This window comes from Chitinophagales bacterium (assembly GCA_013816805.1).
Classification (GTDB): Bacteria; Bacteroidota; Bacteroidia; order Chitinophagales; family UBA10324; genus MGR-bin340.
Genome location: JACDDS010000006.1, coordinates 1 through 115343, shown reverse-complemented (window position 1 = coordinate 115343; position 115343 = coordinate 1). Strand labels below are relative to the sequence as shown.

106 protein-coding genes and 2 tRNA genes (1 of these 108 running past the window's edge) are annotated in these 115343 nt (G+C 38.0%); 52 read left to right on the top strand and 56 right to left on the bottom strand.

The genetic code is table 11. The annotated features are described in order from the left end of the window. A protein-coding gene (locus H0W62_06720; GenBank protein ID MBA3648232.1) for a 1-acyl-sn-glycerol-3-phosphate acyltransferase crosses the window boundary here: on the bottom strand, window positions 1-81 show its beginning. Its footprint begins 708 nt before the window's first position; 81 of the gene's 789 nt are visible here — the first part of the coding sequence; the start codon lies at window positions 79-81; its stop codon lies off the left edge, out of view. Window positions 82-233: 152 nt separating this feature from the next. Here H0W62_06720 and trpS point away from each other — a divergent pair, with 152 nt between their 5' ends. Continuing rightward, complete coding sequence (gene trpS / locus H0W62_06715; protein ID MBA3648231.1) at window positions 234-1229, top strand: tryptophan--tRNA ligase; 996 nt, start codon at window positions 234-236, stop codon at window positions 1227-1229. A 106-nt stretch (window positions 1230-1335) separates the two neighbouring features. Then, window positions 1336-1983, top strand: a complete 648-nt coding sequence (locus H0W62_06710) for a deoxynucleoside kinase (protein MBA3648230.1) — start codon at window positions 1336-1338, stop codon at window positions 1981-1983. Window positions 1984-2042: 59 nt separating this feature from the next. Here the strand turns inward: H0W62_06710 and gcvP are convergent, their stop codons facing one another. Further along, window positions 2043-4943: an aminomethyl-transferring glycine dehydrogenase gene (gcvP, locus tag H0W62_06705; protein MBA3648229.1), complete on the bottom strand. Its 2901-nt coding sequence runs from the start codon at window positions 4941-4943 to the stop codon at window positions 2043-2045. A gap of 144 nt (window positions 4944-5087) precedes the next feature. Then, window positions 5088-5771, bottom strand: coding sequence for a VIT1/CCC1 transporter family protein (locus H0W62_06700; protein MBA3648228.1), 684 nt, complete (start codon window positions 5769-5771; stop codon window positions 5088-5090). A 134-nt stretch (window positions 5772-5905) separates the two neighbouring features. On the opposite strand from H0W62_06700, the gene H0W62_06695 reads away from it, so the two are divergent. Next, window positions 5906-6397, top strand: a complete 492-nt coding sequence (locus tag H0W62_06695; GenBank protein ID MBA3648227.1) for a hypothetical protein — start codon at window positions 5906-5908, stop codon at window positions 6395-6397. Window positions 6398-6629: 232 nt separating this feature from the next. On the opposite strand, the gene H0W62_06690 is transcribed toward H0W62_06695, so the two are convergent. Together H0W62_06690 and cphA are read right to left on the bottom strand one after the other, a co-directional pair. After that, window positions 6630-7868, bottom strand: a complete 1239-nt coding sequence (locus tag H0W62_06690) for an aminotransferase class I/II-fold pyridoxal phosphate-dependent enzyme (protein ID MBA3648226.1) — start codon at window positions 7866-7868, stop codon at window positions 6630-6632. A 124-nt stretch (window positions 7869-7992) separates the two neighbouring features. Further along, window positions 7993-10641 carry a cyanophycin synthetase gene (gene cphA, locus H0W62_06685; GenBank protein ID MBA3648225.1) on the bottom strand — a complete coding sequence of 883 codons (2649 nt, stop codon included), beginning with the start codon at window positions 10639-10641 and terminating at the stop codon, window positions 7993-7995. Window positions 10642-10849: 208 nt separating this feature from the next. Between cphA and H0W62_06680 the strand changes: the two genes are divergently transcribed. Continuing rightward, window positions 10850-11725 carry a cyanophycinase gene (locus tag H0W62_06680; protein ID MBA3648224.1) on the top strand — a complete coding sequence of 292 codons (876 nt, stop codon included), beginning with the start codon at window positions 10850-10852 and terminating at the stop codon, window positions 11723-11725. A gap of 154 nt (window positions 11726-11879) precedes the next feature. On the opposite strand, the gene H0W62_06675 is transcribed toward H0W62_06680, so the two are convergent. The 4 genes from H0W62_06675 to H0W62_06660 form a co-directional block, all read right to left on the bottom strand. Beyond that, window positions 11880-12137, bottom strand: a complete 258-nt coding sequence (locus H0W62_06675) for a hypothetical protein (protein ID MBA3648223.1) — start codon at window positions 12135-12137, stop codon at window positions 11880-11882. A 25-nt stretch (window positions 12138-12162) separates the two neighbouring features. Continuing rightward, window positions 12163-12522 carry a cupin domain-containing protein gene (locus tag H0W62_06670; GenBank protein MBA3648222.1) on the bottom strand — a complete coding sequence of 120 codons (360 nt, stop codon included), beginning with the start codon at window positions 12520-12522 and terminating at the stop codon, window positions 12163-12165. A 74-nt stretch (window positions 12523-12596) separates the two neighbouring features. Next, a complete protein-coding gene (locus tag H0W62_06665; protein MBA3648221.1) occupies window positions 12597-13034 on the bottom strand; it encodes a hotdog fold thioesterase in 438 nt (145 codons plus the stop codon). A 56-nt stretch (window positions 13035-13090) separates the two neighbouring features. Further along, window positions 13091-14302 (bottom strand): PLP-dependent transferase, encoded by a 1212-nt coding sequence (locus H0W62_06660; protein MBA3648220.1) that lies wholly within the window; start codon window positions 14300-14302, stop codon window positions 13091-13093. A 149-nt stretch (window positions 14303-14451) separates the two neighbouring features. On the opposite strand from H0W62_06660, the gene H0W62_06655 reads away from it, so the two are divergent. After that, window positions 14452-14973, top strand: a complete 522-nt coding sequence (locus H0W62_06655) for a DinB family protein (protein ID MBA3648219.1) — start codon at window positions 14452-14454, stop codon at window positions 14971-14973. A 9-nt stretch (window positions 14974-14982) separates the two neighbouring features. Here the strand turns inward: H0W62_06655 and H0W62_06650 are convergent, their stop codons facing one another. From H0W62_06650 to xerD, 3 genes are all read right to left on the bottom strand, one after another. Then, entirely contained in the window at window positions 14983-15465 is a 483-nt protein-coding gene (locus tag H0W62_06650; protein MBA3648218.1) for a hypothetical protein, read from the bottom strand. A 132-nt stretch (window positions 15466-15597) separates the two neighbouring features. After that, window positions 15598-16782, bottom strand: coding sequence for a DUF3179 domain-containing protein (locus H0W62_06645; protein MBA3648217.1), 1185 nt, complete (start codon window positions 16780-16782; stop codon window positions 15598-15600). Window positions 16783-16835: 53 nt separating this feature from the next. Then, complete coding sequence (xerD, locus tag H0W62_06640) at window positions 16836-17744, bottom strand: site-specific tyrosine recombinase XerD (protein ID MBA3648216.1); 909 nt, start codon at window positions 17742-17744, stop codon at window positions 16836-16838. A 124-nt stretch (window positions 17745-17868) separates the two neighbouring features. On the opposite strand from xerD, the gene aroQ reads away from it, so the two are divergent. Further along, window positions 17869-18285: a type II 3-dehydroquinate dehydratase gene (aroQ, locus tag H0W62_06635; GenBank protein ID MBA3648215.1), complete on the top strand. Its 417-nt coding sequence runs from the start codon at window positions 17869-17871 to the stop codon at window positions 18283-18285. A gap of 38 nt (window positions 18286-18323) precedes the next feature. Here aroQ and H0W62_06630 read toward each other — a convergent pair whose 3' ends face one another. The 3 genes from H0W62_06630 to H0W62_06620 all read right to left on the bottom strand — a co-directional run bounded on the left by H0W62_06630 (window position 18324) and on the right by H0W62_06620 (window position 20757). Beyond that, on the bottom strand, window positions 18324-19544 hold the full coding sequence (locus H0W62_06630; protein ID MBA3648214.1) for a pyridoxal phosphate-dependent aminotransferase: 1221 nt from the start codon (window positions 19542-19544) through the stop codon (window positions 18324-18326). Window positions 19545-19712: 168 nt separating this feature from the next. Continuing rightward, entirely contained in the window at window positions 19713-20216 is a 504-nt protein-coding gene (locus H0W62_06625; protein MBA3648213.1) for a DUF1573 domain-containing protein, read from the bottom strand. Between the two features lie 106 nt (window positions 20217-20322). Further along, on the bottom strand, window positions 20323-20757 hold the full coding sequence (locus tag H0W62_06620; GenBank protein MBA3648212.1) for a DUF1573 domain-containing protein: 435 nt from the start codon (window positions 20755-20757) through the stop codon (window positions 20323-20325). A 193-nt stretch (window positions 20758-20950) separates the two neighbouring features. Here H0W62_06620 and H0W62_06615 point away from each other — a divergent pair, with 193 nt between their 5' ends. After that, complete coding sequence (locus tag H0W62_06615; protein MBA3648211.1) at window positions 20951-23368, top strand: transketolase; 2418 nt, start codon at window positions 20951-20953, stop codon at window positions 23366-23368. Window positions 23369-23408: 40 nt separating this feature from the next. Here the strand turns inward: H0W62_06615 and H0W62_06610 are convergent, their stop codons facing one another. From H0W62_06610 to H0W62_06595, 4 genes are all read right to left on the bottom strand, one after another. Continuing rightward, window positions 23409-24731, bottom strand: a complete 1323-nt coding sequence (locus H0W62_06610) for a hypothetical protein (protein ID MBA3648210.1) — start codon at window positions 24729-24731, stop codon at window positions 23409-23411. After that, entirely contained in the window at window positions 24715-25290 is a 576-nt protein-coding gene (locus H0W62_06605; protein MBA3648209.1) for a sigma-70 family RNA polymerase sigma factor, read from the bottom strand. The genes H0W62_06610 and H0W62_06605 overlap by 17 nt, the downstream gene beginning before the upstream one ends. 95 nt (window positions 25291-25385) lie before the next feature. Continuing rightward, window positions 25386-25964, bottom strand: coding sequence for an RdgB/HAM1 family non-canonical purine NTP pyrophosphatase (rdgB, locus tag H0W62_06600; GenBank protein MBA3648208.1), 579 nt, complete (start codon window positions 25962-25964; stop codon window positions 25386-25388). Then, window positions 25961-26626 (bottom strand): hypothetical protein, encoded by a 666-nt coding sequence (locus H0W62_06595; protein ID MBA3648207.1) that lies wholly within the window; start codon window positions 26624-26626, stop codon window positions 25961-25963. Before H0W62_06595 ends, rdgB begins: the two co-directional genes overlap by 4 nt. 63 nt (window positions 26627-26689) lie before the next feature. Here H0W62_06595 and H0W62_06590 point away from each other — a divergent pair, with 63 nt between their 5' ends. Then, window positions 26690-27484 (top strand): class I SAM-dependent methyltransferase, encoded by a 795-nt coding sequence (locus tag H0W62_06590; GenBank protein MBA3648206.1) that lies wholly within the window; start codon window positions 26690-26692, stop codon window positions 27482-27484. Between the two features lie 43 nt (window positions 27485-27527). Here H0W62_06590 and H0W62_06585 read toward each other — a convergent pair whose 3' ends face one another. The 4 genes from H0W62_06585 to fabD (H0W62_06570) all read right to left on the bottom strand — a co-directional run bounded on the left by H0W62_06585 (window position 27528) and on the right by fabD (H0W62_06570) (window position 30566). Then, window positions 27528-28046, bottom strand: a complete 519-nt coding sequence (locus H0W62_06585) for an acyl-CoA thioesterase (GenBank protein ID MBA3648205.1) — start codon at window positions 28044-28046, stop codon at window positions 27528-27530. 19 nt (window positions 28047-28065) lie between these two features. Beyond that, complete coding sequence (locus H0W62_06580; protein ID MBA3648204.1) at window positions 28066-28617, bottom strand: hypothetical protein; 552 nt, start codon at window positions 28615-28617, stop codon at window positions 28066-28068. A gap of 63 nt (window positions 28618-28680) precedes the next feature. Continuing rightward, window positions 28681-29565, bottom strand: coding sequence for an ACP S-malonyltransferase (fabD, locus tag H0W62_06575; GenBank protein ID MBA3648203.1), 885 nt, complete (start codon window positions 29563-29565; stop codon window positions 28681-28683). A 125-nt stretch (window positions 29566-29690) separates the two neighbouring features. Beyond that, window positions 29691-30566, bottom strand: a complete 876-nt coding sequence (gene fabD, locus H0W62_06570) for an ACP S-malonyltransferase (GenBank protein MBA3648202.1) — start codon at window positions 30564-30566, stop codon at window positions 29691-29693. Window positions 30567-30695: 129 nt separating this feature from the next. Between fabD (H0W62_06570) and H0W62_06565 the strand changes: the two genes are divergently transcribed. Beyond that, the gene (locus tag H0W62_06565; protein ID MBA3648201.1) at window positions 30696-31166 is read left to right on the top strand and encodes a hypothetical protein; all 471 of its coding nucleotides are present in this window, start codon (window positions 30696-30698) and stop codon (window positions 31164-31166) included. A gap of 33 nt (window positions 31167-31199) precedes the next feature. On the opposite strand, the gene H0W62_06560 is transcribed toward H0W62_06565, so the two are convergent. Continuing rightward, entirely contained in the window at window positions 31200-31799 is a 600-nt protein-coding gene (locus H0W62_06560) for a YihA family ribosome biogenesis GTP-binding protein (protein MBA3648200.1), read from the bottom strand. A 95-nt stretch (window positions 31800-31894) separates the two neighbouring features. Here H0W62_06560 and ubiE point away from each other — a divergent pair, with 95 nt between their 5' ends. After that, window positions 31895-32626, top strand: a complete 732-nt coding sequence (ubiE, locus tag H0W62_06555; protein MBA3648199.1) for a bifunctional demethylmenaquinone methyltransferase/2-methoxy-6-polyprenyl-1,4-benzoquinol methylase UbiE — start codon at window positions 31895-31897, stop codon at window positions 32624-32626. Then, window positions 32572-33309 (top strand): PorT family protein, encoded by a 738-nt coding sequence (locus tag H0W62_06550; GenBank protein ID MBA3648198.1) that lies wholly within the window; start codon window positions 32572-32574, stop codon window positions 33307-33309. Before ubiE ends, H0W62_06550 begins: the two co-directional genes overlap by 55 nt. A 15-nt stretch (window positions 33310-33324) precedes the next feature. Here H0W62_06550 and H0W62_06545 read toward each other — a convergent pair whose 3' ends face one another. Together H0W62_06545 and H0W62_06540 are read right to left on the bottom strand one after the other, a co-directional pair. Next, the gene (locus H0W62_06545) at window positions 33325-33861 is read right to left on the bottom strand and encodes a dCTP deaminase (protein MBA3648197.1); all 537 of its coding nucleotides are present in this window, start codon (window positions 33859-33861) and stop codon (window positions 33325-33327) included. Between the two features lie 51 nt (window positions 33862-33912). Further along, the gene (locus H0W62_06540; GenBank protein ID MBA3648196.1) at window positions 33913-34818 is read right to left on the bottom strand and encodes a WD40 repeat domain-containing protein; all 906 of its coding nucleotides are present in this window, start codon (window positions 34816-34818) and stop codon (window positions 33913-33915) included. A 42-nt stretch (window positions 34819-34860) separates the two neighbouring features. Here H0W62_06540 and H0W62_06535 point away from each other — a divergent pair, with 42 nt between their 5' ends. Next, on the top strand, window positions 34861-35514 hold the full coding sequence (locus H0W62_06535; protein ID MBA3648195.1) for a 4'-phosphopantetheinyl transferase superfamily protein: 654 nt from the start codon (window positions 34861-34863) through the stop codon (window positions 35512-35514). A 9-nt stretch (window positions 35515-35523) separates the two neighbouring features. Here H0W62_06535 and dnaG read toward each other — a convergent pair whose 3' ends face one another. Beyond that, window positions 35524-37440, bottom strand: a complete 1917-nt coding sequence (gene dnaG / locus H0W62_06530) for a DNA primase (protein MBA3648194.1) — start codon at window positions 37438-37440, stop codon at window positions 35524-35526. 434 nt (window positions 37441-37874) lie between these two features. Between dnaG and H0W62_06525 the strand changes: the two genes are divergently transcribed. Continuing rightward, entirely contained in the window at window positions 37875-39071 is a 1197-nt protein-coding gene (locus H0W62_06525) for a DUF937 domain-containing protein (protein MBA3648193.1), read from the top strand. Window positions 39072-39168: 97 nt separating this feature from the next. Here the strand turns inward: H0W62_06525 and H0W62_06520 are convergent, their stop codons facing one another. After that, window positions 39169-40503: a PhoH family protein gene (locus H0W62_06520; GenBank protein ID MBA3648192.1), complete on the bottom strand. Its 1335-nt coding sequence runs from the start codon at window positions 40501-40503 to the stop codon at window positions 39169-39171. Between the two features lie 151 nt (window positions 40504-40654). Further along, the gene (locus H0W62_06515; protein MBA3648191.1) at window positions 40655-42211 is read right to left on the bottom strand and encodes a bifunctional response regulator/alkaline phosphatase family protein; all 1557 of its coding nucleotides are present in this window, start codon (window positions 42209-42211) and stop codon (window positions 40655-40657) included. A 410-nt stretch (window positions 42212-42621) separates the two neighbouring features. Between H0W62_06515 and H0W62_06510 the strand changes: the two genes are divergently transcribed. Continuing rightward, window positions 42622-43773, top strand: coding sequence for an HD domain-containing protein (locus H0W62_06510; protein MBA3648190.1), 1152 nt, complete (start codon window positions 42622-42624; stop codon window positions 43771-43773). 104 nt (window positions 43774-43877) lie between these two features. Here H0W62_06510 and H0W62_06505 read toward each other — a convergent pair whose 3' ends face one another. Together H0W62_06505 and H0W62_06500 are read right to left on the bottom strand one after the other, a co-directional pair. Further along, complete coding sequence (locus H0W62_06505; protein ID MBA3648189.1) at window positions 43878-44093, bottom strand: hypothetical protein; 216 nt, start codon at window positions 44091-44093, stop codon at window positions 43878-43880. Window positions 44094-44304: 211 nt separating this feature from the next. Then, window positions 44305-44595, bottom strand: a complete 291-nt coding sequence (locus H0W62_06500; protein ID MBA3648188.1) for a hypothetical protein — start codon at window positions 44593-44595, stop codon at window positions 44305-44307. Window positions 44596-44804: 209 nt separating this feature from the next. On the opposite strand from H0W62_06500, the gene lpxD reads away from it, so the two are divergent. The 4 genes from lpxD to H0W62_06480 all read left to right on the top strand — a co-directional run bounded on the left by lpxD (window position 44805) and on the right by H0W62_06480 (window position 48893). Beyond that, window positions 44805-45866 carry a UDP-3-O-(3-hydroxymyristoyl)glucosamine N-acyltransferase gene (gene lpxD, locus H0W62_06495; protein MBA3648187.1) on the top strand — a complete coding sequence of 354 codons (1062 nt, stop codon included), beginning with the start codon at window positions 44805-44807 and terminating at the stop codon, window positions 45864-45866. 163 nt (window positions 45867-46029) lie between these two features. Continuing rightward, window positions 46030-47430, top strand: a complete 1401-nt coding sequence (locus tag H0W62_06490; protein ID MBA3648186.1) for a bifunctional UDP-3-O-[3-hydroxymyristoyl] N-acetylglucosamine deacetylase/3-hydroxyacyl-ACP dehydratase — start codon at window positions 46030-46032, stop codon at window positions 47428-47430. A 61-nt stretch (window positions 47431-47491) separates the two neighbouring features. After that, complete coding sequence (gene lpxA / locus H0W62_06485) at window positions 47492-48292, top strand: acyl-ACP--UDP-N-acetylglucosamine O-acyltransferase (GenBank protein MBA3648185.1); 801 nt, start codon at window positions 47492-47494, stop codon at window positions 48290-48292. Further along, entirely contained in the window at window positions 48276-48893 is a 618-nt protein-coding gene (locus tag H0W62_06480) for an ABC transporter ATP-binding protein (GenBank protein MBA3648184.1), read from the top strand. Before lpxA ends, H0W62_06480 begins: the two co-directional genes overlap by 17 nt. Before the next feature lie 21 nt (window positions 48894-48914). Here the strand turns inward: H0W62_06480 and H0W62_06475 are convergent, their stop codons facing one another. The 5 genes from H0W62_06475 to H0W62_06455 form a co-directional block, all read right to left on the bottom strand. Further along, entirely contained in the window at window positions 48915-49235 is a 321-nt protein-coding gene (locus H0W62_06475) for a DUF3467 domain-containing protein (protein ID MBA3648183.1), read from the bottom strand. A gap of 95 nt (window positions 49236-49330) precedes the next feature. After that, window positions 49331-53134 (bottom strand): DNA-directed RNA polymerase subunit beta, encoded by a 3804-nt coding sequence (gene rpoB / locus H0W62_06470; protein ID MBA3648182.1) that lies wholly within the window; start codon window positions 53132-53134, stop codon window positions 49331-49333. Between the two features lie 79 nt (window positions 53135-53213). Next, the gene (rplL, locus tag H0W62_06465; GenBank protein MBA3648181.1) at window positions 53214-53591 is read right to left on the bottom strand and encodes a 50S ribosomal protein L7/L12; all 378 of its coding nucleotides are present in this window, start codon (window positions 53589-53591) and stop codon (window positions 53214-53216) included. Between the two features lie 117 nt (window positions 53592-53708). After that, window positions 53709-54227, bottom strand: coding sequence for a 50S ribosomal protein L10 (locus H0W62_06460; GenBank protein ID MBA3648180.1), 519 nt, complete (start codon window positions 54225-54227; stop codon window positions 53709-53711). A gap of 3 nt (window positions 54228-54230) precedes the next feature. Then, window positions 54231-54923: a 50S ribosomal protein L1 gene (locus H0W62_06455; GenBank protein ID MBA3648179.1), complete on the bottom strand. Its 693-nt coding sequence runs from the start codon at window positions 54921-54923 to the stop codon at window positions 54231-54233. 257 nt (window positions 54924-55180) lie between these two features. On the opposite strand from H0W62_06455, the gene H0W62_06450 reads away from it, so the two are divergent. From H0W62_06450 to H0W62_06435, 4 genes are all read left to right on the top strand, one after another. Further along, complete coding sequence (locus tag H0W62_06450; protein ID MBA3648178.1) at window positions 55181-57499, top strand: arylsulfatase; 2319 nt, start codon at window positions 55181-55183, stop codon at window positions 57497-57499. A 164-nt stretch (window positions 57500-57663) separates the two neighbouring features. Further along, window positions 57664-60426 (top strand): TonB-dependent receptor, encoded by a 2763-nt coding sequence (locus tag H0W62_06445; protein MBA3648177.1) that lies wholly within the window; start codon window positions 57664-57666, stop codon window positions 60424-60426. Between the two features lie 162 nt (window positions 60427-60588). Beyond that, complete coding sequence (locus tag H0W62_06440) at window positions 60589-61533, top strand: D-2-hydroxyacid dehydrogenase (protein ID MBA3648176.1); 945 nt, start codon at window positions 60589-60591, stop codon at window positions 61531-61533. Window positions 61534-61545: 12 nt separating this feature from the next. Continuing rightward, a complete protein-coding gene (locus H0W62_06435) occupies window positions 61546-62808 on the top strand; it encodes a DUF1015 domain-containing protein (protein MBA3648175.1) in 1263 nt (420 codons plus the stop codon). A 195-nt stretch (window positions 62809-63003) separates the two neighbouring features. Here H0W62_06435 and H0W62_06430 read toward each other — a convergent pair whose 3' ends face one another. Then, window positions 63004-63495, bottom strand: coding sequence for a response regulator (locus H0W62_06430; protein MBA3648174.1), 492 nt, complete (start codon window positions 63493-63495; stop codon window positions 63004-63006). A gap of 146 nt (window positions 63496-63641) precedes the next feature. Here H0W62_06430 and H0W62_06425 point away from each other — a divergent pair, with 146 nt between their 5' ends. From H0W62_06425 to H0W62_06415, 3 genes are all read left to right on the top strand, one after another. After that, the gene (locus H0W62_06425) at window positions 63642-63932 is read left to right on the top strand and encodes a hypothetical protein (protein ID MBA3648173.1); all 291 of its coding nucleotides are present in this window, start codon (window positions 63642-63644) and stop codon (window positions 63930-63932) included. 165 nt (window positions 63933-64097) lie between these two features. Continuing rightward, window positions 64098-64772 carry a hypothetical protein gene (locus tag H0W62_06420; protein MBA3648172.1) on the top strand — a complete coding sequence of 225 codons (675 nt, stop codon included), beginning with the start codon at window positions 64098-64100 and terminating at the stop codon, window positions 64770-64772. 102 nt (window positions 64773-64874) lie between these two features. Then, entirely contained in the window at window positions 64875-66014 is a 1140-nt protein-coding gene (locus tag H0W62_06415; GenBank protein MBA3648171.1) for a cystathionine gamma-synthase, read from the top strand. A 46-nt stretch (window positions 66015-66060) separates the two neighbouring features. Here H0W62_06415 and H0W62_06410 read toward each other — a convergent pair whose 3' ends face one another. Next, a complete protein-coding gene (locus H0W62_06410; GenBank protein ID MBA3648170.1) occupies window positions 66061-67185 on the bottom strand; it encodes a glycosyltransferase family 4 protein in 1125 nt (374 codons plus the stop codon). Between the two features lie 121 nt (window positions 67186-67306). Here H0W62_06410 and H0W62_06405 point away from each other — a divergent pair, with 121 nt between their 5' ends. The 3 genes from H0W62_06405 to H0W62_06395 are packed head-to-tail and all read left to right on the top strand — an operon-like array spanning window position 67307 to window position 71232. Then, on the top strand, window positions 67307-68755 hold the full coding sequence (locus H0W62_06405) for an oligosaccharide flippase family protein (GenBank protein ID MBA3648169.1): 1449 nt from the start codon (window positions 67307-67309) through the stop codon (window positions 68753-68755). Window positions 68756-68789: 34 nt separating this feature from the next. Next, entirely contained in the window at window positions 68790-69797 is a 1008-nt protein-coding gene (locus H0W62_06400; protein MBA3648168.1) for a hypothetical protein, read from the top strand. Beyond that, complete coding sequence (locus H0W62_06395) at window positions 69778-71232, top strand: O-antigen ligase family protein (protein ID MBA3648167.1); 1455 nt, start codon at window positions 69778-69780, stop codon at window positions 71230-71232. The genes H0W62_06400 and H0W62_06395 overlap by 20 nt, the downstream gene beginning before the upstream one ends. A gap of 17 nt (window positions 71233-71249) precedes the next feature. Here the strand turns inward: H0W62_06395 and H0W62_06390 are convergent, their stop codons facing one another. The 4 genes from H0W62_06390 to H0W62_06375 form a co-directional block, all read right to left on the bottom strand. Then, entirely contained in the window at window positions 71250-72488 is a 1239-nt protein-coding gene (locus tag H0W62_06390) for a serine/threonine-protein phosphatase (protein MBA3648166.1), read from the bottom strand. A gap of 293 nt (window positions 72489-72781) precedes the next feature. Continuing rightward, window positions 72782-73918, bottom strand: a complete 1137-nt coding sequence (locus H0W62_06385) for a glycosyltransferase (protein ID MBA3648165.1) — start codon at window positions 73916-73918, stop codon at window positions 72782-72784. Window positions 73919-73983: 65 nt separating this feature from the next. Further along, a complete protein-coding gene (locus H0W62_06380; GenBank protein MBA3648164.1) occupies window positions 73984-75060 on the bottom strand; it encodes an aromatic ring-hydroxylating dioxygenase subunit alpha in 1077 nt (358 codons plus the stop codon). A 45-nt stretch (window positions 75061-75105) separates the two neighbouring features. Then, the gene (locus H0W62_06375) at window positions 75106-75813 is read right to left on the bottom strand and encodes a YebC/PmpR family DNA-binding transcriptional regulator (GenBank protein MBA3648163.1); all 708 of its coding nucleotides are present in this window, start codon (window positions 75811-75813) and stop codon (window positions 75106-75108) included. 200 nt (window positions 75814-76013) lie between these two features. Here H0W62_06375 and H0W62_06370 point away from each other — a divergent pair, with 200 nt between their 5' ends. Then, complete coding sequence (locus tag H0W62_06370; GenBank protein MBA3648162.1) at window positions 76014-77642, top strand: acyl-CoA carboxylase subunit beta; 1629 nt, start codon at window positions 76014-76016, stop codon at window positions 77640-77642. Between the two features lie 12 nt (window positions 77643-77654). On the opposite strand, the gene H0W62_06365 is transcribed toward H0W62_06370, so the two are convergent. Next, window positions 77655-78221 (bottom strand): UbiX family flavin prenyltransferase, encoded by a 567-nt coding sequence (locus H0W62_06365; GenBank protein MBA3648161.1) that lies wholly within the window; start codon window positions 78219-78221, stop codon window positions 77655-77657. A gap of 22 nt (window positions 78222-78243) precedes the next feature. Next, window positions 78244-78936 (bottom strand): response regulator transcription factor, encoded by a 693-nt coding sequence (locus tag H0W62_06360; GenBank protein MBA3648160.1) that lies wholly within the window; start codon window positions 78934-78936, stop codon window positions 78244-78246. A 448-nt stretch (window positions 78937-79384) separates the two neighbouring features. Here H0W62_06360 and H0W62_06355 point away from each other — a divergent pair, with 448 nt between their 5' ends. The 9 genes from H0W62_06355 to H0W62_06315 all read left to right on the top strand — a co-directional run bounded on the left by H0W62_06355 (window position 79385) and on the right by H0W62_06315 (window position 87763). Further along, on the top strand, window positions 79385-79732 hold the full coding sequence (locus tag H0W62_06355; protein ID MBA3648159.1) for an Hpt domain-containing protein: 348 nt from the start codon (window positions 79385-79387) through the stop codon (window positions 79730-79732). 48 nt (window positions 79733-79780) lie between these two features. Then, window positions 79781-80311, top strand: coding sequence for a DUF255 domain-containing protein (locus H0W62_06350; protein MBA3648158.1), 531 nt, complete (start codon window positions 79781-79783; stop codon window positions 80309-80311). 89 nt (window positions 80312-80400) lie between these two features. Continuing rightward, window positions 80401-81261 (top strand): DUF3822 family protein, encoded by an 861-nt coding sequence (locus tag H0W62_06345; GenBank protein ID MBA3648157.1) that lies wholly within the window; start codon window positions 80401-80403, stop codon window positions 81259-81261. A gap of 1 nt (window position 81262) precedes the next feature. Then, on the top strand, window positions 81263-81826 hold the full coding sequence (locus H0W62_06340; GenBank protein MBA3648156.1) for an RsmD family RNA methyltransferase: 564 nt from the start codon (window positions 81263-81265) through the stop codon (window positions 81824-81826). Window positions 81827-81843: 17 nt separating this feature from the next. Then, window positions 81844-82314 (top strand): pantetheine-phosphate adenylyltransferase, encoded by a 471-nt coding sequence (gene coaD / locus H0W62_06335; GenBank protein MBA3648155.1) that lies wholly within the window; start codon window positions 81844-81846, stop codon window positions 82312-82314. Between the two features lie 107 nt (window positions 82315-82421). Beyond that, a complete protein-coding gene (locus H0W62_06330; protein MBA3648154.1) occupies window positions 82422-83555 on the top strand; it encodes a Re/Si-specific NAD(P)(+) transhydrogenase subunit alpha in 1134 nt (377 codons plus the stop codon). Between the two features lie 111 nt (window positions 83556-83666). Further along, window positions 83667-83975, top strand: a complete 309-nt coding sequence (locus tag H0W62_06325) for an NAD(P) transhydrogenase subunit alpha (protein MBA3648153.1) — start codon at window positions 83667-83669, stop codon at window positions 83973-83975. An 18-nt stretch (window positions 83976-83993) separates the two neighbouring features. Then, window positions 83994-85391, top strand: coding sequence for an NAD(P)(+) transhydrogenase (Re/Si-specific) subunit beta (locus H0W62_06320; protein ID MBA3648152.1), 1398 nt, complete (start codon window positions 83994-83996; stop codon window positions 85389-85391). 284 nt (window positions 85392-85675) lie between these two features. Continuing rightward, window positions 85676-87763: a T9SS type A sorting domain-containing protein gene (locus H0W62_06315; protein ID MBA3648151.1), complete on the top strand. Its 2088-nt coding sequence runs from the start codon at window positions 85676-85678 to the stop codon at window positions 87761-87763. Window positions 87764-87868: 105 nt separating this feature from the next. Here the strand turns inward: H0W62_06315 and H0W62_06310 are convergent, their stop codons facing one another. Further along, window positions 87869-88489 carry an alpha-ketoglutarate-dependent dioxygenase AlkB gene (locus H0W62_06310; GenBank protein ID MBA3648150.1) on the bottom strand — a complete coding sequence of 207 codons (621 nt, stop codon included), beginning with the start codon at window positions 88487-88489 and terminating at the stop codon, window positions 87869-87871. A 390-nt stretch (window positions 88490-88879) separates the two neighbouring features. Between H0W62_06310 and H0W62_06305 the strand changes: the two genes are divergently transcribed. From H0W62_06305 to H0W62_06280, 6 genes are all read left to right on the top strand, one after another. Then, window positions 88880-89035 carry a hypothetical protein gene (locus tag H0W62_06305; GenBank protein ID MBA3648149.1) on the top strand — a complete coding sequence of 52 codons (156 nt, stop codon included), beginning with the start codon at window positions 88880-88882 and terminating at the stop codon, window positions 89033-89035. Window positions 89036-89107: 72 nt separating this feature from the next. Then, complete coding sequence (locus H0W62_06300; GenBank protein MBA3648148.1) at window positions 89108-89572, top strand: DUF2652 domain-containing protein; 465 nt, start codon at window positions 89108-89110, stop codon at window positions 89570-89572. Window positions 89573-90119: 547 nt separating this feature from the next. After that, window positions 90120-91607, top strand: a complete 1488-nt coding sequence (locus H0W62_06295; protein MBA3648147.1) for a hypothetical protein — start codon at window positions 90120-90122, stop codon at window positions 91605-91607. Window positions 91608-91853: 246 nt separating this feature from the next. Beyond that, window positions 91854-92279: a hypothetical protein gene (locus tag H0W62_06290; protein ID MBA3648146.1), complete on the top strand. Its 426-nt coding sequence runs from the start codon at window positions 91854-91856 to the stop codon at window positions 92277-92279. A gap of 32 nt (window positions 92280-92311) precedes the next feature. Next, window positions 92312-93211: a cation transporter gene (locus tag H0W62_06285; GenBank protein ID MBA3648145.1), complete on the top strand. Its 900-nt coding sequence runs from the start codon at window positions 92312-92314 to the stop codon at window positions 93209-93211. Between the two features lie 66 nt (window positions 93212-93277). Beyond that, the gene (locus H0W62_06280) at window positions 93278-94861 is read left to right on the top strand and encodes an FAD-dependent oxidoreductase (protein MBA3648144.1); all 1584 of its coding nucleotides are present in this window, start codon (window positions 93278-93280) and stop codon (window positions 94859-94861) included. Window positions 94862-94905: 44 nt separating this feature from the next. Here the strand turns inward: H0W62_06280 and ccsA are convergent, their stop codons facing one another. Further along, on the bottom strand, window positions 94906-97380 hold the full coding sequence (ccsA, locus tag H0W62_06275) for a cytochrome c biogenesis protein CcsA (GenBank protein MBA3648143.1): 2475 nt from the start codon (window positions 97378-97380) through the stop codon (window positions 94906-94908). Next, on the bottom strand, window positions 97380-97784 hold the full coding sequence (locus tag H0W62_06270; GenBank protein ID MBA3648142.1) for a cytochrome c maturation protein CcmE: 405 nt from the start codon (window positions 97782-97784) through the stop codon (window positions 97380-97382). Before H0W62_06270 ends, ccsA begins: the two co-directional genes overlap by 1 nt. Window positions 97785-97934: 150 nt before the next feature. Here H0W62_06270 and H0W62_06265 point away from each other — a divergent pair, with 150 nt between their 5' ends. Then, window positions 97935-99086, top strand: a complete 1152-nt coding sequence (locus tag H0W62_06265) for an agmatinase family protein (protein MBA3648141.1) — start codon at window positions 97935-97937, stop codon at window positions 99084-99086. Window positions 99087-99262: 176 nt separating this feature from the next. Then, complete coding sequence (locus H0W62_06260) at window positions 99263-100489, top strand: radical SAM protein (GenBank protein ID MBA3648140.1); 1227 nt, start codon at window positions 99263-99265, stop codon at window positions 100487-100489. Between the two features lie 39 nt (window positions 100490-100528). On the opposite strand, the gene H0W62_06255 is transcribed toward H0W62_06260, so the two are convergent. The 6 genes from H0W62_06255 to H0W62_06230 all read right to left on the bottom strand — a co-directional run bounded on the left by H0W62_06255 (window position 100529) and on the right by H0W62_06230 (window position 106492). Beyond that, window positions 100529-100612 (bottom strand) — tRNA-Leu (locus H0W62_06255). A gap of 80 nt (window positions 100613-100692) precedes the next feature. Further along, window positions 100693-102018 carry an RIP metalloprotease RseP gene (gene rseP, locus H0W62_06250; protein ID MBA3648139.1) on the bottom strand — a complete coding sequence of 442 codons (1326 nt, stop codon included), beginning with the start codon at window positions 102016-102018 and terminating at the stop codon, window positions 100693-100695. Between the two features lie 54 nt (window positions 102019-102072). Further along, window positions 102073-103224: a 1-deoxy-D-xylulose-5-phosphate reductoisomerase gene (locus H0W62_06245; protein ID MBA3648138.1), complete on the bottom strand. Its 1152-nt coding sequence runs from the start codon at window positions 103222-103224 to the stop codon at window positions 102073-102075. Between the two features lie 92 nt (window positions 103225-103316). Continuing rightward, window positions 103317-104810 (bottom strand): magnesium chelatase, encoded by a 1494-nt coding sequence (locus H0W62_06240; GenBank protein ID MBA3648137.1) that lies wholly within the window; start codon window positions 104808-104810, stop codon window positions 103317-103319. Between the two features lie 39 nt (window positions 104811-104849). After that, entirely contained in the window at window positions 104850-105944 is a 1095-nt protein-coding gene (locus H0W62_06235) for a VWA domain-containing protein (protein MBA3648136.1), read from the bottom strand. Between the two features lie 474 nt (window positions 105945-106418). Beyond that, window positions 106419-106492 (bottom strand) — tRNA-Asn (locus H0W62_06230). A gap of 161 nt (window positions 106493-106653) precedes the next feature. Here H0W62_06230 and serC point away from each other — a divergent pair. After that, complete coding sequence (gene serC / locus H0W62_06225) at window positions 106654-107724, top strand: 3-phosphoserine/phosphohydroxythreonine transaminase (GenBank protein ID MBA3648135.1); 1071 nt, start codon at window positions 106654-106656, stop codon at window positions 107722-107724. Window positions 107725-107828: 104 nt separating this feature from the next. After that, window positions 107829-108776 carry a phosphoribosylaminoimidazolesuccinocarboxamide synthase gene (locus tag H0W62_06220; protein ID MBA3648134.1) on the top strand — a complete coding sequence of 316 codons (948 nt, stop codon included), beginning with the start codon at window positions 107829-107831 and terminating at the stop codon, window positions 108774-108776. On the opposite strand, the gene H0W62_06215 is transcribed toward H0W62_06220, so the two are convergent. Then, a complete protein-coding gene (locus tag H0W62_06215; GenBank protein ID MBA3648133.1) occupies window positions 108768-109391 on the bottom strand; it encodes a WbqC family protein in 624 nt (207 codons plus the stop codon). The genes H0W62_06220 and H0W62_06215 overlap by 9 nt on opposite strands. Before the next feature lie 79 nt (window positions 109392-109470). Between H0W62_06215 and H0W62_06210 the strand changes: the two genes are divergently transcribed. The 4 genes from H0W62_06210 (at window position 109471) to H0W62_06195 (ending at window position 113436) form a co-directional block, all read left to right on the top strand. Continuing rightward, window positions 109471-110955, top strand: coding sequence for a GWxTD domain-containing protein (locus H0W62_06210; GenBank protein MBA3648132.1), 1485 nt, complete (start codon window positions 109471-109473; stop codon window positions 110953-110955). A gap of 88 nt (window positions 110956-111043) precedes the next feature. Then, a complete protein-coding gene (locus H0W62_06205; protein ID MBA3648131.1) occupies window positions 111044-112075 on the top strand; it encodes a glycosyltransferase family 2 protein in 1032 nt (343 codons plus the stop codon). Window positions 112076-112162: 87 nt separating this feature from the next. Then, window positions 112163-112882, top strand: coding sequence for a (Fe-S)-binding protein (locus tag H0W62_06200; protein MBA3648130.1), 720 nt, complete (start codon window positions 112163-112165; stop codon window positions 112880-112882). Between the two features lie 41 nt (window positions 112883-112923). After that, the gene (locus tag H0W62_06195) at window positions 112924-113436 is read left to right on the top strand and encodes a hypothetical protein (protein MBA3648129.1); all 513 of its coding nucleotides are present in this window, start codon (window positions 112924-112926) and stop codon (window positions 113434-113436) included. 13 nt (window positions 113437-113449) lie between these two features. On the opposite strand, the gene H0W62_06190 is transcribed toward H0W62_06195, so the two are convergent. Together H0W62_06190 and H0W62_06185 are read right to left on the bottom strand one after the other, a co-directional pair. Next, window positions 113450-114442, bottom strand: a complete 993-nt coding sequence (locus tag H0W62_06190; protein MBA3648128.1) for a PorP/SprF family type IX secretion system membrane protein — start codon at window positions 114440-114442, stop codon at window positions 113450-113452. A gap of 122 nt (window positions 114443-114564) precedes the next feature. After that, window positions 114565-115343: T9SS type A sorting domain-containing protein (locus tag H0W62_06185; protein MBA3648127.1), on the bottom strand; the 779-nt coding region annotated here is incomplete at its 5' end.

The window sequence follows — 115343 nt, the reverse complement described above, 5'->3', positions numbered from 1 at the left end:
TAAAACAAGAAATATTAATGTAAATATTAAGAAGTAATAATATGCCCATAGAACCTTGAGAAGATATAGTCCATTTTTCACAACCATAAAATTATTTGCCAAATTAATAACTTGAATTTCACTGGTAGTAACTGTTTAAAATTATTTACTCAAAGTAACTTTAATTTCAGATTTTAAAAGTTGATAATGCGATGGAATTTTGAGCAATTCTCAATTTATATTACTTTGCTGCTATGGAAACGGTGGTTAGCGGCATTCGGCCAACTGGTAATTTACATCTCGGAAATTACTTCGGAGCCATACAGAATTTTTTGAAGATGCAGGATGATTACCTCTGTTTCTTTTTTATTGCCGATTACCATTCTCTTACAACTCATCCTCATCCAGTTGATTTACATGGTTCCGTGCGGCAGGTGCTGGCAGAATATCTTGCGTGCGGTTTAAATCCTGATAAAGCCACCATATATATACAAAGCGATTTACCTGAAACGGCAGAACTTTACTTATTTCTAAATATGCTCTCGTACGTGGGTGAATTGGAGCGCGGTACCTCATTCAAAGAGAAAGTGAGTAAAAATCCGGGTAATGTTAATGCAGGATTACTTACCTATCCTGTTTTAATGGCTGCAGATATAATCCTGCACAAAGCGGATAAAGTACCTGTCGGGAAAGATCAGAAACAACACCTTGAAATGACCAGGAATTTTGCAGTTCGATTTAACCACCTGTATGGAGTTGATTACTTTCCGGAACCTCAGGCCTTCAATTTTTCCAACGAGCTTGTAAAAGTACTTGGTCTAGACGGATCCGGAAAAATGGGAAAATCCGAAGGAGAAGGCAACGCTGTTTTTCTGGTTGATGAACCGGACCTTATCCGAAAAAAAGTAATGAAAGCTGTAACTGATTCCGGACCCGGACAAACAAATGAAACAAAATCAGAATCAATTCAGAATCTTTTTAACCTGATGAAACTGGTGTCCTCTGCAGATAAAACTGATTATTTCGAGAACCAATATGATAACGGGACCATCCGCTACGGAGATATGAAAAAGCAACTTGCTGAAGATATAATTGAATTCACATCCCCTATACGGTTAAAGGCAAATGAATATGCTTCCGATAATAACTTTTTGCATGAAGTGGTGAAATCCGGAATGGAAAAAGCTAAAGCAAGTGCTTCAAAAACAATAAGGGAGGTACGCGAAATAATAGGTATAAAAAAATTCTAGATTATTATCTTCACACAAATCTTCAATATTTCACGGTGGAAAGCAGCCCTATTCAAGAAAATTATGATGAGTTGCCGCTATTAAGTAATACACTTTAACCTGATAAATGGCAAAAAAAGAAATAAAGTCTTCCACCATAAAGCATATTGCTGTTGCAGGTAACATAGGAGCTGGAAAGACTACGCTGACAACACTGCTCGCTAAACATTTTAACTGGGAACCGCACTATGAGGATGTAGATAACAATCCTTATCTGTACGATTTTTATGAAAATATGCCACGATGGTCATTTAACCTGCAGATTTATTTTTTAAATAGCCGGTTTGGCCAGATCGTGAAAATTCAGCAGGGCGATACTACTGTGATTCAGGACCGAACCATCTATGAAGATGCTCAGATTTTTGCTCCAAACCTGCATGCAATGGGCCTGATGACCAGGCGCGATTTTGAAAATTATACAAGTTTATATAAAACCATTAGTGCGCTTATTAAGCCTCCGGATCTTTTAATTTATCTGCGCGGTTCTATCGGCGCCCTTGTGGGGCAAATTCAAAAACGAGGACGTGAGTATGAAGATAACCTGCGCCTCGATTATTTAAGACGCCTTAATGAATACTATGAAAATTGGGTTGTAAATTACAAGCAGGGGAAACTGTTAATAATCGATATCGACAAATGCAACTTTGCAGAAAATCCCGAAGACCTCGGCTTTGTTATTAATAAAGTCAGAGCTGAATTACACGGACTTTTTTAACCCTTTTTTTATTTGTTGTCTGTTCAGCTGAAACTATGATAAACGATTTCAGCCGGTATTCATTCTACACCAGTCGCCCCAACTACTTCTTCTGCATAACTCTCCATGGTGGGACAGGTACAGATTAAATTACGGTCGCCAAAAGTATTATTGATACGCCCCACTGAAGCCCAGAATTTATTGTGTTTTAGGTAGGCTAGCGGATAAGCAGCTTTAACCCGCGGATATTTATGACTCCATTCATCCGAGGTAACCTCAAAGGCAGTATGCGGCGCGTTCTTCAAAACATTATCTGTTTTGTCCGCGTCACCATCTATCACTTCCTGTATCTCACGCCGGATGCTGATTATAGCATTACAGAACCGGTCCAGTTCTGCCTTATCTTCACTTTCCGTAGGTTCAATCATCATGGTGCCGGGAACAGGAAAGGAAACGGTAGGAGCGTGAAAATTATAATCCATCAGCCGCTTTGCTACATCCTCCACTTCAATTCCATATTTTTTATACTCACGCATATCTATAATCATTTCGTGTGCACAACGTCCTCTCTTTCCTTTATAAAGAATGGAATAATGTTTCTCTAATCTGGACTTAATATAGTTTGCATTAAGTATCGCATATTTCGTTGAAAGTGTACAACCTTCGGCACCAAGCATTTTAATGTATCCATATGAAATAATTAAGATGCTTGCGCTTCCCCATGGTGCAGATGAAATAGCAGATATACCTTTTTCACCTCCTGTTTTTATTACAGGATGCGAAGGCAGATATGGAGCTAATTTTTTTGTAACACATATAGGACCCATCCCGGGGCCGCCACCGCCATGAGGGATACTGAAAGTTTTATGCAGGTTGATGTGATTCACATCTGCCCCTACTTCCGCGGGACTGGTCAACCCTACCTGGGCATTCATATTCGCACCATCCATATAAACCAGCCCACCATTTTCATGAATGGTGCTGCAGATCTCCTTGATGCTTTCTTCAAACACGCCATGTGTTGACGGATATGTAATCATTAGTGATGAAAGATCATCTTTATGCTCTACAGCTCGTTTTTTCAAATCATCCATCTGTACATTTCCTTCCTCATCGCACTTCACCAGTACTACTTTCAAGCCTGCCATTACTGCACTTGCGGGATTAGTGCCGTGGGCCGAGGTAGGTATCAGCACTACATTACGATGTTTGTCACCTTTATCACGGTGATAAGCCCTTATCACCATCAATCCGGCATATTCTCCTTGTGCACCCGAATTTGGCTGTAGAGAACAGGCTTCAAATCCCGTAATCTTACAAAGATCATTTTCTAATTCCTGAATAATCTCAAGATATCCTTTCACCTGATCAGCCGGCACAAAAGGATGTATCTGTGAAAATTCCGGAAAGCTTACCGGAATCATTTCAGCTGCAGCGTTCAGCTTCATAGTGCACGAACCAAGTGGTATCATAGAAGTATTGAGTGCCAGATCCCTGCTTTCTAAAAGCTTTAGGTATCGCATCAATTGTGTTTCCGAATGATGCGTATTAAATACCGGATGGGAAAGAAAGGCGGAGGTTCTTATAACCCCTTCCGGAATCCGAACAGTGGTAAGATTAGTAGCTAATGCCTCATTGGATTGGTTGGATACTTCACGAAAAACTTTTATAATGTTTTCAATATCCTCTTCTGATGTAGTTTCATCAAGTGAAATTCCTATTTCATCACTTTCGAAAAACCGAAAATTTATCTGTGCTTTTTCTGCGAGCGATTTTATATCATTAAGAATTTCCTTTTCTCCAACACTGATCTTAAGAGTATCAAAAAAGAAATTATTGACTTGTCTGAATCCAAAGTGCCCAAGGGCATTCGCGAGAAAAATTGCACGCTGATGTACAGTAGAAGCAATTTGTTTTAGTCCGCGCGGGCCATGGTACACGGCATACATTGCAGCTATGTTTGCGAGTAAGGCCTGTGCGGTGCAAATATTTGAAGTTGCTTTTTCACGCCGGATATGCTGCTCGCGGGTTTGCAGTGCCATTCGATAGGCAGGATTGCCGTGTGAATCCACGGACACTCCGATAATTCTGCCCGGCATCTGACGCTTATACATATCTGTTGCAGCAAAATATGCCGCATGAGGCCCTCCAAATCCAATGGGCACCCCAAACCGCTGTGCAGATCCAATTGCAACGTCCGCGCCCATCTCACCAGGCGATTTCAACAATGTTAATGCTAACAGGTCAGCTGCTACAATTACTTTAATCCCCTGCTCATGTGCCTGCTCTATAAATGCGGAATAATCATCTACCAAGCCATCATCATCAGGATATTGAAGAATGGCACCGAATATATTTTCATTCCATTTTATATCACGGTGACTGGCTATTGTTAATGTAATACCAAGCGGAAATGCACGTGTCTTTAAAACATCTGTGGTTTGGGGAAATAATTTATCCGAAACAAAAAATTCATATTTTTTTGATTCAGATGGTCCCCTTGAATGAAATAGCATCAGCATGGATTCTGCAGCAGCCGTTGCTTCATCGAGTAACGAAGCATTTGCTACATCCAAGCCTGTAAGATCAATCACCATCGTCTGAAAATTAAGCAGCGATTCAAGACGACCCTGCGCAATCTCTGCCTGGTAGGGAGTGTATTGTGTGTACCAACCCGGATTCTCAAAAAGATTTCGTAGAATGACAGGTGGTGTAATGGTTCCATAATAGCCCATCCCTATATAGCTGCGATACTGCTTGTTCCTCTTCGCGATATTTCCGATCTTAATTAAATATTCATATTCACTCAATCCGGGTGCTATATCCAGAGCATGGGTTAATCGAATGCTTTCAGGAACAGATTCACCGATTAACTGATCAAGTGATTCGGCACCTACTTCATGAAGCATTTCTTTTAAATCTGACTCTTCAATACCAATGTGCCGCGCGGCAAAACCAGTAGGAATATTATTAGAAGTCATGTGAATGGAAAATATTTTTTTATGTCCGCAAAGTTAATTGATAATGAGTAAAAATTAAGATGAGTTCCCTATATAAGAACACTCCTGCATATTAAAAAGCGGTAAGAATTACAATGAAGGAATGGCAATACTGGATCAATAAATTTAACTGATTGCTTTTGCAATGAGGTATGCAGCAGCTGCAGCAAGGGTTCCAATGCCTGCAGTACTCCAGGCACCAGACCAGCGTGGCTGATCCGTTAGTTTTGCTTTCAAATATCCGAATAGAAAAAGTGCAGCTAAGGTGATAGCAGAGGAAATAAGCAATCCATCATAAGGCCGGGAAGTTATAAAGTATGCACTTAAAGGAATCATTCCACCAACAATATAGGATACTGCTATATTAAAAGCGCTTTTTCTGGCACGATTAATTCTTGGTTCTTCCAACCCTAATTCAAACTTCATCATAAAATCAACCCATTTATCTTTATTTAGTGACAGCTCATCTGCTACTTTATGCTGCGTGTCATTTGAAATTCCATACTCAGAAAGCATTTCGCGGATCTCTTTCTTCTCCACCTCAGGCAAGTATTCTACTTCTTCATATTCCCGCTTTACTTCAGTGTAATAGTGATCTGAATCAGTTCGCCCGGCAAGATATCCACCGAGGCCCATAGCAATGGACCCTGCAACAATTTCCGCAATACCAGCAGTGATAATAACGAAATTGGAATCTACTGCTCCGCTCAACCCGGCAGCAAGCGCAAAGGGAACGGTTAGGCCGTCCGCCATGCCAATCACTATATCTTTAACAACATCCGGGCTTTTGAAATGTTTTTCTTCATGCATTTAATCGAACTGCTTTTTAGCAAAAGGAACAAATAAAAATTTGGTAAAGGAATGCAATTTTTACCGCTCTGAAATTATTTCTTAAACAGAATAAATATACTTTGCTAAATTCATTACGGTAAAAACCGACTACTATGGGCTTGGATATTACTAAACGGTTAAACCTTCGGCAAAAAATAAAAATTGCTATTATAGTCACTATATTAGGGTTGATTTCAAATGGAATTTCTGCATTTCCGTTACAAACCGAGCTGGCCATAGTTATTCATAAAATGAAATTCCTCCCGACATTCCTGCTTGACTGGCTCCATACTGTCTATACCGCTGTTACGGAGAATAACAATAAATATCCTTTTATGGTATATGGCTATTACTGGCTGGGCTTTGCACATTTTCTTATTGCGATTGCTTTCCTTGGCCCATTGCGTGATCCGATACGCAACCATTGGGTTATACAGTGGGGAATGATTGCGGCGTTGCTTTCCGTTGTAATGGCTTTAGTTATCGAACCCATGCGGGAAGTGCCTTTTTTCTGGGCGTTATTGGATGCTGCAGTGGCGGCGGCGGGATTTATTGTTTTGTGGCTATGTAACAGATGGATTCAGAAATTAATAAAAATGAAATGACTTATTATTAAATAATTGAATCAGCCTGTGAACAAAAGCAACACCCTAGAAACGTAGCTAGCAGCGCTTTTGTAATCATTTTAACTATAGGTAATTACCTGAGCTTAACGGGGACTGAAAACATAAGAGCGATCCATATCGTGACTTTACCAACGTGCGGTGCAGCAATTGCCATCTTATTGCAAAATGTTGCGGCAATAATCATAAAAAGAAATAACCGCTGACATCTCTCTCACTTCAGCTTTTCAAGCCCTTTTCTTAATTTCGTAATTGACTCTTCAATCTCACTTAGCTTGCACGTTCCTACGCTTAAACGGTACCACGTAGAATCATGTGAAGAACCAAAAGCATAAAATGGTACTAATGCAATGCCGCATTCATTCAATAAATATTCAGTCACATCTTCTGTATGCTTAATTAACCTGCCATCTGCCGTTTGCCTGTCTTTGAGATCAACCTGCACCGTCAGGTATAAGGCAGCCTCCGGAGCAATTGCATCTACCTTATGACCTTCCTTTTTTAAATCCATAAACCCTTTATAAATCCCTTCCAACCGCAAATCAATCTGTTCCCTGAATTGCGATAAAAAATTACGGATAGGCCCTTTCATCTTTAAATAATTTGCAACTGCTACCTGCTCCGGCTTGGGAGCCCATGCCCCGATGTGAGAAAGTATGGATTTCATTTTATCTATTATATACTGTGGACCAAAGGCCCATCCAACTCTTAAACCCGTTGCTGCAAAAGATTTCGAAATCCCATCGATAAAAATGGTATAATGCTTCATTTCAGGTCGCACCGTAACAGGGCTGTGATGAACTGTTTCTCCGTAAGTAAGCAGCCAGTACATCTGATCATATAGCACATATAGCGGCTTTTCATCAGGACCGCGACGTTCGTTTTCCTCGAGTACCAGATCACATATCTCTGAAAGTTTTTCCTTAGAAAATGTGGTGCCTGTAGGATTCTGGGGAGAGCAAAGAGCAAGTAAAGTAGCCTTTTTAATGTGGGGACGCATCTGCTCGGCAACAGGCATAAAGCCATTTTCCCTAGTGGCTTCAACCATAATTGGCTGTGCACCTGAAAGATGGCAGTAATGGTTGTTATTCCACGATGGAACAGCGAAGATAACGCTGTCGCCAGGCTGAATTAAAGTGAGGTAAGCAGCATAAATGGCAGGGCGTCCTCCACTTGTTATCAGAATTTCATTTGGGGAATAATGAATACCTGCTTCCGTCAAAAAATTGCTCACCTCTCTTCGCAATTCCGGAATTCCGTTAGCCATTGGGTAATTTGTCTGCTTATTACGGTAAGCAGCAATTACTTCTTTCTCCAACTCTTCTGGAATGGGAAATATTTCAGGATCAAAATCACCAATGGTAAAATTGAGAATCGGTTCTCCCTTTTTAATTTTCTCATTCACTTCCGCTGCAAGCTTGATGATCTCCGAACCTATTAATGATTCAGCCATTTCAGAAACTATGTGTTTTTTTTCAGGAGCTGTTGCAGTAGCCATAAGATGATGCTAAAAAAGGTTAAGATGTTAGATAAACTATTTTTTTCCTATAGGCACATAATCGCAGGATAGCTATTAATCAATTATGGTCAATCATTGATTCACGTGCCAAATCAAAGTTGTCTTCTTCTTCTTTATACTTCATAATCATTCCAAGCACGTCGGGAACTACATCTGAACAAATGGTAATAAACGATCCTCTTTTTCCATTCCTGATAACATGTTCAATGGCTTCCGTTTCACTCGGAATTACATTAACTTTCTTATGTTCATTTACGGCTGCAATCCCCTTCATCATCAACTCAATGATTTCTTCGGGAGTTCTTCCTCTCAGATTTTTATCCTGCCGGATTACTATTTCATCAAAGGTTCGTGCGGCAACGCTTCCTAGTTCCAATATGTCTTCATCACGCCGGTCTCCTACTCCTGCTATTACCCCGACTTTTGGTTTACCATCTATTTTTTCAACAAATTTAGAAAGTTGCTCCAGCCCGGCAGTGTTATGTGCATAGTCTACTAAAACCTGAAAATTCTTAAATTGGAAAAGGTTCATTCTGCCTGGTGTGGTGGCAGGCGACGGAATAAATGTTTCCAGTGCCGAGCGGATGTCTTCAATCTTAATTCCCCTCATAAAACAACTAAGCACTGCCGGTAAAATATTCTGAACATTAAAAACTGCCTTACCTCCAAATGTTAATGGAATAGTTGCAATCTTATCCACACGAATTTTCCAGTTTCCTTTCATAATAGTAACGTAACCATTCTCAGCTACTGCAGCCAGCTTACCTAAGCTGCAGTGCTCCATGATGTATGGATTTTTTTCATCCATACTAAACAATGCGACGTTACACTTAACATCACTTCTCATTTTATACACCAGTTCGTCGTCTGCATTGAGTATGGCATAACCATCCGCTGTTACACTTTCAGGAATCACTCCTTTTACCCTTGCAAGCTGTTTAATAGTGTCAATACCCATCAATCCAAGATGGTCTGGCTGTACATTCGTAACGATACCGATGTCGCAATGGTCAAATCCAAGGCCGGCGCGTAAAATGCCACCCCGCGCCGTCTCCAGCACTGCAAATTCTACAGTAGGATCCTTTAAAATAAACTGCGCGGATACGGGACCAGTACAGTCACCCTGCATCATCAATTGATTTTGTATGTAGATGCCATCCGTGGTAGTAAACCCTACACGGTAGCCTACCTGCTTAAGGATATGGGCAATCAGCCGCGTAGTGGTTGTTTTACCGTTAGTTCCGGTAATAGCAATAATGGGAATACGGGAGGAAGTGCCAGGAGGAAACAACATATTAATTACGGGTTCCGCTACATTGCGGGGCAACCCATCGGTAGGTGCCAAATGCATTCGAAAACCCGGAGCAGCATTTACTTCAAGAACTGCTCCTCCGATATCATTTATTGGTTCGCTTAGATCAGGGGTCATAATATCAATACCACAAATATCAAGGCCTATAATACGGGCAATCCGTTCACACATAAAAATATTGTCAGGGTGAACCAGGTCCGTAATATCCGTTGCTGTTCCTCCGGTGGAAATGTTCGCAGTTGGCTTTAACAAGATTTCCTGCCCGAAAGGCGGCACCGTATCAAGGGTCAGCCGGCCTTCTTTTAAAATACTCATAGTAAAATCATCCACCTTAATAGCCGTAAGCACTTTTTCATGGCCATAGCCCCGGCGTGAATCACAGTTTACCTCATCTATCAATTGCTGAATGGTAGCATTACCATCACCGGTTACTGAGGCAGGTGTTCTTCTGGCTGCAGCCACATACTTGTAATCAATTACAAGTACGCGGTGATCATGACCTGAAATAAATTTCTCCACAATTACAGAATCTGAATATTTTTTTGCTGCCAGAAGGCCATTCTGAGCATCGTCCCAGTTGCGGATGTTTGTAGTAGCTCCTTTTCCATGGTTACTATTTATGGGTTTAGTGACTACAGGATATCCGATCTTTTTTATTGCATCACGCAATTCATAAACATCGCAGCAGATCATACCTTTAGGAACAGGAATTTCTGCTTTCTCCAGCAAATTTTTTGTTTCCTCTTTATCACCGGCTATCTCAACACCAATGCTGCTGGTAGTGCTGGCCACTGTAGCCTGAACCCTTTTCTGGTTTACCCCAAAACCAAGCTGAACCAGGGAACGTTTATTCAATCGAATGTATGGAATGCCGCGCATAACCGCTTCATCAACCAACGAACCTGTGCTGGGGCCTAAACGGTATTCTTCACGTATTTCACGAAGGGCCTGAATATCTTCCGCCAGCTGATATTGCTTTCCCTCTATAAGAGCCTGAGCAATTCTTACTGCCGCTTTTGCTGTATAAATGCCAGCTTCTGCTTCCAGGTATGCGAATACAACATTATAAACTCCTTTCTGAGATGCTTCTCTTGTTCTTCCGAAACCAACATCCATTCCTGCCAGGGTCTGTATCTCCAGAGCCATATGTTCGATTACATGCCCCATCCACGTACCCTTTTCCACACGATACAGAAAACCTCCCTTGCTTCCTTCCGAGCAATGATGTTCATACAGGCCGGGGAGTAGTTGTTGAAGGCGGTCCCGAAACCCGGGTATTTTATTCGTAGGGTATTCTTCCAGATTCTGCAGATCAAGCTTCATTACTATAAGCTTATGCCTTCGAACGGACCAATAATTAGGACCATTCATAACCCGAATATTAAGGATCTCCATATTAAAAGGTAAGGATTATTATTCTAATTCAAGCGGTAGTATTGTGAAATCAAGAAAATGAGGAGCATTACTGTAGCAACACAACCTTTATTTTTCAAACATAACTGAAATTTTTCCAACATTAAAGTCAGCCATGTGGAAATCTTTTATTACAATTTCAGCCACTACCATAAGTCTCCTTATTTTTGTGTGTACCATTTCTTTTCTGATGCCTGTTATTAAAGGAAAAATTATTGCAATCGGAGGTGCTGAAGATAAAGGGACAGACCTTGAGTTAGGTGTGATCCATAGAAATAATCTTAATTTTTTTGAGCTTGGCATTTTAAGGCGGATTGTTTCAGAATCAGGTGGAAGTAATGCACGCATTGAGGTAATAACTACTGCTTCATCTTCACCTGTTGAAGTAGGTAATAATTACATAAATGCCTTTTCAAAAATCGGATGTAGTAATGTGGGGCATCTGCCTATCCGGGAAAGAGAGGAGGTTAAAGAAAAAGATTTATTAAAGCGGATTAAAAGAGCTAACTGTGTAATGTTTTCAGGAGGAAATCAATACCGGTTGACAACTACGTTTGGAGGTACTGAATTTCTCGATATTCTTCACCATCGTTTACAAAAGGAAGAATTTGTGATTGCAGGAACGAGTGCAGGCGCTATGGCAATGTCATCCACAATGATTTATGAAGGAAGCACAGGAAGTGCACATTTAAAAGGAGAAGTAAAAATTGCTACGGGATTGGGCTTTACCAGGGATGTAATCTTTGATTCTCATTTTGATAAGCGTGGACGTTTTGCCCGTTTAGTTCAGGCTATTGCATCGAACCCTTCATGTCTTGGAATTGGCTTGGGAGAAGATACAGGGATGATTATTAGTGAAGGCAACCATATGGAGGCATTTGGATCGGGGATGGTAATAGTAATTGATGGTCACCATATCAGGCATTCAAATATTGCAGACCTTCCTATGGGAAATCCAATATCCGTGGAAAATCTGATGGTTCATTTCATGTCTTCAGGAGATCGCTTCAGCATTAAAAGCAGAAAGTTTGATGCAAAAAACTTAGAGATAAAAAAAGCAGTTTAATTGCTGATGCATTATTACATAAATTATTGGAATTACGTTGCAGGTTATTCTACTCAAAAAGATTCAGTCTCCCATTCTTCCTTCACAAAATTAAACCATGCAGGCTTTGCAGCAGCTGTTCTGCAATCTCTGAGATATTCAGAACATTAATTTACTATGTGCTGGATACAGGGTCTTTTTTATAAAGAATTTTCATAAGTGAAATAAGTGAGGCAATAGTCCAAATTCCTTCCAGGATAATAAAAGGAATATAATGTATTAGCATGGAAGCATAACAGGTTAGTGCGGCTCCAATTACATTCATTACTAAATATGAAATACTATTTTGCGAAAGTTTTCCTAAAAGGTTTAACAAATATGCCACCAGCACAATACCTACCCCGGCAAAGCCAATCCAATCCTGCAAAGTCATATTATAATTAAATAAAATTCGAAACTTAAATACTTTCCAGGTTTTTTAATGTGAATTCGTTTTGAACATTTCCAGTATTGAGGGTTTCCGAAGGCTCAAAAAGAAGCACCTCCGCTTCTTCTTCTGCATTGGGTCTGTGCTCTATGCCATGGGGTACAATGATAAATTCGCCTTCATTTAATCCAATAGTTTTATCCCGGAATTCCATATTAAACGACCCTTTTATCACTAAGAATAGCTCATCTTCCAGCTCATGCTTATGCCAGGTAAACGGACCTTTAAACTTAACCAGTTTTATTAATTGTCCATTTAATTTACCGGCAACTTTTGGATTCCAATGATCGGAAAACTGAGAAAATTTTTCCTGAAGATTTACTTTGACCATTTTGATAAATTAGAAGTTTTCAATAAATATTAGTGAAGTTTAAACAACATCTGTAGTTCAATGATATTTTTTAACTACAGTGTTCTTTTCTTATCTAATATCGCATTTGTAATCCTGCTGATACATATCAACTGCTCATTCTCGTTATAAATTTTTATCTCCCACACTTGCGTAGAACGCCCAAGATGGATAGGCCTGGTAATGCCTGTTACAAAACCATCATTGATAGACCTGATATGATTGGCATTAATTTCAAGGCCTACTACCAATTTCGTTTCACTATCCACACACAGTACGGAAGCCATACTGCCTAATGATTCAGCGAGCGTTACCGAAGCTCCTCCATGGAGCAATCCCATTGGTTGTTTCGTCCTATGATCCACCGGCATTTTTGCCTTAATATAGTCATCACCTATTTCCAGGAATTCAATACCAATATGTTCCTGCATGGTGTTACGATGCCATTCCTTTAAGTACTTAATATCAATAGGCTGATTCCAGATAGAATTCATAATATTTTACAGGTTATTTAAAAGATTAATCGAACTGCTGATTTCGGAATAAATTTCTAAATAGCGTCAAGTGCATTACCTAAATCATTCATAATATCTTTCACATCTTCAATGCCGACGCTTAAGCGAATCAATCCGTCTGTAATTCCATACTGTTGACAGATTTCCTTTGCCACGCCCACATGGCTCATGCTTGCAGGATGCTGAATTATCGTATCTACAGTTCCCAATGAAACAGCAAGAGAACAAAGTTTAATATGACGTAATAATTTCTTTCCTGCCTCAAGCCCGCCTTTGAGATCGAAGCTAAGCATGCCACCAAAATCACGCATCTGTTTTTTTGCAAGAAGATGATCAGGATGAGATGGCAGCCCGCAATAGTTTACCCTGGATATTTTTGTATTTGCTCCCAGGAACTCTGCTACCTGAAGTGCATTACTGCAATGGCGTTGCATACGCACCTCCAGCGTTTTCATCCCCTGCAACAGTAACCAGGAATCAAATGCACTGCTATTTGTTCCCAGCAATTTCAAATACTGAAAAACATCCTTTTCCATGAAATCAATGTTCTTCCCAACCATTACTCCACTGATAGAATTACCATGGCCATTTAAGTATTTTGTTGAAGAATGAACCACAAAATCGACACCATATGCAAATGGTTGCTGCAGATAAGGAGAGGCGAAAGTGTTATCTACGGCAACAAGCTGATTATTTTTTTTTGCTATCTGACACAGCGATTCAATATCATAGCAATCAATGGTAGGATTAGAGGGTGTCTCAATATAAATCATCTTCACATTTTTATCTGAAGAAGATATTCGTTCTATTTCGTTAAGATTCTTCAGTTCAGTAATTAAGGGAGTGATGCCAAACTGACTTAAGATTTTGGTAAGCAGTTCGTTGGTACCACCATACAATGTACCCTGCACAATTACTTTGTCTCCAGGTTTCAGAGTCGACATAAACAGCGTCTGAATAGCTCCCATTCCACTGCTGAATAACCTTGCTTTTAATTTCAGATTTTCTGTATTTCCTAATCCGCAGCCTTCGAGAGCAGCTACTTTATTTTCAGCCAGTTCAATGGTAGGATTGCTCCACCTCGAATAGATAAATCCTTTTTTTTCTCCAAGAAAAATTTCCATCAACGCTTCCGGATCATCATATGAAAAAGTAGTAGACGCTACAATGGGTTCCATGTGCGGTCGGGCAAAATCAAATTTGGTATTGGGATTTCTTACACATAGAGATCCGAAATGTAAATCCATAAAATCAGTATTAATTATCAAAGGTAGAAGAAAGCAATTATGCCAATTCGATTGGAAAAACTTTAGGGCTCTAATGGAAGCATTTCTTTAATCTAAATTTACTACGGAAAATAGTCTGCAGTAATATTATTTAACAACGACACTTTGTAATGAAAAAATTTATAAAAGAATATGTAGCCTATAATTTTTGGGCAAACAAGCGCCTTTGCGATATAATTGATGCGTTAAATGATGAGCAGTTAAACAAGGAAATGGTAAGCAGTTTTCCCACCATAAAGAAAATGCTGTTACACATTTGGGATGCACAGGATATTTGGATGGAACGCTTTGATGGACTTTCGCCTGCCACGTGGCCATCGTCTGATTTTAATGGATCAAAAAAAGATTTAATTGCGGGTGTACTAAAGTCATCTGAATTACTTAATCAAAAGGTATTGAATTATAGTAAGAAGGATCTAAAGCAGGAAGTTGCTTACACCACAATGAAAGGTAATTCAGGCAAATCTCCGGTTTATGAAATGCTGGCCCACGTTGTAAATCATGGGAGCTATCACCGCGGACAGCTGATTTCCATGTTGCGTGCAGCAGGAATCACTGACCTGCCGGCCACTGATCTAATTGCCTACCTCCGTGAAAATAAAATCAACGAGTTACCGCTTGTAAAAAAATAATTTGAAAGCTTAACTCTTAATCTTCGCAAGAGACATATAATTCAGGGAATCGAACTGAAGTGTGAGTAAATCATTTTCAAATTTTATAAGGACAGAGTCATTCTCATTGTCAATCTTGGTGTAGAGCATGTTCTTTTTGGTATCAACAGACCATGTTCCGTTTTTTGTTTGACTTGGTTCGGCTTCAGTAAAAGAACCATCCTGCTTGAATTCCCAAACGCTCGAATTCTTTGAAGAATCCTGCTGCAAGTGAAAAGTATCCAGGCTTTTTTGCATATCATTTAATTGAGCCTGCAAATGGCGAATCTGTGAAGTATCAGTTGTTTTGCCTATACTGTCTTTCATCATTTGGACTTGCATCTGACCCATTTGTTCCATTTGATCCAGCATTTGAATTTTCATCTCTGAAATTCTCCATTTTCCTACAAGCTGAGTTTTTAAATCTGTAGGATGCGTACAGGATATAATAGCTGTTAAAAAAAGCAGTAGCATCAATTTCAAATTAAAGCGCATGGAATAACAGTTTTTAGTGTTTAGGGAGGGCAAAGGTACTTGAAATATCTTGTTGAAATTATGCAGGAAAGAAAATCTAATTCAGGAAGAACCCTCTCTTGCTTATAGACATTAATATTTAATCGTTTTATTAAAAAAAGTTTGCCAGGTATGCCAGTAAACCTGCTGCGATGAAACGGTAAGTAACTGATAACTCTTAAAAGAGCCACTAACACATTTACCATTCCAATCCCACAAAGAATTAGTTTTTGTGTCTGTTAATTGTCGATCGCTTATGGTAAACGTTAATGGTTCTCCATTTATAGTCCGATTCCAGCTATGAAAAGATTCATTATCGTTTTCAATTGCAAGAAGAATTGGCTTTTTTCCAATTACCTCGTTTATAACCCTGGACTTTTGCAACTCATGCCAGGAGAAATATTTATCAATTCCATCATCACTAATGTTAATTACCCATGAATTGTCGGTAAGCTTGCCTCCATCGTTGATTTCGTTAGCTGACGTCTGAAAATTAATGTCATAATTTTTTAACTTATCGTATCTTGATTGATACTTTGGATCAGGCTGAAGTATTAAAGAATTAGGATGCCGCTCAAGCCAGCTTTTTAACGTGACCTGTTCACTGTAAATTACTGGAAGTATCGTTCCCTTTTCAGGTCCTGCGCCTGCAACACCATCTGCCTGGTACCACCAGGATTTTGTTTTAGCATCTTCAATTATTGCATTCCACTTGCCCATTCCAACCAGTCTCCATGGCAAATTTTCATTCACTCCCGGATCGTAGACTTCTCCGGAACGGCACATCGTACAATAGGTAACCAATACAGGTTTGCCGCCTACGGTATCCTGAATTTTATGATGGTAGCCTACTACAATTAATGGATAGGCCTTTGCTTTACCGTTTATTTCTACACCTAAAACCATCCGGTCAACAGGAAATCTATTCTGATCTTTTGATAGAAATGTTTTTACAGAGGGTTCATAGAAAATCCTGTCAGCACGGAAATGAAAACCCACTAAATACACAAAAGTCAATGCTACGATAAGGAAACCACCGTATGTAAATTTTGCTGTAATACTTTTCGCTGAAAAGGTCTTTTGAAGAAAAGGAATGATAAGAAAAAAACCGATTGTACGGGTAAGCCATAAAATTTTATCCAGGTAATAAGCTGTTTCCAGGCCATTAATATTTTGACTGCCCGGCATGGGCATAAGCAGATAAAATGTTAACGCATCCGGAATGATGAGCAACATCATGCCCAGAATATAAAATTTATAGTTAGCTAACTTTTTCATAAGAAATCAGAGCTGCGAAAGTAAAGTATAGCCATGATGCGGAGGTAGTATCATTAGATTTTCTGGTATGCAGGATGAAATTGCAACAATGTCTGCCGCAAATAATCACGATCAAGGTGGGTATAAATCTCGGTCGTAGTGATAGATTCATGGCCAAGCATTTCCTGAACAGCCCGAAGATCCGCCCCGCCTTCAATTAAGTGGGTGGCGAATGAATGACGAAAGGTGTGCGGGCTGATCTTTTTCTTTAATCCGGCCTTTTCTGCAATTGACTTAATAAACATAAATACATAAACCCTGGTAAGTGCGCTACCGCGGCGGTTAAGAAATAAAGTATCATCAAATCTTTTTTTTACTTGCATATGATTTCTAACTCCTTCTATATAAAAGTTAATGTGCTTGATTGCTGATAGACCAATAGGTATTAATCTTTCTTTGTTTCCTTTACCTACCACCTTTATAAATTCCACATCTGTATAAAGATTAGAAATGTGCAAATTGATTAACTCACTTACCCTTAACCCACATCCATACAATACTTCCAGAATGGCTCTGTTTCGAATTCCTTCCTGCGTACTGTGGTCAATTGCATTTAGTAACGCTTCTATCTCAGGGTTATTTAATACATCGGGCAGCTTTCTCTGAAGCTTAGGGCCTTGAATTAACACAGTGGGATCCTGCTGCACCAAACTTTCCATCAGCAAATATTTATAAAAAGCCCTGATGCCGGAAAGTATTCTTGCCTGAGACTGACCACTTAATTTCAGTTCATTGATAAATGCTATAAATCGCTGTAAATCCTCATGAGAAACATTTTCAGGTGTAATTAGAGATTCTTTCAATTCCAGAAACCTTCTCAATAAATCTGCGTCTCTTATATATGCTTCAATGGTATTATTTGACAGTGAACGCTCCAACTGTAAATAAGACTTAAAACCTTTGATAGTACTTAGCCATTCCATATATCTATACTTACATCTTATTACAAATGATTCCATGAAATACGGTAATCGGCAACAATCTATACCATTACTAAATGGGCTTTTTATTAACTTGCTTTTTAGAAATGTCCAATTGCTTTATACAATGAAAATTCTAATTATTAATGGCCCAAATTTAAATTTAATAGGGACCCGGGAGCCGGAAATTTATGGAAGTAAAACTTTTAAGGATTACCTGGAAGAATTAAAAGCAAAACTTTCCGAACACGCAATTGACTATTTTCAAAGTAATGTAGAGGGTGAAATTATTAATGAATTGCACCGTGGCGGGTTTTCTTATGATGGAATTATATTAAATGCCGGGGGATACACCCATACATCCGTTGCCATTTCTGATGCGGTAAGCTCCATTAAATCTCCGGTTATAGAGATACATATTTCCAATCCGGCAGCAAGAGAACCCTTCCGGCATACATCATTACTTTCTGGAAAATGTAAAGGACTGATTGCAGGATTCGGCTTAAAGGGATACGAGTTGGCAATAAGGAGCATGGAAATCTAAATCAAGCACATACCTGCTCATGCATATACTCCTGTTTTTTAAATGCTGACAGCGGCATCATTATTCTTAATGCCAGGGTATTCTCTGAGCGCCATAGCCAGGCAATCAAAGGCTTTTTCCATTTCGTAATTATTCAGCACATATGCAATACGTACCTCATCTAACCCCAGGCCTTTTGTTGCATAAAACCCTGTCGCAGGAGCTAACATTACCGTTTGGTTTTCATACGAAAATGATTCAAGAAGCCATTGACAAAATTTATCGCTATTGTCTATAGGAAGACGGGCAATAGTATAAAATGCTCCGCCTGGATTTGGACATAATACACCAGGAATTTCATTCATTTTTTCCACCATCATATTTCTGCGACTAATATATTCTGCCATCACGCCGTTGAAATATTCTTCTTTTACCTGAAGAGCAGCTTCAGCCGCAATTTGTCCAAAGGTGGGAGGGCTCAATCTGGCCTGTGCAAACTTTAATACCGTTTCGTTTACTTTTTTATTTCTCGTAATTAAACAACCTACGCGCGCTCCACACATGCTGAACCGCTTTGAAACAGAATCAATAACAATTACATGTTCCTCAATACCCGGAATATTCAGTACAGAAAAATGTTTTTTACCGTCATAGCAAAAATCACGATACACTTCATCGGCAAATAAAAAAAGATCATGTACTAATACAATATCCTTTAAATGTTCAAGCTCCTCTTTGGAATACAAATATCCCGTAGGATTATTAGGATTGCAAATGAGGATGGCTTTGGTTTTAGGCGTTATTAACTTTTCGAATTCTGATATAGAAGGTAATGCAAAACCATTTTCAATGTAGGAAGTAATTGGTTTTATAACTGCGCCTGTTGCACAGGCAAAACCATTATAGTTGGCATATAATGGTTCCGGAATAATTATTTCATCGCCCTCATCCAGAGTTGCCATTAATCCGAATGTAATTGCTTCTGACCCGCCAGTAGTAATGAGCACATCATGCATAGACAGATCAATATTGTATTTTTTGTAAGAGGCGGCAAGTTTAATACGATAGCTTTCAATACCTGCACTATGGCTATATTCCAAAACTTTAAAATCAATGTTATGTATTGCGTTGAATACTTCGGGAGGCGTTTCAATATCTGGCTGGCCTATATTGAGATGATAAACTTTCTTGCCTTGCTGCTTTGCCTTTTCAGCATAAGGTACTAGACGGCGTATAGGAGAGGCAGGCATGATGCGCCCCTTTTGCGAGATATATGGCACAACACAAACGTAAAATTTTTTTCACTACCGGCAAAGGAGTTAGGCCTTAAAAGCGTTCTTTTAAGAATAATTATTTACCATTTTGAGAAGGCTAATTCTCTTTTTCTTTTACTTGTATAAAAAAAGAAAGCTCCGGGTTCCCCAGAGCTTTCGAAAAAAAATAAAATATTAATTATTGTTAGGCGTGCTGAGTATATTAGGTGGTTTGTCGGGTGTGGTTTGTTCTGTCTGATCCTGAACTACACCTTTGATATAAAGAACCTTGCTTGCGCTCTTGGCATTGGAAGTAATGGTTACTGATTTATTGAATCCACCCGGGTGAGCCGCATTATATTGTACCTGTATTGTAGAAGTTTTCCCTGGAAGAATAGGCTCTTTAGGCCATTTAGGAGTAGTGCAACCGCATGAAGCCTGTACATTACTGATTACAATGGGTTCCTTTCCTGTATTGTTAAAGGTAAACTCGTGGGTTACCGGAGTTCCTTTTCCAATATTCCCAAAATCAAAAGTTTCTTCTTTAAATGAGAAATCACCTGCATTAGGGTTGTCCGCCGGTGTTGCGCTGGGTGCATTGCCAGGGACTGTATTAGCTGCCGGTGTTGTAGCAGTTTGGGAAAAACTTTTTAAGGCAATAAGACTTAAAAAGGCAATCGAAAATATTAATTTTTTCATGTTTGATTATATTTTTTCTAAAAATAGATTTACTTATGATTATAATGAAAAGCGTCTGATCATTTTAACAAATTTTTAGAGCTTTTAACAACAATTAAACATTTAATTATTGTTTTGGGTTCTCTTCACCATTAGGGTTTGCTTTGGCTATAACATTTCCTTTGATATAAATGTATTTAGCATTTCCAGTGTTTGACAATAAAGTAACAGTTTTCATAAATGTGCCATCCTTTGCCGCATTAAAAGTCACTGAAACAGTTCCCGTCTTTCCGGGTGCTACCGGTTCTTTCGTCCATGAGGGTGTAGTACAGCCGCACGAAGCAGTTGCCTGGCTAAGGATGAGCGGGGACTTACCCGTGTTGGTATAGGTAAAAATGTGTGTTACAGGGGTGCCCTGGGGTAAACTTCCGAAGTCAAAGGTTTCCTCATTAAATTTGAAAACGGGAGCGTTGGCATCTGCCTGTTTGGCAGGTTCAGCAGTCTGAGTTTGCGCAAACGCTAATGCAGGTAGAAGAAAAATAAAAATCAAATATTTTTTCATGGTCGGTTTAGTTATTTGTTAAAGCTATTAAAACAATATCATTATTCAAAAGAAGTACCAATTACAAATACCATATTCCAGGAGTATATATTGCTTTCATCAACCAATTGTACCCTTTCCAATTAAGAAGAACAGTTAAGTTCCAAAGCAGTTTTACTATTTTTGAAAAAAATAAAATATGTCGGGATCGAAGATGCAAATAGACTCTTCTGCCGGTGAAGGTCCATTAACGTTTGATGAGTTCAAGGCTCAGGTAATTACAGATTACAAACTTGCAGTCATGAGCCGTGAAGCGAGTTTGATCGGAAGAAAAGAAGTGCTACGCGGTAAAGCAAAATTTGGCATTTTTGGGGATGGGAAAGAAGTAGCACAAATTGCTCTTGCCAAAACCTTTCAAAAGGGAGATTTTCGCTCTGGCTATTATCGGGATCAGACATTTGCTTTTGCTGCTGAAATGTGCACCATCCGCCAATTTTTTTCTCAATTATATGCAGATACCAATCTGGAGCACGAGCCTATGAGCGGAGGCAGATCCATGAATGGACATTATGTTACGCGAATGCTTGATGAAAAGGGAGAATGGAAAAATTTAATGGAATATAAGAATTCTTCGGCTGACACCTCTCCTACTGCATCTCAAATGCCCCGGGCATTAGGCCTTGCCCTTGCATCAAAAAAATTCCGCGAATGCGAATGGCTCAAGCCTTACAGCCAATTTTCAAACAATGGAAATGAAGTGGTCTTTACTACCATTGGTGATGCTTCCACCTCGGAAGGTCTTTTTTGGGAAACATTTAATGCTGCAGGTGTTCTGAAAATACCACTTGCCATTTCGGTATGGGATGATGGCTATGGCATTTCTGTTCCAATTAGCTACCAGACTACCAAGCAAAGTATCTCTGAAATTGTTACAGGATTTCAAACGGATGAGAACGGAAACGGTATTGATGTTTATATTGTCAATGGCTGGGATTACCCCGCCCTTATGGAAACCTATGAAAGGGGTATAGCAAAGGTGCGCAAAACACAAATTCCGGCTTTATTTCATATTAAAGAACTTACACAGCCACAAGGCCACTCTACTTCCGGCTCCCATGAACGATATAAAAGCAAGGAACGATTGGAATGGGAAAAGGAATTTGATTGTAACAAAAAGATGCGTGAGTGGATGCTCAAATTTGCAATCGCTACGGATGAGGAATTAAATGATCTTGAAAGGGATGCCAAAGAATACGTACAGCAGGAGCGGAAAGCAGCCTGGGATCAGTTTAATTCGCCAATCAAACAAAATATTGCGGAGCTGGTGATGTTGCTTGATGAGGCAGGCAACCTAAGTTCACATTCGGAGGAAGTAGCGACCATCAAAAAAAATCTGCTGGATATAATGGATCCTGTAAAAAAAGATTTGCTGGTTGCTGCAAAAAATTCGCTGATCGCATTAAGAAATAATAAAAATCAGGTGTATGATAAATTAATATCCTGGAGCCAACAATACCTCGACACCAACCATCAGGTTTATACCTCGCACCTCTATAGTCAGTCTGCTAAATCTGCGTTAAATATTACAGAAATAAAGCCTGTTTATGATAGGGAGCCCCTATTGATTAATGGATTTGAAGTTTTAAATCACTGCTTTGATGCAGCATTTGCAAGAGAACCGTTACTGTTTGCCTTTGGTGAAGATCTTGGATACATCGGAGACGTGAACCAGGCATTTTCCGGGTTACAGTTAAAATATGGTATTGAAAGGATTTTTGACACAGGAATTCGGGAGACTACTATTGTCGGACAAGGAATTGGAATGGCGATGAGGGGGTTGCGCCCTATTGCCGAAATTCAATACCTTGATTATCTGTTATTTGCATTGCAGACAATGAGTGATGACCTTGCTTCGCTTCTGTGGCGGACCCGTGGCGGACAGAAAGCACCACTTATTATCCGTACCAGAGGTCATCGTCTCGAAGGTATCTGGCATTCCGGATCTCCAATGGGAATGATCCTCAATGCAATTCGTGGCATCTATCTATTAGTGCCCCGTAACATGACACAGGCCGCTGGATTTTATAATACCATGCTTAAAAGCGATGATCCGGCTTTAATTATTGAATGCCTGAATGGATACAGGCTGAAAGAGAGATTGCCGTCTAATATTGGGGAATTCACAGTACCACTGGGGGTACCTGAAATTCTGCATGAAGGAAATGATATTACCGTTGTAACCTACGGTTCCTGCTGTCGCATTGCAACAGAAGCTATGGCCAAACTACAGAATCTCAGTATCTCTGTAGAGCTAATTGATGTACAAACATTGCTTCCATTTGATATTCCTCATATAATAGGTAAGTCTGTAAAAAAGACAAACCGAATTTTATTTCTGGATGAGGATGTGCCCGGTGGAGCAAGTGCCTATATGTACCAGCAGGTAATGGAGCAGCAAAACATATGGCAATGGCTCGATGCAGCTCCGGTTACTTTAACTGCTCAGGCAAATCGCCCTGCATATGCTACTGATGGCGATTACTTTTGCAAACCGAATCCCGAGGATGTGTTTGAAGCAATTTATAAGGTCATGAATGAATCGGATCCAAAGACCTTTCCTAAAATTTTTTAATCAGTAACCCATTAAGCTACCGCGGAGATGCAATGGACTGCTACTTTTCTGTAAGCGCCTGCTTTGGCTTCAGAGAAAAATTGTAGGCTGCATGCAAGCCAATAGTCATATTATGTGGGCGGGCGAATCCTAAATCAGGTATGGCAGCCTTATTATAAATAATGCTTCCATAGGATGCATGGGCGCCAAGGCTAAAAAATGTTGACCTCTTGCTTATAAAATCATATTCAATTCCTGCTACAATTGCATATTCATTTTTGCGGAAGATATTATCCTCACCTTGGCTTTGGCTCATATTTATGTCGGAAGACAGGAGTCTTCCATATTGAACCCCTATGGAATAATTTACCACAACAGGCGCCTGATTGATGTGGGACCAGTGTGGCACTTTAAATTTTGCTACTACCGGTACCTGCATGTATTTGAAGGAAAAAGATTTTTGATCATCGCCTACCGTGCGAATATTTATTTTCTGGTACTTATACTTTTGGCCTTGAGTGGAGAGTATTATCCAGGCAGTTGCCAATCCAAACTTATTTGAAAAATTGTAACCTGCAATTACTGAATATGCGGTACCTATAGTTGCACGGTAGGTAAAATTGTTACTTAGAATAGCTGAGTGATCCAGAATCCATGTGTTATTCAATGCAGCACCAAACCCTCCATACCAACCCTTAAGATCTGGTTGCCATTGTTCTTCATGCACCGGTTTTTCTACAGATGAAAATCGATATATGCTTAAATCACTTAGTCGCCTTTTAACAGTAAGAGCTACATTTTTGAAAGGCATCACAGCGACTTGCTGTGTCTCATCAAAAAATGGAGTTGCCATTATGTCTGAAATAGTTGCATCAGTATAAATGGCATTTTCATTTCTGGAACCCACACTACCAGGAACATCGATGGTGGGAAAAGAACTAACAGTCGAAGAATTCACTAATGAAGGGACTGCTTTGTCAACTGATAAGCTTGCTGATAAAATTACGGGATCTTTATCTTTCTTAAAAGTGCCGGGTTGTTTTTTTGATAAACTTAAAAGTGAGCCTATAGTATTGTGGGCTGTTTTTAAAGTAAGACTTTTTACGTCTTCTGAATTATTTCCGGGTATGGAAAGAATAGACCGGGCCTCGGTTACAGAAACTGTTTTACCCTTTTCATTTATAGCGGTCCACACACCGGAAGCAGATATGAATACTAATACCGCAACAAAAGCAATGCGACGTATGGTGATCTTATTTTTTTTCTGCTCATTAATATTTGAATAAAGGCGTGTCCAGATTTTTCCCACGGGATAAACCTTGTGTTCAGCCAGCGCTTCCCTGAATTTTTCATCAATAATATGTCTATCAGAGGATAGCGGCATATTTATTAATTTTTTGAGAATTTAATACCATTTTTTGCAACAGGTACCGGGCCCTTGCCAGCTGCGATTTAGAAGTACCTACATTTATTCCAAGCATGTCAGCGATTTCCTGATGGGTAAATCCCTCTATTGCGTAAAGGTTAAACACAGTTCTGTATCCGGGCGAGAGATAGTGGATCATTTTTAATAAATCCGCCGCAGATAAATGATGAAAGTCATCTTGCTGCACCAAATCATTTTTCATATCCTCTACTTCCATCATATGTCCTGTTACTACATTTTTGCGATATCCTTCAATTGCAGTATTAATAAAAATCCTTTTCATCCAACCCTCAAATGACCCGTCACCTCTAAACTTTTGAAGGTTCCCGAAAGCCCTTATAAACCCTTCCTGCAACATATCTTCAGCCTGATGATAATCATTGGCGTACCGAAGGCAGATTGTAAACATTTTTGGAGCAAAAGCTCTATAAAATTCCTCCTGCATCCGTCGATCGCCCTTGATGCAACCACTGACTAATGTGTCTTCCAGAATTTTATCTTTTCCCCAAAGTTTCATCGGGATAGTTTAATGACTTAAAAGTATAAAGAAAAGTTGCATTTGGGAAAAATGTTATTATTGATATCAAGTAATTCTTATTTGTATGAATAGACTTAACCATTCAGTTTTAAAAAATGTTTCATAGCTGAAATTGCCTTTGCCCTGTGGCTTAATGCATTCTTTTCTGCAAGTGACATTTCTGCAAATGTCATATTCATTCCTTCAGGAATAAAAACCGGATCATATCCAAATCCGGAATTACCCTGATTAGCTTCTATAATTCTTCCGTTTATAATCCCTTCGAAAAAATGTTTTTGACTTTCTTTAATAAGACATATCACAGTTCTGAACCTTGCATTCCGGTTTTGCATTCCGTGCATCTTCCTTAATAGCAATTGTATATTGTCTTCTGATTTTTTTTTCTCACCAGCGTAGCGGGCGGAGAAAACACCAGGTTCATTATTCAAAGCTTCCACTTCCAAACCAGTATCCTCCGAGAAACAATCGGCCATAAATCTTTTAAATATGAATTCCGCTTTTTCAAAGGCATTCTCCTTTAATGTAACATGTGTTTCAGGTAGCTCTTCAAAAAAATGTAAATCTTTTAGGGAAACCAGTTTTACAGTATTCCCAATAGCTTGCTGTACTTCATTAAACTTATGCTGATTTTGAGTCGCAAAAATCAATTTCACATTTTCTTGTCTTTCTGCCGTTTGAACATTGAAGCGACACTCCCGTTAAAGAATTCATTTTTTAAAGTTTCATTTTCCTTTATTGTCGTCAGAGAAGATGTAAAAATAAACCCACAGTTTAAGAAGTATTGTAGCCGGTTATTTACAGATTCTATCTGCAAACCAATATCAGCCGGCAAAACGTTAAAGCCAATTACATTTTCAGCCCTTATTTTCCTGTGTAATTCTATAAAAAGAATATTGCTTAATAAAAGATTTATTACAACCACATCCGATGCAGAAAGGCCAATCCATAAAATCATTTTTCTAATCATGGATATTTCTTCATCCGTTGGTTTTTCCTCTTTGCTTTTTATCAATATAACCAATTTACAAGCTGTTACTTCCTGTCCTTCCTCATTATAAAAATTTATTAAATTCTGTTGTTCACTATAAGAATATATCTCTTTTTGAAAGAGATTTTCGAGCGTCCTGTAATTTACTTCGCTATTCATATATGAATTAATTCTAACAAAACCTGCAGCATAACCTGTAAATAAGCTAATAAGAGTATAAATATTGTTTTCATGGATGTGAAATATCTTTTTTGTAATGGTATTTGATAAAAATACACTTCCGTGTTCCCTGGAAAAATTTATTCGACAAATGATTTTTAAAGACATTTGCCTGACTTAAAATTATATGTTGATGACGAGATTTAATTTCTGACATTAATTTATTTCAAATTGAATCTTATAAAGAAAAGCTTTCAGTTTAAAGAATATGCTTTACACTTAATCAATGCCAAAAGTATTCATTCTATTCACTCCCCTTTTGTTTTCGATTTTGTTAAGAACGTATTGTATGATTACCGGAATTTTTATGTTTATAACGAAATTGAAAGGTTAAGAAAAGAGCTCCTTGCCTTCAGCCAAAAAATCAGCATTGAACCTCCTGAATTCCACACACCATATACAAATAACATCACAAAAAGCATTGCAGAGATCATTAAGGCATCTGCCAAACCACCCCGACAAGCGCAGCTACTATTTCGTATTGCTAACCACTACGGTTGTAAGAAAATGCTGGAGCTTGGAACCTCCTTTGGATTTACTTCCTGCTATCTAAGTGGCGCTGGTAAAGAATCGTATGTAATTACTTTGGAAGGGAATAAAGCAGTATGTGCATTTGCTCAGAAAAATTTTACAAGACTGAATCGGAAAAATATTGAATTGATTTGCGGTGCATTTAATGAAACCCTGAAAGGTGCTTTGCAAAAACTAAACCTGGTAGATTTGATTTTTTTTGATGGAGACCATCGTAAAAGCTTAACAATAGATTACTTCGTCGAATCACTGCCTTACCTCCACGAAAATTCCATTTTAATTTTTGATGATATCCACTGGTCTAAAGGGATGAATGAGGCCTGGGAAATTATCAAATCATATGAGCGGGTAACCTTAACAATTGACTTGTATTACTTCGGAATTGTTTTTTTCAGAAAGGCTCTATCAAAGCAACATTATATTATAAAAATATGATCCGAAAGATGAGCTTTTGAGAACAGCAAAAAAAAATTTAAGATCAATCCTTATTTATAAACGCCTTTAACTCCGCCGCATCGCCGGCTTTCATTTTTCCACCCAGGATTAACCGCACCTGTCTACGCCTGAGTGCCCCTTCATACAATCTTTTTTCATCATCTGTTTCAGGATGGATTTCAGCAATAGGAATTGGCTGCCCCCGCTCATCAAGCGCTACGAAGGTAAAGTATGCTTCATTGCATTTTCTTTTTACATCAGTCTGGACATTTTCACTCCATACTTCAATAAACACTTCCATTGACGTTCGAAAAGTACGGGTCACCTTTGATTTGATCGTTACAAAACTCCCCATCTCAATAGCGTTTTTAAATGAAACGCCATCTACTGAAACGGTAACTACTAAGGCTTTACTAAGTCTTGCTGCACTTATTGCGGAGCAATTGTCCATCCAATATAATAAAATACCTCCATGAAGATTACCAAGTGGATTGGCATCATTAGGCTGCACTACCTGCGTCATGATTGTTTCTGTCTGTGAGGGAGTAAAGTCTTTGTTCATACTGTAAGCACACAAAATATTATTGTAATAAATACAACAGAAGAAATATCAATCCTACCACAAGTGAAATAGAACCAATTATCGCAAAAGCCCCGGAAACAACACCAAGAATAATTAACACTACTCCTATAACACCAAAAATAATGGCCAGCTTAAGATTGCTATCGAGTCCTTTTAATTGACCACCTGTGGCGGGAGATAATTTTTTTAATTCACTTTTTGTAAGATTTTTAAATAACTCCACTTGTTTCAATTTTTTTTCACCGATGCTTTTTTTATGATTGCTGTTAAAAGGCAAAGCATCAGGAGATGCCGTTTTACTGATTTTATCAATTTGTTTTTCTGACAAGGGTTCGTATGTTGCCGAAGCTGAGAGCGATTTCATGGCGAGTCCCAGTTCTTTAGATTGGTTATTTCCTGAAGGTTCAGTCTGCAAAGGGCTTGTTCCTGACCGAACATAGTCTAAATGCTGATACTTTCTTGCGGAAAACGTCTGTTGAGAACAGGAAGAAAAAATTACGCCGGCGAATAAAAACAGAATACCGGCAATGATTAATTTTTTATGAAACATAGCTGTTAAAATTTTGGGAAAGATGAAATGGTTAAATGACAAGATCAAATTTAAAATCAAACATTATACACCAGCGCTGTTGATAAGAATTTCTTTACTGATGCGACGTACCATGCCACTTATCACGTGGGGTGGTCCGCAATCCACGAATTCATTGGCACCATCCAGCAACATATTCCTGATGGTAGTAGTCCATTGCAGCGATTTAATTTGCTGTAAGGTCAGGTATTGTTTAATTTCATTCAGGTCTATGGTTGCTACTCCCGTTACATTTGGATAGATTGGGCAGTTAGGCTCCCTAAACTTTAATGTGGGTAATTTATTTTTAAGATAATTTACTACAGGCTGCATTAACGGTGAATGCACTGCTCCACCAACCTGCAATTTTATGATCCTTCTTGCGCCCGCTTTGGTCAATTCTTTACAGGCTAATTCCACACCTAACTTCGTCCCCGCAATCACCAATTGACCCGGGCAATTATAATTTGCGGGGCTTACAAGCTCACCGGTTTCTTCACAAATTCGCTCCACCACAGCATCTTCAACTCCTAACACAGCCACCATACAGGAAGTGACCGCCTTAAACGCTTTTTCCATTTCCAGTGAACGTTCATCCATTAATAACAATCCATCTTCAAAACTCAGACAACCATTAGCAACTAAAGCAGTTGTTTCACCCAAAGAATGCCCCGCAACCATAAAGGGCTGAAAGTCTTTGCCCTCCTTCAAAGCCCCAATCAGGGAAGACAGATAGATAGCATTTTGTGCTATCTGCGTTTCCAATAATTTTTCTTCAGGACCGTAAAACATATAATCTGTAATACGGTATCCCAATAATTCATTAGCATGCTCAAAATAATCACGTGCCAGTGAAAACTGGTCATAAAGATTTTTTCCCATACCCACATGTTGAAACCCCTGTCCCGGAAATAAGTATGCTTTAGTCATGCTTTCAATAATATAAAATAATTCTGTTCACAATAGCCATTCTGCCATGAATAATTGTTTTACTAAACTGTATGTAAATTTTATTTAGTAATGTGTTACTGTTTCTTTTGTTAAAAAAAATCTCATTATAGCGAAGATGCTGATACATTCCTGTCGATTTTCTTTACCAGGGCTTGCAAAACATTTCCCGGTCCTGCTTCAATAAATTCAGTTGCACCGTCAACTATCATTTTCTTTACTGACTGTGACCATCTTACAGGGGCGGTTAATTGCGCTATCAGATTATTTCTTATTTCTTCAGGATCTGTTACCGGAAAAGCAGTAACATTTTGATATATGGGGCAAATGGGATGAAAAAAACTGGTAGTGAGTAAAGCATCCTTAAGCTCTTTTTGGGCAGGCTCCATTAAAGGTGAATGAAATGCGCCTCCAACCGGCAAGGGCAATGCTCGTTTAGCCCCGGCTTTTAAGAGCATCTCACAGGCAGTAGCAATACCTTCCATAGTTCCGCTTATTACCAACTGACCAGGACAATTATAATTTGCAGGCACTACAACCGATTTAACAGATGCACATATTTCCTCAACTATATGGTCATCCAATCCCAGTATAGCGGCCATTGTGGATGGCTTAAGCTCACATGCTTTTTGCATAGCTACTGCTCTTTTATATACAAGATGAAGTGCATCTTCAAAAAGCAATGCCTGGTTGGCAACCAAAGCGGAAAATTCACCAAGCGAATGACCTGCAACCATTTCAGGGCGAAAACTTTCATTTGCTACTTTTAATTTTACTATAGAGAAAAGAAATATCGCCGGCTGCGTAACCTTGGTTTGCTTTAATTCTTCTTCCGTCCCGTTAAACATGATGTCGGTAATGCGGTAACCAAGAATCTCATTAGCAATTTCAAAATATTGTTTTGCAACCTGATTTGAATTATACAGATCTTTTCCCATCCCTGCAAACTGAGAACCCTGTCCGGGAAATAAATAAGCCTTCATTTTAATATATTTTCCGAGAATATTTTAAGCTAGTGGTGCAACAAAAATAAAAAAATAAGCACGGGATATTCGGTTTTTAATTAATGATCAATTCAGTGGATGGTTTAATTTTATAAAAAAATTACAATAATGCACTGGAGAACATTTAGCGGAGAAAAAATTAAAATACCTATTAAAAAAGCCGTTCAGCAAACAATTGAATATGAAACAGGCTTGGGTAATAAGCTAAAAGTATGTATCGGCACGGACTCCCAGGTGCGCGGAAAAATTACAGAATTTGCTACCGTAATTGTTTTTTTAAGGGAAAAGAAAGGAGGCTTTATGTTTATTAATAATGAAAAAACTTCAATCTCATTTACAATTAAGGAACGTATGCTGGAAGAAGTTTCAAAATCAATTCAAATTGCATATGACTTGTGTGATCTTCTTGATGCATATGAAGTAGATCTGGAAGTGCATGCAGATATCAACACGAATCCGCACTTCCATTCAAATACTGCCTTGAAAGAAGCAATGGGTTATATTATGGGAATGGGCTTTGCCTTTAAAGCAAAACCGGAAGCTTTCGCAAGCTCCAGCTGCGCAAACAAAGTAGTGTAACTATTACTGATTTCCTTAAAAGGAATACTGCATCTACCTAACTTTTAAAGCTATTTTCTCAATATACTTCAGCATTTCATCTTTACCAGTCAATTTTTCAGCAGATGTAATAAAGGTATCGGGAAGAAATTCCCACGTTTCTTTCATCGCTTTATGGTATAACTCTATATGTTGTTTTGTTTTTATTGGTCCCTGCTTATCTGCTTTTGTAAATATAAGCGCAAAGGGTACCTGCCATTCACCTAATAAATTGGTAAAATCAAGGTCAATTTTCTGTACCTCTAGCCGTGAATCTATTAACTGGAAGGCACAGCTTAAATTTTGTCTGAGTGTCAGATAACCTTTAATCATTTGAATCCAGCTTTTACGTTCTTCTTTTGAAACGCGGGCAAAGCCATATCCCGGGAGATCAACGAAATGAAACTGTTCATTGATCATAAAAAAATTAAGCAATTTAGTTTTACCAGGCGAGGAAGATATTTTCACCAGGTTCCTGCGATTGCAAAGCATATTAATAAGAGAAGACTTGCCTACATTCGAGCGGCCTATGAATGCCAGTTCAGGCAAATCGACTTCAGGGCACACATCTACCCTGGTAAAGCTTCCAATAAATCTGGATGTACGGATAATCATAAAATATTATGGAAATAAATTCTTCAAAAGATCTTTCCTGTAAAATACATAAAGATTTCAGTGCGCTAAAGGCAATATGTACTTTTACCAAAGCCATGAACAGGACCATAGTTCCCTATACAGAAGTGGATTTACCGAAGAAAAAGCAGGTTGAAATGATGTTCGACCGCATTGCCTTTCGATATGATCTTATGAACCGGCTCCTCTCCTTTAATATTGATGTTTTATGGAGAAAAAAGATGGTGTTGCAGATAAAAAAGATCAACCCGTCTAAAATTCTGGACGTAGCCACCGGTACGGCCGACGTAGCTATTTATCTTTCAAAAATTAATCCTGAAGAAATCATTGGTATAGATATTTCGAATGAGATGCTGGATTTGGGAAGAAAAAAGATTAAGAGTCATAAGCTTGAAAGGGTAATATCACTTTTGCAGGCCGATTGTGAAATGCTTCCTTTTGCAGATAATAGCTTTGATGCGGTAACAGTTGCTTTTGGTGTTCGCAATTTTGAAAATCTGAATACTGGTCTTAAAGAAATTTTCAGGGTGCTTAAAGCCGGGGGGTTGGTGTGCATTCTGGAGTTTTCAAAGCCAAAATATTTTCCTTTTAAGCAGGTTTTTAAAATTTATTTTGAAAAGGTTTGCCCAACTTTAGGAAAATGGATTACAAAAGACAGAAGCGCATACGAATATCTCTATCGCTCCGTTAATGAATTTCCAGACGGCAGGCATTTTTTAAATATTCTCGAAAAAAACGGTTTCACCCAAACGAAATGCATTCCTTTAACTTTAGGCATCAGCTCCATTTACACCGGAAAAAAATACTGATAGCCGGTTTATTCTTTTTTTCTTCTTTTCATTTAGCACATGCCCAGTATAATATCACCCTTCATGATGAGCGGTACAATAACCGTAATTTTCATTTTGGTATATCATTGGGTTTGGATTTTTCCAATTACAAAGTAACCATGGATTCCGCTTTCACTGCACAAAATGAAATTTTGGTAGTGAAACCCAATACAGACCCGGGATTAAGCTTAGGCATTCTTTCTGATCTCCATCTTTCTAAATCTTTTGAGCTTAGATTTATTCCCACTTTAACATTCACTGATCGCGCTCTTCAGTATACCTTAAGCACTGCTGATACACTTGGCTTAAAGAAAATTGAATCTGTGTATCTTGAATTTCCGCTGCAAATTAAATACCGTTCAAAACCTTATAAAGATGTGCGGATGTATGTGCTTGGCGGAATGAATTATTCAATAGACATGCAGTCAAATGCAGCCGCAAGACAGGCAGAGAACCTGGTTAAAGTTTACCGCGGAAATCTTTCCGCTGAATACGGAATAGGAATAGAGTTTCACTTGCCGCTGGTTATTATTTCACCTGAAATAAAAGGATCATACGGACTGTTTAATATTTTAAAACCGGATCCTAATCTTAATGCCGCCAGGGTTCTTAATGGATTAAGAGCACGTACCCTGATATTTACCATCCATTTTGAAGGTTAAGCAATATAGCTTACATCACCATTTATTTTTCCACATCATCGATTCCACCGGTTTAAGTGTACGCTTGCTATATTTTGCATTATTTTTTTTATTGTAAGGATTTTTAACTTCACCTTCAATCATAAAATAAATGAGCTGCCCTATAGGCATTCCTGCATATACTCTCACGGGTTGCTTTACTGAGATCTCAAGCGTCCAGGTATTACAATATCCCACATCACCTTTTCCGGCTGTTGCATGGATATCAATCCCGAGACGACCGACACTCGATTTACCTTCTAAAAAGGGAACATGAGCGTGCGTTTCCGTATATTCTTCAGTTACACCGAGATAGAGCATATCCGGGTACAGGATGAAACCATCAGATGAAATGATCATGGTATCAATCTGGTTGTGCTTTTTCGCATCAAGAATGCGGTCTTTATAGGTAGCAATATGTTTACCCAGGTGTACATCATAGGAATTGGAACCGAGACAATCTGCTGTAAAAGGTTCGATTAAAATGTTTCCTTTATCCATTTCCTCAAGGATCGCATTATCCGTAAGAATCATACTTCTGTAAATTAATTTGTGAAAATAGAATTTTAGTCTTTACTGAACATTCTAATTGATTTTCCACACAATTACTGAACGATCATCACCGGCGGAAATTAATCTTTTACTTTGGGGCAGCCACAATAATCTGTTTACAGAATTTACGTGGCCATTATAGTGGATTTTATCAAGGGATTTTAACAATTCAAAAGTCGAGGCATCCCATAAGCGAATGGTTTTATCGCGCGAGGCAGTTGCAAAATATTTCCCTCTTTCAAAAAATTGGATATGGTTGATGGTATACAGGTGAGCCATAATCCGTTGATGTAATTTTTTAGTTGCACAGTCATATACATAAATACATGCGTCCCGCGATCCTGCTAATAGTGTATTTCCATCCGGTGAATACTGCACTGCAAAAACAGAATTATCCGGACCTTCTAAAGTCATTTTTGGTTCCAATGATTCTAAATCCAGTATATGAATATGATTATCACTGCAGCCAATAGCCATCTCATTTTTCTCTATATTAAAATCAAGCATTCGCAAACCCATGCTGCTTACACTGATTGCCTGCTCCATGATAAAATTATCAGGAGACCAAACCGAAAGAGTGCCATCTTTAGAAGCAATAAAGATTTTTTTTAAAATTGAATGATACCGGATATCAAAAATGGATTGCTTATGATGATAAATATTGAGGGTTTCATTTCTACCAGCCATATCGATTACATGTAATCCTCCTGACATAGTACCAACTATTAAAACATTTTTATCTTCAAGAAAAAGCATTGAGAAGATCTGGCCCGCCACCTTTGCTACCGCTTTCGCTTTATCCATTTCACTCACTTTCCATTTGATTACAATTCCATCACTGCCAGCAGAAAAAAAGACAGTGTCATCTTCCCCATGAGCCAATGCATATAATGATCCATTAGTGACAGCCGCTTTATATTCCTGCAAAATCTCAAGCATATGCAAATATAAATTCCGCCCGGCTTAATTAGATTTGCTTTAATGCCTTTAATTCAAAAGCAACGGGTTGCTGACAATACCCTATTAGGTATCTGGCATATCGATGAACCATTAGATTGGTTTAGCTCTCAACTATTGTTAAACCAATCTGAAAATTTAATGCTGGATTCTATCCGTAATCCAGGTAGAAAACTACAATGGCTTTCAAGCAGAGTTCTAATTAGGACAATGCTGGAAACGGATCAGTTTATACATCTGGAAAACGATCTGAATGGTAAACCCGCGATTGTTAACTCTCCATTTAACATTTCCATTTCTCATTCTCGGAATTTATCCGCTCTGATTGTCAGCAAAGATCAGGAAGTTGGTATTGACATAGAAATTATTACTCCTAAAATTGAGCGTGTGGCAAATAAATTTTTAAACGAAGAGGAAAAATTGTGCATTGATAAACGGCGCACTGCTGAGCATCTTTATACCATATGGAGCGCAAAAGAAGCCATGTATAAGCTGTATGGAAAAAGGCAGCTTGATTTTAGTAAACACCTTTCAGTTGTTCCATTTTTTTACCAGGAATCAGGTGTGATATCAGGCAAAATTGAAAAGGATGGTTATATAAAAGAAGTAAAAATATCTTATCAAAAGATTAACAATTACATGCTTGCTTACGTCTGCCATAAAAGTATTAATACCTGATTTCCTTCTTTAATTCACTACCACGGTGCCCATTTTTTTCCCCAGAGACATTTTCCATTCATTGAGCCTCCTGTGCACCATTTGATAATGTGTCTCTTCCTCAGCTTTTCCTGTTGCCGCCTTAATATCTTTTAAATTCTCCTCTATCATTTTAATTACATGCTTCAGCTTAAAACGATCGAGGGAACTTACCACATCATTTCTAAAATTTTCCTGTGGCAATTTCACAAATATATCATGCATCTTATTCCAATTCTCACTGAGTTGATAAGGTGAAGTGATTATATCCACTGTTAAGGATTGCAGACGGGCATCTGAGTGCTGAAGAAAAAGTTGAAGGTCGGGGATATTTCCTTTCTGCAATTGATCTTCCATTTCATGCATAATAAGCTGATATAAAATATTACTTATTGGGATTTCTTTAACCTCTGATAAAATATATTCAGCTACACTAGTGTCATCATTCATTTTTTTAGTTCCAAATTCAAGAAGTATTCTTAAAATATCCCGCTCCTGGTAATTATCGCCGCTGACAGAAGTTATCTCCAAAGATTCCGGCCGTTTGTCAATTTTATCATATTCCGAGCTAACTTCTCCTGCAGCAGAGACAGACTCCTTTTTAAGCTGCTGCCTCTTAATTTTGTTTGTTTCAATGACTAGAACTTGTTCGTCAATAGAAAGCATCTGGCTGCATTCTTTAATTAATACTGACCGTTTTACAACATCAGGAATAACGGCTAAGGTGTTAACAACGTCCTTTATAACCTCCGCACGCTTCAAGGGATCATTACCTGCCTCGCTTAAAAGCAATTCGACTTTAAATTGAATAAAATGCTTTTTGTTATTTCTAATAAATTCCCGCATTGCGGTGCTTCCATGTTTATGAAGAAATGAGTCGGGATCTTCACCATCCGGCAGCAATACTACCCGGACATTTACATCTTCAGCTGCCATAATCTCCAATCCTCTTAAAGCAGCTTTAATTCCTGCCGCATCACCATCGTACAGCAGCGTAATGTTGTTGGTAAATCTCCGTATCAATTTGATTTGCTCCTGAGTTAGGGAAGTTCCTGAAGAGGCTACTATATTTTCAATGCCAGCCATATGGGCCGCAATTACATCCATGTATCCTTCAGCCAGAAAACATTCATCATTTTGCCTGATTGCATTTCGGGCCTGAAAAATTCCATATACAAAGTGGCTTTTATGGTAAAGCTCTGATTCAGGCGAATTGATATATTTTGGAGCACGGTCGGCCTTTGCCATTATCCGCCCTGCAAAGGCTATAGCCTTACCCGATAAATTATGCAATGAAAAAATTATCCGGTGATGAAAAAAATCTGAATCAGATGTTCCACGCTGTACAACTAATCCGGCTTTTTTCAACAGGTCTAACTGATACCCATTTTTTATTGCTGTATGAGTAAATGCTTCAGGATCTTTTAAAGCATAGCCAAGCGAGAACTTTTTAATCATCTCTTCAGTTACACCTCTTTCTTTAAAGTATGCTAAACCTATCGTTTTCCCCTCCTGGGATTTTAATAATTGATCATGGTAATACAGCTGTGCAAATTGAGTGACAATTAATAGAGATTCCTTTACCAGTTTTTCATTTTGTACCTGCTGCGTGTTGCCGGTTTCTTCAATTTCTATATTGTATTTCTGTGCGAGAAAACGAAGTGCTTCCGGATAGGTAACTTTTTCATGTTCCATTATAAATTTGACCGAGTCTCCGGCCTTACCGCAACCAAAACACTTATAAATTCCTTTTGAAGGAGATACATGAAAAGAAGGAGTACGCTCGGTATGAAAGGGACAAAGTCCGACGTAGTTCGCTCCCCGTTTTTTTAAATTCACATATTCACCAATAACTTCCTCGACATGTGATACCGATAAAATTTCTTCTTTACTACGGGTTGAAATCATGACTTATCTAAAGAGAACCGAAAATAGGATTTTGTTAGGTAATCAGGAGTAGTTTTCTAAAACTTGGATATTGATAAATAAACTCAATCCGGTCTAACTTGCGAAAAAATTTGCACTATCCTGATTTTATTGCACGCTTTCCGATACGGTTTATAAGCAGCTTAGAAGCAGATATTTTATTTTACCTGGAAAACTTTCATGCCTTCTCCCTATCTCGACAAGCTTGCAATTGCCTTACGGTGTTCTTAATATATTATGTATACAGAGTGTTTGAGGTAAAGCGAGGTATTCAGAAAAAAATTAAAGGTACTTTCAGCATTATAAAATTTATAATATGCAAAAAAATAGCAATTGATAATTCAAAGATGGCATGTTAATTGAAAAGCGTGACTTCATTAATAATAACATTTTTATAACTAAAAACTTTACAAAACATGTCATTTAATATCCTGGATTCTGTTATGAATATGATTACACCTAATCATATTGATAATCTCTCATCTCATTTGGGAGAGAGCAATACTGCAGTTACTAAAGCGATGGGTGTTGCCGTTCCCGCTATTATTGCCGGTTTAATACATAAAGTAGAAAGAGGTGAAGGCTCTTCACTTCTAAATGAAGTAATGCAGGCAGGTAAAAATCCTGAGTATACCAATCCTGCCGGTTTATTTAACAGTCCCGGTTCCGGCTCAACTTCTTTGCTAGGCTCCATTTTTGGTGGAGGCCACAGTGCAATCACAGATGCTGTTGGCAGGCATTCCGGAATCAAATCCTCTTCTGCGAGCTCCTTATTGAGTATGCTGGCTCCGATAGTAATAGGTTTATTAGGAAGACATGCCACGACCAATAACCTATCATCAGGCAGTTTATCTTCGTTACTCACTGAACATAAAGAGAAAGTTGCTGCTGCAATGCCCGCTGGTTTTTCCATTCCTGCTCTGCTAGGGTTAAATAGTAATCGCAATACAGAAACTTATACTAACACAACCTCTGCTCCTGTAAATAAGGCAAAACCTAACAGAACAGTACCTATTCTGATTGGCCTTGCTGCACTGGCCTTATTGCTTTACTTTCTTAGCCAGGGTTTAAAAAATAAGGATAATACGCCTGTTACAACAATTGATACTACTACCACCATGATAAAAGCAGCGCCGGTTACTACCGAACGTGAAACGATGAAGGTAAAATTGGCTGATGGTACCGAATTAGATGCTTATAAGGGGGGAATAGAGGATCAATTAGTTGCTTGTCTAAATGATGACGCCTGTAAAGCAGGAAAAGATAAGTGGTTTGATTTTGATAATATTAATTTCGAAATGGGAAGTGCCAGTTTAACATCCGAAAGTAAAAGCCAGCTTAATAATATAGATATGATTTTAAAAGCATATCCGAAAGTTAAAATTAAAATAGGTGGCTATACTGATAATACAGGTGACGCAGCAGTAAATCAGAAATTGAGTGAAGACCGGGCACAAACAGTGGCATCTGCTCTGAAAGCCGATGGAAGTGTGGCTTCTCAGGTAACTGGTGCAGAAGGCTATGGTTCTCAATTTGCTAAAATGCCTGCAACTGCAAGTGACGAAGAACGCAAAACAGACCGTAGAATTTCAGTGCAGTTAGTTGCAAAGTAACTTTTATAAATTGTATACTAGGAAAGGTTGAGTTCATCTCAACCTTTTTTATTTACAGTATTTCCTTCATTTACGTATCCAGGATTATTTAATGGCATTATAAAAAATCATTCGCGAGGTTTGCCAGTTCCGACCGCTCTCCTTTTTCAAGAGTTACATGGGCATATAGCGGATTACCTTTAATACGCTCAATCAGATATGATAAGCCGTTGCTCCGTGAATCCAGGTAAGGGGTATCTATCTGGTAGATATCTCCAGTAAAAACTATTTTGGTATTAATACCTGCCCTTGATATAATCGTTTTTACCTCATGAGGAGTCAGGTTTTGGGCTTCATCAACAATGAAAAAAATATTTGACAAGCTTCTACCCCGGATATAAGCAAGGGGACAAACCACCAGCTTTTCCTTCTCCACCATTTCATTGATCTGCCTGAATTCCTTATCCTTCTCGCTAAATTGATTCTTAATAAATTTCAAATTATCCCATAAAGGCTCCATATAAGGATTTAGCTTTGACTTTATATCACCGGGCAAGTAACCGAGGTCTTTATTACTCAAAGGGACAATGGGACGCGCTAAATATATTTGGTGAAAATTTCTTCGCTGCTCTAAAGCTCCTGCCAGGGACAATAGTGTTTTGCCGGTACCGGCTACTCCTTGCAGGGTTACCAGTTTAATACGCGGATTTAAAACAGCATCCAGGGCAAAAACCTGTTCTGCATTTTTTGGATGAATAGCGGATGCGGATCTTTTCTCCACACGCTCCAGCAAGCCTTTTACCGGATTATAAATAGCCAGGACAGCATGCGTTTTTATATTTTTAAAAATATAGTAATGGTTAGCAACCGGAGATGTTTTTTTGAATATCAGCTCAGGATTACAAAACCCGTTTTCAAAGAGCTCAGTAACAGCATTAGAAGAAATTTTTTCACTGGTAGTTTTTCCTGTATAAAGCTTTTCAGCATTTCCGATTTTACCGGTTTCATAGTCTTCTGCAATAAGATTAAGTGACTTAGCTTTTATGCGCAGGTTTATGTCTTTGGTGACCAATACTACTTTCCTAGCCGGATATTGCCTTTGAATGTACAGAGCAGAATTAAGTATTTTATGATCTGCCTTGGGATCTCCAAAAATTTTTTCAGCATCCATTCCATTTGCCTGGCTCAATGCAATCTTAAAAAGTCCATGACCATTACCGTTAATTGATACCCAGTTTTGAAGAGAGTTGGTACCGCTTATCTTATCTATATATCTTATAAATTCACGGGCAGAAAAATTTTTTTCATCGTTACCCTTCTTGAAATTATCAAGTTCCTCCAAAACAGTGATCGGAACAACTACATCATGTTCCTTAAAGTTTTTAATGGCAGTATGGTCATAAAGAATTACAGAGGTATCCAGCACAAAAATCTTACGGTCGGCATCAGTCATTATAAAAATTTTCTAAAATTAGAAAGACGAAGTGCAGCAGCAATCGTAAAACGCCAAAAGTAATCAACACCAAAAGTGTATACTAAAGGAGCTATTTAAAAGGAATAAATTGATATTGGAAAACTAAAAATATCTAAACGAAAAAGGGCATTTATTTTTTCGTTAACCGGATCACCGGCACTATCATTTCCTCCAGAGAAATGCCGCCATGCTGAAAGGTGTTGCGATACAGGTTTACGTGATAGTTGTAATTATTCGGATAAACAAAGAACTTATCCTCTTTCGCAAAAATATAAGAAGAGCTTACATGAGGTTTAGGTAAAAGAAATTCATGCGGATTGCGAACTTCCAGAACATCTTTCGGATTATAATTCAAATTTTTTCCATGCTTATAACGAAGATTGGTCGTAGTATCCCGGTCACCTATAACTTTGGCTGGTTCTTTTACTCTAATGGTTCCATGATCGGTGGTGATGACAAGGTTTACATTTTTTTCGGCAATCCTCATTAAAGCATCGTGCAGTGGCGAATGATCAAACCATGATTGAGTAATAGAGCGGTAAGAAGTTTCATCACTTGCCAACTCTTTAAGTACGTCCATCTCGGTACGTGCATGAGAAAGCATGTCAACGAAATTATACACGATGACATTTAAATCATTGTTAAGCATGTTGTAGATGCCATCGACCAAATTCTTACCATCATTAAAATTAGTGATCTTGGTATACGATAGTTTCAGGTTTTTCTTGAGCCGTGAAATCTGGTCTGAAAGAAAATCCTGTTCATGCATGTTCTTACCTCCTTCCTCTTCATCATTTAACCAGAAATTAGGAAAACGCTTCTCAATATCAAGTGGCATGAGTCCGGAGAAAATGGCATTCCGGCTGTAGTGAGTGGAAGTGGGCAAAATGCTGTAGTAATAGTCTTCATCCGTGATCCTAAAAGATTCCGAGATAGAAGGTTGAATAGTTTTCCACTGATCAAACCTCAGGTTATCGATGAGTATTAAGAATGTAGGAATACCTGGTTCCAGGTACGGAAATACCTTATGGCGCATCAGGTTATGAGAAAGCGTGGGCGCATCTCCATCTGTTTTACTTAACCATGATTTATAATTTTTAGCAATGAACTTACAAAACTCAGTATTCGCTTCTGATTTTTGCATTACCAAAACATCGCGCATTTCAGCAATTTTTGACCGGTCAAGCTCCAGTTCCCAATATATTAGCTTGCGGTATATTTCTGCCCACTCCTCATAATTTAATCCCATACTTATACGTGAGAAGATCTGCTGGAACTGCTGCTGGTACGCAGAAGTTGTTTTCTCACTGATCAATCGCCTGTTGTCGAGCAGCTTCTTTAATGTAAGAAGCACTTGTTGCGGCTTAACCGGCTTTATAAGATAATCGCTGATCTGCGAACCTATGGCTTCCTCCATTAAATTCTCCTCTTCACTCTTGGTGATCATCACTATAGGAATATTCGGTTGCACAGACTTTATATCTGTTAACGTTTCAATTCCGCTCATTCCCGGCATTTGCTCGTCCAGAAAAACAATATCCAAAACTTCTTCTTTGCATTTTTCTATAGCATCTATGCCATTGCTTGCTTCAATGATATGATAACCCTTTTCTCTTAAAAAAAGAATTTGCGGTTTGAGCAATTCAATTTCATCGTCCACCCATAAGATGGTAGGTTCATTAGCCATATTGTAAAAATTTACTAATTAGAATTAATAAAACAAGTAAAGAGTAGCAGTTGTTCCTTAATTTACTTTAATAATGAAGGCAAATAGAAAAATAATACATTAAACCAAAATTCCCTTTGTTAATTTTAATTAATGCAACGGTTTTCAAATTTAAATATTGCCGAGCCTATGCATTCAATATGGTCCGTTTCCAATTCAAATTATTATCCTGTTTTATGAAATTGTATGGTTGCACCAAATGAAGGTGCTGGAATTGTCTGCAGGTTTTTTATACCGATCACAATAATCATTTTACTTTTATTTTACTAAAATTTCTGCTTTTGAATAAGCGAAAAATCATTAATGATCCGGTATACGGATTTATTACAATTCCCTCCGATCTGATATACGACCTGATAGAACATCCTTTAATGCAAAGGCTGAGCCGCATTAAACAATTAGGGTTAACATATCTTGTATATCCGGGCGCACAGCATTCCCGTTTGCAACATGCATTGGGTTCTATGCACCTTATGAATCAAACCCTGGAGATCCTTCGGTATAAAGGAGTAGTAGTTTCTGCTGAAGAAGCCGAAGCGGTAACCGTTGCTATTCTTTTACATGATGCAGGCCATGGGCCTTTTTCCCATACCCTTGAAAGAATACTAGTTGAAGGTATTTCTCATGAGATCCTTACAGTTGAAATCATGCAACTGCTTAATCGCGAATTTGATCAGCAGCTCTCACTGGCAATAGAAATTTTTAAAGGGAACTATAAAAAAAAATATTTACATCAATTGGTCTCAAGTCAATTGGATATGGACCGTCTGGATTACCTGAACCGTGATAGTTTTTTCAGCGGAGTTGCAGAAGGAATTATTGGTTATGACAGAATTATAAAAATGCTTACAGTCCGGGATAATGAATTGCTCGTAGAATCAAAAGGGATTTACTCAATAGAAAAATTTCTTATTTCGCGGCGACTAATGTATTGGCAAGTATACCTTCATAAAACCGTATTAGCTGCTGAGCAAATGCTTATTAAAGTAATCCAGCGTGCAAAGGAAATTTCAGCAATTAGAAAACTAAGTGCGACAGGTACATTAAATTATTTTCTTGAGAAAAGGTTTAAGTCTGAAACACCGGAACAAATACTATTACCTTTTGGTGACCTTGATGACAGTGACATTATCAGCAGTATGAAAATGTGGAGATATGATGATGATAAAATCTTAAGCTGGTTGTCTGGCAACTTGCTGTCCCGAAAATTATTCAGGGTTGAATTACGGGATAAATCAATAAATGAAGAGGAAATTTTGATTCTTAAAAAACAACTTAAACACGTTTCAAACCTTAAAGAAGATGAGCTGGATTATTTAGTTTTTAGTGAAAGTACCAGCAACCATGCATACAGCCCGGATTCAGGTGCAATCAATATCTTATACAATGATGGTTCAATAAAGGATATTACAACTGCTTCTGATCTGCCGAATATTCTTGCACTCGAACAGCCGGTGATTAAATATTTTTTATGTTATCCTAAGGAACTTAAGAACAATCCGGATATTGCCATTGCTTTATAACCGCCCTATTAATTTCTATATAAGAGATTTGCCTGGTTCTTTGCCATCCTTCGCCAAAATGGTAATGTAATACAAGCCATTATTCAATGTTGCTACTGGAATTTTCAGAACTCATTACCACCACTTATCACTAAAACAGTTTGACCTAATACATTCCTCACCAGGCAACCTGAAATGTCTACACTGGATGTTATAGAAAACAAGTCACCCGACACATCATATGATGCATTGGTAATGATATTTGTACTGTTCCTTAGATTGGCTTCTTTTTCCTGAAGACAATGAAAAATTAAACGGTAGATTATTGACTTGTAAATCATTATTTTAAAATTACATTAACGGTAAGTCCAAGATACAAACTATAATCAGGACATTCCACCGGTGCACCGCAAACATCATATTGCCGTACTCGTTACATAATAAGTTTGGTTGTTTGCTCCGGGAATTGGAATTCCATTGTTGTACCACTGGACATTTTCAGGAAAGGAATAAGTTAAGATAAGTGTATCACCCGGCTGTAAAACGCGGGCATCAGGAATGGATCATAAGCTCCCAAACCGCCGGACAATTACATAGGGTGAAACAAATGCGAAACCGTCCACAAAGCTCATTTCTGGATACTCTTGTACAGCCGTTATCAATTACAGCAACTCTCAATTTACTGCCTACATCCATTTCATGATTGACTATATAAAATTGGTTTGTAGCTCCGGGAATTGCTCTATTGTTGCGATACCATTGATAAGTATTATAAGGTTGAGTTTTGAGAGAATCGTTGGTATTCGGGCAAAGCACAGGACTTCTGGGAAAAATAATGGGCATAAGACTGCATTGTGCATTAGCGGAATGTATGCTGGTAAAAAGCAAACTACGCATCCGATAAAAAGCAAGGCTTTTACCATAAAAAATTTATAATGAGAGAGAATTAATTATGATAAATAACTTTATAAAACTGCAAATAATTTTCCATCATTGAGACATTCTTTGGGAAATTCTTAAAACTGCTCTTTAAAAAAGGTTATTTTTGCTCCATGCAAATGACGGCCTTTGAATGGTGTTCTTTACTCAATGGCAAACTAGAAGGCAATGGCAATAACGTTATTACACATCCTGCAAAAATTGAGGAAGCAGGAGAAGGTGCCATTAGCTTTATAGCCAATCTTAAATATGCATCATTTGCTTACACTACTCATGCGTCGGCATTGATTGTGCATTCAGATGCAGCTCTTGACGGTGAAATAGTTCCTGCATTAATACGGGTGGATAATCCATCTCTTGCCTTTACAAGAGTACTTGAAAATTTCAATTCACCCTACAAAGGTTTAAACGGAATTGAACATCCGGTTTTTATTCATCCCTCTGCCTCTATAGGTGAAAATGTTTATATCGGGGCTTTCAGCTATATCGGGGAAAATGTAAAAATTGAAAAGAATGTAAAGGTCTTTCCCCAAACTTATATAGGTGAAGAATCCCATATTTCACAGGGTACTATCCTATTTCCGGGAGTTAAAATATATAAGAATTCACTAATTGGAAGCGATTGTATTATCCACGCCGGCGCGGTAATCGGCAGCGATGGTTTTGGTTTTGTTCCTCAGCCCGATGGAACTTTTATTAAAGTCCCTCAACTTGGCAATGTTGTGGTAGAAGATAATGTTGAAATTGGAGCTAACACAACTGTGGACAGAGCTACCATGGGCTCTACCATTATTCGTTCCGGAGTTAAAATTGATAACCTGGTGCAGATTGCCCATAATGTTGAAGTGGGAGAACATACGGCAATTGCCGCGCAAACCGGAATTTCAGGCAGCACTAAGATTGGAAAACATTGCATGATTGGGGGGCAGGCAGGAATTGTGGGCCACATTCAAATAGAAGATGGAGCAAGAATTAATGCTCAAAGCGGGGTTTCCAAAACAATTAAGGAGAAAAATAAGGCAGTAACAGGTTCGCCGGCCTTTGATTACACCAGTTCCCTGCGTGCTCAGGCTTTATTCCGAAACTTACCTGATATGGCAAAACGTCTTAATGAAGTAGAGAAAAAAATAGAGGCTTTAAAAGAAAAAAGGTCAATGCTTATTAATGATCTTTAGATATCAACAGTATTTTTTATAGTCACATTTTATCCGGAACTATTGAAATTTCCATTTCCTCACCTCTTATGGATACTTTAGCCAAAAAAATGCATGCTTAACAATTGTGTATGTGAGACAAGGATAAAAATCTATTTGATATTAATAAATTAACCAATACATAATGGCTGCCTATCAGCAAACTTTAAGAAATTCATTTACCCTTTCAGGGGTTGGTATTCACACAGGCGAAAGTGTGAATATGACCATTAAACCAGCCCCTGGCAACAATGGTTATATTTTCAGAAGAGTTGATTTGGAAGGTATGCCCAGCATAAAGGCAGATGTAGATAACGTGGTAGATGTATCGCGGGGTACCACTATAGCGCATAACGGTGCCAAGGTAAACACGGTAGAGCATTTATTAGCTGCCCTTGTAGGTACTGAAATTGATAATGTATTCATTGAGTTAGACGGATCAGAAGTCCCGATTATGGACGGCAGCTCCCGTATGTTTGTAGATGCCATATTAGATGCAGGCGTCCAGGAACAAACTGACTTCAAAAAAGAATATTTCAAGCTGACTAAAAATATAGTCTTTAGGGATGAGCAGAAGAATGCTGAAATGGTGGCCATTCCCTCAGATGATTACCAGCTTACCGTTATGATTGATTATAATTCATCTGTTCTGGGGCCGCAGCATGCAGAGGTCGACCATATTAGTAAATTTCAAAATGAAATAGCAGAAGCCCGGACATTTTGTTTCCTTCATGAAATAGAAGACCTGGTAGAGCACAATCTTATTCGTGGAGGATCACTCAATAATGCACTTGTTATTGTGGATCATGTGGTAGCGGAAGAAAAACTTAAAAAACTTGCCACACTATTCAACAGAAATGACATTGAGGTCGAAGAAGGTTATTTAAATAATGTAGCGCTTCGCTATACTAATGAACCTGCACGCCATAAGCTACTTGATGTGATAGGTGATCTGGCGCTTATTGGAACACCGATACATGCAAAAATTATTGCTTCAAAACCAGGACATTCAACAAACATTGCTTTCGCAAAAAAAATTAAGAATGCCATTAAGGAGTCAAAAGCCATGAAAGACATCCCTATATATGATCCCAATCAACCGCCTATTTACGATACGCGGAAAATTGAGCGGTCATTGCCTCATAAATATCCGTTCCTGCTGGTAGATAAAATTATAGAACTAAGCGACCGGCATGTAGTAGGAATTAAAAATGTAACATTCAATGAAAGCTTTTTTCAGGGTCATTTTCCTGGAAACCCTGTGATGCCGGGGGTTTTGCAGATAGAAGCAATGGCTCAAACCGGGGGGATATTGGTGCTTAATACAGTGGATGACCCCGAAAACTGGGATACCTATTTTTTAAAAATAGATAAAGCACGCTTTAAGAATAAGGTAGTCCCAGGCGACACTATGATTTTAAAATTAGAATTACTGAGCCCCATACGCAGAGGTTTATGCGAAATGCATGGCACTGTATACGTAGGCAATAAGGCGGTAACAGAAGCAGATCTTATGGCTAAAATCATGCGAAAAGAACAAGGTTAAACTTTGACATTTGCAATTTTTTTGAAAAACTATTAACTAAAGCGCGCCTCTTAAAGACGATATGTCACTGAATCTTTCCAGCATTGATCCTAAAGCCAAAATTGGCAAAAATGTTATTTTCAGTCCATTCGTCACGGTTTACGAAGATGTTGAAATAGGTGATGGCACCTGGATTGGCCCTAATGTAACTATTATGAATGGCGCCCGAATCGGTAAAAATTGTAAAATTTATCCCTGCGCAGTTATTTCCGCCGAACCGCAAGACCTTAAATATAAGGGAGAGATCACATTCGCAGAAATAGGAGACAACACTACTATCCGTGAATGTGTAACGGTAAATAAAGGTACCATGGCCAGTGGGAAAACTGCGGTAGGCAGTAATTGCCTCCTGATGGCATATGCTCATGTGGCTCACGACTGTTACATCGGTAATAATTGCGTAATTGCAAATAATGCTGCACTGGCAGGTCACATTATTATAGAAGATTGGGCAGTTTTGGGTGGTGTCTCAGCTGTTCATCAGTTTGTAAAAATTGGTCAACATTCCTTTATTTCGGGAGGTTCGCTTGTGGGTAAGGATGTTCCGCCATTCGTGAAAGCTGCGAGGAAACCATTATCCTACGCTGGGATAAATGCTATTGGGTTACGCCGCCGCGGCTTTGATGAAGATACCATCAACCGTATTCACGATATCTATAAAATTATTTTTGTGGAGCACCACAATACGTCCATTGCACTTACCCTGGTTGAATCAGAGATGGAATCTTCTCCGGAACGCGATGCCATACTGAAATTTATTCGTACATCTGAGCGAGGCATTATGAAAGGATATTCGAATGGCCGCGATGACGATCAAAATTAATAACGCTGGTAAGCGATTCAATTTTGAATGGATCCTGAAAAACATCAATTATACTTTTGAATCAGGAAATGCCTATGCCATCCTAGGTCCTAACGGAAGCGGCAAATCCACTTTACTTCAATTAATTTCCTATTCTTTAAGCCCCTCCTCAGGAACGATAGATTTTTTTAGTGGTGAAAAAAAAATTCTTCCTGAAAATATATTCAAGCATTTAAGCATTTCAACACCTTACCTGGAATTGGTAGAAGAATTAACCCTTAACGAAATGATTGACTTCCAGCAAAATTTCAAAAAATTTAAAAACCATTTAACTGCACCGGAATTTATCAGGATAGCAGATTTAAAAAACCAGGAAAAACCGATTAGAAACTTTTCATCCGGAATGAAACAGCGACTGAAACTTGCTTTGGCTGTTTTGGCAGATGTTCCGGTTGTATTGCTTGATGAACCTACCACAAACCTTGATCAAGCCGGAGTTGAATGGTACCTTGATTTGATGAAAAATTATATGGAAAACCGTTTAATTATTATTTGCTCAAACATCAGCAGAGAATATACTTTTTGCTCCAAACATTTAGATGTAATGAATTACAAATCTTAACAGTCAATAAAGCAAAATATCCTATGCCTGAGCAGTAGGACCTCCAAAGCTCATCGGTATTTTAATATCCTCCACTTCCTGTATTTCCCCATACATCTGTTCAAACTTATGGATATTATCAGCCAATGCCTTTAAAAAACGCTTTGCATGCTGTGGGGTAAGAATAATTCGCGATTTCACTTTTGCTTTTGGAACACCTGGCATTACTTTAATAAAATCAAGAACAAACTCCTGGTTAGAGTGCGTAATGATGGCGAGATTGGAATAGGTTCCATCTGCTATATCATCGGTCAATTCAATATTAATCTGGTTCTGTGGTTGCGGTTTATCTTTAGGTTCCATGGTTTTAATTTAACCTATAAAAGTAAATGTAAAGCCACCCCGTATGAGGTGGCTTTTGTTTTAAGCTTTTGTGTGATTTCACACCAGAATTGATGTTAATCAAACTTTAAATCAAGCGCCAATCCTCTCAGTTCATGCACCAGTACATTAAATGATTCAGGCACATTGGGCTTGGGCAGGTTCTCTCCTTTCACTATTGCCTCATAAGCTTTTGCCCTTCCTATAATGTCATCTGATTTTATGGTCAGCAATTCCTGTAAAATATTGGATGCACCGTAAGCTTCAAGTGCCCAAACTTCCATTTCACCAAAGCGCTGGCCACCAAACTGTGCCTTACCTCCAAGCGGCTGTTGCGTGATAAGAGAATACGGTCCTATAGAACGTGCATGCATCTTATCATCCACCATGTGCGAAAGCTTCAGCATATATATAACACCAACTGTTGCCGGTTGATGAAAGCGATCGCCTGTTTCACCATCATACAGATAAGTTTTGCCAAGTGCAGGAAGTTCAGCCTTCTTAATATAAGCTTCAATTTCTTCAATGGTAGCTCCGTCGAAAATAGGTGTCGAAAATTTTAATCCCAGTTTCATACCAGCCCATCCCAAAACCGTTTCATAAATCTGACCCAGGTTCATACGTGATGGTACACCCAGAGGATTAAGAACGATGTCTACAGGTGTGCCATCCAAAAGGAAAGGCATGTCTTCATCCCTGACAATTTTTGCTACAATCCCCTTATTTCCGTGGCGTCCGGCAAGCTTGTCTCCAACTTTCAGCTTTCTCTTTTTGGCGAGATATACTTTTGCAAGCTTTAAAACACCGGATGGCAATTCATCACCAATACTGATATTAAATTTCTCACGCTTATAACGCCCTACTTCTTCATTGTGTTTAATGGTAAAGTTATGAAGAAGAACTTTAATTAACTCATTCGTATGTTCATCATTTGTCCAATTTCCGGGATCCACTTCAGCATACTTAATGTCGTTTAACATTTTAGCTGAAAACTTGGTACCCTTTGCAATTACTATTTCTTTATAAACATTAATGACGCCTTTGGAGGTTTTATCTTTTAAAAGCTTCATTAGTTTTTCAAGGAGCACTTCTTTGATTTCAGAAGTCTCTTTTGTATGTTCCTTCTCGAGCTTCTCCAATGAAACCTTCTCCTTTACTTTTGAAGTTTTATCCTTTTTAGCGCGGGAAAATAGTTTCTTATCGATAATAACACCTTCAGTGGAAGGAGGTGCTTTAAGAGATGCATCCTTTACATCTCCTGCCTTGTCACCAAAAATGGCGCGCAGTAACTTTTCTTCGGGTGTAGGATCGCTTTCTCCTTTTGGAGTTATTTTACCAATGAGGATATCGCCTTCCTGCACATGTGCCCCCACACGTATAATTCCGAAGTCATCCAGATTGCGTGTGGCTTCTTCACTCACATTAGGTATATCAGGGGTTAATTCTTCTTCACCAAGTTTTGTATCACGCACCTCCAGCTCATATTCTTCAATATGAATAGAAGTGAAAATATCTTCACGAACAATTCTTTCGCTTAGCACTATGGCATCTTCAAAATTATATCCCTTCCAAGGCATAAATGCAACCCTAAGGTTTTGGCCTAAGGCGAGCTCTCCATTTTCAGTACCATATCCTTCACAAAGAATTTGACCCGGCTTTACCTTATCACCCTTTTTCACAATGGGTTTAAGGTTGATACAGGTACTTTGATTTGTCTTCTTAAATTTAGTAAGCTTGTATACTACACGGTTGCTTTCGAAGCTTATTAATTCATCTTCCTCGCTGCGTTCATAATCTACCACTATTTCATCTGCGTCTACATAAAAGACTACTCCATTTCCTTCAGCATTCAAAAGCATTCTGGAATCTACTGCCGACTTTGCTTCTAATCCGGTGCCTACAATTGGAGACTGGGGTTTTAAAAGTGGCACCGACTGACGTTGCATATTCGATCCCATAAGGGCACGGTTTGCATCGTCATGTTCCAAAAATGGAATCAGAGAGGCTGAAACTCCTACAATTTGGTTTGGAGCAACATCCATAAACTGAACCTTATCAGGCTCTACGATTGGAAAATCTCCATGCCACCGGCTTTTGATACGATCTATAGTGAACTCTCCTTTTTCATTAATGGGAACATTAGCCTGGGCAATAATCCGGTCATCCTCTTCATCAGCAGAAAGATAAATGGCTTTTTTCTTCATCTCCACCTTTCCTTCTGTAACCTTCAGATAGGGTGTTTCAATGAAACCCATGGGATTGATCTTTGCATGTACACAAAGTGTTGAAATAAGACCAATGTTAGGACCTTCAGGAGTTTCAATAGTACACAAGCGACCATAATGTGAATAGTGGACATCACGCACTTCAAACCCAGCGCGTTCCCTGGATAAACCTCCGGGGCCAAGAGCAGAAATTCTCCTCTTGTGTGTAATCTCAGCTAATGGATTTGTTTGATCGAGGAACTGAGATAACTGGGAAGTGCCAAAAAAAGAATTAATTACTGATGAAAGGGTGCGGGCGTTAATTAAATCAATAGGAGTAAATACTTCATTATCCCTAACATTCATTCGCTCTCTAATGGTACGCGCCATACGGGCTAGGCCTACTCCGAATTGTGCATATAATTGCTCACCTACCGTTCTAACACGACGATTACTGAGGTGATCAATATCATCTACTTCAGCCTTTTCATTCACTAACTGAACAAGATATTTTACAATGCGGATAATATCTTCTTTGGTAAGAACTTTCTTATCCAGCTCATAATCCTGCTTTAATTTTTGATTTATCTTATAGCGCCCTACTTCGCCAAGATCATAGCGCTTATCAGAAAAGAACAATTTTTCAATAATTCCACGTGCCGTTTCATCATCCGGAGCATCTGCGCCCCTTAATTGCCTGTAGATATATTGAACGGCCTCAAGCTCCGAGTTAGATGTATCTTTTTGAAGGGTATTATAGATAATAGAATAATCGGCGGCTACTGAATCTTTTTGAAGAATAACCGTATCGACACCCGTCTCCAGAATTTCTTCAAGGTTTTTTTCTGTTAACAAGGTATCCCGTTCCAGTACCACTTCGTTCCTTGTAATAGTTACCACTTCTCCGGTATCTTCATCCACAAAATCCTCATTCCAGCTCCTTAAAACACGGGCAGCAAGCTTTCTGCCAACTGCTTTTTTCAAAGAGTCTCTGGTAGCAGGAATTTCGTCTGATAATTCGAATAGTTCCAGAATATCTTTATCTGTATCCCATCCAATGGCGCGAAGCAGGGTAGTAACCGGAAATTTTTTCTTACGGTCAATATAAGCGTACATCACATTATTGATGTCAGTCGCAAACTCCATCCACGCACCCTTAAAAGGGATTACACGAGCCGAATAAATTTTTGTTCCGTTCGGATGCAGCGATTGCCCGAAAAATACTCCCGGGCTTCTGTGCAATTGAGAAACGACCACCCGTTCAGCACCATTTATTAAAAAGGTGCCTTTTGGCGTCATATAAGGAATATTTCCAAGGAATACATCCTGCACTATTGTTTGAAAATCAATATGCTCAGGATCGTTACAGGATAAGCGCAACTTAGCCTTTAAGGGAACGCTATGCGTCAAACCACGCTCAATACACTCCTCGATCGTATATCGGGGAGGATCTACAAAGTAATCCAGAAATTCCAAAACAAAAATATTCCGAGCATCACTGATGGGAAAATTTTCAGTGAATACACGATAAAGTCCTTCGTTTTTTCTGTTTTCCGGGGTGGTTTCAAGTTGAAAAAAATCTTTAAAAGATTGAAGTTGAATCCCAAGAAGATCCGGGTATTCAAGCTTGATGGGTGTTTTGCTAAAATTTACTCTTTCGCTGGTTTTTGATGCCATTTGTTAATTTGAGCCTTGTTAAAAAAGGAGTTGAGTGCTACTTAAAGAATAGCACCGAATCTAAAATCGAAATAATAGTTTATTTGACTTCAACTTCAGCTCCAGCTTCAGTAAGCTTGGTTTTGATTGATTCTGCTTCCTCTTTTGATACACCTTCTTTAACGGGCTTAGGAGCACCATCTACCAAATCTTTCGCCTCTTTTAAGCCAAGACCTGTTAAGTCTTTAACAACTTTTACAACTGTTAATTTTTGACCACCTGCAGCTTTTAAAATTACATCAAAAGCTGTTTTTTCTTCAACAACCGGAGCCTGTGCCCCACCACCGCCAGCAGCCATTACAGGAGCTGCAGCTGCAGGCTCAATACCGTAATCTGATTTTAAAATCTGAGCTAATTCGCTAACCTCTTTTACTGTCAGGTTTACTAATTGTTCAGCAAATGTTTTTAAGTCCGCCATTTTAAATTTATTTATGGGATGAAAAATTGTTTACATGATACCGGAAAATCCTCCGGGAAGTTCCTGTTCAGCTGAGGGACGGAAGTAATCCCTTGCGACAGATATATTGATCAATTATTATTCCTTATTGCTTAATGTTTTCAGTATGCCGCTAAGATTGCTGCCACCACTTTGCAAAGCACTTATTATATTCTTTGCAGGAGATTGAAGCATGGCCAGTATCCCTCCGATCAGTTCATTTTTAGATTTAAGATTAAAAAGGTCATCAAGTGTGTTATCTCCAATAAAAATAGCAGAATCAATATATGCTGCCTTTAAAATGGGCTTCTGGTTCCCTTTTCTGAATTCTTTAATAACTTTTGCAGGTACATTTGCCGTATCACTAAACATTAATGAAGTTGGTCCATTCAACGAATTGAACAACTCTTCATATCCATTCCCAACTTGCTGAAGCGCTTTTTTGATCAGTGTATTTTTGGCGACGCGAAATTCTACCTTTTCGCGATAGCAAATGCGCCGCAGCCTGTTAATCTCCGCCACAGTCAGATTCGATGCATCGGCTATATAAAAATTAGTAGCCCTGGAAAATCTTTGCGTCAGTGCATCAATGGCTTCCTTTTTTCCTGCTTTTTCCATGAATTAGCTGATTAGCGGTTTGGTATCAATAGAAATTCCGGGACTCATTGTGCTTGCCATAGTAATACTCTTCAAGTAAATGCCCTTTGCTGAAGATGGTTTCATTTTGATTACTGTATGAATTAACTCATTGGCATTTTCCAGAATCTTTTCTTTTGGAAAAGAAACACGGCCTACAGAGGCATGAATAATTCCCTGTTTGTCAACCCGGAAAGCAATCTTTCCTCCTTTCACCTCCTTAACAGCGTCTGCCACATTATCTGTAACAGTACCCGACTTGGGATTTGGCATCAGATTACGCGGGCCTAAGATCTTTCCCAGCCTCGCAATCTTCGGCATTACGCTGGGAGTAGCGATAATGACATCTACTTCCGTCCAGCCCTTTTCAATTTTTTCAACGTATTCCTGTAAACCAAAATAATCGGCCCCGGATTCCCTTGCTTCAGCTTCCTTATCCGGGTTACATAACACAAGTACCCGTTTTGTTTTACCTGTGCCATGGGGCAGGTTTGCAACACCGCGAATTGCCTGATCAGCCTTTCTCGGATCTACACCAAGGCGAATGTGTAGGTCAATAGATGCATCAAATTTAGGTGTTGAAACTTCCTTGATCAGCGATGATGCATCCTGCAAGGTGTAGGCCATGCCAAATTTAACCTTCGTATTGGCCTGTTTGCGTTTCTTGGTTATATACACTAAAAATATTGGTATAATAAGTGAGGAGATGAAAAACGGAAGGCAAAATTAAGAGAACTATTTTAAATTACCAAGAAGAAAAAAATGTTTATCTCTCTTAGCAGTCACAATTGTTTGCCTATAGACTAAGCAATACCTCATTATAATCACGGCCTCTGCATTGCTACATCAAAAGTGTTGATATTTATGTGATATTTATATAAATTCTATATTTAATAAGATAAATAATCTTCGATAAGTTATTCTAACCAGTTTTTATGAAGACAATATTTTTTACAACTGGATTAGCTATGTTTTGGTTTTGCGGATTTACTCAGCAAACATTGCCGGTTGTTCCAAAAACAAATCCTCAGTTAGGTGATACCTATTTAGATTCTAAAGCAGACTATCCACAACCAATAAAAGCCCGCAAAGGCAATCCAAATATTTTAATAATAATGCTGGATGATGTTGGATTTGGTGCATCAAGTACATTTGGAGGCCCGGTAAACACCCCGACATGTGACTGGCTTGCAAGAAATGGATTACTCTACAATCAATTTCATACTACAGCTCTATGTTCACCATCCCGTGCTGCACTTTTAACCGGTCGCAACCATCATTCTGCAGGAACTGGTGTAATTACGGAATTTGGAACTGGATTCCCCGGCTATACGGGAATAATTCCAAAGGAAACAGCTCTTACAGCGGAAATACTGCGCGATAATGGTTATAGCACAGCAGCTTTTGGAAAATGGCATAACACCCCCGATAATGAAATAAGTGTCATTGGGCCTTTTGACCATTGGCCAACCTACATGGGTTTTGAATATTTTTATGGATTTCAAGGAGGAGAAACCAACCAATGGTTTCCTTCAATCTATGAGAACACAGTGCCCGTTATTACTTCCTCAAGTCCGGCACAGGCTTATAATTTTATGACGGATATGACCGATAAAGCGGTCAATTTTATGGAACAACAAAAGGCAGCTGCTCCGGATAAGCCGTTTTATTTATACTTCGCTCCAGGCGCCACTCATGCGCCTCACCAGCCATTACCGGAGTACCGTGATAAATATAAAGGCGAATTCAATATGGGCTGGGATAAATTAAGAGAGATCACATTTGAACATCAAAAGCAACTTCACATTATTCCTAACGATGCATTGCTTACTCCCCGGCCCATGGAAATTCCTTCCTGGGAGGAGCAATCCACGGAAGCGAAAAAACTTTATGAGAAATTTATGGAGAATTACGCCGGTTATCTGGAATATGCCGATGCTCCGACAGGACGCCTAATAGATGAGCTAAAAAAGCTAAATCAATTGAACAATACACTGGTTATCTATATCATGGGTGATAATGGTGCAAGCCTTGAAGGGAGTTTGTACGGTACATGTAATGAATTTAAAGGATTAAACGGTTATCCGGAAAACATTGAAAATAACTTAAAATGGTTAAATAAAATCGGTACACCTGAAACTGCACCAAACTATCCGGTAGCATGGGCATGGGCTATGAATACTCCCTTCCAATGGGGAAAACAGATCGCCTCACATCTCGGAGGTATTCGGAATGGCATGGTAATCTCATGGCCCAACCGTATAAAGGACACCGGTCAAATAAGATCTCAATTTCACCATTTGATCGATATTGCTCCTACAATATTGGATGCAACCCAGATACCTGCACCAACTGTAATAAATGGTGTTACACAAAAACCTATTGAAGGGGTCAGCATGCTGTATACTTTTGATAAGCCTGATGCTCCTTCAGAACATCACATTCAATATTTCGAGATGTTTATGTGCCGCGGTTTATATAAAGATGGCTGGTTCGCTTGTACCCGTCACAACCGCGTACCATGGATGCATAGTTCAAGCACTGCACAAAATTTTAACAAAGATGAATGGGAACTGTATAATTTAGATGAGGATTATTCACAAGCAATAACTCTTGCAGCGAAAGATTCAGTCAAGCTTAAAGAATTAAAGAATTTATTTTGGGAAGAAGCGCTAAAATACAATGTACTACCCCTTGATGATCGCACTGGGGAAAGAGGGAATACTACATTTCGCCCCAATCTTAATGCCGGTCGCAAAACATTTATATACTATAACACATCCACCAGGATTCCTGAAGGTATTGCAGCCAACATTAAGATGAAGTCATATGAAATAAGGGCAGATATAATCATCCCTCAAAAAGATGCAGAAGGCGTTATCATAACCCAGGGTGGTAATAGTGCTGGCTGGTCATTGATTGTAAAAAACGGCAAGGCAATTTTTATTTATAATTGGTTTGGTGAAAATGTATATATGATTGCGTCTTCCGGGAAACTTCCGACTGGCGATGTAACTATACGATTTCAATTCATATGGGATGGTGGTAAACCTGATGCCGGTGGAAGCGGAATACTGTATATTAATTCAAAGAAAGAGGCTGAGGGAAGAATTGAAAAAACAGTTTCAAGACGATTTAGCCTCGAAACCCTGGATGTAGGTATTGATTATGGAACCTCCGTTTGCAACGAAATATATAATGCACCATTTCCATATAATGGGACCATAAAAACAGTGACAATAGATTTAAAATAGCCTGATGAATTAGAATATGTTTTAATTATCTTAAACAGATGGTAAGAAATCTTTAAAAAAAAGATATAAAATTTCGATCAACTATTCTTATATTTCATCAGAAGAAAAAGATCCATTGGCGCTCTTAGCTAATTCTTCTTTCGGATTACGAACCATCGTTACAAATGAATTTAAAAGCAGTTTCAGCTCTTATCTTCTCATACTATTCAATTTGCTTTACTTGTTCAGGACAATCGCCGGATGTATTGGTTAATGGTGAAATCAGAGATGATGCAACCAATGAATTACTGCCAGGCGCTACTGTTTTAGCTAAAGATAACACTATGGGTACTATTACCGATAATAGAGGCCAGTTCCAGCTCATCCTGTCACCCATTAAAGATTCGCTTAATCTGTATATCAGCTATATAGGTTATGAATCATCAAAAGTAAAAATTGATTCCTTCACTACTTATCTTGAAATTAGACTTAAAAGCAATCAATTAATTGCAAATGAAGTAGTGGTAACAGCATCCCGGATTAATGAGCGGATTTTGGAATCCCCTGTTTCCATTCTAAAACTTGATCCCATTGCTATAAGATTAACGGCATCAGAAAATTTCTATACTGCCCTTTCAAATTATAAGGGTGTGGATATTCTTACCAATTCAATATTGTATAAAACAATAAATACGAGGGGATTTAACAATAGTGCAAATTTAAGAATGGTTCAATTGGTGGATGGAATCAATAATTCATTAATAGGATTAGGATGGCCTTTGGGTAATGTTCTTGGACCAACAGATTTAGATGTTGAAAGAGTCGAATTAATTCCCGGAGCGGCTTCGGCTCTCTATGGTGCAAATGCCTTTAATGGATTGATTTATATAAGTACTAAAGATCCGTTTTCATATCCAGGGCTTTCAGTTCAAATTAAAAATGGTATAAACCGCTTAGGAAACACTTCTACAAGCGCAGCATGGTATACAGATATGCAATTGCGATATGCCCAAGCCATTAACAAGCACCTTGGCTTTAAAGTAAATCTTGGATATATTAAAGGAAGTGATTGGGTAGTTACAGATTCTTCTGATCTGGACTATCATGTTTCACTGGCAAACCGGGGGGCAAATGACCCCGGCAGAGATGCAGTAAATATCTATGGAGATGAAGTAGTTGCTCCTCTTCCTCTCGCAGTGAATAGTGTGTATGTTTCCCGCACCGGTTATTATATTAAGGATTTAATGGATAATACTTCCTATTCATTTAAAGTAAATGGCTCGGTTAATTATAAACTTACGAATACGTTACAACTATCGGATGCCTTTAGCTTTGCTCAGGCTACAGTTAGGTTTAACAATCAATTTGATTTGAAAAATATAAAGTTGTATTCGAATAAGCTGGAGCTTTCCGGAGATAACTTTTTCGTTCGGGGATCTATAGCAGCTGATGATTTGGGAGATACCTACAACTCAAAATATTTAGCTTTAATAATTAATAACCGATGGAAGCAAAACAAATCTTGGTTTTCTGATTTTAGAAAAGCCTATTCAGGATTGATTGAAAATGTTGCCGAAAATGATTTTGAAGCAGCGCGTGATTATGCTGATATCGGCCGTTTAGTTCCTGGCACTTTAGCTTTTGACCACGTTAAGGATAGTTTAAAAGCTCTTCCTTTTGGAAAAGGATCAAAGGTGATTGATCATTCATCACGTTATTATTTTCAGGGCGAATACAATTTTAGTCAGCTGATAAAAAGTGTAAGTTTAATCGCAGGTGCAGACTATTCGATATCCAATCTTAAATCTGATTCAAGTATTTTTATTGATACCCCGGGGCATCCTATTTTCTTTAATCAATATGCCGTGTATGCACAGGCAACAAAAAAAATTTTCCGTGACCGGTTAAAGCTATTAGCGTCGCTTCGTCTTGATAAAATTGATATTTATAAAGGTGTATGGTCGCCCCGGCTTGCAGCCGTATTTCATCCCGATGATGAAAATTATATCCGTGCCTCGTTTCAAACTGGCTTTCGCTTGCCGGGTCCTCAGGATTTATACAATGACATTGATCTTGGTCCTCAGCACTTGTTAGGCGGATTACCAATGGTTGATGCACCTTACCAGGTTCACTATCATTCCTTCACCTATGAATCACAATCTCTTTTTTCTGATACCGTACGCAATTATTTGCTGAGAAATCCGGGCTTATTAGATTCTGCAATAAGTAAATACAAAGAGTTGCTCATGGCGGCGCCCTATGGCTATATTAAGCCGGAAAAAATTCAAACGTTCGAATTAGGTTATCAGCGTCTTTGGAACAATGGAAAATTATATACGGATATAGATTATTTCCATAACAAATATACCAATCTTATCAGCCAGGTGAAGCTTATTAAACCCGGGGTTGGCGGTCCTGAAAATGATTCAATAACCAGCGCTGCCTATGCGATCTATGCATCTAATTATGTAACCTATGTAATACCTGCAAATGCATTTAATATAGTAAATGTTGACGGAATAGAAGCCTCAGTTTCATATGCATTTCCTAAGGGGTTTCTTCTTTCTGGTAACTTAACCTTTATACGTTCTAACATTACACCGGAAAAGCTATTACCGGGTCTTCGCACCCCGCCCTTAAAGAGCAATGTTACTCTTAGTAAAACAAATGCTTTCAGGAATATTGGCTTTATGATCAATTGGAGGTGGACAGATGCCATTGCCCGCTGGGATAATCTTAATGATATTACCAATATCGATAATAGCCTGCCTGCTGTCAATATAATAGATGCTGAGGTCAGCTATCATTTTACCAAATTAAACACAACCTTAAAAATTGGTGCGTCTAATCTGTTTAACTACTACCATCAGGATTACCCAGGCGGATCATCCATTGGAGGAATCTATTATGTTTCATTTCTCTATGAAATTTTTAAGCTGAGACCTTAAAATCTTAAAATAGAACTGTATTAAAGAAATAAGACATCAAAGATTGTAACCCAGGAAAATGAAATTATGAAACATACCACAACTATTATATGTATGGATTAACAGAAATTATTTTCTGTATTCTAATCTCATTCCTATTTTCGTCCTCACCAATTTTGCACTATGATAAGGATACTTGCCAATGACGGCATGGAGCAATCTGCCCAGGAAATGCTTAAACAAGCCGGCTTCGAAGTAGTAACAGGCAAAATTTCACAGGAGGATTTAATCAACCATATTAATGAATTCGAAGTTCTTACAGTGCGCAGTGCCACAAAAGTCCGTAAACCGTTAATTGATGCCATTACCACAATAAGATTAATCATTCGCGGCGGAGTTGGACTCGATAACATTGATGTGGAATATGCACAGCAAAAAGGAATCACGGTAAAAAATACTCCCTTCTCCTCCACTCAATCTGTAGCAGAATTAGTATTTGCTCATTTAACAGGATTGGTTCGTTTTTTTCCTGAATCTAATCGTGAGATGCCTCAACGCGGAATTGAAAGATTTAAAGAATTGAAGGAAAAATTTTCCAAAGGCAGTGAATTGAAAGGAAAAACAATAGGCTTTATAGGCTTTGGAAATATCGGGCAGGCCACAGCAAAAATTGCTATTGGCTGCGGGATGAATGTGCTTGCATATGACCTCTATCCAAGAGATTGGAATCTTGAATTGAATCTGATGAACCAGACAAAAATTTCCTTTCCAATTTTTCCTTCAGGCAAAGAAGAATTGTTGCGAAATAGTGATATCATCTCTATTCACAGTGCCGGGTCAGCTGAGGTAATAACCAGCGAAGAAATCAATGTATTGAAAACAGGTGTTATCATTATAAACTGTGCCCGCGGTGGAGCTATTAAAGAGGAAGTATTGATTAATGCTCTGAATACAGGAAAGGTTTCCTATGCGGGCCTCGATGTTTTTGAGGAAGAGCCGACACATAATTCCGCGTTGCTTCAGCATCCGCGGGTATCTTTAACACCGCACATTGGCGCATCTACCAAAGAAGCACAGCAGCGTATCGGTAGAGATGTTGCAGATATCATTTTGAATTTCAAATTTTGAAATCCTTATTACGTGATTATTAAACCCTTTAAAGGCTTTCGCCCGCGTCCAGATCTTGCATTTAAAGTTGCCTTAAATCCAAATAACTTATTGAGTGAACCAGAGAGAAGGGAAGCAGCCAGGCAAAATAAGTATTCATTTGCACATGTAGTTAAACCAAGGATAGATTTTCCGGATGAGATACGTAAAACGGATCTGCAGCTCTTTGAACACGCACGTGACTACTTTGAAAAAATGCTCAGACAAGGAACCATTCTTCGTGATGAACAGCCTTGTTTTTACATCTATCGCATGTCTATGCAGAACCATTCGCAAACGGGTTTGATCTGTTGCCTCCACATTAAAAATTATTTAGATGGCAAGGTTAAAAAGCATGAAAATACGAGGGCGGAAAAAGAAAAGGAAAATGTACTTCACATCAGCAATACCAGGCTTAACAGCAACCCTGTTTTTCTGGCGTATAATCCTGTACCCGAAATTGATATATTGCTTCAATTCATTACCGAAAATGAATCTCCGGCTTATGATTTTTTCTCTGAGGCCGGTGTGCAGCAACAAGTTTGGATCGTAAAAGATGAGGTAACCCTCGAAAAATTAATTTCTCTTTTTGATAAAAAGGTTCTCTTCTCTTATATAGCTGATGGTCACCATCGGGCGGCGGCCGCTGCTATATATGCCAAACAGAGAGTTCAGGAATTAGGAGGCCAGTCAGATTTCCAGGATCATCAATATTTTCTTTCCTGTCTGTTTCCATCCAATCAGTTACGGATTTATGAATATAACCGATCAGTAAAAAGCCTGAATGGTTATTCCGAAAATGAATTTATGAGCAGGCTTTCAGAAAAGTTTTTCATAAAAGAAGCCAGCCGTTCCCCTTATCGCCCCACAAAGTCCCATAGATTTGGAATGTTCCTGGAAAGTAAATGGTTTAAGCTTAAAGCGAAAGAAGGAACCTATAAGAATGATGCTACAGGGGTGCTTGATGTTACCATTTTACAGGAAAATGTTCTGGAACCGATACTTGGTATTAAAGATCCGCGCATTGATAAGAGGGTAGACTTTATTCCTGGTATTACGGAATTAAAAGAGTTAGAAAAATTGGTGATTAAAGGTAAGGCAATGATTGCCTTTTCTCTTTATCCTGTTACAATGGATCAGCTATTTGCAATTTCCGACAAAGGTGAAGTGATGCCTCCTAAATCAACCTGGTTTGAACCGAAGCTTATGAGCGGATTGATTATTTTCAGAATGGAAGAACAAAAAAGGTTTAGCTGAATGGCGGCTGATGGAATTCAAATGAACGGAAGCGAAAATTCCGACACTACGCCACGCCCTGTTTGGTTGAGCCATCTTAACACAACATTCCACATTTAAAAATTACCAGCTGACTGCCCGCAATCGTTTTCAATTGGTTACCTCTGCCGCAATTTGACTCAAAAATTTTGTCTATAATATTTGTATTTAAAGTCGTTAGAAATAACGATCCAGGAATATGGCAGCAAATGCTATAAACAGCAGAAGAATAAAGACAATGTTAAAGATACGCTGAACTCTTATCTGCCGGTGTAATGATAGATGACCTGTAGCATTATTGATCATAATTTCCAATCTCTGGTAAGCTCCGCTACCGCGTACTATATAATCGTAAGCTCCGTATTTAACAATGTTTGCAGCCACATTCTCATGGTCGTCGTCCGACATAAAAATAATGGGCGTATGAGGCAATAGATCTTTAATGCGCTTCAATATTTCAATCCCGTTTAATTCCTCCTTTTCATTTTTTAAATGATAATCCAAAACTATTACATCAGGCTTACGATGTAATTCCACCAAAGCACTTTCTCCGGACCCAAAAGTAGCCACCTCTATTCCGGGATATTTCCGCTCTACAAAATTTTTTAATGAATGCATAGCAGCGCTATCATCATCAATTATAAAAAGAACCAAAGAATTGCCCGGCATTATTTCAACTTTAGGGTGACCAAACATAGCTAAATTAGCAAAGAATTTGGCTACTATTATGGAATTGTCAAAAGCTTTATTTTTGAAAAAAGTAACTTTTGCATTACCCGTATTTTATCATCTTCAAAAACTTACACGTTCAGGGAATGGCGCTTTATCCCTTTATTCTGTTAAGAGAAAAATCCTATATAGAGGATAAAGTACTGATAAATCATGAGCTCATCCATCACCGGCAGGAACTGGAACTTTTGATTATACCTTTTTACATTTTATATCTCTCCCACTACCTCATCAACCGGGTTAAGTATAAAACTCATCACCAGGCTTATTTAAACATTATTTTTGAGCGTGAGGCATATGCAAATGCATCGGATTTAAATTACCTGAAAAAGAGAAGAACATTTTCTTTTCTAAAGTATGCAGGATTTATAAATTAAGCCTAACCACATTTATGAGTTTTTGTATTATATAATATTAATAATGAGCCTGCAATATCAATAGGTTATTTCGTTACCCAATTGAAGATTTGATTTGCTACGTTGAAAAGAATTTTTCATAAAATGTTTCTTTGTTTTTTGTTAGTTGCTCCTTTCAGCAAAATCGTGAATGCTCAAAACAAGGAAGTGTTCATTACCGGTAAAGTAACTGATGCTGAAACAAATAAGCCGGTATTCAGAATGCAGATTTTTAATTTAAGAACTGGCAGAACATTGTTAAGCGATACTGCTGGTCTTTTTGCCTTTCATGCATTTAAAAATGACTCCATCTATTTTTCAGCATATGGCTATAGTATTCGCATGGTCAGTTTCAGAGATTCTGCATTGCATGAAACATACCGGCTTCGCTTACGCTTAAAAAAGATAGAATATCAATTGCCAAATACTGTTATCACGCCAAAAAGGGACTTTGAGACTGTACAGCATGAAGCACAGAAGTTAGGTTACAATAAAAACGATTACATGTTAAATGGCATTGAAGCTCTTCAAAGCCCGGTTACCGCATTGTGGCAACAATTCAGCCGAATGGAGAAAGATAAACGAGAGTATGCCCAGATTATGGATATATACAGAAAGAATCAATTGCTTAAAGAAATTCTTCATGAATATATAGATCAGGGAATTGTATCTATCGCCTACAGTGAAATTGATTTGTTCGTTGACTATTGCAATGTCCCTGAACCAATGCTGCAGAATGCAACGCAGTATGATATTGTAATGTTTATGAAAACTCAGCTACCCTCATTCAGAATTTGGTTAACTAATCAGCAGCATAAATAATTGGTTATATTCTTAAACCAACCAAGTGATGATATCCAGCATTTTTCTCACTTTTGAAATTTAATATTGCAACCTTACTTTACGCGTCCATAATTTTTCGATATGAGATTTGCCACTAAAGCTCTCCATGCAGGCATAGAACCTGATCCATCTACAGGAGCAATTATGACCCCTATTTTTCAAACATCCACCTATGTGCAGGAAGCTCCGGGTAAACATAAAGGGTATGAATATGGGCGCACTCAGAATCCTACCAGGGATGTACTTCAAAACAATTTAGCAGCACTGGAAAATGCAAAATATGGACTTTGTTTCAGCAGCGGACTTGCCGCCACAGATGCAGTAATTAAACTACTTAACCCTGGTGATGAGGTAATTTCCACTGATGATTTGTACGGTGGGACGTATCGCATTTTCACAAAGGTTTTTGAAAGATATGGCATCCGATTTCACTTTATTGACATGCGAAATACCAGTGAAATTGAAAAGTACATTACAAAAAAGACGAAGATGATTTGGATTGAAACGCCTACCAATCCAATGATGAACATTATTGATATTTCCGCAGCTTCAGCACTTGCAAAACAGCACCATATTTTGGTTTGTGTGGATAATACATTTGCATCACCCTATATACAAACTCCGCTTGATTTAGGTGCTGAAATAGTACTGCACTCGGCAACTAAGTATTTAGGAGGCCACAGCGATTCTGTAATGGGGATAATCGCTACCGGTAGTGCTGAATTAAATGAGCAATTGAAATTCTTACAAAATGCATGTGGTGCAGTACCTGGCCCACAGGATTGCTTTCTTGTGATTCGGGGTATAAAAACCCTGCACCTCCGAATGCAGCGTCACTGCGAAAATGCGTCGGCTGTCACTACGTTTTTACAAAATAATAGCAAGGTGGATAAATTATATTATCCGGGTCTTCCAAATCACCCTAACTATGAAATTGCAAAAAAGCAGATGCGTGGTTTCGGCGGTATGATCTCTTTTACCCTGAAAGGTGACAGAATGGAAGATGCAATGAACGTGCTTGGCGGAACTAAACTTTTTTCACTCGCAGAATCATTGGGTGGAGTGGAATCTCTGATCGGACATCCTGCCTCTATGACTCATGCTTCCATTCCAAAAGAGCTCCGCGAGAAACGTGGGTTAATGGATTCTTTAATTAGGCTTAGTGTTGGAGTGGAAGATGTAAACGATTTAATTGAGGACCTGGACCAGGCAATTGGCTGATTGAAATTCTCATTTTGCATCTCAATAAATACTGCGATTCCTGATATTATTTCCTCACAGCTTTCATCATACATTCATACAGCCCGTCTGCAGTTTGCTGCCAGGTAAATTTTTGGCTTTGCACCTTTCCTTTTTCAACCAATTCTTTTCTTAGAAATTCATCTGTATAAAGCATTTCCATTTTTAAGGCTATATCATCAATAGAATGTGGATCTGCAAACAGCGCTGCATTTCCTGCAACTTCCGGCATAGAGGAGACATTTGATGTGATGACCGGCACATTACAATTCATGGCTTCAATGATGGGAATTCCAAATCCTTCAAACAAAGAAATATATATTAATCCCATTGATGCGGCCATTAATCTTGAAAGATCACTGCGGGTCAGGTGACCTGGAAAGATCACATCATCGCTAAATTGCATCTGTGAGTGAACGGCAGATGCTTCGTGGTAGTTCCAGTTTCTTCCTGCAATTACCAGTTTAATATCACTCCTGATTTTTTTCTTAAACATATCGAAGGCAAGAAAAAGCTTTATCAGGTTTTTCCGGGGCTGAATAGCTCCGGCATATATAAAATAGCTTCTGCCTCTGGTAAACTGATCTCTGACCACTTGTTGCTCAGGTATTGTTAAGGGTTTAAACATTTCATTGGAGCCATTGTAAACCACATCAATCTTTTCGGGAGAAACATGGTAACGGAAACAAATATCATCTTTTGAAAAACGGGATACTGTGGCAATACGGGCTGCTTTTTGTGCATATTTAGGTGTATAATGCCGGTAAAATTTAGTAGCCAGGCTATCAATGTGGTCATTAAAATGTTCAAATGCAATATCGTGCATTACTATTACCTGCCTGCAATTTGTGCGTAATGAAAGATAACCATCAGTGGAAAGAAACAGGTCCGGAATAATCCTTTTTAATGCACGGGGAACCGCAACTTCAAACCACCAATACCACAGCAACGGGTGGCGGGCGGGCGGAGATAAAATCTGAGGATGAATATTCGAAGAAAAAATAAATTCGTTGGAAAATTTCCGGTCGAAAAAAAAATAAAATTCATGCTCCGGGTGTTGTTGGGTGATTCGTTTCAGGGTTTCATAAGTAAACCAGCCAATTCCTTCCAGATGTTCAGTGATTAAAAATCGTGTATTGACCGCAATCTTCACTTGTGCAATATATAACTTCAGAAAGAACTTCCTGAGCTGCTTCTATAACCTTTGGATATAAAGGCGATTTGATATTGCGGGATCTTTTAACAGGAATTACCTTTACCAGCCAACTCAGCGGATGCAAAGATTATTCTTTAGAAACCTTGCCTTTATTATTTCACTCAATGTATTAATAAAACCACTTTGGATACTGGGTATTGATCGCACGGTGCAAAATGTGGTAGGCCCTCAGGACTATGGTGCATATTTCGTATTATTTAACCTTTCTCTCTTAACTCAAATACTTCTTGACATTGGAATCAGCAATTATAACAACCGTTTTATTGCCCAGCAAGAAAACCAGCTTAACACTTATATATCCAACATTTTCAGTATAAAAGTAATTTTGGCTGTAGTATATCTTGTTATTAGTCTGACTATAGGGTGGGCTCTGAACTTTACGGGTTATCGGTTAATGCTCCTTTTATCAATTTGCTTTAACCAGCTGCTTGCTTCATTTATAGTATACGTAAGATCGAATATTTCTGCATTACATCACTTCAAAACAGACAGTATTCTTTCCATCCTGGATAAAGCCATTATGATTATTATCTGTGGAGGCCTGCTATGGATCCCGGTTTACCGGGTACATTTTAAAATTGAATGGTTCGTCTACGCACAAACGATTAGTTATTTAATATCCTTACTTACGTCTGTATTGATTTTACTTCGGTTTGCAGGAAAAATAAATTTTACATTTTCATTCACATTCACATTAAGGCTCTTAAGGAATACATTTCCCTTTGCATTACTTATAATGCTTATGGCAATCTATTCGAGGATTGATGGTGTAATGATTGAAAAGCTTTCGCCAGGAAATAGCATAAAAGAAGCCGGAATTTATGCTTCTGCATTCCGCTTGCTGGATGTCCTAAATCAATTTGGATACCTTTTCGCCGTTTTGCTTCTGCCCATTTTTTCGAGAATGATCATTAAAAGTCAACATGTAGAAGAATTGGTGAAAACCAGTTTCACAGTTATTTTTATTACTTCAGTAATTACTGCATGCACTTTCAGTACCTTTTCCAGGGAAATCATGAACAGCTTGTACCACGAAGGTTCGGTATACTCGGCAAAGATCTTAAGTATATTAATATTTAGCTTTATCGGAACGTGTTCCGTATTTATTTTCGGTACACTATTAACTGCGAACGGAAATATTAAAGAACTGATCTTAATTTCTCTTTTTGGTGTAATCGTTAATTATACACTTAACCAGATACTGATCCGAAAATATCAGGCATTAGGTGCTGCTGAAGCTTCAGCCATTAGCAACCTTTTGATAGCCTTTTTTAACCTGCTGCTTTCCGTAATTATTTTTAAATGGAAACCTAATTACTTTTTGATTGCCCGGTTAAGTGCGTTTGCAGTAACCACTTTTTTTATTTTTCAGTTATCCTTTTTTCAATCTGTAAATTGGCTTGTCCACGCTTTAATTGCCGTAATGGTTTCTACTATAATTGCCTTTTTATTGCAATTGGTTAGTATCAAAAAAATGCTTCAGCTTTTCCCTGGTAACATAACTTAAGCCTGCCCCGGCTGTGTGATATAATTTTTTACCTTTGCCAAAATTTTTTATAAGCTGTTATATGGATAGTTCCTTTAATCTGATTGCATTTCTGAGAATTGTGTGGAGATGGAGAAAACCTATTTTAATTATATGCGGCGTTGCAATTTTAGCAACCACGATCATCTCTGATCCTCATATTATGAAGCCATATTATGAATCAGATTCTGTTTTTTATCCCCTTAATCCGAACCTTACCAGCAGTTCAGCCTTATTTGAATTAGGGGAACAATCTTATTTCGGAGGAAGCAATGATGTTGACCGTATCTTATCTATTGCGAACTCTGAACCGTTGAAATTATACCTCATACATAAGTTTAAGCTTTTTCAGCACTACGATATAGATTCGAGTAAAGAAAATTACCCTGTTTATACAGTCATGCGTGAACTAGAAGATAATATGACTGTTGAAAAAAATGAAAAAGGCGCTGTTGTGGTCACCGTTATAGATCATGGTAAAAAAGTAGCAGCAGACATGGCTAATGAGATCGTAGATCAGATTGATATCGCAAATAAAAAATTATTAAATGAGAACAAGACCAAAATTCTGACCATCTATGCCGGCAAGCTAAAGGATAAAGAGGCAGAAGTAAAAAATATGACTGATACAATTTTTTACCTGAAGCACCGATTTAATTTATACGGAGGCATTGATCAGCTGGACAGATTGATAAAAACATCCGAAGGTACCCGAGGTTCCGATATGGATGCCGCATCTGAGCAGGTTAAAGTGCTTGAAGAAAAAAAGAAAGGATCTATCAGGGAGCTGAACAATACTCAATCAATGTATGAGCAATATAAATCTACTATAAACGATGCGGTTCCTACACTTTATATTCTTGAAAAAGCAATTCCTGCTGAGCGAAAATCAAAACCTATCCGTTGGTTAATTGTTCTTGGCAGTGCCCTGATTAGCTTTGTACTTGGAACTTTAGCTGTGATATTAATTGAGCGCTATAAATATATAAAAGCTGCCTTTGCAGATGTATCCAAAGCTTCTTGATCGGTTTTGGCTGAATACTTTTTACGGATTCGGCATTTTGTTGCTGGCTACAATTCTATTAAGTATTTACTCAGAGAACTATTATCTGTTATTAATTCCCTGCGCTTTCTTATTTTTTTTCCTTAGCATACATGATTCAAAAACTATTTATTTTATTTTAATAGCAATGCTTCCTCTTTCTATCGAGGTTGCACTTCCAAACGGCTTTGCTACCGATTTCCCAACAGAACCGTTGATAGTGGGACTTATGTTCCTTTTTATCGGCTATGTGCTGGCGAAACCTGCCCTGCTTGATAAGGAATTCTTTAAGAGCCCTGTTTTATTTATGCTTCTTATTTACTATGTATGGAATTTAATTGCAACGGTATACTCCTCCGACGTATTTATATCTGTAAAATGGTTGCTTGCTAAAACCTGGTATATAGTCACCTTTGTTTTCATTACAGGGTTACTGGTAAAAAACCTTACGCAGTTCAAAAAAATGTTCTGGTGTTTTTTTCTTCCACTGCTATTTACCGTTTTATACACGCTGATTCGCCATGCCCGTTACGCTTTTTCCTTTGAAACAGTAAACGGTCAAATGTTTCCCTTTTTTAGAAATCATGTAAACTATGCATGCATGGTGGCAGAGGTAGTTCCATTTGTCGTATTGGCTATAAGTTGGTATCCTAAAGGTTCTTTTAAAAAACGATTTCTTAATTATTCGTTTGTATTAATACTGCTTGGTGTATATTTTGCTTACACGCGATCCGCCTGGCTTGCACTTATTACTGCCCTTATCATGTTCTTTGTTATTCGCGCAAAATGGACGAAGGTTGCAGTTATTTCAGCATTCTCTCTAAGCATTGCATTTTTTGTATATATGGCAGTGCAGAACCATTATTTAAACTATGCACCCAATTATGAAACTACTGTTTATCACAATGCTCTCGGTGAACATCTGGAATCAACTTTTGAGGGTCAGGATGTCTCGAGCGCTGAAAGGTTATACAGGTGGATTGCGGGGATTAAAATGTGGGTTGATAAACCTTGGACGGGTTTTGGTCCCGGCAACTTTGATACCTACTACAAAAGTTATACTGTTAATAGCTTTTCAACATATGTAAGCGCCAACCCGGAGCGTTCTTCCATACATAATTATTTCCTCTTGATTTTAGCGGAACAGGGTATTATCGGACTACTTCTATTTATGGCACTTACGTTCTTTATATTTTTGAAAGGCCAGCAAATCTATAATGAGACTTTTTCAAAAGAAGAAAAGCGTTATGTAATGGCCGTCCTGCTTTCTCTCTCAATTATTTATGTAAATACCTTCCTAAGCGATCTTATTGAAACTGATAAAATAGGCAGCTTTTATTTTATAAATATTGCTTTACTCATAAACCAGGACATCCGCAATAAAAAATTGCTGTCCAGGCAATCTCTTATATCATAGATTATGCAGGAATCAACCTAAAATATCTTGCAGGTTAGCATACTTACGTCATCGTTAGCAAACTCGCTGCCATTGAATCGCTGAATATACGTCATCAGTTTTTTATTTAGGCTACGGGCATCCAGCATGTGATAATGCTTAATGAATTCCGTGAGATGATGAATTTCAAGTGGCTTTCCCTTTTTGTTTTCTATATCCGACAATCCATCTGTATAGCAGAACGTGACAAATGGTGAGGGTAAATGAATTGTACGAACATTTACATATGGAAGCTTTTCAAACATCCCTAAAATAGTGCAACCCTCCTCTAGGTATTGTATTTCCTGACCATGATACAGTATTGCAGGATTATGACCGGCATTTACATATTGAAGCTCGCGGGTTACAAAGTTGAACTTCGCGAGAAAAAAAGTAATATACTTTTCTCCTTTTGTGATATTATTTACGTGAGTATTTAAATTCTCAACCAGAGCGACTAAGGAAGTATACTGATCTGCATAAGAACGTAGCCGGGCCTGAAAGTTTGCCATCAGCAAGGCGGCGGCTACCCCCTTTCCGGAAATATCACCTATGCAAAACATGCATTCATCCTCATTAAGAGAAAGATAGTCGTAGTAATCACCCCCTACTTCGTGATGTGGACTATAGACCCCTGACATCTGAATCCGGTGGTTATCAGGAAGATTATCCGGAATGAGCATTGTCTGCAGTTCGCCTGCCTGAATTAGTTCTGATCGCAAAGCCTGCTGATTTCTTTGCTCCCGACAAAGACGCTTGTTTTCAAGAGCCATAGCAACAATACTACTAAGCACTTGAATAAAATTTAATTTACTGTGTTCATCCATTTCACCCCGCGGCATTATATCACCAAGGAAAGTATAGAGCAATGGTTTATCCTTATGGTAAACCGGAAATATAAAGTCAAAATATCTGGAAAAAAAGTGATTTTGAATGCGACCAATTTGCCTGAACTCGGGTTCGAATCTATTGTCCAAATCCTCATATTCCTCTTGTGCTAATCCAAAATAATGTCTACATTCCCAATTGCCTTCTTCTTCCAGAAAAATGGCTAAGCGATTTATTCCTAGTTGCTTTATCAGTATGGATATGAACATCTTAAGAATTCCTTCCGAAGATAAATTGTTGTTAACAGCCTGCGTAAGTTGCAGCAGGGCCTGCAGCTCACTGCCTATGCTATAGAAGCTCGGTTCTAACTGTAAAGTACCGTTATCAGGGTCGACAAAAATAGTTTTCATTAAGGGAAGAAATAAGCCTCATTTATACTGGTCTAATACCTAGGCTAAACTCTGTTAAGCAAAATGAAAGCCAAGAGTCGGAATGTATCCACAACTATAAATAGGCACATTTTGCTGAATTATAACATAAAACCTTGCATGTTTAATCAATATCTTACTAAAAAATGACAGGATGAAATAATTTTTAGGTTTTATTCTAAAGTAGACAGCAATAAAATTTAATTGGTTGAAAGATCCTTTGTTACAAGTGGGTAAAATCTACCTCACTCATGGTGCATAAAAATACATTGCAATTAGATTTTTCTTCCTTTCCAAACAGGTCGGATTATATTTCCAAGTAACCCAGTAACAGTTATATAAGCTAAGTGAAATAATTCTGAAATTAAAAATACCGAAAGCAGCTTTTTACGATTAAAGAAAGTACATGCCGAATACAGCAAAACAAAATCTAAGACCAACTTTATGGATGCCTGAACGATGAATAACGGTAAAACTGCCGAATTGAAGAATGAATAAAAGAAATTGATAAAAAATGCAACATTAAAAAGATAGATCAAAAATAAATTAAGCTTGATTTTCCAATCAGAATAATTTCCTGATTTTGATGCCCACCTCAGGCGCTGAGAAAAGAAATCCTTCAAGAAGTGCTGCGGGTAGGTTAATACTACTGAACTTCTGTTTTTTATATAGGATATTTCACCCGGCCATTGCTTCCATATTTTATGCATAAGCAGCAAATCATCACCTGAAGCAATATTTTCATTACCAGTGTAACCTTCTACTTTTTTAAAAGCCTCTTTTTCATAGAGTAAATTTGCGCCATTACAAAGAGTGGGGAAATTAAAATTCAGGCTTCCGGCAGCAATTGCCGCCATACCCAAATAATCCAAAGCCTGAAATTCTTCAAATATATTCTCTCCGTTCACAAATAATACAGGTCCAATAATCATTTTACACCTTTTCTTTTCATAATATTTTACCAATGTAGCCAGCCACTCTTTGCCCATTCTGCAATCAGCATCAGTAGTAACTATCAGGTCTCCGCTTGATTCCTGAATTGCTGTTTCAATTGCTTTTTTCTTATAACTCCGCTTTTCATATTTTTCTGACAAAAAATCCTTTAGATAGAGGAGCCTGATGTTTGGTAAATTAAATGATTCAACCACGGTGCAGGTTGCGTCTTCAGAAAAATCGTCTACAACAATTATTTCATATAATTCGGGCGCATAAGTTTGATGAACTATATCATCTAAGCAATCTCGAATACACCTTTCCTCGTTTCTGGCAGCAATTATTACTGAAACCCTGGAGGTTCCATTTTCTTTATATGGTACAAATTCCGGAGTGTTCTTCCAGCCCTTTATGTAAAGCAGCATGTAAAAAACATAGGCAAAAGAAAGAACACCTACTACAATAACATACCAGTACATTACAGTTTATTTCGTATCAGCTGGTATAATTCTTAGTAATTCAGATAATCTTGTTACCAGTAGAATCAATTCATGAATTTAGCAATCAATGTATGAAAATGGTGGGTACCTTTTTCTTTCAGAGGCGAATATCTTCCATATTTATAAAGCCGTGAGCGGATACCCCGCTGCACATTTTCTACAATTGCCTCATCCTCCCTTTCCACCCGGTCAATCATGTTAACCACTCCCCTATTAAATTTTTCCTGGTCAGAAATGAAAGTAAGAAATGAAACTTTTGTCTGATTAATTGTTATCGGTTTAACTATATTAACTGATAACCCCCATGGATAAAAATTAAACATCAGGTTTGGAAAAATCCAAAAATAATAAGCTGCAATTTTTTTGTCATAGTCCTGAGATAATTTAGGAATACTTAAAACCTCCTCGCCGGACTTAGCATAACCTATTTGCAGGCTAGAATACTCATTAAGTTCATATGCATAACTTCCATAATCAAGCAATTGATTCAAGGAAGCATGAACAAAAGGGATGTGAAAACCCTCTAAATAATTTTCACAATACAATGCCCAATTGGCATTTACTAAATAGTCTTTAGAGTGCTCCGGATCAAAACTAAAATTTTCAAACTCTATCCAGTTTAATCTGGATCTCATATTGCCAAAAGCATTTTCAAAAGAAAAGGCGGGAAACAATGAACTAAAAATCATATTGCCGTACAAGTCAAAAGATACAGGAACAAGGTCATCCATTGCAGAAGGAAAACATTGCACACCTTCAAATTCAGGCATTGCTATAAACTTTCCATCCAGTCCAAACCTTCTTCCATGATACCGGCATCGCAGGTTCTTTTCAATGCCCCCCTTTTCACAAACAATATTTCCCCTGTGAGTACAGACATTTGAAATGCAATGCAGCTGGTCATTATTATCCCTTGTAATTAATAGAGATTCATCTAAAAAACCAGGCAGCAACGTAAATGGATATGTTTGACCAGGCACTTTTACTTCTTCCGTATTAACCGCAAACTGCCAGCTGCGGGTAAATATTTTTTCTTTTGACTGATCAAATAAGTCCTTGCTTGTATAAAAAACTGAATCAAGAGTTCGAGCATTTGTAATATCCGGATCAATAAATAACATTACGGGTAAGTTAACCGGTTTTAAATAAAACTGAACATTATAGGTCTAACTCATATTATGATATACCTCAAGCACGTCATCATCATCTTCCAGCATTCCTATCAGTCGGGCAACATCCTCCTCTTCTGATTCTGAAACTTCTTTTGTTGTTAAAGGAATCCACTGTTTCTCACTGCTTTTTGCAACTATAGCTTTATTTTCTAATCCCTTTTGCATTGAGCCAAAATCAGAAAACCTTGTATAAATAACTATTTCATTTTCCTGTTCCATAATATCCTCTGCTCCATAATCAATGAGTTCCAGTTCTAAATCTTCGAGATTAATTCCTTCACCGGATATTGTGAAAATACTTTTTCTTTCAAAGAGAAATTGAACAGAGCCTGATGTACCCAAACTTCCATTTCCCTTGGAAAAGTACATGCGCATGTTTGCTACCGTACGTGTTGTATTATCGGTAGCACAATCTATCATCATAGCAACACCATGCGGGCCGTACCCTTCATAAATTATTTCTTCATAGTTACTTGAATCTTTTGAAGTTGCCCTTTTAATTGCTGCATCAACACGATCTTTAGGCATGTTTACTCCTTTCGCATTCTGGATGGCTAGCCTAAGCCGGGGGTTATTGTTCGGATCCGCACCTCCTGTTTTTACTGCAATGGCAATCTCTTTTCCAATCTTTGTAAAGGCTTTAGCCATCTTATCCATTCGCGCAAAGATTTTATGCTTGCGTGTTTCAAATATTCTGCCCATGGTCTATCTGTTTAAGAACGCAAAATAATGAAGATTAGATTGAAAAAAGATTTCAAAAACGAACGGCCTATAATTATCATATGAATATTATTCCATAATATTTAGCCAGGAATCATTGATATGGATTTTTCAATTTAGTCATTTGAATATTTAGACCATTTAACAGATCAATTTCTAATTTTGACTCCGAGCGAAATAATATGGATTTACAATATAATAAAAACGAAGACCAGAACCTGCTGCTGTTAAGCAGTGTAAGAACCAAGCTTGAAAAGATAAAGTTGGGAGGGGGAAAGAAAAATATTGAAAAACAGCACGAGAAAGGGAAACTAACTGCCCGCGAACGTATTTCTTATCTCCTCGATAAAGATGCGGCTTCTTTTGAAATTGGGGCTTTTGCGGGTTATGAAATGTATGAAGAGCAGGGGGGATGCCCGGCGGGGGGAGTAATTGTTATTATTGGATATGTTTCAAATAAACAGTGTATTATCGTTGCTAATGATGCTACTGTAAAAGCAGGAGCATGGTTTCCCACAACTGCTAAAAAAAACCTTCGTGCACAGGAAATAGCTATAGAAAACCGGTTGCCAATCATTTATCTGGTGGACAGTGCTGGAGTATTTTTGCCAATGCAGGACGAAATATTTCCGGATAAGGAGCACTTTGGGCGAATTTTCCGGAACAATGCAATTATGAGTTCCTCAGGCATAACCCAGATAGCGGCAGTGATGGGAAGTTGTGTTGCGGGAGGGGCTTACCTTCCAATAATGAGTGATGAAGCAATGATTGTGGATAAAACCGGAAGCATTTTTCTTGCTGGTCCCTTTCTTGTAAAAGCCGCTATTGGTGAAGATGTAGATGCCGAAACGCTGGGCGGGGCTACTACACATTCGGAAATTTCAGGTGTTACCGATTACAAATGTGCTAACGATCAGGAATGCCTTGATCGCATCCGAAGCATTGTAGATAAGATCGGTGACTATGACAAAGCAGGTTTTAACCGGATTAATACAATAGCTCCTGTTAGAAATGAAAAGGAAATTTATGGCCTTCTGCCTGCCGATAGTGGCAAGCAATACGACACGCATGAACTTATTGAATGGTTAGTGGATAATTCTGAATATGATGAATACAAAGCGGGTTACGGTAAATCTATTCTATGTTGCTATGCCCGCATAGATGGCTGGGCAGTTGGCATTGTGGCTAACCAGCGTAAAGTGGTAAAGACCAAACGTGGTGAAATGCAGTTTGGAGGAGTTATTTATTCCGATTCTGCTGATAAGGCTACCAGGTTCATTTTAAATTGTAATCAGAAAAAAATACCTCTGATTTTTTTACAGGATGTAACCGGTTTTATGGTTGGAAGCAAATCAGAGCAGGGTGGCATTATAAAAGATGGGGCTAAGATGGTAAATGCAGTTGCAAACAGTGTAGTACCTAAAATTACAATCATTATAGGAAATAGTTACGGAGCCGGCAACTATGCAATGTGCGGAAAGGCATTCGACCCCAGAATTATTGTCGGGTGGCCGACTGCAAAGATCGCGGTTATGGGAGGCAGCCAGGCTGCGAATACATTATTACAGATTCAGATATCATCGCTTAAAGCGAAGGGAGAAAAAATTACTCCTAAGGATGAACAAAAGCTGTTAAATGAAATAATAGGCCGGTATGAAAAACAAACGAGTCCGTTTTATGCGGCGGCCCGTTTATGGATTGATGCTATAATCGATCCGCTTGAAACGCGTAAATTAATTTCTATGACTATTGAAGCGGCTAACCATGCTCCTATTACAAAATCTTTTAATCCGGGAGTGATTCAAACATAAAGCCAATTGCAATTATTCAATTGCTTCCCCCCATCGAAAAGTTTGCAAATCAAAGCCTGCCAATTGCAAAGCACGGTCAACAACCGTTGCAGCAAGCTGTTCAAAGTTTTCAGGAAGAGAATAAAAGGAAGGAGTAGCAGGGCAAATGACACCACCGGCCTCGGTAATCACTTTCATGTTTTGAATATGAATTAAATTGTAAGGGGTGTCCCGGATTACCAGGATTAACTTTTTTCTTTCTTTTAACATCACATCAGCAGCACGTGTTATAAGATCATCTGAAACGCCCGACGCAATTCTCGCCATAGTACCCATAGAACAGGGACATATTATCAGCGAATCATACCCAGCAGAACCACTTGCAAAGGGAGCCGTAAAATCATCTTTTTTATAAACAGGAAGTTTATAATTTATAAAATCCTCATTCTTCAATTCATGCTTCCAAACAAACTTCGCATTATCACTCATTACTAAGCCTGCATCTTCAAGCTGCTCTTTCAGATTTACTATTTTGTCCAGCAGTATCTTTGCATAAATACTTCCGCTTGCACCGGTAATAGCCACTGCCAATTTTTTCATCGGAATATTAAGTATTTAAACTTTAATCATCCTTACCCAACAATTGATTTAATACCTTATTCCGATAACTTTCACCGATAGGAATTTCATGGTTTTGAATTTTCACCACATTACCTTCTATTGACTCAACACGATTTATCGGGATTAAATAGGACCGGTGAATTCTTAAAAATTGATTTTCAGGCAGCTGTGTGGTAAATTCCTTCAGGTTCATAAGTGTCACCAATTTCACTTTATCTGTATATAAAACCACGAAATCCCTCATAGCTTCTACATATAGAATTTCATTCAACTTCACCTTTATAAACTTATTATTTGATTTAATAAATATTTGATCACCTGAAAGGGGTCTTTTTTTCTTAAAATATTCATATATCTTATTGACACATTTCAGAAAGCGCTCGTGAGTAACCGGCTTCACGAGATAATCAAAAACATTCATTTCAAATCCTTCTGCAGCAAATTCTTTATGTGAAGTAGAAAGTACAATTAAGGGCGGATGGACTAGCGTTTTTATTAATTCAAGGCCTGACATTCCCGGCATCTCTATATCAAGAAATATAACATCGGGTTGTAAATCTTTTAGAAGAGTAGATGCTTCCAAGGCAGTCGTGCAACTTCCAACTACCTCCATAAACTCAGCAGAACTTATAAGATCAAGCATGGCTTCCCGGTTCAACTTCACATCATCTACCGCAATACAGCTGATCTTCATAACGGTTAATTGGTCGTGAATTTAAGGGTTTTGGCAGATTATCTTAAGGCCTCCGCAGATTTATAGCTCATTTCAGTAAAGAGTACAAGTATGTTTATACCGGTTTTGGTACAATACTAACATTATACTATGAAGAAATTATCTTCTTAATTATGACTAAATCTAATTAAACGGGGTTAAAAGCCCCGTTTTCTTTTTCAGTAAAATGAACGTGAAATATATTAAATATTATAAAATAAATTATAAATATTATTTAAGAAATGTTTCTGTATGGAACATTTTTAATTTGACATCAAAGATTAAACTTTCTTTTTTTGTTTTCGTATTACTAATACATATACCATCTAATAATTATAAGTTCTATTTTTTAAAAGTGAAATAATTTAAATTTTATTTATTTTTTGTTTAATAATTACAATCTGTTTATCAGGATATGAGCACAAAAACTATGAAATTGGTCAACCTGCAATTTCTCAGGGAATTCTGTCATAATGATCAGAATAAAATGGTAAATTATATTCACATGTTTTTAGAATCGGCACCTGAGCAATTGGAGCTCATAAAAAAACATACAACTTCCGGAAATTGGAATGGTGTAAAAGCAGCTGCTCATTCTTTAAAACCTCAGGTAGTTTTTATGGGCATGTCGTCAATTGAACCTATACTTGCACGGATAGAAGACAACATAATATCTGAAAATTCATTTGACCAGATTCCTTTTCTTTCAAATGAACTTGATGTGCAGCTCGGGTATGCCTTTAGTGAATTAATTGAAACTTTAGTAACTTTATCGTGAATTGAAATTATTTTCTCAGAAATTCGTTTATCCTACTAAATAACAGATATGAAGAAGTTTAAAATTATTTTATTTGCATTAGCCTTATCAGTCTCTCCGCATATATACGCTCAAATAAGCAGCAATATAAAATGGATGTCTATTTCTGAAGCCGAGCAGGCAGCTAAACAACAGCCCAAAAAAATAATTATTGATATTTATACTGATTGGTGCGGATGGTGTAAGAGGCTTGATGCGACTACATATAAAAATGAAGATATAGTTAAGTACATTAATGATAATTTCTATGCTGTAAAATTAAATGCAGAATCTAAAGACAAAATTACTTTTCAGGGAAAAGACTACAGCTACGATCCCTCTAAAAAAATAAATAATGTTGCCACCAATTTCCTCAGCCAGTCCCCGGGGTACCCAACTACTACCTTCCTGAGCGAAAACTTTGAAGTACTTTCAATAGTCCCGGGTTATATGCCTTCAGATCAATTGATAAATGTGTTAAAGTACTTTGGTGAGAACCATTATCAAAAAGAAGACTGGAATACCTATTTAAGCAGTGTAAGTAAAGACAGCAAACAATAAAATTTAATCAAAAAAAATACAAAAGCTCAATCCTACCGGATTGAGTTTTTTTGTGCATATAATTTTACCCTGTTCGGGCATTTATAAATATGAATGAATTAATAAGATCAGCAAAGATAACAGCAGGTATATCTTATGCATCGCAGGATTTTAATTCTCTTAATCCTGATGATTGCATTTTTTGTTTGCTGATTACACCGGAGCAACTAATGTATCACATAGCCGATTTGAAATCTAAAAAAATATACATTATTCAACCGTTCCGGTTTACAAGTAAAGTGAATACAGATATTGCAGTGAACTTGAAATCTATAGCACAGGAAGATAGCTTTCTCCAGCAGAATTTCAACCAAAAAAGAATTTCGGTTTTTAATTCACAATTTACTTTTATACCCTCACTGTTTTATAATATTAATGATTCAGAATTATTTACTTTCAATACTTCACAAAATCAAACTTTGGAAGTAAGATCTGATGAATTTCAAAGACAGGATTTTACAATAATGTATGGTCTGTCACCGGCTTTTATGCAACTGTGTACAGAATATTTTCCGGGTGCAGCAATTAATCATTCACTTACAACACTTATCACTGAGCTTCTTACAATAAGTAAAAGTGATGAAACAGGAATAGTTTACACCTATGTACAACAGTGTAGTCTGCAGATTATTTATATAAAAAATGAAACCTTACATTTTTGCAATAATTTCTCTTATGCTACTCCTGAAGACTTTGTTTACCACGTACTATTTACATACAAGCAGCTTCACCTTGACCCGGAAAAAGATAAGCTGATTTTGTTAGGAGAAATAGAAAAACAATCTTCATTATTCCATTTGATATTCAAATACATTCGCTTTGTCGAGTTCGGACAGCGAGTTACCAAGTGGAAATATGATCGTGATTATTCTTTTCCTGATCATTATTATTTTAATTTATTATGCATCTAATATGAGAGTTATTGGTGGAACTTTAGGAGGAAGAAAATTTTATCCACCTGGTAATTTACCAACACGGCCTACCACGGATTTTGCTAAAACAGGTCTCTTTAATATTCTTAATAATTATTTTGATTTTGAAGAAGTAAGCTTTCTGGATCTTTTTAGTGGTACCGGAAATTTAAGCTTGGAATTTGCATCACGGGGCTGTAAGCATATCGTTTCAATTGAAAAAGACCAGGGTGCTGTAGAATTCATTAACAAATTAAAAAAGGAATGGAAAATAGATTCCATAAGAGTTCAAAAAGCTGATGTCCTCAAGTTTATTGATTACAATAAGGAGCAATTTGACATTATATTTGCCGGTCCCCCTTATTCCTTAGATACCATTGATAAATTACCTGAAAAATTATTATCAAAGGATATTTTAAAAGAAAAAGGATGGTTTATTCTTGAAACTTCTTCTAAATACTCTTTTGAAAAGGATCCACATCTTTTGCAAGTTCGCAATTACGGCCAAACAACTTTTCATTTCTTCTCAAAGGAAACTAGAATCAGATCAGAAAATATCGCTTAAATTCAGACAATATAAATATGAATAAAATTGCAGTTTTTCCAGGCTCTTTTGATCCGATTACCATTGGGCACGTGGATATAATTAACCGCGGGCTTCCTCTTTTTGATAAAATTGTAATAGGTGTCGGAATCAATTCACAGAAGCAGTATCTGTTTTCTATTGAGAAAAGAATAGAGTGGATAAAAAAGATCTTCGAATTCGAACCTAAAATTTTTATACAGAGCTATACAGGGCTCACTGTAAATTTCTGTGATCAACAGCAAGCCCAATTTATTTTGCGCGGCATCAGGGGCTCCGGCGATTTTGAATTCGAGCGAGCAATTTCACATACCAACCGTGTTTTAAGCAGAAAAATTGACACCATTTTCCTTTTGGCCAACCCTTCATTAGCTTCCGTTTCATCTTCTATAGTTCGTGATGTAATTGTGAATGGAGGTGATGCTTCACCTTTTATTCCTGAAGAGATTGAAACATCTGTACATCATTAGATTAGAGTAGATACCCGCAATATACTTTAGTTTGTTTTTAATTATTTAATATTTTTACCTTTTTACAAGGCCACGTCATCTATAGATATCTTGTAATTATTCATCTTATGGTCATCGGTATTTTAAAAGAACCAGCTAATGAAAACCGGGTTGCTGCTCTGCCTGAAATCGTAGTACAACTAAAAAAATTAAACTTTGAGGTGCAGGTTGAAAGTGAGGCCGGTTCCCGGTCTTATGTATCAGATGCTATTTATCAAACCGCGGGTGCAACTATTTCTTCAAGGGATAAGGTTCTTACATCTGACCTTGTTTTAGGTATTGTGTGCCCTGCGGATTCAGATTTAAAAAGGATGAAGGCAGAATCCGTACTGATTGCTGTTTTTCAACCTTTGCTTAACAGCAGCATTGTATTTCAATTATTAGAATTAAATCTCACCTCCTTCAGCATGGATATGGTTCCAAGAACCACACGTGCTCAATCCATGGATGTTCTTTCTTCGCAGGCTACCGTGGCAGGTTATAAAGCAGTTCTTGTGGCAGCAAACTCCCATTCCAGATTTTTTCCAATGCTTATGACAGCTGCTGGCAGCATTGCACCTTCCAAGGTACTTATTCTTGGCGCTGGCGTTGCCGGGTTGCAGGCAATTGCAACAGCAAAAAGGTTAGGCGCTGTAGTGGAGGTATTTGATACACGGAGCGCAGTAAAGGAAGAGGTGAACTCACTTGGTGCTAAGTTTATTGAAGTAGAAGGCGCTGCTGAATCTGCAGCAGCGGGTGGCTATGCCATTGAACAATCAAAGGAATTCCTGGAAAGACAAAAACAAAAAATACACGACTCTGCAGTAAAATCAGATATCATAATCACAACTGCCCAGATACCCGGCAAAAAAGCTCCTCTATTGATTCCTCAAGCAACATTAGATGCCATGAAACCGGGTTCTGTAATTGTTGACCTTGCTTCATCTACCGGCGGAAATTGTGAACTTACAGTAAACGGTGAAACAATTACCACAACCAATGGAATAACCATTATCGGTAACTCAAATCTTCCTTCAACTATGCCTGCAGATGCAAGTAAAATGTTTGGAAAAAATGTTCTGAATTTTTTAAAGTTGATCTTAAAAGATGGACAAGTCATTATCAATATGGAGGATGATATTGTTAAAGGCACCTGCATCACCTTTCATAAAGAAATTATCAATCCACGTGTCAGGGAATTTTTGAAATCTCATGCTGTGTAATATGGAATGGTGCACATTGGTGACTTATTTTAATCAGATGTAATAAGAGCCGGTCACCTGGCATTTTGTATCAATATTTTAAGATTAATTAATTTAACAAACAGATTTGATATGCATTCGCCAATACATTTTTTATATGAGAACCGTGATATGGTATTTATTATTATTCTATCCATATTCCTGGGTATCGAAATAATTTCTCATGTACCTACTGTTCTTCATACACCGCTTATGTCAGGCGCCAATGCTATTCATGGAGTGGTAATTATAGGTGCTATTATCGTAATGGGAAGTGCAGAACAAACTAATTATCTTGCCTTAATACTGGGCTTTTTCGCAGTAATTCTGGGAACATTAAATGTGGTGGGAGGTTTTGTGGTGACCGATCGGATGCTGGAGATGTTTAAGAAGAAAAAATAAATTTCAATCAGTCACATGATGGAAAACAGCATACTGTGGATTGCTTATTTAATTGGCTCAGTTACGTTTATTCTGGGGTTAAAATTGTTGAGCCATCCTGAAACTGCCCGACGAGGAAACCTGGTAGCGGCGGCAGGTATGGTGCTTGCAATTGCAGCTACCATATTTTTTTACAGGGATTTGAGTGGCAACCCTCTACACAACTTTGTCTGGATTTTCAGTGGGATTATCATTGGTTCTCTGCTGGGGACTATAGCTGCAAGAAAGGTGAAAATGACTGATATGCCCCAAATGGTTTCTCTTTTTAATGGAATGGGTGGTGCCTGCGCAGCTATTATTTCTGTAATTGAATATCAGCGTCATCCTTTTGTGTCAGGTGAGTGGAACATTATTGCAGTAATACTTGCAGGTTTATTGATAGGTACTGTTTCTTTTTCAGGAAGTATGATTGCGTTTGGCAAATTAAATGGAAACCTGGGTGATAAAAATTTCCAGGGTCAGTCCATTGTTAATTTATTTGTACTGGCCGTAACTATTGCAATAGGTGTTTATCTTATTGCTATTGACTACCAGAATATGACGGTGCTTTCGGTGATGGTCGGAATGTGTCTTTTGTATGGTGTACTATTCGTTTTGCCTATCGGAGGGGCGGACATGCCTGTTGTTATTTCTTTATTGAATTCATTTACGGGCGTAGCAGCGGCGTGCGCAGGCTTTATTTATAATAACCAGGTAATGCTCACCGGAGGAATTCTCGTTGGCTCTGCAGGAACTATTCTTACCCTTTTAATGTGCCGTGCCATGAATAGATCGCTGTTAAACGTGATCATTGGCTCCTTTGGAAAAAATCAGGGAGTTGCAGGAGCAAATACAAATGAGAAAGGAGCTATTAAGGAGATCTCTGTTTCGGATGCAGGTGTGCTGTTGAGTTATTCCAAAAAAGTATTGATTATTCCGGGGTATGGCTTAGCAGTGGCTCAGGCACAGCATACCGTTCATGAATTGGAAAAGCTGCTGGAAGAAAAGGGTGTAGAGGTAAAGTATGCCATTCATCCTGTAGCAGGCCGGATGCCCGGTCATATGAACGTATTACTTGCAGAAGCAGATGTTTCGTATGATAAACTATTAGAAATGGATGATGCCAATGCTGAATTTTCTTCTACCGACGCAGTAATTGTGGTAGGTGCAAATGATGTGGTAAACCCGGCTGCCAAAAATGATAAATCCTCCCCCATCTATGGAATGCCAATCCTGGAAGTCGAGAATGCCCGTAATGTAATTGTGATGAAGCGGAGCATGAATGCAGGCTATGCAGGTATCGAAAATGAACTTTTTTATGAGCCCAAAACCCGAATGCTGTTTGGTGATGCAAAAGCATCGCTGCAAAAATTAGTGAGTGAAGTGAAAGAAAATTAACAGAGCATCCTGTCTTTATTTTTAAATACGAAATCTGCATTCAGAATTGCAACAAGAATAAGTTACCCTCAGTGGATTTTCGCAGCAATTATCCCACAGCAGTTAATTTATCTTCTTCTATATTTTACAAAAATTGCAGGTTTTTTTGCTGAACTTTTTTCTGTCATTAAACCTTTCTTACGCGTGACTGTCTGAAGTTAGCGGCCTTGTTCAATATTTGAAACAAGGCAGGCAAAATACTTTTAATACTGATTTTTTGTTCACCCTCTCTTACATTTTTTCATATGAAAAACTTTTCTAACGATTTATATTTATTGTTAAAGAAGCAAATGTCCTTCTTAGGTAAATGTGTTTCATTAACCATTGTCTATTTTTCTTTTTATCAATCATCTGTAAAGGCTCAGGCGGTTAGTCAGCCGGCGCAAATTGCATGGGGCAGGTATTTTGATGATACTATTTCCGATTCTGATTTCGCAAAGGAAGATTTGGGTGAAAGAATTTACTACTACCTGAATGACGTTTTTATTGTTGGTCGTAGCAAAAGTGATACATTAGGCTTTGCGAATTGCGATGGTTCTTATTCCGGAGGAAGCGGCGATGCATTTGTAGCAAGCTATAATCCCTCTTGTCAAAAGTATAACTGGATTCGCTACTTCGGCAGTTCTGCTTCTACTGAATATGCTTATTGTGCCGCGCTCGATAGAGTGGGCGATCAAACATGGATTTATATTGCGGGTGAAGTGAATGGCACAAAGAAACAAGTTAACATTGCCGGTCAGGCATGTGTGGGCGGATGCAGCTCCGTTTTTCAAACAACTAATAATGACAAGTGGGATGGGTTTATCGCAAAGTACAATGCAGTGACCGGTCAACTGGTAAGATGGACTTTTTTTGGCGGAATCGGCCGTGATCAGATTCTTGGCATTGCTGTAGATACAATTTCCCACAAAGTCTATTTTAACGGATACACCGAAAGTCCTGCATGGCTTAATTATTCAAGCTATTCGTTTACCCCATTTAAAAGCGATCTCTCAGGTGTAGGCGATATGTTTATAGGCTGTTTGGATTCATGTCTAAACACACTACAATATTTTTCTTATTATGGAGGAAATAACAGCGATCGCGGTCATGATATTCAGATTATTTACAAAAATGCTGCTCGCTATTTAATCCTCAGTGGTACTACGGAAAGCTCAACCGGCATTGTTCCTCCGGGATCAAACTATTATGATAATACCTATGGGGGAGGCACTGACGGTAAATCGCCTGACGCTTTTATGCTCATTTGGAATATAAAGAACTTATCAAATAATCCTGACTGGAGCACTTACTTCGGTGGTTCTGCAGCGGATCGCGGACGCGGAACAGATATTACACGTAATTACGATATTTATTGGACAGGTCAAACTCAAAGCAGCCCCGATAATTCAGGAACGTTTTCACCCACCAGCAATGCATACCAACCTCAAAAGAATTTGGGAATAGATTGCTTTTTAACCAAATTTCACATTTCTTCGTTTAATCCTGTTACAGTATCGCTGGATTTCTTTACCTATTTTGGCGGCGAAAAAGATGATTTTGCAAAAAGTGTTCGCGCGTTTCATTCCAATAATTCTGCTGATGGGCGTGATTCTGTTGCAATAGCCGGACTTACTTACAGCGCTGATCTTCCTTCAAAAGATTCTACAGCTTATTTCCTCAGCAAAAGCATTAATGGAAACAACAATGAAAACAAGCGCGATGCATTTATTGCTGTTTTAACGAATGATCCGGCTAATCCAACAGCAAATCAAAAATTAAGCTCCTTCATGTATTTGGGTGGTGAGAATGATGAAACTGACATTAAACAAAATGATGTGCTTGTACAAAAAAGCTATAACCCTGGTTTAGAGTCGGGACCAAATGGCTCACTGTTTATAATTTATTCTACTAAGGGCATAAAGACAAAAAAGAATGGAAATATTCCTATTGAATACAGTGCATTTCATTGCCCTGCCGGTGGTTGCAACAGCCAAAACTCTATTCAACCCGATGCTTATTTTGCACAAGTTTATCCTTTTCCGCAGCGTTTTATACCGTCTCAATGTCTTGCCGGCAAAATGGAAAACGCAACGTCAGGTAATGAGTTAATAAATTTTTATCCTGTTCCATTTTCGAATTACACGATTCTTAACATCAACTTAAATGAAGATAAAGATGCAGATGTTGTTATTTATGATATCCTTGGAAACATAGTAATACATAAGAATCTTTCTCTTTATGCAGGTGATAATAAAATTAACCTGGATTTCTCAGATTATGCAAAAGGAGTTTATTTAAGCCGGATCAATTTAGCAGGAAAAATTTACGAGAATAAAATTATTAAGCAATAGGATCATTTTTAATAAATATAGCAGCGTATAATCGACCGGTTTTTTGGTTGTTCTTTTTTAATGAAGATAGAGCAAAAATTAAAGAAGAAAATTCAGGAGAATAAATTATAATATTCTAAAAGTTAAGCTGACCCGTGGAGTGAGAATATTTTTAGCTTTTGGAATATGATGTTCCCAAAAATGCTGTGTACTGCCCTTCATAAGTACATAAGTGCCATGCGTTAAATCGACTTTTCTCAGTAAAGTCTTATCTGATATATGCCTGAATTTAAAAGTTCGCGTTGCCCCAAAGCTTACAGATGCAATTATGGGGTTAACACGTAGTACACTTTCATTATCACGATGCCAGCTAACACTGTCATTTCCATCCCTGTAATAATTAAGCAGCACACTTGTAAAACGAACACCTGCATTATTTTCAATTCTATCCTTAATTTCTAAAAGTTCCGCAGTCCATGGATGGGTTTTCATAGAGATACGAGAATAACTGTAATCTTTTAGATGATCTCCATACCAGGCTGTCAGCCTGGGCAGATTCACAGATTTACCATAAAATTTAATTTGATCCTGCTGCCATTCAATATTGTGAAGCAGGTATTCTAAGAGCCGGTCACTATCATTTTTGTTAAAGAAATCCGGGTACACAAGGACCTCACCATCTTTTGGAAGAAGGTTAAAAGCCTGATCAGCACTTTTAGAAGATGAATTAAATAATAAGCCTTGCATTAAATTTGAGATCAGTGAAGCTGCACAAATTTAAGAACAATGCTATAAACGAAGAAAGCGGACCCAATCGTGAGATTAACTCCGCTTTCGCAATCTTAAAACCGTAGCTTTAAAGACTACCCTGATTTTCGAATCCGTGTTATATCCTTTCGAATTAACATCATCACTTCTTTTAGATGTGAGGCCGAATATTGCTAAACGACCGGATGTTGTAATCAATAAGATAAATGTACAATATTCAAACTATGATCTCCAAATTTTTCAAAGAGATATTTTGCACAAAAAATAAACAGGGTTATAAACAATGTGTAAAACGATGAACAATTCAGCTACCGACAACTGGTTTCAGATGTAATAGAGAAACAGGATTAAGTATCTTTAAAATAAAAAATGGAGAATAAAGGACTGCTATTTATTCACGATATAAGCGGTTTTACTAAATTTGTGAATGAAACAGAAATTAACCACAGCCGGTTAATTATCCAGGAACTGCTGGAAATATTGGTTGATGCCAATCAGCTTGATCTTACTGTCTCTGGAAATTGAAGGTGATGCCACTCTTTTCTATAATTCGGCGAATCTTCTGAACTCAACAATATCTACCATCAGGTTTAGAAAATGTTTTGTGAGTTTCACCGAAATTTGATTGCCTACGACCAGCGTCGCTACTGTCAATGCAAAGCCTGCGTATCAGCTATAAATTTTACATTAAAAATAATAACTCATTATGGCGAATTCACCAGTTACCAGGTTCGTGATTTCAGGAAATTAATTGGGAAAGATATTATTGTTGCTCATCAGCTTTTAAAAAATAATATTGAGCAGCATGAATACTGGCTGGTAACAGAAAGTCTGTTACATAACAATAACCCTTGGCAGGCCCTGGAGTGGAACAGCAGCACCAAACAAACAGAAAACGGAGACATAGCCTTTCATTTTACACAATTAACCAGGTTAAAAAATAATATTATACCTGAATCTCTGAAACCTATGGATCTTTCCAAAAAGATTAAAAATGATATCAATTGCGAAGGAATTCGAGTCGGATATACTCACTTTATTTCATGCCGTCGGAAATTTTAACTATCGCAGTTTATGGCAGACAGGAATTAAAACTATAGAGGAAGTCAATCATTACCTGCCGAGAACTGGTATGAGGTGCAGGTATATAATGGAGAATGGACAATCCGATATCTATATCAGCAGCTATTCTTACCATCCTGATAGAATTGAATTCAGCGAACTAATGAAAGAGAAATGAGTTCTGCTTTCTATATCCTGGAAAAAATAAATACGAATGCAACTCAACTGACACTCAAATATTATATAGAAAAAATTTGGTTAATCAGCTTATTTTTAAATTCAAGAGTGAAAAGAAGAAAGTTGTGAAAGAAATAAACTTCCATCTTCTGTTTAACAAAATGGTTCCACAATTTTAGGAGTTTAGTAAACACCTTAAGGAAAGAGTTTCTACATATTTAGGCCAATTAATTCATCGCGAAATATTTAAGCTGGCAATAGAAAAGTTCTGTACACACGTGTATAATGTCCCAATAAAATTCCGTTTGTATATTAGGGGAGCAAACGGATGGTACACCCTTTGTGTCTTTAAGATCTAAAAAAATCAACTATGAATAAAAAGGGAAAAACAAGAGAAAATAAATATATTCCACCTAAAGGAAAGCCTTCGGGAAGCGGGAAAGAGGAAGGTTTGGGAATGAGACCTACACTCGATAGCGAAGACCTTGAAAAAGATCTGGAACGCGATAAAGAAATCACTGAGAAGTATACATCGGGAGTTGATGAACTGGCTGCCAATGTGCACCTGCGGCATTCTAATCGAAATCGTCAAAAACATCGGGACACTCATAAGGAAAAACAGAATGAAGAATCTAACAAAGCAGACAAAAGCAAAAATGATACACAAAAAGAAGAGTTTACAGATACCAAACCTGAAGAATTACCAGGTGTTTTAAACAAATCTATTTTTTCTGATCTTGCTTCTTATCAATCGGATTTGTGTGTATCTGCTTTTATACCGACACACCGGGCGGGCGGGGAAGTGAATGAGCATCAGGATTCAATTCTTTTTAAAAATGTGTTGCAACAGGCAATGCAAACTTTATTGGAAAAGAAGTATGATGAAGTAACGGTGAACAGAATCCTTAAACCAGCCTATGATTTATTACGTGACGAAGCTTTTTGGCTCAACCTTCAAAAAGGCATTGCAGTATTTATGGCTGATGGCTTTTTTAAATTTATAAAGGTTCCTTTTTCTCTACATGAAGAGATTTACATCAATAATTCTTTCAATGTGGTACCGTTGGTTCCGGCCATGTCAAATGAAGAAAAGTTTTATCTTTTGGTCATCAGTAAAAAGCATGTGAAATTTTATAAAGCTGATGCTTTTGAAATGGAAGAACTTATAATTCCTGAACTTCCTTTTGGTATGAGTGATGTCGTTCATTTTGAAGAGAAAGATGACCAGAATCTTTTTCGCACCGGGGGCCACGGTAGTACAGGTGGTGCCAACTTCCATGGTATTGGAGCGGGTGAGCCCGATGAGAAAACCCACATTGCAATGTATTTTGATGAGGTTGATGAAGTGTTAATGAAATATGTCCTGGCAACTGAAAAGGCCCCGCTTATGATTGCGGCTGTTGATTATCTGGTACCGATCTATAAATCTGTTGCAAAATATAAGCACATTGCCGAAGATGCCATAACCGGTAATCATGATCACGATGACGTGCATAAACTATATAACACTGCACGGGAAAGAATGGCCCGCTACTTTCATGAAGGAATGAAAAAAGCATTGCAACATTTTTATAATAATTCTGCCACTGAGTTAACTTCAACCATACCTGAAGATGTAATTCCCGCAGCATATTACTCCAGAATTTCACAACTATTTGTAGATAGGGATGAACATATCTGGGGTACATTCGATGAAGCTGAAAATAACCTGGAAGTACACACTTCACGAATGGACGGTGATGAGTGTTTATTGAATAAAGCCGTAATTAAAACCATTCTAAACGGAGGTGAGGTTTTTTTGCTGTCAAGAAGTCAGATGCCTGATAACAGCAAGATGGCTGCAATGATGAGATATTAAACCTCCATTTCAATTTGAACATCCGGAGCTGAAACCATTTTTTTTCAGCGCTTTTTTTTACAAGTATTCGCACTGAAAGTTAAACAATCGATAATATAGAGTCATTCTATGTTTGTACGGTTCATGCTGGAATATACCTGTTCAGTATAAAAATTGGCAGGTTCCATGATTTTAATTGTTTTTAACTTATTGGTATGTATAATTTTGTTATAAAATTTAACTTGGTTTAGTAATATGGGAAAATTCATGATTGGGTTTTTACACTGTACTTTGGCATTCGCCGTTTTTCTGGGAAGTGCTTCCTGCAAAAAAAATGAATTAATTAGTTGTGATGAAATGCGTGATTCTTCCAAAGAATTAAACGGGTACTGGAGAGTAAGTCAATATTCTGACAACAATCAGGATAAAACAAATAATTTCTCAGCCATTACTGTTAAATTTAACAACAGCTATCAATTCATGATGTATGAAAATGGTATTCAGCAAACTGAAGGTTCATGGAGCATTAAACATGGTGAAGATTTCGATAAACTATCTATTGTTATCCCTTTTTCAGATAAACCATATAAATTCTTCAGTAGTGATTGGATCATAACAGCAAAGAGCTCAACATCCATTACACTTCATAATAATACAAATGAGGACGAAATGATGAGATTAGAAAAACTATAGTCATTTTTGACAGGAATAAAATTATTTCTGGAGTGGCAATCAATCATTCAAATGATCATAACCATAAAATTTTAAGCACGGGAAAGGCATTTTGGATTGGAATCATGCTCAATAGCGGCTTTCTATTAATGGAATTTTTTGCCGGCCTTTATTTTAATTCTCTGGCTTTGTTATCAGATGCCGGACATAATCTTACCGATGTAGCCGGTCTCGGTTTATCGCTCTTGGCAATCAGGCTGACAAAGTCTAAAGCAACGGAAAGATTTACATATGGCTATCACAAAAGCACCATTCTTGCCTCTCTTGCTAATGCGGTTATACTTCTGCTTGCAGTTGGCAGCATTGGATGGGAAGCTATTCAAAGATTTTCTCATCCGGTGTTTGCCCCGGGAAAGGTTATTGCAATAGTTGCCGGAATTGGAATTATAATTAATACGATTTCAGCTTATCTCTTTTTTAAAAATAAGGACCGGGACCTGAATGTAAAAAGCGCTTATTTGCACTTAGCAATGGATGCAGTAGTATCATTTGGTGTTGTAATAGCCGGTATACTAATCTTTTTTACAAATCAGCCATGGATTGATCCGCTCATAAGTATTGTGATAATGATCGTGGTAATTTATAGTACCTGGTCATTGCTAAAGGAAAGTATGCGCTTATCCCTTGATGCAGTACCTCAAAATGTGGACATTGAAAATATAAAACAGCAATTGTTAAATACTAAAGGTGTAAAAGACATTCATCACATTCATATATGGGCGATGAGCACCACCCGAAATGCAATGACAGCTCACTTAATAATGGATAATGATTTGACAGAAAGCCAAATAAAAAAAACAAAGGCAAATCTGCGGCATACGCTGGAACATTTAAACATTCAGCATGCAACGCTTGAAACAGAAAGCGAACAATGTCAGGAAGAAGTTTGCTGATCAGTTCTGATCGAATTTTAATTAATAAATTTCACTAAAATAAACGCCTTAAAACCATCAACGATTATGCAATCCTTAAATGAAAGAAAAAACAATGATGAAATAACTTCAGGCGAACATATTTCTTTTTGGATAGATTCTACGGAATCTATTGTTTTCGAAACTTTAAAACAGGATATAAGCACTGACGTATTGGTAATTGGCGGTGGTATTGCCGGGTTAACTACAGCATACTGCCTTTTACAATCAGGTAAAAAAGTCACTCTCATTGAAGACGGTTTTATCGGCAGTGGTGAATCAGGCCGTACTACAGCCCATCTTGCAAATGCTCTTGATGACAGGTACTATGAAATTGAAAAATTATTCGGTAAAGAAAAAAGCCGGCTGGCCGCAGAAAGTCATACTGCAGCTATCCAGTGGATTGAAAACACAGTTATAAAGGAACATATTGATTGTAATTTTAAAAGAGTAAACGGATACCTGTTTCTTCACCCGTCTGATAAATTCGAATCACTTGAAAAAGAGCTGGAAGCTACTCATAATGCAGGAATCAACACCCAACTTCTTGACCACATCCCGAATCTTCCTTCAGTGGGCGGCAAGTGTATTTTATTTCCACAACAAGGGCAGTTTCACATCCTGCATTACCTGAAAGGATTAGCAGAGAGTATAGTTCGGCAGAGGGGCAAAATTTATACTCAGACGCACGCCACTGAAATAAGTGAAAAAGGGTGCCGGGCAAACGGATATAAAATCGCTGCAAATCAAATAGTAGTCGCAACCAATACACCTGTAAATGACCTTGTAACCATTCATACAAGGCAGTTTCCGTATCGAACATATGTTATTGCAGGTAAAGTTTTGAAAACACAATTAACTCCGGCCCTATGGTGGGACACCGGCGATCAGAATTCTACGTGGAATAGTCAGCCCTATCATTATGTACGGCTCGAAGACTTTGATGATGAATATTATTTATTACTCTCAGGAGGTGAAGATCATAAAACAGGGCAGGCTGATAAAGAAAACATTGCAGAGGAGGACCGGCATAAAATTTTAGAAAGATGGACCCGGGAAAAATTTCCAATGTTAGAGGAAATTTTATATAGATGGTCAGGTCAGGTTATGGAACCACTGGATTCAATGGCTTTCATTGGACGCAATCCAGGTGACCAGAACGTATTTATTATTACCGGTGATTCAGGAAATGGAATGACGCATGGAACTTTGGGAGGTATTATTATTTCAGATTTGATCAATAATAAAGAAAACACATGGGCTCATTTATATAAGCCTAATAGAACAACGCTGAAAATTGCAGGGGAATACATAAAGGAAGCAGCTAGTATGGCAGCTCAGTATATAGATTGGGTTAAAAAAGGGGGTATTAATTCCATCCAAGAATTAAAAAAAGATGAAGGTGCTGTCATTAATCTTCATATGAAAAAAGTAGCTGTTTACAGAGATGAAAATGAAGAATTATATGCATACAGTGCAGTATGTCCTCACCTGGGTTGTATTCTTCAATGGAATGCAGATGAGAGATCATTCGATTGTCCCTGTCACGGTTCAAGATTTACCAAATACGGAAGAGTGATCAATGGGCCGGCCACGTCGGACCTTACTCCTTTAGATTTTCAAGAGGAATAATTAAATGCTGGATAAAATGATAAGTAACTGCGTTCATAAATTAATTACTTGATTAATACCTTTTGAGAGATCTGAGTTGCAGTTTCATCAGCAATAGTAGTCTTTAGTCTTTTTTTCTGCCAGATTCGGATAAGGCTGATTACAAATCCTAAAATGGTAAACATAGTTCCCAGCCATAGTACATTGATAAAAGGAAATACAATAGCCGTCATTACAATAAAATCTTTTTTTGGATTTTCTTCTGCTACCTGAAGATCGATTTTATTTTCCTCAGGTATAATTTTATTCAACCGGAAAGTTAAACCCAGATCATCGATATTATCATCAATAAGGCTGGCCCGGCTTTCATGAATGTAAAAAATTGGCTGAGCAGTATAAGTCTCCCCTTTTAGTGTCTTTACAGTCAATTGCGCAGTTACAGCCAGGTCGCTATCACTAATGGTAATTTTGTCCGAATGGTTAATGCGTTCAATTTTTTCAAGAATTACATAACTATTAGCAGTGAACACGGTATCACTCTTTGAAATTAAATGCGATTGAAACTTTTTCTCATTCTTATCGCTGGATTCTTTTGTTTTATCAGGCACAGAAGTAACATGCGTATACAGATCCTTATACCAGTAATGCCGGGTATCCGGATTTGCAATTAACCCCATCTTTGGGTTGATCTGGGCATTCGGATAAAGTGTAAAATGGTCCTTTAATTTTCCTGTTGACGAATCGAAAACTTCATAATTTACCTTATAGTAATTATTGGGCGGTGAAGCCGAATCACCAACATATGTTACTGTATATTCCTGCATTTGAACAGGAGAGTTCTTATACAACAGCATGTTGGTTCGCTGGTTTTCAGCACTGAAATCTTTGCCAAAATCGATACCCATTGTATTAGAAGAAATAGTATTTTTTTTTGCTGAAGAAATTAAAATTCCTACCATCATTAAAGCGAAACCAAAGTGGCCTACCGCTGCACCACTCAACCTGAGTTTTCCTTTTAATACAGTAACGATATAATAGAAATTAGAAACAATGCCGAACACTCCTGCAAATAGCAAACAGATAACTGCTATAAGATCCAGCTTTTCCAGAATGGCAATAAACATTGTAACAGGTACACTGATAATCAGATTTATAAGCATTCGACGGTTAAAAAGTGTACGGTCAGATATTTTAAATTTAAGAAACAGTGCTGCAGAAGAAAGGAGCACAAGCACAATGGCTACCGGTATTTGAAATTTATTATAATGTTCTACTGCATTGGGCGGTGGTGCCCAATTAGTTCCGAATAATTTATTCCAAACGGGAATGGAGGTAGTAAACGTTATCTGAAAAGCAGATACAAGTAGCAATAAAGACCCGATAAATATCCAGAATTCCCTCGACCAGATATTTTCGTCCTTCATTACGGTAGGAATCTTTTTCCAGTAATAAGCTAGCAGCACAATTGCAGGTATAGACAGCGTGGCCATATAGATAACCAGCTGACCGCTCATTCCTAAATCCGTAAAAGCATGAACGGAGGTATTACCTAAGATACCGCTTCGTGTTAAAAAAGTGGAATATAAAACCAGTATGAAAGTGAGGATATAAAATATGAAAGTAGCTCGTAGTGAGCGACCTGTCTTATTAAATACAAGGGTAGTGTGAATCCCTCCTATCATAATTAACCACGGAACCAAAGAAGCATTTTCAACCGGATCCCAGGCCCAATAACCACCAAACGTAAGTGATTCATACGCCCAGGCTCCTCCCATCATAATTCCCGTTCCAAGAATGGCCGCAGAAAAAAGAGCCCATGGCAACACTGATTTTGTCCACGAACTGAAATCTCTTTTCATGAGAGCAGATAAAGCAAAGGAGAAGGGCACCAGTGTAGATGCAAAGCCCATAAATAATATAGGAGGATGAATTACCATCCAGTAATTCTGTAGCAAGGGGTTCAATCCATTGCCATCAGTAATAAAGCTCATGTAATCCGCACGATGGAAAATAGGTGCATTCACCATTTGATCGCGCAAAAGAGAAAAGGGAGTACTACCAATCTTATAACCAAACGTATACAAGCCCAAAAGCATGGAACTTAGAAATCCCTGTACTACGGCAAACACACTTAATACCCGCGACTGGTTTAGGCGATGGGTAAAGATGATGACACTTCCCAATACCACATTCCAGAACATCCATAATAAAAAGCTTCCCTCCTGACCTTCCCAGAAACAGGCCAGCAGATATTTAGAGGGCAATGCCCAATTGGAATGTGACCAAGCATAGTAGTATTCAAAATAATGGTTATGGATTATAATAAAAAGATTTATTACGATAGAAATAACCGCTGCACCATGTATAAAAAACAGGATTTTTCCTATTTGATTCCAGGACTTTCCTGTCGATAAACTTTTAGTGAAAGAGGAAATAAAAAAAGCAACGGCTGCTATCAATGAAAAAACAAATGCAGTATAAACCGAAAGCTGCCCAATATTGCCAGGCAGTAAATGTTCACCTTCGTAAGGAATATCCATTATGTATTGGAATTATCAGTGCCGAATGCAACCTGATTTTGCTTATATTTTGAAGGGCACTTCATAAGAATTTTTTTGGCATAAAAATCATCACCATGCATTTTACCACTTAAAACAATCTGTTCTGATTTTTCAAAATCCTGAGGCTTTGTACCCTGAAAGATCACCTTACGCTCTTCTCCATTTTTATCTTGTAAGTAAAAGGTGAAATAATTCGGATCTTTCACCGGATCATAACTCATTTCCTTGCCTTTTGCCAGGTAGCCCACAATCTCAAAATCTTTTTGAGTTTCGCCTTTTGCACTGGAAAATGTTTCATACTGACTGTAATCACTTGCAAGAGTTATTATAAATCCAATAGATACTGCAATTACAATTAAACCTGCAATATGAATCTTTTTCATGGAGGGAAATTATATGGCAAATTTACAACAGAAATAGGAGAATGACACCGGCACGTAGTGATGACCTTGTTGCTTGATGAATTTCTTATTTTTGTCGATTAAAATGATTAGCAAGCACGATTTTAACTTATTAATTGTGGTTTAACGGAAATGAAAAAAGATAAAGCTGAAAAAATAAAATCTTTCGATGCCAGCGGTATTGGAATGGGAAATCAAATTTTTGGTCTGCCATTTAATGAAGAAGAATCTGAAATTATAATTCTGCCTGTTCCATGGGAAGTAACCGTTTCATATAATGCCGGAACAGCGATGGCGCCAAGAGCTATTCAAAAGGCCTCGCTGCAGGTTGATTTATTTGATGTTGATGTACCCGATGCATGGAAGCGGGGAATATTTATGAAACCTGTGAATAAAAATATCTTAAAGAGGAGCCAGGAATTAAGGCATAAAGCAGTTAAGTATATTGCTTTCCTGGAAGATAATGGTTTTGTTAAAGACAATAAGACCATGCAAAAGTTCAGGAATGAAATTAATAACGCCGGGCAAGAGTTAAAAAGTTATGTAAAAGCAGAAATGTCTGAAGTATTGCATCAAAATAAGCTTCCGGCTCTCCTGGGTGGTGATCACAGCATACCACTCGGCTTTCTTGAAGCGTTGGCCGATTTCTACCCGGAATTTGGAATTTTGCAGATTGATGCCCATTGCGATTTGCGTAATGCATACGAAGGGTTTGTATTTTCGCATGCATCCATAATGTTTAATGCTTTAAAAATACCCCAGATAAAAAAATTATTGCAGGTAGGTATTCGTGATGTTGCTGAAAGTGAATTGCAGGAAATCTCCTCCTCGGGTGGCAGGATAAAGCCATTTTTCGATGCCCAATTAAAGCGAAATATAATGGAAGGGAAGTCGTGGAAAGCTGTCTGTGATGATATTATCCAGGAATTACCCGAACAGGTGTATGTGAGTTTTGATATTGACGGATTAGATCCTAAGCTTTGCCCTAATACCGGAACTCCGGTTCCCGGAGGATTGGATTTTGATCAGGCAGTATACTTAATACTGCAGGTTGTTCGCTCCGGAAGAAAAATCATAGGCTTTGATTTAAATGAGGTCTCGCCTGGTAAAGATGAATGGGATGCAAATGTTGGTGCCAGGATGTTGTATAAGCTCAGCAATTTGATGGGATTGAGCAGAAATAAAATAAATGAGGAAAGTATTGTACTGATCCATGAAAATCCACGAAACGACGAACTGGTGATCAACCTGAATCAAAATTTAGGCATTCACGATGAGCGATAATTTAGTAAGAATGAATCTGATTGTTTTTAAATGCAAGGTTTAGGTTTATTAAAGTATAAGAAATTAGTATCATCTAACAATCAATAATCTTTTTAAAAGTAGTGCACCCTGCCAGTATTCCTAATCTTGTTTATTCTGATAGAAATGGAAATATTCTGGATGATTCCCGATTGTTAATGAGTGGAAGGTCAGGCTTTGATGCAGTGGCTTTAGATGTGGAGGACCTGATCGAATTACCAGGAGGGACTGATATTTTCAAGTTACCTGATCGCCATCCGATTGGATTTGATAAAAAGACGGGCAAGGCGGTTGTATGTAAAAAAGGAATTGCTGTTGCAGCACAAATGGCGCCTGCTCACACACAGTTCTATTTTTCATCTTTCGTAAAGGAAAAGAATGCGAGAACCCTTCCCCTTTATGCATACACGGCAATTGGGTGGCTGGATGGAAAATTTTATGTACCTGCAACACGCATTGATACTGATATACGTCAGGAACCTAAAAGCTTTGATCAGGAGAAGGTGGAAAAAAGTGTAACTGCGTGGCTAACCCTTTTTCCGGAAAATCGATTACTCGCTCACATCGGTAATAATTGCGCGCTCACCTATCGATGTCCTGCAGCGCGGAATTTTTTCCTGAATCGTTACGAAGCCCCTATTCCTTCCTCCCCGGCTTGTAACGCAAATTGCATTGGCTGTATCTCTTTTCAACCAGAACTGGAAAGTATAAAAAGCACGCAGGATCGCTTAACCATTAAGCCTACTACAGAAGAAATTGTTCAGTATGCCGTTCACCATTTAATAAATGCGCGCAGTTCAGTAGTAAGTTTCGGGCAAGGATGTGAGGGGGAACCGTTATTGATGTGGGAAACCATTCGTGATGCCATTCGAGAAATAAGAAAACAAACACAAGAAGGCATCATTAATATTAATACTAACGGCAGTATGCCGCAAGCTGTTGAAGAGTTGTGTAAGGCAGGTTTAAACAGTATTCGCGTAAGCACGAATAGCGTCCGTAAAGAAATCTATGAAGGATATTACCTTCCGAATAACTATTCTTTTGAAGCTCTTGCAGAATCGGTAAGCGTTGCACGCAAATACAACCGGTGGGCTTCCATAAATTACTTCACTTTCCCGGGAATGACTGACAATATACATGAGTATGAAGCGCTGCGAAAGTTTATCAAAGAGACTGATCTTAACATGATTCAATGGCGAAACTTTAACATAGATCCGGATTGGTACCTTGAAAGAATGGGAATAATAGACACAGGTGAATGTATTGGGATCAGGAAAATGATGCAGTTGATTAAAAAAGAATTTCCGCAGTTAACATATGGCTATTTTAATCCACCTATGGAAAAGATAAAGTCAGCATTAAAATTTTCTAGTGTCCCGGTATAGAAGAATGCTGATTTGAGACGAATAGCGATTCATTAAAGGTGCCCGGGACTGGAATCGAACCAGCACATTGTTGCCAATACCAGATTTTGAGTCTGGCGCGTCTACCAATTCCGCCACCCGGGCATGAGTACATTCGATATTGGCAAAAGTATCCAAACTTTGCCGGATGCCAAGCAGATTGCTTTTTGGAATACCTCAGAATTTTACCGGAAAAGTCCTACAATATCGTTTCCGTTTGCGAATACAAGTAAAGCAAATAAGAGGATCATACCTGCTACCTGTGCATACTCCAGAAATTTTTCGCTGGGTTTTCTTTTGGTTACCATTTCGTATAATGTAAACAATACATGACCGCCATCCAGTGCCGGAATTGGCAGTAAATTCATGAAAGCCAGTGCAAGTGAAAGAAATCCCGTAAGTGACCAAAAGGCTAGCCAATCCCACCTGGATTCAAATGCATTTCCAATACTAATAAATCCTCCAAGGTGCTTATATCCCTGCACTTTGGGTGAAAATATAAGAGCAAATTGTTTGATGTAATTCATGAGTGTTTCATAAGCTTTTCCCACACCGGCAGGCAATGCAGCAAATAATGAGTAATGGATAATTTTTGTTTGCATAAAATCTGTTGGAGGAGCTACCTGCACACCCATTAAGCCATCGGAGGAGAGCAACATTTTCCGTGTAAGTGTATCAACATTGCGCAAAACTGTTACATCAACCTGATGTCCTTTATTTGCTGTCAGCATTTTCTTTACCTCATCGTAAAAAAAAGTAGACTGCCCGTTAATAGCAATTACCTGATCATTTTCTGCTAAGCCCGCATTTTTTGCCACGGAACCAGATGCAAAAGATTTGATCACGAATGGCCAACGCAGAGAAATGAAATCAATGCTTTTAGTGTCAATAATTTTCTTGATCATTAATGGTGAAACCGGAATCTCTTTCTGGTCTCCATTACGCTGTACAGTAATAGACCGGGCCATGTTGATAATGATACTGCCTGGTATTTTCTGAAAATTTTCAACGGGTTCCTTATCAATAGCAATTATTCTATCACCATTCCGAAGTCCGAGTTCAATACCTATAGAATCAACAACAATCCCATACTTTACGTTTGCCGCAGGAATGTATTCTTCTCCGCTAAAAAATAATATCATCCAGTAAATGAAAATACCGAGCAATACATTCATGGTAATACCCCCAAGCATGATGATCAATCGCTGCCAGGCAGGTTTACTCCGAAACTCCCAGGGCTGCGGAGGAAGGTTTAACTGCTCTTTATCCATTGATTCATCTATCATTCCTGAAATCTTCACATATCCTCCAAGAGGTATCCAGCCCATTCCATATTCCGTTTCGCCTCTTTTAAAGCTGAACAATGAGAACCACGGATTAAAAAAAAGATAGAACTTCTCAACACGGGTTTTAAAAAAACGTGCTGCCATAAAATGACCCATCTCATGGATCACTATTAATATGGAGAGCGAAAGGATTAACTGCCCGGCCTTAATTAAAACTTCATTCATTCTTACTGTAGCGATAAATTATTTTAGGAAATTTTTTTTCTTAATTGGTATAAATCAAATAAGAGACATTGCGTAACTTCTGGTCTGCATATCAGACATTACATAATCTTCGTAGGAAGGGTTACTGATAAATGAAACATTATCCATAGACGATTCTATCATATTTGAAATATCCAGGAAGGAAATTTTTTCTTTTAAAAAAGCATCAACAGCAATTTCGTTTGCCGCATTTAAAATGCAAGGCATGTTACCGGCCTGTTTCAGTGCTTTATAGGCGAGGGCAAGATTACGAAATGTTTCGGTATCCGGAGGTTCAAAGGTGAGCTGCGGATAGTTTGTAAAATTGATGCGTGGAAAATCACTTTTTAATCGCTGAGGGTAACCCAATGCAAATTGAATTGGCAAGCGCATATCAGGCATTCCCATCTGTGCCTTTATACTGCCATCTTCAAATTGCACCATTGAATGTATAATTGATTGGGCATGAATTAATACTTCAACCTGCTCTGGCTTCAGCCCGAATAACCATTTTGCTTCCATTACTTCCAATCCTTTGTTCATCAGCGTAGCAGAGTCAATACTGATCTTAGCTCCCATATTCCAATTAGGATGATTTAATGCAGCGGCACAGGAAACTTTTTTAAGGTCATCTGCTTTTTTTCCACGAAATGGACCGCCGGATCCCGTGAGATAAATTTTTTCAATAGGATTGTTCCATTCTCCGGTCAGGCATTGAAAGATTGCCGAATGCTCTGAATCAACCGGATAGATATTTACACCTTTCTCACGCGCTAATTCAGTTATAAGCTGTCCGGCAACTACGAGTGTCTCTTTGTTTGCAAGAGCTACACATTTACCGGCTTCTAAAGCAGCAATAGTAGGTTTAAGCCCGGCAAAACCAACCATTGCGGTGAGCACTACATCCACCGATTCCATTTGTACAACCTGACTCATCGCATTAGTGCCACTATATACTTTAATGTCAAGGCTGCTAAGCGCTTCTTTAACTAATAAATATTTGGACTCGTCAGCTATAACCACACAATTGGGTAAAAAAGCCCGTGCCTGCTCAATCAATAGATCAGCATTGCTGTTTGCACATAGCACTTCCGCTTCAAAATAATCCTTTTGAAGATTAATAACATCCAATACCTGTCTTCCGATGGAACCGGTAGATCCTAGAACAGCAATACGCCTTCTCTGAATGGAATCTTTGATGTGGTGATTTTAGGGCGATAAAAGTAAAAATAATGAGAAGGACAAGTGTTCCAAATGGTAAGAGCTCCTTTGTATAGGACTTAATTTAATCCCGTTTCTTCCTCTTCAACGGAACCAAAATTCATTATGCTGCCCAGTAAATCTTTAAACTGAATGCCTGTTTCGAGCTTGTGCTTACTCAACTGTGAAAATTCAGATAACCCATGAAGCACAAACTCCATCATGAACAATTGTTCATCCCGTGAAGCACGGGGAAAGTAAGATTTTACCAAATCGTTTAATCCTTTGACGTACAGCAATTGCTTTTCATATTCTTTCTGGTTTGCATTCTGTAAAATATCAACTGTGTTTCCTTCATTAAACCAATTTACAATTTCTGCAAACGGGTTCTTCTGTTTAGATTTTTTTAATTTTTCAGGATTAGGGAAAATTTCGGAAAAATGCTTCCTGATTGACTTACCGATCAGCATGGTTGCCACATTTGCTATGCCTTCCACCTCTCCTTCATAAACCAATTCTACCTTACCGGTTATAGAGGGAAGGATTCCATAAATATCATTAACACGCGCATATCCTTTCAAATCACCGTTTAATAACATTCTCAATTCAATGGTGCTGTATAAATTTTCAAGAGCTGAAATGGTTAACCGTGCTGAAACACCACTTTTTTTATCAACCAGATCACTTTCCCTTGCTTCAATTGCTGTTTGCTCAATAAGGTCTCTTAATAACGAAGGAATGGTTATCGTTTCACTCTGAGAAAAAGGGATCTCAGATTCCTGTTCTGTAATAGTCCTTGAAGTGACTACGCTACGAGGGTAGTGAGTTAATATCTGGCTGTCAATCCGGTCTTTTAATGGTGTCACAATAGACCCACGGTTCGTATAATCCTCCGGATTTGCTGTAAAAACAAATTGAATATCGAGAGGTAAACGCATCTTAAAACCCCGTATTTGTATATCACCTTCCTGTAAAATATTGAAGAGCGAAACTTGTATGCGGGCCTGGAGGTCGGGCAGCTCATTAATTACAAAAATGCAACGGTGCGAACGTGGGATAATGCCATAATGGATTACGCGTTCATCGGAATATGGCAATTTCAAAGTGGCAGCTTTTATAGGATCAACGTCACCAATTAAATCCGCTACAGACACATCCGGCGTTGCTAATTTTTCAGTATAGCGATCCTCACGGGGCAGCCATGAAATAAGGGTTTCATCACCTTTTTCAGCCAATATATCTTTAGCAAATCGCGATATAGGCTTTAATGGATCGTCATTCATTTCCGATCCTGCTATTATAGGTACGTGTTCATCCAGTAAATTCACCATTAACCTTGCCAGACGCGTTTTTGCCTGTCCTCTTAATCCAAGCAGAATAATATTGTGGCGCGAAAGGATAGCAGTTTGCAATTGAGGAATTACTGATTCATCATATCCCTGAATGCCCTCAAAAACATTTTTCTGAAGCTTTAATGCCTGGATGAGATTAATTCTCATTTCTTCACGAATTCCTGTTGACTGATATCCTGAGCGCTTTAAAGCTCCAAGCGTTCTTATTTTATCCAGATTCATATCTCTAAGCCAATCTAACTTCTAATTAGGAACAATTTGTTATCTCAAATGTTTGCGCCTGTTCCGCACAAAGTCTTCAAATAAAAAGGTACCCACATTATCCGGTGAGCTGTAAAAAGCTTTGCCATTATTCGTTTTGGTAAACTCGCGAACAAATTGCTGAAGATATGGATCATCGGCAATCATAAAAGTAGTGATGGGTATATTTATACGCTTACACTGAGCAGCCTTATTTAATGTTTTATTTACGATTTTCCGGTCCAATCCAAAGCTATTTTTGTAATACCGTCCTCCTTCTTTCAAACATGATGGCTTGCCATCCGTAATCATAAATATTTGCTTATTGTTAGCTTTTTTTCTCCGCAATAGTTCCATAGCCAGATCAAGTCCGGCACACGTATTAGTATGAAAAGGGCCAACCTGTAAATAAGGCAAATCCTTCATTTCTATTCTTGCTGCATCATCTCCAAACACCACTATGTCCAGCGTATCCTTAGGAAATTTGGTTGTAATTAATTCCGATAGCGCCATGGCAACTTTCTTAGCAGGTGTAATCCGGTCTTCTCCATACAGGATCATGCTATGAGAAATATCAATCATGAGCACTGTGGAAGTTTGTGTCTTTAATTCACGCTCCTGAATTTCCAGGTCTTCCTCAGTCAACTTAAACTCATCAACACCATGGTTAATCTGGGCATTGCGAATAGAAGAGGTTACATTTATATGATCTATGGAGTCTCCAAAAATAAAAGGTCGCGTATCTGTAGTGAGATCGTCCCCTTCTCCGGAATAAGTGGTTTTGTGATTTCCTGATCGCGATTTTTTTAACCTCCCGAAGATTTCTTCTAGGGAACGCTTGCGAATAACCTGTCCTGTCTTTTCAGTTACGCTCAAATTACCGGTAACAGGATTTTCCTCCAAATATCCTTTCTCCTTTAGATCTTCAATAAAATCACCCATTCCATATTCATCATCTGTAAGCTCATATTCTTTATCTAATTCATTCATCCATTGCAAAACTTCATATGGATCACCCTTGGTGAACTGCATCAATTGGAGGAACGTATCCAGCAATCTTCTGAACGGATCACCTCCTTCTGGCGGGGGTATGTATTTACTGAAGCGTAGATTCATAACATAAATACGTGATTAAAGTAATCACGGTTTAAAACTAAAGAATTCTGAATGGAAAAAGTTCAGTGAAATGAGATTTAGCCTTCAGATCTTTTCAAAATATACGATCAGTACTATAGCCATGCTTGTTACTTTTGCAGTCAATAATGTTATTATCTTAATGATAAATGGAAAATTTAAAAGAGACCAGAAATAAAAAATTATAACCATTCTTTTCTGCCATGGAATTTCACCCTTTGTCCATATCCTCTTTTGAATTATGTATTTATGAATTTTAAACCGGATTCTATATTATCCGTTCGACTGTATAAAATCGGTCCAGCTTTTATATAGTATGTAACCCTTGAAGATAAAAAAAGCGAACTTTCTCAGCTCCCCGGACTTGAACATGGGAGACCTGTCCGGATTAGTCTAAATCAGCCGACAAGGTTAAGAAATCACACAAATAGAATGAACAGTTTACTTGCAATTGCGCTCCCCCTCCAGGACTTGAACCTGGGACCTACTGATTAACAGTCAGCCGCTCTAACCAACTGAGCTAAGGAGGAATTTAATGGACCGCAAATTTAGACCTTTAACCGAAAAAAGAAAATTCTATTAAAATCAACATATCACTAAATCTTTGCTGGCACAATAACAATGATTGCGCAATTCAACTATTGCAGCACAAATATTTCTATAGCTTTGCACGTCTGTTAAATGATATTAAATGAAAAAATATAATTTCTATTCTGGTCCTGCTATCCTGCCTCCCACTGTTCTTGAGCAGGCTTCAAAAGCTGTACTGGAATTAGACAATATCGGACTTTCCCTCATCGAAATTTCACACCGAAGCAAAGAGTTTGTGGCCATTTTAGAAGAAGCCATTCAACATGTAAGAGACCTGCTGCAGTTGAGCGAAGATCAGAAAGTATTATTTCTTCAGGGCGGCGCTACTATGCAATTTTGCCAGATACCTTTTAATCTTCTCGATGAAAACGGTAAAGGCGCTTACCTGGAAATCGGTTCCTGGTCGAAAAAAGCGATTAAAGAGGCAAAGCTTTTTGGAAAAGTGGATGTGGTTGCCTCTTCAGAGGATAATAATTTTACCTATGTACCAAAAAATTATTCTATCCCATCTGATGCAACCTATTTTCATATCACTTCAAATGAAACCATTCACGGGTTGCAAATGCACGAGTTGCCAAAAAGCTCTGTTCCAATTGTAGCCGATATGTCAAGTGATATTTTCTCACGCGAATCAGATGGCAAAAAATTCTCTTTGATATATGCAGGTGCCCAAAAAAATCTTGGACCTTCAGGAGCAACTCTGGTAATTGTAAATGAAAAAATGCTTGGAAAAGTAAACCGGCAGATCCCCACTATGATGGATTATCGCAGCCATATAAAAGACAGTTCCTTGCACAATACTCCAAGCACCTTTGCAATCTATGTTTGCCTTCTTACATTAAGATGGATAAAAGACCGTGGCGGACTAAAAGTGATGGAGCAATGCAATAAGGAAAAAGCGGGTATTCTCTATGAAGAAATTGATCGCAGTAAGTTATTTGAAGGCACAGTTGTGCCCGAAGACCGGTCACTTATGAATGTTTGTTTTCGTATTGTTAAGCCAGAATTGGAGGACGATTTCAACAACTTTGCAAAGGAAAATGGATGTATCGGAATTAAGGGTCACCGATCAGTAGGTGGTTTTCGGGCTTCAATTTATAACGCCATGCCTATCGAAGGCGTAAATCTCCTTATTGAACTGATGAAGGATTTTGAACTGCGCAATGGATAATTTTTATTAATTGGATTTGTAATATTATTTTTTTCGTTCTCTTACATCATCCACCCTTATATTGTAGTGCCTGGGTACTTCAATTTACGGCCCTTCCATAAGTTATGAATGCGATTTATAAAACAGATTTTCAGCTTCCCCATCAGTCTGGATTTTATGAGGGAAAAGTGCGTGATGTATATACGATTGCTGATAACTATCTCGTGATGGTTGTGAGTGACCGCATTTCTGCCTTTGATGTAGTGCTCCCTCATCCCATCCCTTTTAAAGGCCAGGTTCTGAATCAAGTTGCTGCTTATTTTCTTGCCGAGACAAGGCATATTGCTCCGAACTGGATGGTTGACATTCCTGATCCAAACGTGACTATTGGAAAAAAGTGTGAACCATTTAAAGTAGAAATGGTAATTCGCGGTTACCTTGCCGGCCATGCAGCGCGCGAATATAGAAGCGGTAAACGCACATTATGCGGAGTATCGCTTCCTGATGAAATGAAAGAAAATGATCCTTTTAGAGAACCTATCATTACACCCAGTACCAAGGCATCTGCAGGACATGACCTGGATATTTCCAGGGAAGAAATTATAGCACAGGGAATTGTTTCAAAAAAGACATATGATAAACTCGAAGAGTATACCAAAAAACTTTTTGCCTTTGGAACGCAGTTCGCCCAAAAGCAGGGATTAATCCTGGCAGATACAAAATACGAATTTGGGGAATTGAACGGCGAGGTTATTTTAATAGATGAGATTCATACACCGGATTCATCACGTTACTTTTACTTAGATGGATTTGAAGAGCGGCAACGTAACGGCGAACCTCAAAAACAATTATCGAAGGAATTTGTACGCGAATGGCTGATCGAAAATAATTTCATGGGAAAAGAAGACCAAACGGTGCCTGCTATGAGTGATGAATGGATTCAAAGCATATCCGAACGATATATTGAGCTCTATGAAAAGATTACGGGAAGAAATTTTGAAAAGTCGGCAAGCGAAAATATTATTAAACGAATGGAACAGAATATAGTAAGTGCTTTGCAAAAATTAAATTAAAGAAAGGCATCTATTCAAATAAACCGTGCTTTCAGGGCCACAGTTAAAAATTAAATCAACAATACTTAAGTCAGAAATAAAATTGTGCTTATCAATAAAAACCTGTTGATAGGCCGGTATGCTCATTTTAATCTGAAATAGCAGTGGCGAGATAATTGGACCATTGCTTTCCTGGTTACCATCCTTCTCAATTAACTTTCTAAATTTTAATATTTCGCAACAGACAGCTAATAGTTCCGTATTAAAATCAAGAAGGAAATTATAATTCTTTTGATAAAACGGTGCAAACTTATGCTCATAAAAAATAAAAAATGCGCTTTTGGCATAAGCGGAATAAATACTTCCCCAATGTATGCGTTGCCACGGCTCATTGTTTGCTATCCGAACGTTTTTAAGTGGTTGCTTTACACCTCTGCCTCCTGCCACTGGCACACTTAATTTAATAATTCCATTGGCACCACTAATGCTGCACCTGTTTATATGTTCCGCTTTTTTAAATGCCCTATTCGCATCTATAACAATGGTATTAGAGGATTGTAATTTGATAAACAATGAAACAGAAGGAAGATATGGAACAGGAAATAAAAGGGAAGAGGCTGAACCATCTGTATTCATCTTTTTACTTTAAATGTTCGTCGAAATGAAGCATGATATAGAGGCAAAATTGTAACTTTCAGTTCTTAAAAATGCAGCGATGAAAAGTATTTACAGTTCTGCCATTTTCTCAATGCTTTTATTATCGCTTGCCTCAGTGGCTTTTTCACAGCCCATAAAATGTTATATGGAGAATTGTGTTTTCCTTTCGACCCAAACAGATACTCCTTATGTTGAAACGTATTTATCGATTCCAGGGCAAACAATACGATATATTAAGAACAATAATGGAAAATATGATGGTGGAATACAAATAACCCTGATGTACCTGCATGATACAGCTGTTGTGGCATATGATAAATATTTACTGCGTACTCCGGAAATTTCCGATACCTCAAACATTGCATTTAATCTGCTTGACCTGCGAAGGGTATCTCTTCCTGAAGGAGAATATACAGTTGAATTGAATGCCCTGGATGTAAATCGTCCTGAAGTTAGCAGCAGAATTGCCAAAGATATAAAACTGAATTTCGACCGGGGTAAAATATCTCTTTCCAGCGTAGAACTTGTAGAAAACTATAAGGCTACCAGTAAGAAAAATGTGTATTCCAAAAACGGATATGATATTAAACCTTATCCTGTAAATTATTATCCCTCAAATCTGAATAAAATTATTTTCTATAATGAGATCTACAATGCTGATAAAATAGTGGGAGAAAACGAAATTATAATTACCTATTCAATAAAATATGCTCAAAAAGACCAGGTTGCCAGCGACCTTTTTCATTTTTCCAGGCAAAAAGCATCATCAGTAAATTTTGTGTTTTCTGAATTTGATATTACCAACTTGCCTTCCGGAAATTACAGGATCAACATCCAGGTCAAAAATAAGCGTAACGAAATATTGGGAGAGCAATCGACTTTTTTCCAGCGTTCAAATAACAATTCGGTAGTTGAGTTAAATAATATTTCATTGCTCAACATCGAAAATACATTCGTAGTAGCCATTCCTTCAGATTCCGTAACATATTACCTCAGGTGCATAAATCCTATTGCGGAAGACTATGAAAAAGATTATCTCAATCGAGTTCTTATTAGTAACGATGATTTACTCAGAAGGCAGGTTTTCTATAACTTCTGGCTAAAACGGAGTAATGAGGATCCGCTAAAAGTATGGCACGGTTACAAAAAACAAGTGGATATCGCAAACACCTACTATAATTCTCAAATAAATTACAGCTGGGAAACAGATCGGGGACGAGTTTTTCTTCAATATGGATCGCCTAACAGCATTCAAAAAGATGATCACGACCCAGCAGCTTTTCCATATGAAATCTGGCAATATTATAAATTACCGGTTACCAACCAGACAAATATCCGTTTTGTATTCTACAACCCTGATCTGGTTACTAATGACTATAAGCTCATTCACTCCGAAGCATATGGCGAACTGAATGATCCGAGGTGGCGCTACAAGGTATTTGACAGGGTAAAGGAAAAATATAATTATACAAATTTAGATAATACCCGATACCCAAATTCAATGGGCAGTCATGTCGACTATAATTATGATATCAATCATTAAAGATTCCATTATATTAATGGGGTAATACAATCAGTGGTATTCTAAGAAAATTCCAATTCCATAATCCTATTTAAAAGATCCCTTATTAGTGGAGCGTTTAGAAAAAGTAGCCGTGATAGTGTTATGCTGGAATGGAAAAAAATTACTAGAAGAATTTCTACCCTCTCTTCTTGAACACCAAACCATGGAAATGGATATAGTGGTGGCCGACAATTTTTCTGATGATGATTCTGTCGATTATCTCAAAAAAAGATTCCCGTTTGTAAAAGTTATTTCATTAAAAAAAAATTACGGATTTGCAGGAGGCTATAATGAGGCTATAAAGCTGATTGATTCAGAATATATAGTGCTCATTAACCAGGATGTTGCTGTTACAGATAATTGGCTCGCACCAATGCTTGAAATAATGATGAATGATAAAAAAGTAGGAGCTGTTCAACCAAAAATAAAGGCATATAATAACCGATCTCATTTTGAATATGCAGGTGCTGCAGGCGGCTGGATGGACAGATGGGGATATACATTTTGCAGAGGAAGAGTCTTTGATTTTATAGAAGAAGATGAGCAACAATATGATCAGATCGGAGAAATTTTCTGGTGTTCCGGAGCCTGTATGCTTACTCGCAAAAAGATATATGAATCATTAGGTGGTTTTGACGCAAATTTTTTTGCACATATGGAAGAAATAGATTTTTGCTGGCGTTTAAAAAACGCAGGTTATACTATTATTTGTCAGCCCGAATCTGTGGTTTACCATTTGGGCGGCGGAAGCTTACCCCAGGGGAATCCATACAAGACATATTTAAATTTTCGGAATAACTTGATTATGATGGTGAAAAACCTGCCTGCGGGTCAGTTGTTTTCCACCATTTTATTTAGAATGATATTGGATGGTTTTGCGGGAATCCGCTCTCTTTTAAAAGGAAACGTCAGTGATTTCTTTGCTATAACTAAAGCACAGTGGCACTTTCTTTTCCATCTTCGAAAATGGAAGAAGCGCCGGAAGGATAACGAACATTTTTTATTTGATAATATGAATGGAGTATATCGTGGCTCTATTGTATGGGATTATTTTGTGAAAAAGAAAAGAAGGTTTTCTCAAATTATGGATCATCATTAATAACAATAGCGGTTTGAATTTTTTTTATAACACAAAGCAGTATTGACGCTTCTCTTATTCATACCTTAGCGCCCGAAAAATAATTAATTGAAAGTAAATCTTTTTATACCCTGTTTTGTCGATCAGTTATACCCAGAAACAGGTTTTAATATGATTAAGGTTCTTGAAAAGGCAGGCTGCGAGGTGGTTTACAATCCAGCGCAGACCTGTTGCGGTCAGCCTGCATTTAATTCGGGTTTTTGGAATGAAGCCAGGGCCGTTTGTGAAAAATTTATTCATGATTTTTCTGACTATAATTATGTGGTTGCACCAAGTGGAAGTTGCGTAGGGTTTGTAAGAAACTTCTACAATGAACTGTTTGACAATTCTGCGCTACATAATGAGTGCAGACAACTACAGAAGAATACTTATGAGTTTACAGAGTTTCTGGTAAACGTACTGAACATCACAGATCTTGGTGCAGTAATGAATGCCTCAGCTACTTACCATGATGCCTGCGGAGCTTTACGGGAATGTAAAATAAAAACAGCGCCCCGTATATTGCTCTCCCACGTAAAAGGATTAGAGCTGCACGAAATGAATGAAAGCGAAACCTGCTGTGGGTTTGGAGGAACTTTTGCAGTAAAGTTTGATGATATCTCATCTGCAATGGCAGATCAAAAAGTAGAAAATGCAAAAAGTACTGAGGCAGAATATGTAATATCTACAGATCTCTCATGCCTCATGCACATAGAAGGTTATATAAAGAAAAATAATATTGCTATGAAAACCATACATATAGCGGATGTACTTGCTTCCGGCTGGTAAGAAATCATCAGTCAATGTTATTGCCTTAATAAAATAAGTTTATGCGGAAAATTGAAAAATCTATTCATGAACTGTTATATCATCAGGACAGTCTAATTATTCCTGGTTTGGGAACCATAGTCTCTAAAAATGCACCGGCTTCTATTCATCCGGTCCAACATATTTTCGAACCTCCAAAAAAAATTTTGCAATTTGTACCTGCGCCGGACATAAAAGATGATATCCTGACAGAGCATCTTTCAGCAAAATCTGATCTTAAGCATGATGCTGTAATAAAAGAATTATCCGGATTTGTGCATGATCTTAGAACACGCCTGAACAAGAATAAATTTGCAGAGTGGGCAAGTATTGGGAAATTTTATTTAGATGTTGAAAACCATTTGCAATTCTCTCCTGTTGAATCCACAAATTATTTGCTTTCCTCTTTCGGACTCAGTCCTTTTATGTCCCCCCCAATAATACGGCGCAGCAATAGCATTTATGAAACAGATAAAAAGAACAAATCGGCTGGTTCAGTTAAGAAAAAATTTAATTGGTTTCGTTTCTGGAAGTGATTTTTCTACATAATTAAAAGCGTGGATTAAAAGTTTTTACAGACCCTTTAAATTTACCAGTGTAGGTTACGGATAATTCAGGGCCACCACTGTACTTATTAACTGCAGATAACTTTGATACCGTAAAATCATACGTAAGTGCAAATGAAAGATCATTCATATCTATCCGTAAACCCGGGATAAAGGCATCACCGACGCGGTAATAGCCACTGAAATAAACATCGTAATGTGAAATATTATTTTTTTCCAATTGCATTTTGAAATCGGTCCCTAATTCCATTTCGCCTTCACCACCCTGTAAAAAAAATACAGCATGTGGCTGCAGATCGATTGACTTGGAAAGCATGACAGCAGCGCCGGCACTTAAGGATAATCTGCGGGTGATATAAGCGCCGTCATAACTTCCAAAGTAATTAAGTGCCGGATGGTTAATATGAAAAACTGCAATACCAAAATTATACTGGGTTTTTTCATTTAAATAATTGTACTCTATTCCCGCGGAAAAATCCAGATAATGAGCTTTTGAAAGAGGAAGCGATTCTGTATTACTGCCATTCTTATAGTTCTCATCAAAAATCAGTTTGCTATAATCAAAAGTGGTATTTGCTACACCCGTAGAAATCCCTAAGCCAATGAAATGACGGTGATCGTTGCCAAAGGACTGATGGTATGAAAGTGAAGCATTTATTTCATTTGTGGTATAATCTGCATCACCTGCCTTATCAGCAAATGAGGTAACAGCAATGCCAAAGAGGTTATTTTTTTTTTCGCCTGCAGGAAGACTCAAATCTGCAGTACCAGTTATACTTTTGAACGGCATGGTTATCTCCTTCCATTGACTGCGATAGATTCCCTGTAAGCGATAATTTCCATTAAAAAATCCGGCTTTTGCAGGATTAATTAATAATGGCGCCTGATAAAACTGGGAAAAGTGAGTATCCTGAGCGAATGCATAAATAACACTCACCAAATAGATGGAGCATAAAAGAAACTTAACATAAGTCATCAGGATTACGAAGATAAAGCTTCCCTGATTTTTTTGAAAAATTAATTCATACTGCGCTTATATAAAAAGCAAGTGGCTGCAATATGCAGCCACTCGAAAAAGCTTGTATGATTTATAAACTCTTAATTTTTTGAAACAGTTGCAGTTTGTACTTTTCCATCTGCACGCAGGACAATAAAGTAAATTCCTTTGCTAACAGAAGTACCGTTATTATTTTCTGCATTCCAGTTGATCGTATAATTTCCTGCTGCCATATTTCCATTTACTAATTGCTTAATTTCCTGACCTAAACTATTATAAACTGAAAGGCTCACCTTTCCAGCATTGCCCAGGCTATATGTAATAGTAGCATTGTTGGAAATTATACTTGGAGCTACCGAAATGTTAACAGGTAAGCTTATAGAAATTTTACTTCCTTTCACAGATGCAGAACTACCTGCCGCATGTATTCCTGAATTACATGCGCTGCTGTTTTTATAAACCGTAGCACCTAATGTAAATTCACCAATTATACCACCAAAGCATACTTGCTGGTATCCGCCTTCCATTGCACAAGTAGATGCATTCTTTCCGCAAGTGTAATGCCATCTGAAATTAACCGCATCAACGAATGATGTACAACCATCAGGGTTAGGGTTAGTAGCCGTGATAGTGATAAAGCCATTACAGAAAGTTCCTGAAACGGGCCAGTCTTCTGTAGCACCACCGGTAATAGAAGCAGTTCCTGTTAAAGAATAGCAATTAGGCCCGGTAGATGTAGCCATCAGCATATAGGGCTCTCCAAAATCATCAATAATGCAAAATGACTGAGTGGAGCTTGCACTGTTATTTTGGCTTACAGCTGCAGCACTGTGTGCCGCATGTATTCCTGAATTACATGCACTGCTGTTTTTATAAACCG

Coding starts and splice junctions, on each gene's coding strand:
- trpS (MBA3648231.1), top strand. CDS start 234: ATGGAAACGGTGGTTAGCGGCATTCGGCCAACTGGTAATTTACATCTC.
- H0W62_06710 (MBA3648230.1), top strand. CDS start 1,336: ATGGCAAAAAAAGAAATAAAGTCTTCCACCATAAAGCATATTGCTGTT.
- gcvP (MBA3648229.1), bottom strand. CDS start 4,943: ATGACTTCTAATAATATTCCTACTGGTTTTGCCGCGCGGCACATTGGT.
- H0W62_06700 (MBA3648228.1), bottom strand. CDS start 5,771: ATGCATGAAGAAAAACATTTCAAAAGCCCGGATGTTGTTAAAGATATA.
- H0W62_06695 (MBA3648227.1), top strand. CDS start 5,906: ATGGGCTTGGATATTACTAAACGGTTAAACCTTCGGCAAAAAATAAAA.
- H0W62_06690 (MBA3648226.1), bottom strand. CDS start 7,868: ATGGCTGAATCATTAATAGGTTCGGAGATCATCAAGCTTGCAGCGGAA.
- cphA (MBA3648225.1), bottom strand. CDS start 10,641: ATGGAGATCCTTAATATTCGGGTTATGAATGGTCCTAATTATTGGTCC.
- H0W62_06680 (MBA3648224.1), top strand. CDS start 10,850: ATGCCTGTTATTAAAGGAAAAATTATTGCAATCGGAGGTGCTGAAGAT.
- H0W62_06675 (MBA3648223.1), bottom strand. CDS start 12,137: ATGACTTTGCAGGATTGGATTGGCTTTGCCGGGGTAGGTATTGTGCTG.
- H0W62_06670 (MBA3648222.1), bottom strand. CDS start 12,522: ATGGTCAAAGTAAATCTTCAGGAAAAATTTTCTCAGTTTTCCGATCAT.
- H0W62_06665 (MBA3648221.1), bottom strand. CDS start 13,034: ATGAATTCTATCTGGAATCAGCCTATTGATATTAAGTACTTAAAGGAA.
- H0W62_06660 (MBA3648220.1), bottom strand. CDS start 14,302: ATGGATTTACATTTCGGATCTCTATGTGTAAGAAATCCCAATACCAAA.
- H0W62_06655 (MBA3648219.1), top strand. CDS start 14,452: ATGAAAAAATTTATAAAAGAATATGTAGCCTATAATTTTTGGGCAAAC.
- H0W62_06650 (MBA3648218.1), bottom strand. CDS start 15,465: ATGCTACTGCTTTTTTTAACAGCTATTATATCCTGTACGCATCCTACA.
- H0W62_06645 (MBA3648217.1), bottom strand. CDS start 16,782: ATGAAAAAGTTAGCTAACTATAAATTTTATATTCTGGGCATGATGTTG.
- xerD (MBA3648216.1), bottom strand. CDS start 17,744: ATGGAATGGCTAAGTACTATCAAAGGTTTTAAGTCTTATTTACAGTTG.
- aroQ (MBA3648215.1), top strand. CDS start 17,869: ATGAAAATTCTAATTATTAATGGCCCAAATTTAAATTTAATAGGGACC.
- H0W62_06625 (MBA3648213.1), bottom strand. CDS start 20,216: ATGAAAAAATTAATATTTTCGATTGCCTTTTTAAGTCTTATTGCCTTA.
- H0W62_06620 (MBA3648212.1), bottom strand. CDS start 20,757: ATGAAAAAATATTTGATTTTTATTTTTCTTCTACCTGCATTAGCGTTT.
- H0W62_06615 (MBA3648211.1), top strand. CDS start 20,951: ATGCAAATAGACTCTTCTGCCGGTGAAGGTCCATTAACGTTTGATGAG.
- H0W62_06610 (MBA3648210.1), bottom strand. CDS start 24,731: ATGCCGCTATCCTCTGATAGACATATTATTGATGAAAAATTCAGGGAA.
- H0W62_06605 (MBA3648209.1), bottom strand. CDS start 25,290: ATGAAACTTTGGGGAAAAGATAAAATTCTGGAAGACACATTAGTCAGT.
- H0W62_06595 (MBA3648207.1), bottom strand. CDS start 26,626: ATGTCTTTAAAAATCATTTGTCGAATAAATTTTTCCAGGGAACACGGA.
- H0W62_06585 (MBA3648205.1), bottom strand. CDS start 28,046: ATGAACAAAGACTTTACTCCCTCACAGACAGAAACAATCATGACGCAG.
- H0W62_06580 (MBA3648204.1), bottom strand. CDS start 28,617: ATGTTTCATAAAAAATTAATCATTGCCGGTATTCTGTTTTTATTCGCC.
- fabD (MBA3648203.1), bottom strand. CDS start 29,565: ATGACTAAAGCATACTTATTTCCGGGACAGGGGTTTCAACATGTGGGT.
- fabD (MBA3648202.1), bottom strand. CDS start 30,566: ATGAAGGCTTATTTATTTCCCGGACAGGGTTCTCAGTTTGCAGGGATG.
- H0W62_06565 (MBA3648201.1), top strand. CDS start 30,696: ATGCACTGGAGAACATTTAGCGGAGAAAAAATTAAAATACCTATTAAA.
- H0W62_06560 (MBA3648200.1), bottom strand. CDS start 31,799: ATGATTATCCGTACATCCAGATTTATTGGAAGCTTTACCAGGGTAGAT.
- ubiE (MBA3648199.1), top strand. CDS start 31,895: ATGAACAGGACCATAGTTCCCTATACAGAAGTGGATTTACCGAAGAAA.
- H0W62_06550 (MBA3648198.1), top strand. CDS start 32,572: ATGCATTCCTTTAACTTTAGGCATCAGCTCCATTTACACCGGAAAAAA.
- H0W62_06545 (MBA3648197.1), bottom strand. CDS start 33,861: ATGATTCTTACGGATAATGCGATCCTTGAGGAAATGGATAAAGGAAAC.
- H0W62_06540 (MBA3648196.1), bottom strand. CDS start 34,818: ATGCTTGAGATTTTGCAGGAATATAAAGCGGCTGTCACTAATGGATCA.
- H0W62_06535 (MBA3648195.1), top strand. CDS start 34,861: ATGCCTTTAATTCAAAAGCAACGGGTTGCTGACAATACCCTATTAGGT.
- dnaG (MBA3648194.1), bottom strand. CDS start 37,440: ATGATTTCAACCCGTAGTAAAGAAGAAATTTTATCGGTATCACATGTC.
- H0W62_06525 (MBA3648193.1), top strand. CDS start 37,875: ATGTCATTTAATATCCTGGATTCTGTTATGAATATGATTACACCTAAT.
- H0W62_06520 (MBA3648192.1), bottom strand. CDS start 40,503: ATGACTGATGCCGACCGTAAGATTTTTGTGCTGGATACCTCTGTAATT.
- H0W62_06515 (MBA3648191.1), bottom strand. CDS start 42,211: ATGGCTAATGAACCTACCATCTTATGGGTGGACGATGAAATTGAATTG.
- H0W62_06510 (MBA3648190.1), top strand. CDS start 42,622: ATGCAAAGGCTGAGCCGCATTAAACAATTAGGGTTAACATATCTTGTA.
- H0W62_06505 (MBA3648189.1), bottom strand. CDS start 44,093: ATGATTTACAAGTCAATAATCTACCGTTTAATTTTTCATTGTCTTCAG.
- H0W62_06500 (MBA3648188.1), bottom strand. CDS start 44,595: ATGCCCATTATTTTTCCCAGAAGTCCTGTGCTTTGCCCGAATACCAAC.
- lpxD (MBA3648187.1), top strand. CDS start 44,805: ATGCAAATGACGGCCTTTGAATGGTGTTCTTTACTCAATGGCAAACTA.
- H0W62_06490 (MBA3648186.1), top strand. CDS start 46,030: ATGGCTGCCTATCAGCAAACTTTAAGAAATTCATTTACCCTTTCAGGG.
- lpxA (MBA3648185.1), top strand. CDS start 47,492: ATGTCACTGAATCTTTCCAGCATTGATCCTAAAGCCAAAATTGGCAAA.
- H0W62_06480 (MBA3648184.1), top strand. CDS start 48,276: ATGACGATCAAAATTAATAACGCTGGTAAGCGATTCAATTTTGAATGG.
- H0W62_06475 (MBA3648183.1), bottom strand. CDS start 49,235: ATGGAACCTAAAGATAAACCGCAACCACAGAACCAGATTAATATTGAA.
- rpoB (MBA3648182.1), bottom strand. CDS start 53,134: ATGGCATCAAAAACCAGCGAAAGAGTAAATTTTAGCAAAACACCCATC.
- rplL (MBA3648181.1), bottom strand. CDS start 53,591: ATGGCGGACTTAAAAACATTTGCTGAACAATTAGTAAACCTGACAGTA.
- H0W62_06460 (MBA3648180.1), bottom strand. CDS start 54,227: ATGGAAAAAGCAGGAAAAAAGGAAGCCATTGATGCACTGACGCAAAGA.
- H0W62_06450 (MBA3648178.1), top strand. CDS start 55,181: ATGAAGACAATATTTTTTACAACTGGATTAGCTATGTTTTGGTTTTGC.
- H0W62_06445 (MBA3648177.1), top strand. CDS start 57,664: ATGAATTTAAAAGCAGTTTCAGCTCTTATCTTCTCATACTATTCAATT.
- H0W62_06440 (MBA3648176.1), top strand. CDS start 60,589: ATGATAAGGATACTTGCCAATGACGGCATGGAGCAATCTGCCCAGGAA.
- H0W62_06430 (MBA3648174.1), bottom strand. CDS start 63,495: ATGCCGGGCAATTCTTTGGTTCTTTTTATAATTGATGATGATAGCGCT.
- H0W62_06425 (MBA3648173.1), top strand. CDS start 63,642: ATGGCGCTTTATCCCTTTATTCTGTTAAGAGAAAAATCCTATATAGAG.
- H0W62_06415 (MBA3648171.1), top strand. CDS start 64,875: ATGAGATTTGCCACTAAAGCTCTCCATGCAGGCATAGAACCTGATCCA.
- H0W62_06405 (MBA3648169.1), top strand. CDS start 67,307: ATGCAAAGATTATTCTTTAGAAACCTTGCCTTTATTATTTCACTCAAT.
- H0W62_06395 (MBA3648167.1), top strand. CDS start 69,778: ATGTATCCAAAGCTTCTTGATCGGTTTTGGCTGAATACTTTTTACGGA.
- H0W62_06390 (MBA3648166.1), bottom strand. CDS start 72,488: ATGAAAACTATTTTTGTCGACCCTGATAACGGTACTTTACAGTTAGAA.
- H0W62_06385 (MBA3648165.1), bottom strand. CDS start 73,918: ATGTACTGGTATGTTATTGTAGTAGGTGTTCTTTCTTTTGCCTATGTT.
- H0W62_06380 (MBA3648164.1), bottom strand. CDS start 75,060: ATGTTATTTATTGATCCGGATATTACAAATGCTCGAACTCTTGATTCA.
- H0W62_06375 (MBA3648163.1), bottom strand. CDS start 75,813: ATGGGCAGAATATTTGAAACACGCAAGCATAAAATCTTTGCGCGAATG.
- H0W62_06370 (MBA3648162.1), top strand. CDS start 76,014: ATGGATTTACAATATAATAAAAACGAAGACCAGAACCTGCTGCTGTTA.
- H0W62_06365 (MBA3648161.1), bottom strand. CDS start 78,221: ATGAAAAAATTGGCAGTGGCTATTACCGGTGCAAGCGGAAGTATTTAT.
- H0W62_06360 (MBA3648160.1), bottom strand. CDS start 78,936: ATGAAGATCAGCTGTATTGCGGTAGATGATGTGAAGTTGAACCGGGAA.
- H0W62_06355 (MBA3648159.1), top strand. CDS start 79,385: ATGAAATTGGTCAACCTGCAATTTCTCAGGGAATTCTGTCATAATGAT.
- H0W62_06350 (MBA3648158.1), top strand. CDS start 79,781: ATGAAGAAGTTTAAAATTATTTTATTTGCATTAGCCTTATCAGTCTCT.
- H0W62_06345 (MBA3648157.1), top strand. CDS start 80,401: ATGAATGAATTAATAAGATCAGCAAAGATAACAGCAGGTATATCTTAT.
- H0W62_06340 (MBA3648156.1), top strand. CDS start 81,263: ATGAGAGTTATTGGTGGAACTTTAGGAGGAAGAAAATTTTATCCACCT.
- coaD (MBA3648155.1), top strand. CDS start 81,844: ATGAATAAAATTGCAGTTTTTCCAGGCTCTTTTGATCCGATTACCATT.
- H0W62_06330 (MBA3648154.1), top strand. CDS start 82,422: ATGGTCATCGGTATTTTAAAAGAACCAGCTAATGAAAACCGGGTTGCT.
- H0W62_06325 (MBA3648153.1), top strand. CDS start 83,667: ATGCATTCGCCAATACATTTTTTATATGAGAACCGTGATATGGTATTT.
- H0W62_06320 (MBA3648152.1), top strand. CDS start 83,994: ATGGAAAACAGCATACTGTGGATTGCTTATTTAATTGGCTCAGTTACG.
- H0W62_06315 (MBA3648151.1), top strand. CDS start 85,676: ATGAAAAACTTTTCTAACGATTTATATTTATTGTTAAAGAAGCAAATG.
- H0W62_06310 (MBA3648150.1), bottom strand. CDS start 88,489: ATGCAAGGCTTATTATTTAATTCATCTTCTAAAAGTGCTGATCAGGCT.
- H0W62_06305 (MBA3648149.1), top strand. CDS start 88,880: ATGGAGAATAAAGGACTGCTATTTATTCACGATATAAGCGGTTTTACT.
- H0W62_06300 (MBA3648148.1), top strand. CDS start 89,108: ATGTTTTGTGAGTTTCACCGAAATTTGATTGCCTACGACCAGCGTCGC.
- H0W62_06295 (MBA3648147.1), top strand. CDS start 90,120: ATGAATAAAAAGGGAAAAACAAGAGAAAATAAATATATTCCACCTAAA.
- H0W62_06290 (MBA3648146.1), top strand. CDS start 91,854: ATGATTGGGTTTTTACACTGTACTTTGGCATTCGCCGTTTTTCTGGGA.
- H0W62_06280 (MBA3648144.1), top strand. CDS start 93,278: ATGCAATCCTTAAATGAAAGAAAAAACAATGATGAAATAACTTCAGGC.
- ccsA (MBA3648143.1), bottom strand. CDS start 97,380: ATGGATATTCCTTACGAAGGTGAACATTTACTGCCTGGCAATATTGGG.
- H0W62_06270 (MBA3648142.1), bottom strand. CDS start 97,784: ATGAAAAAGATTCATATTGCAGGTTTAATTGTAATTGCAGTATCTATT.
- H0W62_06265 (MBA3648141.1), top strand. CDS start 97,935: ATGAAAAAAGATAAAGCTGAAAAAATAAAATCTTTCGATGCCAGCGGT.
- H0W62_06260 (MBA3648140.1), top strand. CDS start 99,263: ATGAGTGGAAGGTCAGGCTTTGATGCAGTGGCTTTAGATGTGGAGGAC.
- rseP (MBA3648139.1), bottom strand. CDS start 102,018: ATGAATGAAGTTTTAATTAAGGCCGGGCAGTTAATCCTTTCGCTCTCC.
- H0W62_06240 (MBA3648137.1), bottom strand. CDS start 104,810: ATGAATCTGGATAAAATAAGAACGCTTGGAGCTTTAAAGCGCTCAGGA.
- H0W62_06235 (MBA3648136.1), bottom strand. CDS start 105,944: ATGAATCTACGCTTCAGTAAATACATACCCCCGCCAGAAGGAGGTGAT.
- serC (MBA3648135.1), top strand. CDS start 106,654: ATGAAAAAATATAATTTCTATTCTGGTCCTGCTATCCTGCCTCCCACT.
- H0W62_06220 (MBA3648134.1), top strand. CDS start 107,829: ATGAATGCGATTTATAAAACAGATTTTCAGCTTCCCCATCAGTCTGGA.
- H0W62_06215 (MBA3648133.1), bottom strand. CDS start 109,391: ATGAATACAGATGGTTCAGCCTCTTCCCTTTTATTTCCTGTTCCATAT.
- H0W62_06210 (MBA3648132.1), top strand. CDS start 109,471: ATGAAAAGTATTTACAGTTCTGCCATTTTCTCAATGCTTTTATTATCG.
- H0W62_06195 (MBA3648129.1), top strand. CDS start 112,924: ATGCGGAAAATTGAAAAATCTATTCATGAACTGTTATATCATCAGGAC.
- H0W62_06190 (MBA3648128.1), bottom strand. CDS start 114,442: ATGACTTATGTTAAGTTTCTTTTATGCTCCATCTATTTGGTGAGTGTT.